The organism is Zavarzinia aquatilis (assembly GCF_003173035.1).
GTDB lineage: Bacteria > Pseudomonadota > Alphaproteobacteria > Zavarziniales > Zavarziniaceae > Zavarzinia > Zavarzinia aquatilis.
In genome coordinates this window covers 277,704-390,562 of the sequence record NZ_QGLE01000001.1, presented here as the reverse complement: position 1 = coordinate 390,562, position 112,859 = coordinate 277,704, and the positions used below count along the sequence as shown (strand labels likewise).

Genomic DNA, 112,859 nt, shown 5'->3' with positions numbered 1-112,859 from the left:
GCGCCCAATCCGATCATGATCCCGCTCAATTTCATCGAGAACATCACGCGGACCTTCTCCCTGCTGGTTCGCCTGTTCGGCAATGTAATGAGCGGCGTCTTCGTCATCGGCATCGTGCTGTCCCTCGCGGGGCTGCTGGTGCCCATCCCGCTCATGGCCCTCGACCTGCTCACCGGGGCGGTCCAGGCCTATATCTTCGCGGTTCTCGCCATGGTCTTCATCGCCGAGGCGGTGGGGGAAGCGGAACACCGCCCATCGCAGCAAAGGAAAGACCCATGAACTGGCTCGCCCTCGTCAGCATCATCTCCGCCGCCGTCGCGGTCTGCTTCGGCGCCATCGGGCCGGCGCTGGCCGAGGGCCGGGCGGTCGCCGCGGCGATGGATGCCATCGCCCGCCAGCCGGAAGCCGCCAACACGATCTCGCGCACGCTCTTCGTCGGTCTCGCCATGATCGAGACCATGGCGATCTACTGCCTCGTGATCGCCCTCCTGCTGCTCTTCGCCAATCCCCTGCTCGGCTGATCCATGACCGTCGACTGGTGGACCCTCGGCCTGCAGGCGGTCAATGTCACCGTCCTGATCTGGCTGCTGGCGCGCTTCTTCTGGCGTCCGCTCGCCGCCATCGTCGAGGAGCGGCGCAAGATCGTCGCCGCGACCCTGAGCGAGGCCGAGGCGAAGAAGGCGGAGGCCACGGCGGAAGCGGCGAAGATCGCCGAGACCCGCGCCGGCCTCGCCGCCGAGCGCGAGGCGATGCTCGCCGCCGCGCGCGAGGCGGCCGAGGCCGAGGGGCGGCGTTTGCGCGACGACGCGGCGCGGGACATCGCCGCCGCGCGCGAAGCCGCCCGGGACCAGATCGAAAAGGATGGCATCGCGGCGCGGGGCGTCTGGGCGGCGCAGGCCGGGCAGCTGGCCCTCGGCATCGCCGCGCGGCTGACCGGCCGCCTCGCGCCGGCGCCGCTGTTCCAGTCTTTCCTGACCGGCCTTGCCGAGGCGGCGCGCGCGCTGCCGCCCGAGCTGCGTGCCGGCGCCATCGCCGAAGAATCGGAAATCGCGATCGAGAGCGCGTCCCCTCTCGACGAGGCGGCGCAGGCGGCCTGCCGCGACGCGCTGTCCCTGGCCCTCGGCGGCACGCCCCGGCTCAGCTTCCGGGTGGAACCCGCGCTGATCGCCGGCCTCGAAGCGCATGGCCCGCATTTCGTCATCAGCAACAACTGGCGGGCCGACCTTGCCCGTATCGAAGCGGAACTGAACCATGACCGCGCCTCCTGATCCCGGGCCCGAGAACTGGCTGGCCACGGCGCGAAGCCGTATCGCCGGGGCCAGTCTCGGCCCGGCCGCCGAGGAAATCGGCCGGGTCGAGCATGTCGCCGACGGCATCGCCCTCGTCTCGGGCCTGCCTGGCGCCCGGCTTGACGAATTGCTGCGCTTCGAGAAGGGCCAGTTCGGCTATGCCCAGGTGCTGGACGAGGGACGCATCGGCTGCGTCCTTCTCGACGCGGTCGACACCGTCGTCGCGGGCGACCGGGTGCGCGGCACAGGCGATGTCGTCCGCGTGCCGGTCGGGCCCGCCCTGCTCGGCCGGGTGGTCGATCCGCTCGGCCGTCCGCTCGACGGTCTCGGCCCGGTCGAGGCAAACGAGACCCTGCCGGTCGAGCGCCCCGCCCCCTCGATCATCGAGCGCGATCTGGTGACCGAGCCGGTGCAGACCGGCACCCTCGTCATCGACACGCTGTTCGCCCTCGGCCGGGGCCAGCGCGAGCTGATCATCGGCGACCGCGCCACGGGCAAGACCACCATCGCCGTCGACACGATCATCAGCCAGCGGGACAGCGACATCATCTGCGTCTATGTCGCCATCGGCCAGAAGAGCACCAGCGTGCGCCGCGCCATCGACGCCATCCAGCAACACGGCGCCTTCGAGCGTTGCATCGTCGTCGTCGCCGAAGCGGCGAGTTCGCCCGGCCTGCAATGGATCGCGCCCTTCGCCGGCACCACCATGGCGGAATATTTCCGCGACCGGGGCCAGCACGCCCTGATCGTCTTCGACGACCTGAGCAAACACGCCGCCAGCCACCGCGAGATCGCCCTGCTCACCCGGCAATCGCCGGGGCGCGAGGCCTATCCGGGCGATGTCTTCTATGTCCATGCCCGCCTGCTGGAGCGGGCGTCCAAACTGTCGAAGGAAAAGGGCGGCGGCTCCCTCACCGCCCTGCCCATCGCCGAGACCGATGCCGGCAATCTGTCGGCCTATATCCCGACCAATCTCATCTCGATCACCGACGGGCAGATCGTGCTCGACGCCCGGCTGTTCCACGAGGGACAGAAGCCGGCGGTCGATGCCGGCACCTCGGTCTCCCGCGTCGGCGGCAAGACCCAGGCGCGGGCCCTGCGCGACGTGGCGGAAACCCTGCGCCTCGACTATGCGCAGTTTCTGGAACTCGAGATGTTCACCCGCTTCGGCGGGATGCCGGACCAGCGCGTGCGCGACCAGCTGACCCATGGCGCGCGCATCCGCGCCATCCTCGGCCAGGGCCAGCACGCGCCGTCCCGCCTCGTCGAGGAGGTCGCCCTCGTCCTCGCGCTGCAGGCCGGCCTGTTCGATACCCTGCCGGTCGAAGCGGTCGGCCAGTTCCGCCACGACCTCGGCCCCCTGCTCGACCGCGAGGCCCCCGACATCGTCCGCCATATCGAGGCCGGCGGGCGTTTCGATCCGGGCGAGCGCGAGCGCCTGACCGAGATCCTGACCCGGCACCTGAAGGCCGGCCCGCCATGACCGGGCGGCTGGCCGAGATCGAGGGACGGATCGCCGGCATCGGCCAGCTCGGCACCGTGGTCAACGCCATGCGTGGCATCGCCGCGGCGCGGGCCCAGCAGGCGCGCAATCAGGTCGCGGCCATCGACGCCCATGCCGGCATGATCGCCGGTGCCCTGGGACGCGCCCTGTCCCTGCTGACCGAGGTGCCTCGGGACAGCGGCGGCGGGCGGGGCCGGCGGGCGATGGTGCTGTTCGGCGCCGAACAGGGCTTCGCCGGGGCCTTCAACGAAAGAGTGCTGGACCGGGCGGCGGCGGAACTCGAAGAGACCGATCTGTTCCTGATCGGCACGCGCGGCATCATGCTGGCGCGGGAGCGCGGCCTTGCGCCCCGCTGGACCCTGGAAATGCCGGCCCATACCCCCGCGATCCCCACCCTGGCGGAGCGCATCGTCGAGACGCTGGAGGCCCCCATCGCGGCGGGGGAGATTACCCGGCTCGACGCCGTCTTTGCCCATTGGCGACCGGGCGGCGGTACCGAAATGACCCATCGTCCCCTGTTGCCCTTCGATTATGCCGCCTTTTCCCTGACCGCGACGCGGGAGCCACCGCTGGTTCACCTCGCGCCGACCGTGCTCTTGTCGGAACTGGTGGGGGATTATATCCATGCCCAGCTGTGCAACGCCGCGCTTCACGCCTTCGCCGCCGAGAACGAGGCGCGCATGGAAGCCATGGCCGGCGCCCACAGCCAGATCGAGCGACAGATGACCGAACTCGAAGCCCTGCGCCGCCGCATCCGCCAGGAAGAAATCACGGCGGAGATCATCGAACTCTCGTCCGGCGAGGCGGCGGCAAGGGACGCCGCCGGCTGAACTCTCGCCCCTGCCTCGTCATGCCGGCGAGGGCCGGCATCCTGCGACGATCAGGCGCGCTGCCGGCGCAAGGTCACGGCCTGCGCCGGGACGCCGAGTTTCGGGGGCGTGATGGCTATTCCACCGCGTCGAGGCGGACCGGGGTCTTGGCGGCGACGTCCCGGGTTACCCGGCGGCCGACGATCCGGTCGAGGAACTTGGGCGCGGCGCCGTAACCGGGGCGGACGCTGCGGACCGCATCCGGCGGGACGATCTCGCCCGCCTTCAGGTCCTTCACGAAATAGAGCGAGCGGCGGAACTGCATGTTGCCCGCCTCGCTCGACTTCCGGCCGTAGTCGATGCGGCCGAGGGCCTGCCAGCAGGTGCGGGCGGCGCCGCACAGGGCGGCAAGATCGGCGGGTTCGAGCGAGAAACTGTCGTCCGGGCCGCCGCCCGTGCGGTCGAGGGTGAAGTGCTTCTCGAGGATGGCGGCGCCCAGCGCAACGGCAGCGATGGCGGTCGTATTGTCGAGCGTATGATCCGACAGGCCGGTGACGCAGCCGAAGCGTCCGATCATGTCGGTCAGGGTGCGCAGGTTGTAATCGGACGCGGGCGCCGGATAGCCGCTGACGCAATGCAGGATCGCCAGCTCGCGGCAGCCGCCATCGCGGGCGGCGGCGATGGCTTCCGCGATCTCCTCGTCGTCGGCCATGCCGGTCGAGATGATCATGGGCTTGCGGGTCGCCGCGGCATAGCGGATCAACGGCAGGTCCACCGCCTCGAAGGACGCGATCTTGTAGGCGGGCGCGCCAAGGTCTTCGAGAAGGTCGATGGCCGTCGTATCGAAGGGCGAGGAAAAGATGGTAATGCCGCGTGCCCGCGCATGGTCGAACAGCGGCCGGTGCCAGTCCCACGGCGTGTGGGCCTCGGCGTAGAGGTCGTAGAGGGTGCGGCCGTCCCACAGACCGCCCCTTATGCGGAATTCCGGGGCATCGCTGTCGAGGGTGATCGTGTCCGGCCGATAGGTCTGCATCTTCACCGCGTCGGCCCCGGCCGCCTTGGCCGCGTCGATGATGGCGAAGGCGGTGTCGAGGCTGCCGTTGTGATTGGCCGACATTTCGGCGATGACATAGGGCGGCGCATCGCCGCCGATCACGCGGCCGTCGATGGTGATCGTTGGGGTTATAGCCGTCATGATGCCGCTCCCGTTCGCAGCTTCAGGGCGGCGAACATCAGCTCCGCCCGCTCCCAGTCTTCCGGCGTGTCGATGTCCTGCACCCGCCAGCGCGGCAGCAGCACCGCGCGCGAGCGGGGCGTGAAAAAGGGCCGGCCCTCCCGGAAGGCTTCCGGCCGGCCCCAGTAGAATTGTCCGGCATCGTGAAAGGCCGGCTCCAGATCCTGGCTGCGGGTCGCGAAATGCGCAGGCTGGAACATTTCCACCCCGCCATCGCCGCGCAGGCGCAGGGCGCGCTGAATGGGAAAGCCGTAACTTGTCGCCGAGAAGGCGTAGTCGGCGCCGCTGTCGATCAGCACCTCGAGACCGGCGCGGATATCGCCGGGGTCGAGGAAGGGCGCGGTCGCATAGGCACAGCAGACGACATCGGGCGCCCTGCCCGCCGCCGTCACCTCGTCGATGGCATGGGCGATCACCGGCGCGGTCGCGGTGTGGTCGTCGGCCAGATGCGCCGGGCGCAGGAAGGGCACTTCCGCCCCCTCTGCCCTTGCGACCTCGGCGATTTCCGCGTCATCGGTCGAGACCAGGATGCGGTCGAGGCAGCCACTGTGCCGCAAGGCGGCAATGGTCCAGGCGATCATCGGCCGACCGGCGAAAGCCCTGATGTTCTTGCGCGGGATGCGCTTGCTGCCGCCCCGGGCCGGAATGACGGCGATCCTCATGGCGCCACTGCCCGGCGCAGGGCGGCGATCACCTCGTCCTGCATCGCCTCGGTCAGGCCGGGATAGAGCGGCAGGCTGATCGCCTCGGCGTAGTAACGCTCCGCTTCCGGGAAATCGCCGGGGGCGAAGCCCTTCGCGGCGTAATAGGGCTGGGTGTGCACCGGTATGTAATGCAGGTTCACGCCGATGCCGGCGGCCCGCAACGCCTCGAACACCGCGCGGCGGTCGAGCGCGGGGTCGAGCCGGACGATATAGAGATGCCAGGCGGATTCGCCGTCGCCATGCTGAAACGGCACGCGCAGCGGCAGGCCCGCGAGCAGTCTATCGTAACGCCGCGCCAGCAAACGCCGCCGGGCGACGTAATCGCCGAGCCGGGTCATCTGCGACAGGCCGAGGGCGGCCTGAATGTCGGTCATGCGGTAGTTGTAACCGAGATCGACCTGCTGGTAGTACCACGGGCCGTCGGGCGCGTGGCTCATCAGGGCGGGATCGCGGGTGATGCCGTGACTGCGCAGGAGATCCATGCGCGCGGCGAGCGCGGGATCGCGGGTCAGGGCCATGCCCCCTTCCCCCGTGGTGATGATCTTCACCGGGTGAAAGCTGAAGACGGTGATGTCGCTGTAACGGCAATCGCCCACCGCTGCGCCGAGGTAGGTCGCGCCGATGGCGTGGGAGGCATCCTCGATCACGCGAAAACCGAAGCGCGTGGCGAGGTCGTGGATCGCGGCCATGTCCGGCGACTGGCCGGCGAGATGCACGGGCACCACCACCTTCGGCAACCTTCCCGCCACCTTCGCCTCGATCAGTTTCGCTTCGAGCGCCCGGGGGCAGAGGTTATAGGTCGCCGGGTCGATATCGACGAAATCGACCTCGGCCCCGCAATAGAGCGCGCAATTGGCCGAGGCGACAAAAGTAACCGGCGTGGTCCACAGGATATCGCCCGGCCCGAGGCCAAGGGCGAGGCAGGCGACATGCAGGGCAGAGGTCGCGCTGTTGACGGCAATCGCGTGGGGCGCGCCGCAGCGATCCGCCACCGCTGCCTCGAAGCGCGGCACCATCGGCCCCTGCGTCAGGAAATCGGAGCGCAGGACCGCGCCAACCGCGTCGATATCCGCCTGCGTGATGTCCTGCCGGCCATAGGGGATCATCAGATGTGTCCGATCTTCGCCTTGTTGTCCTCGATCCAGTGGCCGAGCTGTTCCGGCGACATCCACTCCTCGTTGTTGTCGCTGGCGTAGACGAAGCCTTCGGGCACCTTGCGGCCGCCGTTCACCCTCGCCATGCGCTGGGTCCAGGTGTGGATCGAGGGCAGGATCTTGTAATAGTCGTCATATTCATAGGTGTAGTAGCTGTCTTCGGCGCTGATCATCTGTTCGTGCAGTTTCTCGCCCGGACGCAGGCCGACGATATCCTGCCGCGCCTTGGGATCGACCGCCCTGGCGATGTCGGTCACCTTCATCGACGGGATCTTGCGGACGTAGATTTCGCCGCCCTCCATGTCGTTGAAAGCGTGCCAGACCAGTTCGACGCCCTGCTCCAGCGTGATCATGAAGCGGGTCATGCGGGAATCGGTCACCGGCAGCACGCCCTTGTCCTTGATCGACAGGAAGAAGGGAATGACCGAGCCGCGCGAGCCCATGACATTGCCATAGCGGACGACGGCGAAACGTGTATCCGCCGCGCCGGAATAGGAATTGCCGGCGACGAAGAGCTTGTCCGACACCAGCTTGGTCGCGCCGTAAAGATTGACCGGGCTGCTGGCCTTGTCGGTCGACAGGGCGACCACGCGCTTGACCTTCTTGTCGATGCAGGCATCGATCAGATTCATCGCGCCATGCACATTCGTCTTCACGCACTCGAAGGGGTTGTATTCCGCCGTCGGCACAATTTTGGTCGCGGCGGCATGAACGACATAGTCGACACCATCGAGCGCGCGATAAAGTCGCTCCCGATCCCGCACGTCACCGATGAAGAAACGCACACGGCTGTCGCCGGCATAAAGTTTCGCCATCTCCCACTGCTTCATCTCGTCGCGCGAATAGATGATGATCTTCTTCGGGTTGTAGCGATCGAGCGTCATGGGGACGAAAGTATTGCCGAACGAGCCTGTGCCGCCCGTCACCAGGATCGTGCTGTCAGGTTTCATTCCCGCGGTCTCCGGTTGCTGTCTGACCGGAACTTAAGGAGCAAACACCTTCCAGATGGTTACCGTCGTTGCGTTTTTTTAACCACGCGGAGCGCCCTCGTCAGGCGAAACTCTCCAGTGCCCGGATCGCGATTTCCTCGCCCCATTCCTGCACGAAGTGGCCCCCGCCCGCGATCTCCAGCGGCGCCGGACAATGCCGGATGAGGCCGCGCAGGAAGGTCATGGCCGGTGGCCCCAGCACGGGATCGGCCATGCCCACGGCCATGAAGCTCTGTCCCTGCCAGGTATTCGACCAGAATTCGCGTGCCCGCAGCCCTTCCGCCACGCCGTCCATTTCGGGCGAGACCGGCACGAGTTCGGGGAACCGGCGAACACCGCCCTTGTAGCGGGCATCGGGATAGGGCGCGTCATAGGCGGCGATTTCGGCCGGCGTCAGATGCGGCGTGCCGCGCCCGATCATGCGGCCGATGGCGAGGTCCGGCTGGCTGCGGTTGAAAGCCTTCCAGGCATCGAAGCCCGGCCCCGGGCTTTCACCCACCGGGATCGTCGTGTTCATGACGATCAGGCGGGAGAACCGCTCGGCCATGTCGGGGACGATGGTCAGGCCGTAGAGCCCGCCCCAGTCCTGACAGACCAGGGTCACGTTGCGCAGGTCCAGCCGCTCGATGAAGCGCATCAGGCTGTCGCGATGGAAATGATAGGTATAGGCGCCGTCGTCGGCCGGCTTGTCGGAGCGGCCGAAGCCGAACATGTCGGGCGCCACCACCCGCGCGCCGGCGGCGGCGAAGATCGGGATCATGCGCCGGTAGAGGTAACTCCAGGTCGGCTGGCCGTGCAGGCAGAGGAACGTCTCCGCCGCCCCCGCAGGCCCTTCGTCGAGATAATGCATCCGCAGACCCGCGAAGCCCGGCAGATCGTCGAGATAATGGGGGGCGAACTCGAAACCGGGCAGGCCGGCAAAACGCTCGTCGGGTGTACGCAGGATATCCACGGCCGCTCTCCTCGCCTCGATCGCCCCTCTGGCGGGGACGCTTCCCGCAGAGTGGCGCCGGGGCAGCCGGGCGGTCAACCCTGCCCCTCCCCCCTTTCCGAGGGGCAAGGGTTCGGCGATTTCACGGCGGGCCATCCTGCTCCTCGGCAGGGTGCTGGCCATCGAAGGCGGCATCGCGTGGGTCCTGCGAGATTTCCGCCCCTGTCATTCATCCCACTTCGGCTGGAATTTAGATGACGCCATCACCCGGTAGGGTGAAGAAAAACGGCGTGAGCGTGATAGAGATAAGTTGATCTTATTTCTCGCAGCGAAGGCACGGAGTTCTTCATCTTGGCGAACATCGACGGTACGGCGGGCAATGACCGCCTGGTGGGGACTTCCGGGGCCGATCTGATCGCCGGCTTCGAATTGGACGACAAGCTCTACGGCAAGGGCGGCGACGACACGCTGTCGGGCGGCGAAGGCAGCGACCGGCTGGACGGTGGCCTGGGCGCCGATGCCATGACGGGCGGGTCCGGCGATGACAGCTATGTGGTCGACGATGCCGGGGACACGGTAACGGAAGCGGTGGGTGAGGGCCGCGACACGGTGACCGCCTCTGTCGGCTTCGTGCTGGCGGCAGGGGTCGAAGTGGAACGACTGGTAGCGGCCGGCACCTCGGCGATCGACCTGACGGGCAATGGATTCGCCAATGCGATCTATGGCAATGACGCCGCCAACGTGCTGATCGGCGGCGGTGGCGGCGACAATCTCTATGGCCGGGGCGGCGACGACACATTGACCGGAAGCGCGCTGGGCGACCTGCTGGACGGCGGCACAGGCGCCGACATCATGACGGGCGGCGCGGGCGACGACAAGTATTCCGTCGACGATGCGGGCGACATGGTGACGGAACTGGCGGGCGAAGGCCGGGACCGCGTCGTGGCCAGCGTCAGCTACGCCCTGAGCGCCGGGGTGGAGGTCGAGGAACTCTATTCGCAGGGTACCGGCGCGATCGATCTGACGGGTAATGAATACGCCAATGCACTCGTCGCCAATGACGCGGTGAACCTCCTGTCGGGCGGCGACGGCGACGACCGCATCAATGCGCGCGGCGGTGCCGACACGCTGGACGGCGGCGCCGGCGATGACGTGCTGATCGGCGGCACCGGCGCGGACGCCATGGCGGGCGGCGCGGACGACGATACCTATTACGTCGACGATGCCGGCGACACGGTGACGGAACTCGTGGGCGAAGGCGCGGACCGCGTCCTGATCGAGACGACCTGGACCCTCGGCGCCGGCCAGCATGTCGAACAATTGGTGGTGCGGGGCAGCGCCAACATCGACGTGACGGGCAACGAGCTGGCGAACGAGATTTTCGGCAACGCGGGCGCCAATGTTCTGTCGGGCGGCGGCGGTGACGACACGATCCATGGCGCGACAGGCGACACGCTGGACGGCGGCTTCGGCGCGGACAGCTATATCGTGAGAGGCGGCGGCACGGGCACGATCCGGGTGATCGGCGAAGCGGCCGACAGTCTCTCGACCACGGACACGGGCTGGCTGGCGGCGGGCACGGCGCTGCTGGACGGCGTGCTGGTGAAGCGTTTCGTCAACGGCAATGTCACCATGACGGTGGACGCCGCCATCGACACGTCGGGCGTGCAGATCGTCCCGATCGGCGCCACGGTGACCACCGCCGGCTACGACCGCCAGGTGATCGACCTGACCAACCTTGCCGCGGCCCAGGGCTTCATCATCCAGGGCGATACGGCTTATGACCGGGCCGGCTGGAGCGTCTCGTCGGCGGGCGACGTAAATGGCGACGGGTTCGATGATCTCATCACCGGTGCGCCATTTGGTAGTGACGGTGGCCTGGCTGCCGGCGAGGCATATGTGGTGTTCGGCGGGGTGGGAGGCTTCGGTACCGCAGTGGGCAGCCGTGAAGTAGTTGACCTGACCAGTTTATCAGCTGAGCAGGGCTTCATCATTCAGGGGGACGCCGGTGATCATCGTAATGGTTTCCCACCCGGGGTTAGGTTGGGTGACGTAGCCGGCTTTAGCATTTCTTGCGCGGGCGACGTGAACGGCGATGGATTGGATGATCTTATAGTTGGCGCATATGGGGGCGCCGACGGCGGCAACGCAGCCGGCGAGGCCTATGTGGTCTTCGGCGGTGTCGACACCTTCGGCACCGACGTGGGCGGCCGCCAAGTGATCGACTTGACCATGCTGTCAGCGGCCCAGGGGTTTATCATCCAGGGCGACGCAGCCCAGGACAATGCTGGCAGGAGCGTTTCGTCTGCAGGTGACGTAAACGGGGACGGCTTCGACGACCTGATCGTCGGCGCGCCCTACGGCGACGACGGCGGCAACTCAGCCGGCGAGGCCTACGTGGTCTTCGGCGGCGCTGCCACTTTCGGCACCGATGTGGGCGGCAGACAAGTGATCGACCTGACCACGCTGTCGGCGGCCCAGGGCTTCATCATCCAGGGTGATGCCGTGGCGGACTATACCGGCCGGAGCGTCTCGTCTGCGGGTGACGTGAACGGCGACGGCTTCGACGATCTGATCGTCGGCGCCAATGGAGGCGACGACGGAGACGGTAGGGCTGGCGAGGCCTATGTGGTCTTCGGCAGTGCCGGCACCTTCGGCAACGAGCTAGACGGCCGCCAGGTGATTGACCTGACCACGCTGTCGGTGGCCCAGGGCTTCATCATCCAGGGCGACACGGGCGACGACCGTGCCGGCATTAGCGTTTCGTCGGCGGGTGACGTGAATGGCGACGGCTTCGACGACGTCATCGTCGGGGCTTACCAGGGCGACGACGGCGACATCAATGCGGGGGAGGCCTACGTGATCTTCGGCGGCCACACCTTCGGCACCGATGTCTCGGGCCGGCAGGTGATCGACCTGACGACGCTGTCGGTGGCCCAGGGCTTCATCATCCAGGGCGACACGGGCGACGACCGTGCCGGCGCCAGTGTCTCGTCGGCGGGTGACGTGAATGGCGACGGCTTCGACGACCTGATCGTTGGCGCTAGCTTCGGCGACGACGGCGGCGACCATGCCGGCGAGGCTTATGTGGTGTTTGGCTCCGGCAGCGGATTCGGCAACGATGTGGGCGGTCGCCAGGTGATCGACCTGACGACGCTGTCGGCGGTCCAGGGCTTCACCATCCAGGGCGACGCGGCGGGGGACGCTGCCGGCATCAGTGTCTCGTCTGCGGGTGACGTGAACAGCGACGGCTTCGCCGACCTGATCGTCGGCGCCAGTTTGGGTGACGACGGCGGCAACGCTGCCGGCGAGGCCTATGTCATCTTCGGCGGGCCGGCCGGTTTCGATCTGGCGCAGGTGGCGGGCAGCAGCGACGGCGACGACACGCTGACCGGCACCGCCGCCTCGGAACGCCTGATCGGCGGGCGTGGCAACGACACGCTGGTGGGCAATGGCGGCGCGGATGTCTTCGTCGGCGGCCAGGGTGACGATCTGATCGACATCGGCGCGGGCAGTTTCTTCCGCGTCGACGGCGGCACCGGCAGCGACACGCTGGCGACCACGGCCAGCCTCGACTTCACCGAGCTCGACGACGTCATGATCCAGGGGATCGAGATCATCGACATCACCGGCAACGGCGGCCAGACCCTGACCTTCGACGCGACCGACGTCCTCGCCTTCGGGGCCGTGAATACCGATGTGCTGGGGACCACGCATGACAATGTCCTGACGATCGCGGGCGACGCGGCGGATTCCGTCACCCTGTCCGGCCTCGCCACCGCCGGCTCCATATCCTTCGGCGGCAACGACTGGGACCTCTATGCCGTCGGCGGCACGGTAGTGCTGGCGATCGACAGCGACATCAATCTGGTCTGACCGGGGATCGCCCGGTCAGCGGGCGAAGGGCATCGCCGGAACACCGGGACCGTCACCCCTGCCCTTCGCTGTCGAGGGGCAGGAGTTCGGCGATCTCGCGGCGGAAGGGCACCGCCTCGTCGTCGCGCGGCGGAGTGTCCAGTTCTTCTGCATAGCGCCGGCCGGCATAGGTCGCGTGGGCGATGGTCGCCGGGGCCAGGGCATCGCCGATCACGCTCACGCTTTCGATGCCGGCATCGGCCCATTCCGCCTGCCGCGCCTTCAGCGAAAGCGCCAGCGCCTCCTCAGGCAGGCGCGCGGTCACCAGCACGACGGCATCGCAGGCGAGACGCTCCGCCCGGCCGGTGAAGGTGCAGGACAGGCCGACCTCGCCCCGGCCGATAGCATCGAGGGCGGTGAAGGGGCGGATCGTCACGCCCTTCTCGATCAGGCGCTTCTGGATGAAATGCTGTTCCATCGTTGCCCGGGTCCAGGTCGAAACCTCGGACGCGGGTGTGACGTAGGTCGTCTCGCAGCCGCGCGCGGCCAGTAGTTCGGCCATCACCCCGCCCATGTAATAGTGGTCGTCGTCGAAAACGACGACACGGCCGCCCGCCGGCAGGCGCCCGTCCATGATATCGCCGGGCGTGAACACAGCCGCGCCCGCGTCGATGGGGATCGGCTTCGTGTGCAGATGGCCGACGCCATCGGCCCGCCAGTGGGCGCCGGTCGCGATGGCGATGCGCGGAATGCCGAAACCGAGGACATCGTCAGCGGTCAGCCGGCTGTCGAAATAGATACCGACATTGGGCAGGCGGTCGAGCTGGCCCTTGCGGTAATCGACGACGCGCATCCAGGCGGCGAGGCCGGGCAGCCGCGCTTCCCGCCGCACCCGGCCGCCGAGCGCGGTGCCCGCCTCGGCCAGGGTGACGTCGTAACCCCGCTTGCCCAATACCTGCGCCGCCTCGAGGCCGGCGGGACCGGCGCCGACGATCAGAACGGGTTTTGTCGTCTGGCGCGGGCGGACCTTTTCCGGGTGCCAGCCCTTCCGCCATTCCTCGGCCATGGTCGGGTTCTGGGTGCAGCGGATGGGCGAAGAGGTGAAATCACCCGAGACGCAGATATTGCAGCCGATACACTCGCGGATCTCGTCGATCCGGCCTTCCTCGATCTTGCGGGGCAGGAAGGGGTCGGCGATGGACGGCCGCGCCGCGCCGATCATGTCGAGCACGCCCTTCCGCACCAGGCTGGCCATGCGATCGACCGAGGTGTAACGCCCGACACCGACCACAGGTTTGCTGGTCAGGCGGCGGATGCCGGAAATGAACGGCTCCTGCGCGCCTTCCTCGGCGAAGCGAGAGGTGCGGCTGTCATTCTCCCACCCGGCCAGGGTGACATCCCACAGGTCGGGCAATTCGGCCATCAGACCGATCATGTCCTCCACCTCCTCGCGGTGGAGACCGCCCTCACCCAGCAATTCGTCGACCGAGATGCGCAAGGGAACGGCACAGGTATCGCCCACCGCCGCCTTGGTGTCCTCGGTGATTTCACGAAGGAGACGGATGCGGTTCTCGATCGGGCCGCCATATTCGTCGATCCGGTCGTTGAAGCGGCGCGACAGGAAATGATGCAGGAAGCCGAGGGCATGGGCGGCATAGACATAGATAAGGTCGAAACCCGCGCGCTTCGCCCGCTTCGCCCCGGCGAGATGCCAGCGCCGCAGGTTGCGGATATCTTCCTTGTCCATGCGCCTCGCCTGCACGGGATCGTAGGTGAAGGTCGCGACCGGCAGATGGGCCGGGCCCATCGGCACCTCCCGGGAATAGAGATTGGGGCCGTTCATGCCATTATAGGCCAGCTCGATTCCGGCGAGGCTGCCGTGCTCGTGAATCTTCTCGACCGTCCGCGCCAGCGCGGGGATATCCCGGTCGTCCCACAACCGGGCCTCGATGAAAGGGGTGATTTCCGAGCTGTGGTGGAACTCGGCCTGTTCCGTGCAGACGACGGCCCAGCCGCCTTCGGCCTTCACGCCGCGCATATGGGCGAGCGCGGTCGGATCGCGATAACCCATGCCGTTGCAATGCGGGACCTGATAGAAGCGGTTCTTCGCCGTCACCGGGCCGATCTTCACCGGCTCGAACAGGATGTCGTAACGCCCCGGCCTTGCGTGGCCCTCAACTGCTTGCGTCATGTCTTCACCACCCGGTCAGGGCTTCAGACTAGCGCAGCCATCGGGAAGGCACAGACGATTCGATCCCGGCCGCGACACCGCATCCCCATTACCCATTTTGGGTATTGGTCCGTCGGTGTTAACGTAAATTAGTGTAAATCGCGTGCTTCGGGTGTCAGCGGAACCGCTTCCGGCCGGCGACCCGATTCTTTCCATGGAGTGCGGACTTCCGTGCAATCGCCGTTCATGGTCACCCGGTCGGAGGAGATGGACAATTCCCGTCTCTTCACCATCCATTTCCTGCGCTTCTTCCTGCGCGCCTCGCGCCAGATGACGGAGGCCTTCGACGGCGACATGGAAATGGCGATCATCGCCCAGGCGGTGGCGATTTCGACGGTGGAAGCCCTGCTGCGCGAAAACAATTTCAAGGAAGAGTTCCGCAGTCTCGACGCCATCGTCGGTACCGAGCGGCAGCGCGGCTGCAACGCCCTGTCGATATCGCAGGCGACCGGGCTGCCGCGCGAAACCGTCCGGCGCAAGATGCTGCGGCTGGTCGAGATGGATATCCTGATCCGGCGCGGCAAGGGTGATTTCATCATCCGGCCGGGTGTGGTGCAGGGCCCGATCTATCGCGCGCTCTATCAGGACATCGCGGTCATGGCGGCGCGCATGTTCGGCGACTGTCTCGACGACGGCATCTTCAACCTGGTGGGCAAGACCTCGACCTGACGTCTGGCGGCAGGTCTGAAAGACGCTGGACCTCACGCTATATGTCCATTATTCTCGACATATGGACATTGATGACGCACTTGCCGCCTTCGCCGCCCTCGCGCAAGCCACGAGGCTGGAAGTCCTGCGCCTTCTCGTCCGGCATGAGCCGGCGGGCATGGCCGCGGGCGACATCGCGCGGACCCTGAATACCCCGCACAACACGATGTCGAGCCATCTCGCCATCCTGGCCCGCGCCGGCCTCGTCACGGCCGAGCGGCAGAGCCGGTCCATCCTCTACCGTGCCCAGCTCGACCGGGTGCGGGGGCTGGCCGCCTATCTGCTCGAGGATTGCTGCGCCGGCCGGCCCGACCTCTGTTCCCCCCAACGACGGGAGGCCCCCATGCCCGACCGCATCTTCAACGTGCTTTTCCTGTGCACCGGCAATTCCGCCCGTTCGATCCTGGCCGAAAGCATCCTCGCCCATGACGGCGCCGGCCGCTTTCGCGCCTTTTCCGCCGGCAGCATGCCGAAGGGCGAGGTTCACCCGCTCGCGCTCAAGGTCCTTGCCGGTTACGACTGTCCGGTCGAGGGAATGCGCTCCAAGAGCTGGTCGGAATTCGCCGGACCGGAGGCGCCGGTGATGGATTTCGTCTTCACCGTCTGCGACAACGCGGCTGGCGAGGTCTGTCCGGTGTGGCCCGGCCAGCCGATGACCGCCCATTGGGGGATCGAGGACCCGGCGGCCGTGACGGGCAACGACCTGCAGCGCGAAGCCGCCTTCGTCGCCGCCTTCCGCTTCCTGCGCAACCGGATCGCAGCCTTCACCGCCCTGCCCCTCGCCAGTCTCGACCGCATGACGCTGGGCGCGCGCCTGCGCGAGATCGGTAAGGGCGAAGGCTCTACCCAGCCTCGCGCCGACATCGCCTGACCGGGACCCTCGTGACCATGGACGTCGTCATCTATCACAATCCGGCCTGCGGCACCTCGCGCAACACCCTCGCCCTGATCCGCCATTGCGGGGTGGAACCCCATGTCATCGAGTATCTGAAGACGCCGCCCAGCCAGGCGATGGTGCGCGACCTCGCCCGCCGCTGCGGCCTGCGCTTACGCGAGCTGTTGCGGCGCAAGGGCACGCCCTTCGACGAGCTCGGCCTCGGCGATCCCGCGCTTTCGGACGAGGCGCTGCTCGATGCCGTCGAGGCGCATCCGATCCTCCTGAACCGGCCCGTCGTGATCAGCCCGCTCGGCGTTCGGCTGTGCCGCCCCTCGGAAGCGGTGCTGGACCTCCTGCCCCCGCCGCCCGCAGCCGAATTCCGCAAGGAAGACGGCGAGCTGGTGCTCGATGGCACCGGTAACCGCGTATCCCAAGGCTGAAATCATGTCCCTGTTCGAGCGTTTCCTCACCCTCTGGGTCTTTCTGTGCATCGTCGCCGGCATCGCCCTCGGCCATCTGGTCCCCGGGGTGTTTCAGGCGATCGGCGCGGCCGAGGTCGCGAAGGTCAACCTGCCGGTCGCCGTGCTGATCTGGCTGATGATCGTGCCCATGCTGGTGAAGATCGACTTCGCCTCCCTCGGTCAGGTCGCGAAGCACTGGCGCGGCATTGGCGTGACCCTCTTCGTCAACTGGGCGGTGAAACCCTTTTCGATGGCGCTGCTCGGCTGGCTCTTCATCGGCCATCTGTTCCGGGACTGGCTGCCCGCCGAACAGATCGACAGTTACATCGCCGGCCTGATCATCCTCGCCGCCGCGCCCTGCACTGCCATGGTCTTCGTCTGGTCCAACCTGACGAAGGGGGAGCCCGTCTTCACCCTGTCGCAGGTGGCGCTGAACGATGCCATCATGATCGTCGCCTTCGCGCCCATCGTCGCCTTCCTGCTGGGCCTTTCCGCCATTTCTGTGCCGTGGGACACGCTCGCCCTCTCGGTCGGCCTCTATATCGTCGTGCCGGTGATCGTCGCGCAAGGATTGCGCCGCGCCTTGCTGGCGAGGGGCGGTCTGGAGCGTTTCCTCACCCGGGTTCAGCCGCTGTCCCTCCTTTCGTTGCTGGCGACCCTCGTCCTCCTCTTCGGCTTTCAGGGCGAACAGATCCTGGCCCAGCCGCTGGTGATCGGCTTGCTCGCCGTGCCCATCCTGATCCAGGTCTATTTCAACGCCGGCCTTGCCTATGCCCTCAACCGGCTGGCCGGGGAAGCCCATTGCGTCGCCGGGCCGTCGGCGCTGATCGGCGCCTCCAACTTCTTCGAGCTTGCGGTCGCGGCCGCCATCAGCCTGTTCGGTTTCCAGTCGGGCGCGGCGCTTGCCACCGTCGTCGGCGTGCTGATCGAAGTGCCGGTGATGCTGACCGTGGTCGCCCTGGTCAATCGCAGCAAGGGCTGGTACGAGGGCCGGCACGGCTGACCCCGCCCCCGTCCGCCAAAGGACCGCCGACGTGACCCCGCACCCCGCCCGACCGCCCCGCGCCCGCGGCTGGTTCATCACCGGCCTCGGCATCGGGCAGGTCTGTTCGTGGGGCACGCTCTATTACAGCTTCCCCCAGATCGCCGCCGCGATGGAGGCGGAGCTGGGCTGGTCGAAGACGGCGCTTTACGGCGCGGCGACCCTTGGCCTTCTGCTCGCCGGCCTTGCCGCCTGGCCGGTGGGCGCCGCCATCGACCGGGGCCATGGCCGGCAGGTCATGAGCCTTGCCTCCCTCGCCGCCGGGGCGCTGTTCTTCCTGTGGTCGCGGGTCGACAGTCTCGCGCTTTATTATCTTGCCGTGGCGGGCCTCGGGCTTTTGCAGGCGATGACGCTTTACGAGCCGGCCTTCGCCGTGGTCGCCCGCCGCACCGGGCCGCTGGAGGCACGGGGCGGCATCACCGCGCTGACCCTGTGGGGCGGTTTTGCCTCGACCGTCTTCATCCCGCTGGACCAACTCCTGCTCGACCGGATGGGCTGGCGCGACACGCTGCTGGTGCTCGGTCTCGTCAATATCGCGGTCTGCGCCGTGCTCTATGCCATCGTGATCGACCGGCGCCGCGATGCCCCGCGCGCGGTGCCCGAACCCCCACCCCCGGGCGACGCGCCGGCCAGGGGCGCCGCCGCGGAAGCCATGGCGAAACCAGCCTTCTGGGGCCTCGCCATCGCCTTCACCGCCTATGCCGCGACCTTTTCCGCCTTCACCTTCCACCTCTATCCGCTGCTCGCCGAACAGGGCTTCGACGCGGGCAGCGTGGTCGCCGCCATGGCGGTGATCGGGCCGGCGCAGGTCGCAGGAAGGATCGCCATCTGGGTACTGGCGCCCCGCGCCTCGGTACGGCGCATCGGCTCCGGCGTTGTCGTGGTCTTCCCCCTTGCCCTTGGCGCCCTCGCCCTGTTGCCGCCGGTCTTCGCCACGGCGGCGCTGGTCGCCGCGCTTTACGGCGCCGCCAACGGCATCATGACCATCGTGCGCGGCCTTGCCGTGCCGGAGATGATCACCAGGCGGTCTTACGGCGCCATCAATGGCTTGCTGGCCGCGCCCGCGCTGGTCAGCAAGGCGCTGGCCCCGGCGGCGGCGGCCCTGCTCTGGGCCGCGACCGGGTCCTATGGCGCGGTGCTTTGGGCGATGATCGTTGGCGCCTGCCTGCTTGCCCTCGCCTTCTGGCTTGCCGTCGCCCTCAGCCGGCGCGAGGAAGGCCCGGCAGCCTGAGCCGCCCTCCACCCGAAGGCGGATGGCGGGCCTCCGCCCCCGCCCCTAGGCTTCACGCCGGTTCTGGCGTGAGGGTTTGGAAATGCTGACACCATTGACCGGGCGGAGTGTGATCGTCACCGGGGCGAGCAAGGGCATCGGGCGGGGCATCGCCCTTCGCTTCGGCGAGGTCGGCGCGAAGGTCCTCGTGGTCTCGCGCAAGCTGGCCGAGGCCGAAGCGGTCGCGGCGGAAATCGTGGCGGCCGGCGGCAGCGCCAGCGGCTTCGCCGCCGATGTCGCCAAAGCGGCCGATACCAAGGCCATGGCGGCGAAGGCGGTCGAGCTGCATGGCGGCATCGACATTCTCTGCGCCAATGCCGGCATCTTCCCGACCGTGCCCCTGTCCGAAATGACCGAGGAGGATTACGCCGCGGTGATGGACACCAACCTGAAAGGCACCTTCCTGTCGGTCGCGGCCTGCCTGCCGGCGATGAAGCAGAAGCGCGGGGGTCGCATCATCCTCACCTCCTCGATCACCGGGCCGATCACCGGCGTTCCCTTCATGACCCATTACGCCGCATCGAAAGCCGGTCAGCTCGGTTTCATGCGGGCGGCGGCGCTCGAACTCGCGCCCTGGCGGATCACGGTCAACGCCGTGCTGCCCGGCAATATCGCGACCGAAGGCTTGCTCGGCCTCGGCGCCGAGCATGTCGCCAAGATGGAGGCTTCGGTGCCGCTGAAGCGCCTCGGCCATGTCTTCGACATCGCCAATGCCGCGATCTATTTCGCCTCCGACGAAGCGTCCTATGTCACCGCCCAGTCGATCGTGGTCGACGGCGGCCAGATCCTGCCCGAAGGCGGCCTCATGGCGCCGGAGCTGGAATAGTCCCGCGACTTCAACCGGCCGAAAGGTCGCGCCGCAAGCCTTCGAGGATGCGGCTGAAGACCTCCGGCCGGTCCAGCGCGCGGGACAGCACGATGGCGCCCTGAATGCCGCCCACCGCCGCTTCGGCGAGAGTGGCGGCATTCGCCCTGCCAAGACGGGTCAGGGCCGCCGCCAGCGCCTCGACCCAGGCGGCGAAATAATCGCGCAGCGCGGCGGCGAACAGGTCCCGCGTGTCGGCGAGGGCGAAGGCGCCGACGAGACAGACCCGGCGGCCCGTGCGGAAATAGCTCTCGCAGGCGGCGAACATATGGTCGATGGCCGGCCCCGCGTCGCCATCCCGCAAAGGGGCGTAGATTTCCCGCTCGAACCAGCCGCCGATCTCGTCCAGCACCGCCGCCGCCATCTCCGCCTTCCCGCCCGGGAAGAAGTGATAGAGGCTGCCCTTGCCAAGGCCGGTGGCGGCACCGATGCGGGCAAGGCTCGCCCCTTCATAGCCATGCTCGCGGAACACTTCCGCCAGCAGGGGCACGACATCGGCGCGCTCGTGAACCTGTCTTGCCATGATCCCTCTAAACCCCGTCCCCTCGTCATGCCGGCGCAGGCCGGCATCTCGATCAAGGAGGGGCGCCCTTCCGTCTCGAGGTCCCGGCCTTCGCCGGGACGACGATGGTCGTCCCCTACAGGCCGAGGTCGGAAAGACCGGGATGATCGTCCGGTCGGCGGCCCGAAGGCCAGTGGAATTTCCGCTCCGCCTCCTGGATCGGCAGGTCGTTGATGCTGGCGAAGCGACGCCGCATCAGGCCGTGGGTATCGAATTCCCAATTCTCGTTGCCATAGGAGCGGAACCAGTTGCCGGCATCGTCGCGCCATTCGTAGGCGAAGCGGACGGCGATCCGGTCGCCGGCATGGCACCAGACTTCCTTGATCAGGCGGTAATCCAGCTCCCGCGTCCATTTCCGTTGCAGGAATTCAACGATGGCGGGCCGACCGGTCACGAATTCCGCCCGGTTGCGCCAGACGCTATCCGGCGTATAGGCGAGGGAGACGCGCGCGGGATCGCGGCTGTTCCACGCATCTTCGGCCATGCGGGCTTTCAGGGCGGCGGTCTCGGCGGTGAAGGGCGGCAAGGGGGGACGGTCGGACATCTCGGGCACTCCAGTTTGTACTATTCAGTCCATATTGTACCTTTCGGTATATCGGTCAAGCGACACGCCGCCGCAGCCCCGCCCCTGGAATGTAACATTTTGTAAATGCTCTTGTTTCGGCGCCCGATCCGTTCCATCTGATGAAAGAATTTCTGGATCGCAAGCGGAGCCCGAGCCCATGACGAACAGCAGCAGCCTTGCCGCGGCCCCTGCCCGGCGTCGGCGCTGGCCCTGGATCGCCGGGGCGGCGGCGGTCCTCGTCATCGGCGCCTTCTTCCTGCTCAGGGGCTCCTCTGGCGTCGAATACAAGCTGCAGACCGTAACCCGCGGCACCCTGACCGTGACGGTGAGCGCGACAGGCAGCGTGAAGCCCGTCGATCAGGTCGACGTCGGCGCGGAGATCAGCGGCCTCGTGAATGAACTGCTGGTCGACTACAACGACCAGGTGAAGGCCGGGCAGGTTCTGGCCAGGCTCGACACTTCCCTGCTCGAAGCCAAGGTCCGCCAGTCGGAGGCCAATCTCCTGTCGGCGCAGGCCGGCGTCGCGGAGGCGCAGGCGGCGCTTCACCTCGCCGAAGTCACCGCCCGGCGCACCCAGGCCCTCGCCGACAACCGCTATGCCTCGGCCTCGGCACGGGACAAGGACATTGCCGAACTCGGCCGGGCGCAGGCGGCGCTGCAATCGGCGCAGGCGGGCGTGAAGGTCGCGGAGGCGATCCTGACCTCCGACCGCTCGAACCTCGACAAGGCGACCATCCGCTCCCCGGTCGACGGGGTGGTGATCTCGCGGAAAGTGGAAGTCGGCCAGACCATCGTCGCCAGCCTGCAGACGCCGGTCCTGTTCACCGTCGCCCGCGACCTGACCGACATGGAATTGAGCCTCGATGTCGACGAAGCCGATATCGGCCATGTCGCCGAGGGGCAGAAGGCGACCTTCACCGTCGACGCCTATCCGACCCGACTGTTCGATGCCGTCGTCACCTCGGTCCGCCTCGCGCCGAAGAGCGATCAGGGCGTGGTGACCTATGAGGTTCTGGCCCGGGTCGCCAACCCCGACCTCGCGCTTCGCCCGGGCATGACGGCGACCGCCGATGTCATCGGCGCCGTGCGCGAGAATGCGCTGCTGGTGCCGAACGGCGCCCTGCGCTTCACCCCGCCCAGCATCGCCTATGACACACTCGACAAACTGCCGCCGGACAAGGCGCGGGTCTGGCTGCCCGATGGCGATGCGCCAAAGGCGATGGTGGTCGGCCTTGGCCTGAGCGACGGGCGCCAGACCGAGGTGATCGCCCCCGACCTGTCGCCCGACACGCCGGTGATCACCGATATCGTCCGCGCGAAGACGAAGTGACGGGCAGGCCGTCATGCCCCTGATCGAACTTTCCGGCATCCGCAAGACCTATGGTCAGGGCGAGGCCGAGGTGGTGGCCCTCGCCGGGATCGACATGGTGATCGAGCGGGGCGATTTCGTCGCCGTCATGGGGCCCTCCGGCTCGGGCAAATCGACGACGATGAACATCATCGGCTGCCTCGACACGCCCACCGCTGGCACCTATCGCTTCAACGGCATCGACGTGACCAGCCTCGACCGCAACGGCCTCGCGCTGTTGCGCCGGAACCATCTCGGTTTCGTGTTCCAGGGCTTCAACCTGCTGAAGCGAACGTCGGCCATCGAGAATGTCGAGCTACCCCTCGTCTATCGCGGCATGGCCCGGGCGGAGCGGCGGGCGAAGGCGGCGGCGGCACTTGCCCAGGTCGGCCTCGCCGGGCGGGAGAAGCATACCCAGGCCGAGCTTTCGGGCGGGCAGCAGCAGCGCGTGGCCATCGCCCGCGCCATCGTGACCGAGCCCGAGCTGCTGCTGGCCGACGAGCCGACCGGCAATCTCGACAGCGAGCGCAGCCGCGAGATCATGGAACTTCTCGTCGACCTGAACCGCAACCACGGCATCACCGTGATGATGGTGACCCACGAGCCCGACATGGCGGAATTCGCGAAGCGGCAGATCCGCTTCAAGGACGGCCGCATCGTCTCGGACGAGGTGCGGCCATGATGAGCTTCGCCACCACCCTGCGCATGGCCTATCAGGAATTGCAGCGCAACCTGATGCGCTCCATCCTGACGACGCTCGGCATCGTCATCGGCATCGCCGCCGTGATCGCCCTCGTCACCCTCGGCCAGGGCGCGACCGCCAGCATCACCGACGAGATTTCCAGCCTCGGTCGCAATCTGCTGATCGTCGCGCCCGGCAATGCCGGCAAGGGCGGACCGCCGCAGGCCGCCGCGCCCTTCAAGCTCGCCGACGTGAAGTCGATCGAGCGGGACGTTTCGGGCATCGTCGCCATCGCCGCGGTCTCGACCCGGGCCGCGCCGGTTGTCCTCGGCAACAACAGCTGGTCGACGACGGCGATCGGCGCCGACGCCAATTACTTCGCCGTCCGGGAATGGCCCCTCGTCTCCGGCCGCGCCTTCGACGAGGGCGAAATCCGTTCCGGCAAGACGGTCTGCGTCATCGGCCAGCGTGTGGTGACCGAGATTTTCGGCGCGCAGGACCCGATCGGCGCGCCGCTTCGCGTCGGCGGTTTCCCCTGCACCGTGATCGGCACCCTGTCGGAAAAGGGCCGCTCGATCATTGGCACCGATCAGGACGATGTCGTGATCATGCCGCTGAAGACATTCCAGCGGCGAGTTTCCGGCAATCAGGATGTCTCGCTCATGCTGGTCTCGGCCGCGAGCGCCGAGGAGACGCTGAAGGTCAAGGACGACATCCTCGCCCTGATGCGCGAGCGGCGTCACATCACGGCGAACAAGACCGACGATTTCCAGGTCAACGACGTCTCTGAAATCGCCGCCATCGTCGGCGGCGTCACCGTGGTGCTGACCGCCTTCCTCGGCGCCATCGCGGCCATCTCGCTCATCGTCGGCGGCATCGGCATCATGAACATCATGCTGGTCGCGGTGACCGAGCGCACGCGCGAGATCGGCATCCGCCTCGCCATCGGCGCCCTCGAGCGCGAGGTGCTGGCCCAGTTCCTGACCGAGGCGGTGCTGCTTTCCCTCTTCGGCGGACTGATCGGCGTCGTGCTCGGCCTATCCCTGTCGGCGGCGGGCACCGCCATTCTCAACCTGCCTTTGCTGATCAGCCCCGGCGTGATCGTGCTTGCCACCCTGTTCTCAGGCCTCGTCGGCGTCGGCTTCGGCTATTTCCCGGCGCGGCGCGCGGCGCGAATGGACCCCATCGACGCGCTGCGGCACGAGTGATCCCCGTCCGGCGTGTGCTGCACGGCAACAACACATCCGGAAACATAAAAAAGTCCCCCGTCCGGGTGATGCGCGTATCCCGCTGCATTACGGACACTGTTACCCGAAACGAAAGCAACTGTTGGCCTATCGGGGAACCAACGGCTGACGGCCACCGCTTTCGGTTCGGGGTTAGGCAGTACAAGCAGGGGGCAAACTTGCGGATGAAATTCGTCGCCATCATCGCGATGGCCAGCAACGCCATGGTCGCGCCGGCCATGGCCAAAGATTTGTTCGATATCACCATCTCCACGGAAGGCGTAACCAGCGGCGAAACCTTTGCCTCCGCCGTCGATTTTTTCGACCGGCTCGAGAACAGCGTGTTTTCGTCCTTGAGCGGTGCTTACACGGAAACGTCCGTGGCGACGGCCCGGGCCAATTTCCGTGGATTGCCCTTCGTCATCGAATATCGAGACGATACGGCGGCCTTGCACTTCACCTCCTCCGTCATCGACATCGACGAAACATTCGTCGGCGCCGACCGCGACGAGAGCGAGAATCTCTTCATCGACTATCTGCAGTCGAACGACAGCAACATTACCCAGAAAATCACCGATTACACAGTGTCCCAGACAGCGACCGACCCGGTGGCCGGCAACCCCTCGTCGCTGGTCGACAGGACCGCGGCTGCCGATTTCTCGTCGAGCACATCGGTCGGCGGAACCTTGCCGGCGACGAGCAGCGTCAACTCCGCCGTCGCCTTCGGCGCCCGTCTCGGCCGCTTTACCGTGGGCGATCAGGAAACCAGCGTCTATGATCTGCCCATTCGCTACTTCGCCAGACTGACGGACGACGGCTATGGCATCGTGTTCGACGCGCCGATCACCATCGTCTCCGTCGAAGAAGCCTATTCCTACAGCGGCTCCATCGGTCTCGGCGTTCGCCTGCCGATCCTGCCTTATTGGACGCTGACCCCCGGCGCTCGTATCGGCGCTGTCGGCTCGGCCGATCTCGGCGCCCTCGCCTATGTCTATGACGGCAGCCTGACCAGTAACGTCACCTTCGCCATCGACGAGTTCCAGTTCAGCGTCGGCAACGCCGTCACCCTGTCGCAGACCGCATCGGTCACTGTCGATGACTATGAAATCGACTATGAGGTCGCCAACACGATATTCCGCAATGGCGTCGGCGTCGTCTATCCGACCGACATCACCATTTTCGACATGCCGACGACGGCCGATATCGCCATCGTCAATACGACGATCACCGGCGACGATGTCTATATCGACCAATATACCGACATAGCCCTGTCGATCGGCCTCGCTGACGACGACGAGAATTCGCTCTATAACCTCGCCCGTTTCGGCCTGACCTATTCGTTCGGTGCACACGACTACTCTGGACTGACGGTCAATTTCGGCTATCAGTTCTGATCCGACAGCAAAACGGGGGGCATCGCCCCCCGTTCAACCGACGAAAGCCGCCCGATGAAACCGGCTTTCCACGTCTGGCCGGCAGCCCTACATCTTGCCGCGCAGCATGTTGATGATGCCCGAGAAGTCGACCCCGCCCTTGCCGGCGGCGTCGAACAGGGCATAGAGGCTGGCCGCCTGATTGCCGAGGGGGATGGCCGCGCCGGCCTTGGAGGCCGCTTCCTGCGCCAGCTTCAGATCCTTCAGCATCATCGCCGTGGCGAAGCCGGGGGCGTAATCGCGGTTGGCCGGGCTGGTCGGCACCGGGCCGGGCACCGGGCAATAGGAGGTCAGCGACCAGCACTGACCCGAGGCGGTCGAGGAAATGTCGAACAGTTTCTGCGCGTCGAGGCCCAGCTTCTCGGCGAGGGCGAAAGCCTCGCAGGTGCCGATCATCGAAATGCCCAGCAGCATGTTGTTGCAGATCTTGGCCGCCTGGCCGTTGCCCGGGCCGCCGGCATGGACGATGGTCTTGCCCATGGCCTGGAGGAAGGGCTTCGCCCGCTCGAACGCCGTGTCGGAGCCGCCGACCATGAAGGTCAAGGTGCCCGCGGCCGCGCCGCCGACACCGCCCGAGACCGGGGCATCGACCATGTCGACGCCGGCCTTGTCGGCGACGGCGATCACCTCGCGCGCGGTCGCGACGTCGATGGTCGAGCAGTCGATCAGCAGGCCGCCCTTGGCGATGCTGTCGATCACACCGCCTTCGCTGGCATAGACCGATTTCACATGGGCGCCGGCCGGTAGCATGGAAACCACAACCTCGGCCGCCTTCGCGGCTTCCGCCGGGCTCGCGGCGGCGGTGGCGCCATCGGCCACCAGAGCCTCGACCGCGGCTTTGCTCAGATCGAAGACGGCGACGGCATGGCCGGCCTTGACCAGATTGCGGGCCATCGGGCCGCCCATGTTGCCGAGACCGATGAAGGCGATTTTTGCCATTGGGGCGTTTCCTCTAGATGAATTCTGCGCGAAGGGTCTGGTCAGGGCGTCCAGTCGCCGGTGGCGAGCGGGGCGAAGGCCTGTTCGATGGCGGCGTCCGAAACCTCGGCGAGGCTCGGCGGGTTCCATTTGGGCGACTGGTCCTTGTCGACGATGACCGCGCGGACGCCCTCGTAGAAATCCTTGCCGTTCAGCACGAACTGGCCGAGGCGGAATTCCATCTTCATGTTGTCCTCGAATTCGGCGGTCGCGCCGTGCTGCAGCTGGCGCAGGGTCAGCTTCAGGCTGGTCGGGGACTTGGTGCGGATGGTCGCTGCTTGCGCCTTGGCGAAATCGCCGCCGTCGGCGTCGAGCGCGGCCAGGATGCCCTCGACCGTGTCGCCGACGAACAGCCGGTCGATATCGGGAATATGGGCGTCGATCGGCGCCGGGCCGGGGTCATTGTGCACGCTCGCCAGCACGGCGGCGACATCCTCGCCCGCCGCCAGCCGCTCGATCACGCCGGGCAGGTTGGCCGAGGCGGTGTAATGGGTCGCGATACCGGCGTGGAACGTGTCCGCCGCCTTCAGCCGCGCGCCGGTCAGGCCGAGGAAGTAACCCATGCGGCCCTTGAGGCGCGGCAGGAAGTAACCGCCGCCGACATCGGGGAACAGGCCGATGCCGGTCTCGGGCATGGCGAACAGGGTCTTTTCGGTCGCGACGCGGTAAGGCGCATGGACCGAAATGCCGACGCCGCCGCCCATGGTGATGCCGTCGATCAGCGCGACATAGGGCTTGGGATAACGCTTGATCTCGGTGTTCAGGCGATATTCGTCGCCCCAGAAGCGGGCCGCGCCGCCGTCGCCGGCCTTGCCGCTCTCGGTCAGAAACCGGATATCGCCACCGGCGCAGAACGCCTTGTCGCCCGCCGCGGTGACGACGACCGCCTTCACCGCGTCGTTGGCCGCCCATTCCGCCAGCATCTCGCGCATGGCGTCGACCATGGGCACGGTCAGCGCGTTCAGCGCCTTCGGCCGGTTGAGGGTGATCAGGCCAATGGCGCCCCGGATTTCGAACAGAACTTCCGCGTCCATGGCTCAGCGCCCCTCGATCAGCTTGCGCGCGATGATGACGCGCATGATTTCATTGGTCCCTTCGAGGATCTGGTGGACGCGCAGGTCGCGCAGATAACGCTCGATCGGGAAGTCCTTCAGGTAGCCGTAACCGCCGTGGATTTGCAGCGCGTCGTTGACGATGTTGAAACAGGCGTCGGTGGCGAAGCGCTTGCCCATGGCGCAGGCGACGGTGGCGCCCGGGTCCTTCGCGTCGAGCAGGCAGGCGCCGCGATGGACCATCAGCCGGGCGGCATCGAGATCGGTCGCCATGTCGGCCAGCTTGAACTGGATCGCCTGGAGGGCGGCCAGCGGCTTGCCGAACTGCTGGCGGTCGCGGGCATAATCGGTCGCGAGTTCGAGCGAGCGGCGCGCGCCGCCGATCGAGCAGGCAGCGATGTTGAGGCGCCCGCCGTCAAGGCCCTTCATCGCGATCTTGAAGCCGTCGCCTTCCTTGCCGACGACATTGGTCACGGGCACGCGGCAATCCTCGAAGATCACCTGGGCGGTCGGCTGGGAGTTCCAGCCGAGCTTGCGCTCCTGCGCGCCGAAGGAGAGGCCCGGCGTGCCCTTGTCGACCACCATGCAGGTGATGCCGCCGGCACCATTGTCGCCCGTCCGCACCATGCAGACATAGACGTCCGAGACGCCGCCGCCCGAGATGAAGGCCTTGGCGCCGTTGAGGACATAGTGATCGCCGTCGCGCACCGCCCGCGTCTTCAGCGAGGCGGCATCCGATCCCGCCCCCGGCTCGGTCAGGCAGTAGGAGGCGAGCTTGTCCATGGTGGTCAGCGCCGGCAGATAGGTCTGCCGCAGCTCGTCCGCGCCATAGGTGTCGATCATCCACGACGCCATGTTGTGGATCGAAATGAAGGCCGCGGTCGAGGGGCAGGCCGCCGCCAGTTCCTCGAAAATGATCGCGGCGTCGATGCGCTGCAGGCCCGAGCCGCCGACATCGTCGCGGACATAGATGCCGCCAAAGCCGAGCGCCGCCGCCTCGCGCAGGACATCGACGGGAAGATGCTTCTTCTCGTCCCATTCCGCCGCATGGGGCATCATGCGGTCTTCGGCGAAGGCGCGGGCCGTGTCGCGGAATGCGCCCTGGTCTTCGGTCAGCTCGAAATTCATGCTTCCTCCCGGTTGGGCGTGACTTTATGGCCGGGCAGGATAGTGTCAATTCCACCCCCATGCAGAACCATTGTGCGGCGACGCCATGCTTGCACCCCGCCGCGCAAGGGATTACTGCACAAGGATCGGTCCCGAAGAGTTGAGCACCATGGCCCCCCTGCCCTCGCCCGTCCCCGGTTTCCCGACCACCCGTATGCGCCGCAACCGCGCCACCGACTGGTCGCGCCGGCTGGTGCGGGAAAACCAGCTGTCGGTCGACGATCTGATCTGGCCGATCTTCATCACCGACGGGGCGGATGCCGGCAAGGAAGTCGCCTCCATGCCCGGCGTGTTCCGGCGCGATGTCGCGGGCGCGGTCGAGGCGGCGGAGGAAGCGGCCGCCCTCGGCATTCCCGCCCTTGCCCTGTTTCCGCAGACCGATGTCGCGCTGAAAGACCCGACGGGAACCTATGCCCTCGACGAGAACAATCTGGTGTGCCGCGCGGTGCGGGCGATCAAGGCGGCCAAACTGCCGCTCGGCCTTGTCTGCGATGTCGCCCTCGATCCCTATACCAGCCACGGCCATGACGGCGTGCTGCGCGACGGGCGCATCGTGAACGACGAATCGGTCGCGCTTCTGGTGCAGCAGGCGCTGACCCTCGCCGCCGCCGGGGCCGATGTCGTCGCCCCGTCCGACATGATGGACGGGCGCATCGGCGCCATCCGCGCCGCCCTCGATGACGCGGGCCATACGGATGTGCAGATCTGCGCCTATGCCGCCAAATACGCCAGCGGCTTCTACGGCCCGTTCCGCGACGCGGTCGGCTCGGCCGCCAACCTCGGCCAGGGCGACAAGCGCACCTATCAGATGGACCCGGCCAATTCGGATGAAGCCCTGCGCGAGGTCGCTCTCGACCTCGCCGAAGGCGCGGACATGGTGATGGTGAAGCCGGGAATGCCCTATCTCGACATCATCCGCCGGGTGAAGGACACATTCGGCGCGCCGACCTTCGCCTATCAGGTCTCGGGCGAATACGCGATGCTGCAGGCCGCCGCCCGCAACGGCTGGCTGGACGGCACCAAGGTGATGATGGAGAGCCTGCTGTCGTTCAAGCGCGCCGGCGCCGACGCCATCCTGACCTATTTCGCGCCGGAAGCGGCGAAACTGCTGCGGTCGTGATCAGACCAGCCTGATCGGTCCCGGATAACGCGCGATCGCCGCGTCGGCGGTCAGCAGCAGCAGCTCTTCGACCTGCGCCTGCGCAACAAGGATGCGATCGAAGGGGTCCTTGTGCAGCGGCGGCAGTCCATCGACCGCCACGGCGTGTTCGCTCGTGATCGCCAGTTCGGCGTAGCCATTGTCGATCAGGCCACGCCGCAGCAGGCGCGGATCGACGGTGAAGTCGGCCCGCCCGAGGCCGCGCTTGATCGTCACTTCCCAGAGACTGGCCGCGCTGAAGACCGGACTGTTGTTGCCGTCCTCGAGGAGGTCGACCACGGCAGGGGCGAGGCGATCCGGTGCCGATGCCGCCCACAACAGCAGATGGGTATCGAGCAGCAGCCTCATTCGCCGTCGCCGAACATCATCGCGATGGCCTCTTCGCCCATGCGATCGAAATCGTCCGGGACCTCGAACTGACCGGCAAGGAAGCCGATACGGCGTGCCTTGCCGGCGACGGGCGCATCGAGGGGAACAACCCTGACCATAGGCCGGCCAGCCTTGGCGATGATGAAGGACTCGCCCCGCGCTGCCTGTTCGACGAGGCGGGAGAGCTGCGTCTTGGCATCATGAATATTGACCATGCGCATGGCCGACCCCGCCAAACGGACTAAGTTCACTTAGTTTGGTTCAACGCCCGGCAATTTCAAGCCTGTTCTGCGTCGCCCGCGGCAAGGCGCTCAGGCCGGGTCGTCGCCGATCTCCACCACCGTGTCGGTGTAGAAGCCGTTGAAGGGGCTGGCGAGGGCGTTGGAATAGGCGCCGACCTGACCGATCTCGATCCAGTCGCCGTCGGTCACGTCGTCGGGCAGGACGAAGGGCTCGGGCAGCACATCGAGGCTGTCGCAGGTCGGCCCGAAGATGCGGAAGGGCGCGAAGTCGCGCGAACTCGGCCGGTCGCCCCGGCGGATGAGGCGAACGGGCGGCGTCAGCTTGCCGATGTTGAGTTCCGACAGGTTGCCGTAAATGCCATCGTTGATATAGAGGCTGGCGCCCTTGCGCAGATGGACCTGCACCAGAAGGGTGCAACCCTCGACGACGAGGGCGCGGCCCGGCTCGCACATCAACTCGCAGCCCTCGGGCAGGTCGAGCTTGGCCACCGCTTGCTTGATCGCCGCGAAGAAGGCGTCGAGCGGCGGGATCTGCGTGCCCCGGTAATGCGCCGGAAAACCGCCGCCGACATTGAGGAAGCGGATCGGCACCCCGGCGCGCTGCATGACCTCGCGCGCGTCGTGGATTGCCCGCGACCAGGCTTCGGGCGTGCGGCACTGGCTGCCGACATGAAAGCTGATGGCCGGGACATATCCCCGGGCGGCGACATCCTGCAGCAGGGCGACCGCCTCGTCCCTGGTCGCGCCGAATTTCAGCGACAGGTCGAAGGCGGCATAGCCAGAGGCGGTCTGCAGGCGAACCTGGACCACGTCCGGGAATTTGCCGACCTCTTCCTCGATCTTGTCGAGTTCGTCGACGGTATCGACCACCCAGGCGCCCATCTCATAGATCCGGTCGGCCGCCTCGATCGCCGCCATGCCCTTGACCGGGTGGTTGAAATAACACTCCGCCTCGGGCAGCAACTCCTTCACGAGGGCGATCTCGTTCAATGATGCCGTGTCGAAATGCCGGATGCCGGCCCGCCACAGGGACTGGATCACCAGAGGGTGCGGATTGCATTTGACGGCATAGAGCACCCGGCCGGGAAAGCCCTTCAGGAAGACGTTGGCGCTGCGCGCCAGCCGGTCGGGATGAACGCAGAGGATCGGATAAGACGGGTGAAGCGTCTCGATCACCTGGTCGACACTGGTAAACCGCCTGTAGGCCATGCCTGCCCCCGAACGAAATGCGAGCGCCATTCTGGCCTCGCACCATGTCGGAAAAATGTCGCCTCCAAACGGACGATCCGCAACGGGCGCGGCTCGTCCAATCTGCCCCGAAAGGGAGGGCAGGATGACAGGCCAGAGTGAACTCGCGGGCAAGACCGCCCTCGTCACCGGCGCGAACCGGGGCATCGGCCTCGAGACCGCGCGCGGCCTCGCCGCCCGGGGCGCGGCGGTCGTCATCGCCTGCCGCGATGCGGCCCGCGCCAGCGAGACCGTCGCGACGCTGCGAGCCGAATGCCCGGACGCGGAGCACCGGGCCGTCCCCCTAGCGCTCGACGATCTCGCCAGTGTCGGGTCTTGCGTCGATGCGCTTTATGACAGCCTCGACGGGCTCGACATCCTCGTCTGCAACGCGGGTGTGTTCGGCATCGACCATGGCCATACGGCGCAGGGCTTCGAATGGCATTTCGGCGCCAATTGCCTTGGCCATTTCGCCCTCACCCTCGATCTGCTGCCGCTGCTCGCCCGTCGGCCGGGGGCGCGCGTGGTCACCGTGACCAGCGCCATGAACCGGCGCGGCAAGCTCGATTTCGACGATCTCGACTGGCGGCGCCGGCCCTATTCCAAGTGGCAAGCCTATGCCGATTCCAAGCTGGGCAATCTGTTGCTGGCGGAAGAATTGCAGCGCCGGCTGGATGGCGCTGGCATCCCCGTCCTCAGCCTGCTGTCGCACCCCGGCTATGCCGCGACCAACAGCGCCTGGGGCGGTCGCTCGATGAAGCCGACCTTCGCCGAGACGATCATGCTCGCCCTCGGCAATGCCCTGATGGCGCAAAGCCCGGCCATGGGTGCGGCCCCCAGCATTCTCGCCGCGACCGACCCGTCGGCCTCGGGCGGCGAGCTTTATGGCCCCAGCCGCCTCGGCGGGATGCGCGGCCCGCCAGCCCGGGCGGACAAGAAGCTGAAACCAGATCCGGCGACAGCCCTGCGCCTGTGGCAGACCGCCATGACGCTGACGGCGCGAAACGGGGACTTCCTCAAGCCGACCCCGATGTGATCAAGTCCGGGGGCCGACCGAGGATTCCCCCATGACCGCCATCGTAACCCTTGCCGACATCGAAGCCGCCGCCCGCGGTCTGGCCGGCCAGATCGTCGCGACCCCCTGTGCCGAGAGCCGCACCCTCGGCGCCATCGCGGGCGCCCGCCTGTTCCTCAAGTTCGAGAACCACCAGTTCACCGCCTCGTTCAAGGATCGCGGCGCCTGCCACAAGCTGCAAAGCCTGACCGAGGCCGAGCGGAAAGCCGGCGTCATCGCCATGTCGGCCGGCAATCATGCGCAGGGCGTCGCCTATCACGCCGCCCGCCTCGGCATTCCGGCGACCATCGTCATGCCGAAGCCGACGCCCTTCGTCAAAGTGCGCCAGACCCGGGACCATGGCGCCCGCGTCATCCTCGAAGGCGATCTGCTGGCTGATGCCTTTGCCGCGGCCCTGCGCGTCGCCGCCGAGGAAGGCCTGACCCTCGTTCATCCCTTCGACGATCCCCTGATCATCGCGGGGCAAGGCACGGCGGGGCTGGAGATGCTGGCGGCAGTGCCCGATCTCGACTGCATCGTCGTGCCCATCGGCGGTGGCGGGCTGATCGCCGGCATCGCCGTCGCCGCGAAGGCGATCAACCCGGCGGTCGAGGTGATCGGGGTCGAGGCCGCGCTCTACCCCTCCATGCACAACGCCCTCAAGGGCAAGGCCGAGGTCTGTGGCGGCATGACCATCGCCGAGGGTATCGCGGTCAAGGAAGCCGGGCGCCTGACCCGCGACATCTGCCGCGACCTCGTCACCGACGTGCTGCTGGTCACCGAATCCGAGCTGGAGCGGGCCATCGGCCTCCTCCTCGCCATCGAGAAGACGGTGGTCGAAGGCGCGGGCGCCGCCGGCCTCGCCGCCGTGCTCGCGAACCCCGCGCGATTCAAGGGCAAGAAGGTCGGCCTCGTCCTCTCGGGCGGCAATATCGACCCCCGGCTGCTGGGCGAGGTCATCCGCCGCAATCTGGTGCGCGAGGGGCGGATCGCCGGCCTCCGGGTGATGATTTCCGACAGCCCGGGCACCCTCGCCCGCATCGCCAGCCTGATCGGCGAAGGCGGCGGCAATATCCTCGAGGTCTCGCACCAGCGCCTGTTCCTCGACGTTCCGGTCAAGAACGCCGACCTCGATCTGGTGATCGAGACCCGCGACGCCGATCACCTCGCCGAAATCATCGCGCGCATCGAGGCCGCGGGCTTTCCCGTGCGCAAACTGGCGACGACGGCGGTCAGCCCCTGATCGCCAGTTGGCGAGAAAGTTCCTCTCTCGTCATGTTGTAATGCCGGCGATTCATGAAGCCGCATATTTTGAGCATGGGAAATTCGGCCAGAACAGCGATATCGCCATCGGTAATATTCGTGCTCTCCACGAAGTTCAACATCTCGACTTCAGGCAGCGCACGAAGCGGCTTGAGTGTGTCTATTGCACCCAGATTATTCAAATTGACCCTTTTCAATGCAGTGGAAAGCGCCAGTTCTTTCACCGATGAAATTCCCCTGACGGTATCCAGATTGATCGACTGTAACATCGCTAGGTACTGAACTCCGTCGAGCGAGGTCAAATGTCTGCAACCGGCCAAACGTAAGCTGCTCAAATTTTTCAAACCAGAAATGCCATTCAGATTTTCGAGTTTCGAATTTAATATGGCTATAGATTCAATCTGAGAAAGATCGGAAAAATACTCAAGGGATCGTCCATCATATCCATCAATGAAGAGTTCCACGATCTCGCGACAAACTGATAGCGATGTCATTTTTGAATGCCATTGCAGCGCACAATTTCTTAATTTTGGAAAATTCGAGAAATCGACCGGAGATTTTCCATAACTTATAATTTCCAGCTCTTCCAAATTGTGCAATTCATTGACAATCGAATAATCTTCAAGCCTCAATGCAATTATATTTAAAGAATAAATATCAAGAAATTCATTCAGGAACGAACAATCCGAACCGCGCCAACCTTTACCATCGTTGATTTCGATTTCAGAGACACCTTTTTTCTTCAAAATCGGCAGATATGATTCTCTCCATCGACCGGCAATTGAAACGGCACGGCCGAATTTTCCCTTCGAGAAAACGAGATCGCTTGACACGTTCACTCCCTTTTACCGCTCTCACCCGCCCTGGTTCTTCAGCACCACCAGCCAGTCCCGGCCCGTGCCGGGCAGGCCGGGCACCACACGGCCGGCGCTGTCGAGCGGGATGCGCGAGAGCGAGACCGCCTGCAGGACATTGCCGCCGATCGCCTCGATACAGCGGCCCGAGGGGCTGAAATTGCAGGCGGTGTAGCCGACGACGATGTCGCAATGCATCGGCCGCGTGCCTTGCAGGGCGAGGTCCTGCCAGGTGGCGGGGGGCGTGCCGCTCCGCGTCGCGCAGACGAGGTCGCCGGGCGCGGGCGGCGCCAGCGCGATGCCAAGGGCGCGGAAGGCGCGGGTGCCGGGCGCCGCCGTCATCGCATCGGAAACATAATCCCAATGGGTATCGCTGTAGCGGAAGCGGCTTTCCGGCAGGCCCGCCATATGGATCACCCAGGAGGTGAAGGCAGCCGACCACGGCTCGCCGAAGGGGCTGCCGCCGACCGACTGGCGCTTGAAGGCATCGTCGTCGATGCCGCCGTCGTCGGCGACGATGTCGGAGAAGCCGGCGCTTTTCGCCGCCTGCTCCCAGTAATTCCGGTAAGGCGGCACGGCGCACCAATATTCCGCCAGCATGGGGAAGCTTTCCCGCTCCTGTTCCCAGACCGCGGGGATGCGCCCGGGCAGGGTCAGGACGGTCGCGTCCGGCCTTATGTCGATGGTGCGGGCGCCCCATTTCTGCCATTCGCCCCGGGCGATACCGACCATGGCAGCGGCGAGGCCGCCGGGCGCGAGGGCGGGCTGGCGTCCGCTGCAGGCATAGGGCACCGGAATGCCACCGGCATCGACCGTCGCCGTCACGGTCCCCGGGCGCGCCGCCACCGGTGTCCGCCCCCTCGTCCTCGGCGCGCAGGCGCCGACGATCAACGCGGCGCACAGGATCGCGGCAATGGCGGCCATCGGTTTCATCTCATCCCCCCACCCGGAATGGCGGGAAGAATGCCCCGCTAAGAGGTTTGTTAACCACCATGGCCCAGAGTGCAACAACCACCTCGCTTCGCACAGGCCCGCCGCCCCATGCTGCTGATCATCGGATTCGTCGTCGTCCTCGTGTGCGTCATCGGCGGCTATGCCCTCGCCGGCGGTCACCTCGCGGTGCTGTGGCAGCCCTATGAATTCATGATCATCTTCGGCGCCGCCACCGGCGCCTATATCATCGGCAATCCCTCGACCGTCCTCAAGAAGACCGGCGGCGCCGTCGTCTCGGCGATCAAGGGGCCGCGCTACAACAAGGCCGCCTTCCTCGAGTTGCTGTCCCTGCTCTATTCTGTATTCAAACTGGCCAAGACCAAAGGGATGCTGGCCCTCGAACAGCATGTCGAGAATCCGCACGACAGCACCCTGTTCAACCAGTTCCCGATCTTCGCCAAGGATCACCACGCGGTGACCTTTCTGTGCGACTACCTGCGCCTGATGACCCTCGGCACCGAGAATTCCTACGAGATGGAGGCGTTGATCGACATCGAGCTGGAAACCCACGCGCAGGAAGAACACGAGGTTTCCCACGCCATCCAGAACATGGCCGACGGTATGCCCGCCCTCGGCATCGTCGCCGCCGTGCTGGGCGTCATCCATACCATGGGCGCCATTACCGAGCCGCCGGAAGTGCTCGGCCATCTGATCGGCGGCGCGCTGGTCGGCACCTTCGTCGGCGTCTGGACCTCCTACGGCTTCATCGCGCCGATCTCGAACGCGATCCGGTCCACGCATGATTCGGAGATGCGCTACCTCCATTGCATCAAGTCCGGGCTGCTTGCCCATCTTCAGGGCTATCCGCCGGCGGTCTCGGTCGAATTCGCCCGCAAGGCGCTGCAGACCCATTTCCGCCCGACCTTCTACGAGGTCGAGGAAGCGACCCAGAAACTTCAGCCGGTCTGATCCGCGATGGCCACCGACAACCAGCCGACGATCATCATCAAGCGCGTGAAGAAGGTCGCCGGGGGACACCACGGCGGCGCCTGGAAAGTCGCCTATGCCGACTTCGTGACGGCGATGATGGCGTTCTTCCTGCTGCTGTGGCTGCTGAACGCGACATCGGAAGCACAGAAGCAGGGTATCGCCGATTATTTCGACCCGGTCAGCGTTTCCGAGACCACGTCCGGCGCGGGCGGCGTCATGGGCGGCCAGACCATCGCGCAGGATGGCAACCGCAATTCGGGCGGCGTCACCGCCCTGATCACCCGGATCGAGCCGGACAGTCAGACCTCCGACCAGGAGGAAAACGACGACAGCCAGCCCGTGAGCGGCCTCGCCCAGCAGGACAATGCCGACCATAGCCACCAGCCCGCCGCCGGTGGTCCGGCCAGCTCGGCCATCGACGCGCCGGCCCCCGGCGATGCCAACGCAAGGACCGAGAACCCGCGCCCCGCAGACGCCCTTGGACAGCAGACGCCGCCGCCGGGCGTCACCGCCGCCGATGCCGACATGGCCGCCCGCAACGCCGCCCTCGCCCGGGCGGAGGCGCAGCGTTTCGCCGATACGGCGACCCAACTGCGCCAGGCCCTGCAGGAACAGCCGGAGTTGCAGGCCATCGCGTCGCAGGTCCTGCTTGAGGTCACGCGCGAAGGGCTGCGCATCCAGCTGGTCGATGGTCAGAGCAAGGCGATGTTCCAGTCCGGCTCGTCGCGCATGTCAGACGAGATGGTGATCCTGCTGCGCAAGATCGCCGGCATCATCGGCCGTCTGCCGAACCGCATCGCCATCGCCGGCCATACCGATTCCGCGCCCTATCGCAGCACCACGGGCTACACCAACTGGGAACTTTCGGCGGACCGCGCCAATTCCAGCCGCCGCGTGCTGACCGAGGCGGGCGTCGCGCCGTCGCGCATCTTCCAGGTCTCGGGCCGCGCGGCGTCGGAGCCCCTCAACCCCGACAATCCGCTCGACCCCGCCAACCGGCGCATCACCATCACCCTGCTGCGCGAAAGCCCGGTGCTGCCCCCGGGCATCGCCACCGTGCCGTCGGAGCCCTGATCAGGCCCCGGCGGCGGCTTTTTCCTCGTTCATCTGACGGCGGGCGGCGGCCGTGGCCTCGACCACGGTCCTGATCTCAGGGTGCTGGGCGATGAAACGGCGGAAGTCCCGCCGGTCCAAGGTGAAGAACTGGCAATAGTCGACCGCCGTCACATCGGCCGAGCGCGGCTCGCCCGACATCAGCGCCATCTCGCCGAAATGCTCGCCCGGGCCAAGGCGGATCTTGCGGCCCGCCACCGCGACTTCCACCTGACCGGCGGCGATGAAGAACACGGTATCCGCCCGATCGCCGCGCCGGATCAGCCGCGCCCCAGGATTGGCCGTGCGGTGACGGAAAGTATGCAGCAGATCCTGCATGCCCTGCGGGTCGAGACTGGCGAACATCGGGAAGCTCTCGGCCAACTCCCGCGCCTTCAGCACCCGTTCCGCATCGCGCGCCTCGGTCCGCAGATGGGCCTTCATCAACTCACGCTCGAGCGAGCGCAGGCGGGCGGCGCCCCGGACCTCCCCTTCCTCGGGCGCAAAGCGCCGGGTCAGCCAGTCCGAGCCCAGGAAGACGAGCGGATTGAGCGTGATCGAGAACAGCGCCCCCGCCAGGATCAGATCCCGCCCTTCCGGCGGCAACAGCCCCAGGGCGATGCCGAGCCCCGCGAGAATGAAAGAGAATTCGCCGATCTGCGCGAGGCTGGACGACACCGTCAGCGCCGTCCCCAGCGGATAGCCGAGCGCCAGCACCATGGCGGCGGCGATCAGCGACTTGCCCAGCATGATGATGGCGAGCACGACCAGCACCGACAGCGGATCGCGCAGCAGCACCATGGGATCGAACAACATGCCGACCGAGACGAAGAACAGGACGGAAAAGGCATCCTGCAGCGGCATGGATTCATGCGCCGCCTTCTGGCTGAAATCGGATTCGTTCAGCACGACACCGGCGAAAAAGGCGCCAAGCGCGAAGGAGACACCGAACAGCGCCGCCGAGCCGAAGGCGATGCCAAGGGCAATGGCCAGCACAGACAGGGTGAACAGCTCGCGCGAGCCGGTACGCGCGACCTGGGCCAGCAGCCAGGGCACCACGCGCGGGCCGAGCAGCAGCGCGATGGCGACAAAGGCCGCGACCTTGCCGAGGGTGAGACCGAGGTCGAGCCAGATCGACCCGGCCGCCGCCGCGCCATGCCCGGCATCGCCCCCCTGCCCGCCCAGCGCCTCGGCGAAGGCGGGCAGCAGCACGAGCGCGAGCACCATGGCGAGGTCCTCGACGATCAGCCAGCCGACGGCGATGCGCCCGTTCACGCCATTGACGGCGTTCCGCTCTTCCAACGCCTTCAAGAGGACGACGGTACTGGCGACCGACAGACAAAGACCGAAGACGATCCCGGCGCCGAGACTCCAGCCCCAGAGATAGGCGACGCCCACGCCCATCAGGGTGGCGACGCCGATCTGGCCGATGGCGCCCGGCAGGGCGATCCAGCGCACCGCCAGCAGGTCGGCGGCGGAGAAATGCAGGCCGACCCCGAACATCAGCAGGATGACGCCAATTTCCGCGAGCTGCGCCGCAAGACCCGCGTCGGCCACGAAACCGGGCGTGAAAGGCCCGACCGCGACCCCGGCGAGCAAATATCCGATCAGCGGCGGCATGCGCAGCCGGCTGGCGCAGAAACCGAAGATGAAAGCGATCACGAAACCGATGGCCACAGTTGCAATCAATGGTGTCTCATGTGGCATCGGTATCCTTTCCTGTCCTCGGCTCTCTTGCCCCGTTTTTCGGCGCACGCGATTGTTTCAATGATGACCGCTCGAATCAATGCTTGAAGGTGCCTCGGCATGACAATTGCAGTGCAGCAGGAGGATTTCGACGTCGGGGCGGCGCTCGACGCGCTCGGCGGGGCCGGAAAATCGGGCGCCATCGCCTCCTTCGTCGGTCTCGTCCGCGGCCAAGGCGACCGGCAGGATGTCGTCGCGCTCGAACTCGAACATTATCCGGGCATGACGGAACGCGCCCTCGCCGCCATCGAGGCGGAGGCGAGACGGCGCTTCGCCCTCGACGACTGCGTGATCATTCACCGGGTTGGCCGCCTGCCGCTGGGCGCGCGCATCGTTCTCGTCGCCACCGCCTCGCCGCACAGAGCCGACGCGCTCGACGCTTGCGCCTTCCTGATCGACTGGCTGAAGACCAGGGCGCCCTTCTGGAAACGCGAGATCACCGCTGACGGTGCCGGTGCCTGGGTCGAGGCCAAGGAAAGTGACGACAGGGCGACCGCGCGCTGGGGCGACGACAGGGGTTGACTTCCCTCGTTCGGAAAATCATTATTTTCCAAATCGGGAACCCGAGCTGTCCGGCGCTTGACTCGGCCGTCCGGCGGGCGTTCTCTCCCGCGCAACCGGCATTTGACCGTTTTTACGAATGCCGAGCGTCCAATATCTAATTTCCGGAAGCCCATCGTGTCCCAAGACACCCTGACCCACCTGCAGCGCCTAGAGGCCGAGAGCATCCACATCATGCGCGAGGTGGTGGCGGAGACCGAAAATCCGGTCATGCTCTATTCGATCGGCAAGGACAGCGCGGTAATGCTGCACCTGGCGCAGAAGGCCTTCTACCCGTCGAAGCCGCCCTTCCCGCTGCTCCATGTCGATACCACGTGGAAATTCCGGGAAATGATCGCTTTCCGCGACCAGATGGCGAAGACGCTGGGCATGGACCTCCTCGTCCATATCAACCAGGAAGGCGTCGACATGGGCATCAGCCCCTTCGTCCATGGCAGCGGCCTTCACACCGACATCATGAAGACCCAGGGGTTGAAGCAGGCGCTGGACAAATACGGCTTCGACGCGGCCTTCGGCGGCGCCCGGCGCGACGAGGAAAAGTCGCGCGCGAAGGAGAGGGTGTTCTCCTTCCGCTCGGCCCAGCATCGCTGGGACCCGAAGAACCAGCGGCCGGAACTCTGGCATCTCTACAACACGCGCAAGAACAAGGGCGAGTCGATCCGCGTCTTCCCGCTGTCGAACTGGACCGAGTTGGACATCTGGCAATATATCCACCTCGAGAAGATCCCCATCGTGCCGCTCTATTTCGCCGCCGAGCGGCCGGTCGTGGAGCGTGACGGCACGCTGATCATGGTCGACGACGAGCGGATGCCCCTCCACCCCGGCGAGACGCCGATGATGAAGAAGGTCCGCTTCCGCACCCTCGGCTGCTACCCGCTGACCGGCGCCATCGAGTCCGAGGCCGACACGCTGACCGACATCATTCAGGAAATGCTGCTGACGCGGACATCCGAGCGTCAGGGCCGCATGATCGACCACGACCAGTCCGCCTCGATGGAAAAGAAGAAGCAGGAAGGTTACTTCTGATGTCCCACATCTCCGACCTGATCGCGACCGACATCGACCAGTACCTGAAGGTCCACGAGAAGAAGTCGCTGCTGCGCTTCATCACCTGCGGCTCGGTCGACGACGGCAAGTCGACCCTGATCGGCCGCCTGCTCTATGACTCGAAGATGATCTTCGAGGACCAGATGACGGCCCTCGAAAGCGATTCCAAGAAAGTCGGCACGCAAGGCGGCGACATCGACTTCGCCCTTCTCGTCGACGGCCTCGCCGCCGAGCGGGAACAGGGCATCACCATCGACGTCGCCTACCGCTTCTTCTCGACCGAGAAGCGCAAGTTCATCGTCGCCGACACCCCGGGCCACGAACAGTATACCCGCAACATGATCACCGGCGCCTCGACCGCCGATGTCGCGGTGATCCTGATCGACGCCCGCAAGGGCGTGCTGACCCAGACCCGGCGCCATTCCTATCTCGTCTCGCTGATCGGCATCCGCAAGGTCGTGCTCGCCATCAACAAGATGGACCTCGTCGATTACGACAAGGCGGTGTTCGAGCGCATCCTCGAGGATTACAGGGCCTTCGCCGCCCGCATCGGCCTGACCGACATCACGGCCATTCCGCTGTCCGCGCTCAAGGGCGTGAACATGCTGGAAGAGGCGGCGGAAACGCCCTGGTATCACGGCCCCAGCCTGATGGGCTATCTCGAGACCGTCGACGTCGAGGACGCGGCGCGCCAGGCCCCCTTCCGCCTGCCCGTGCAATGGGTGAACCGGCCCAACCTCGATTTCCGGGGCTTCTCCGGCCAGATCGCCTCGGGCGAAATCCGTCCGGGCGATGCTATCCGCGTCCAGCCCTCGGGCAAGACCAGCACCGTCGCCCGCATCGTCACCCACGATGGCGACTTGCCCGTCGCCGTCGCCGGCCAGTCGGTCACCCTGACCCTCGCCGATGAAATCGACATCTCGCGCGGCGATGTCATCTCGCGCACCGACAGCCCGGCCCATGTCGCCGACCAGTTCGAGGCGACCCTCGTCTGGATGAGCGACGCGGCCATGCTGCCCGGCCGGCCCTATCTCCTCAAGATCGGCGCGACCACCGTTTCCGCCTCGGTGACCGAGCCGAAATACAAGGTGAACGTCAACACGCTGGAACATCTCGCGGCGAAGAAACTGGACCTGAACGAGATCGGCATCGTCAATGTCGCGACCGACCGGCCCATCGCCTTCGATCCCTACGCCGAGAACCACGATACCGGCGGTTTCGTCATGATCGACCGGATCAGCAATGCGACGGTTGGCGCCGGGATGCTGCATTTCGCCCTGCGCCGGTCCGAGAACGTGCATTGGCAGGCGGTCGACGTCGCCAAGGACCAGCGCGCCGAACTCAAGGGCCAGAAGCCGGCGATCCTGTGGTTCACCGGCCTTTCCGGCGCCGGCAAGTCCACGATCGCCAACATGGTCGAGAAGAAGCTCTATGCCCTCGGCCGGCATACCTATCTGCTCGACGGCGACAATGTCCGCCATGGCCTGAACAAGGACCTCGGCTTCACCGATGCCGACCGGGTGGAAAATATCCGCCGCGTCGCGGAAGTCTCGAAGCTGATGGTCGATGCCGGGCTGATCGTCATGGTCTCCTTCATCTCGCCCTTCCGGTCGGAGCGGCGCATGGCGCGGGAGCTGGTGAAGCAGGGCGAATTCTTCGAGGTCTTCGTCGACACGCCGCTGGCGGTCGCCGAGGAGCGCGACGTGAAGGGTCTCTACAAGAAGGCCCGGCGCGGCGAGATCAAGAATTTCACCGGCATCGACAGCCCCTACGAGGCGCCGGAACACGCCGAAATCCACCTCGCCGCGGCCGACCTCTCGGTCGAGGCGGCGGCGGACCAGATCATCGGGCGCCTGCGCGAAGCCGGCGTGATCTGACCCACACCCTCGTCACCCCGGCGAAAGCCGGGGTCTCCCTCCGGGGAAGCGCCTTTATTGGCCCAAGATGCCGGCCTTCGCCGGCATGACGACCAGGGGAAACGCCGCCTCAGTCAGGCCAATGCCGCCGCCATCCGTTCAAGGTAGGCGGCAAGCGGCGCGAGGCCGGCGGCGTGACGCTTCAGCGGATTGTCGATCGGCGGATCGAGAATGCTGGAGAGGAAGGCATAGAGCGTGGCATCGACCGCCGTCGGGCGCCCGGCGACGGCAAAACCGTCTGCCGTGATCGCGCCCGCGATGGCATCGAGATCGGCAATGCCGAGGGCATAGATGTCGGCCGGCGCGTGACGCCCGTAACCCTGCGCCTTTAGGGTCTTTCCGATGCCGCGCCGGATCAGGTGCGGCACGGTATGGCGGATGCCGGGCGGCATCGCGCCAAAGAAGGCGGGGCGCGCCGCCGACCAGCCCGCCTCGTCGATCCAGCGCGCGTACAGCAGCACGAAATAGAGGCTTTCCTCGATGGTCCGGCGCAGCAGATGCGCCCGGGCCCGCTGCGTCTCGTCCAGCCCGGCGTCGAGGTCGATGCCATGGACGGACTTCATGTGGGCGATGATCGTCGCGCTGTCGGCGATGCGCGTGCCCTGATCGGTGATGAAGGGGAGTTTGCCCTTGGGGGCGAGGAAGGGCAGCGTTTCCACCGCCCTGTAGTCCACCCTGGCGAGGCGGAAAAAGGTTTCGAGCTTCAGGCAGAACGGGCTGGGGTTGATGCCCCAGGCCGGCGGAAACTGATGCAGGTCGATCATGGCCCACCTCCCCTGTCGCCGGCATGGTGCCACGACAGGGGAGACGGTGTCATGACGTTGTCAGCCGCGCGCCCGCTGCGGCCGGCGCTCGCCCTGCGGGCGGCCGGCGCCCGGGCGGGCCTGCTTCTGGCCCTGAGGCTGGCCCTGGGGACGACCGCCGCCGGGACGCTGACCCCGGTTCTGCTGCGGACGGCGCTGCTGCTGGGCCGGCGCGGCCTCAGCCGGGGCATTCGGATTGGCCCGGCGGTCGATGACCGGCAGCTTCTGGCGCGTCACCTTCTCGATATCGCGAAGATAGGGAACTTCGTCCCGGTCGCAGAAGGAAATGGCGACACCTTCATTGCCGGCGCGCGCGGTGCGGCCGATGCGGTGGACATATTGCTCCGGCACATTCGGCAGCTCGAAATTGACGACATGGGAAATGCCGTCGATGTCGATGCCGCGCGCCGCGATGTCGGTCGCGACGAGGACGCGGACCTTGCCCGACTTGAAGCCGTCGAGGGCACGCTCGCGCTGGCCCTGGCTCTTGTTGCCATGGATCGCGGCGGCCGACATGCCGTAGGTTTCCAGATGTTCCGCCACCTTGTCCGCGCCGCGCTTGGTGCGGGTGAAGACGATGGGACGGGTGACGTCCTTGCCCGAGAGGACTTCGAGCAGAAGGCCGCGCTTGCCGCCGCCTTCGATCAGATAGACCTGCTGGGTCACGCGCTCGGCGGTGGTGGCGACCGGGGTCACCTCGACCTTCACCGGATCGCGCAGCATCTCGCCCGCGAGGGTAGCGATTTCCTTCGGCATGGTGGCCGAGAAGAACAGGCTCTGCCGGCGCATGGCGAGCTTGCTGATGATCTTGCGGATCGGCACGACGAAGCCGAGGTCGAGCATGTGATCGGCCTCGTCCAGCACCACGACCTCGGTATGGTCGAGGCGGCAGTGACCGCTCTCGACATGGTCGAGCAGACGGCCCGGGGTCGCGACCAGCACGTCCAGCCCGCGCGACAGGGCGCGGATCTGCCCGCCGTGCGGCACGCCGCCGACGACGACGGCGACGCTGATCTTGGCGAAGCGGCCATAGGCGCGGAAGCTGTCGGCGATCTGCGCCGCGAGTTCGCGCGTCGGCGCCATCACGAGAACGCGGGCGGTCTTCGGCTGCAGGCGCACCGGATTGGCCAGCAGGCGGTTCAGGATGGGCAGGGCGAAGGCCGCGGTCTTGCCGGTGCCGGTCTGGGCGATACCCAGGATATCCCGCCCTTCGAGCAGCGCAGGAATGGCGCGCGCCTGAATCGGGGTCGGGGTCTCGTAACCCTCTTCCTTGAGGGCGCGGAGGAGAGGCTCGGCCAGGCCGAGGTCCGTAAATTGAGTCACAGACACACTTTCATGTGAAGCCGGCCGCGCCCCGCGCCCCTGTGGCGCCGGACACGAATGTCGGCAGGTCCTGACAACGGCCCCGCGTGCCTGGGCCATCGACGTATGGGGGAAGATCGCTGCGCTCAACAGGATGGACCGAGGAGGTCCCTTACGCGGCTGGAGCGCCTGATGCCGGTTCATCCGACCAGGGATTTATCGCAGATGCGAAAGGTGAAGTCAAACGGCGCGAAGCCCGCGCTTGGAAGCCATGCGCGAATCGCCCAAAGTCGCGGCCCCGGCAACACGGATCGACACGATGGCCCGCCCGCGCATTTCCGTCTTCATCGCCACCAGCCTCGACGGTTTCATCGCGACCGAGGCGGGCGGTATCGAATGGCTGTCCACGGTCGAGGATGAACATGGCGAGGATTACGGCTATGGCGAATTCATCGCCGATGTCGATGCCCTCGTCATGGGGCGGAAGACCTATGACATGGTGGCGGGCTTCGATCCCTGGCCTTTCGAGGGCAAGCGCGTCGTCGTGCTGTCGCACCGCGATCTCGGCCCCGCGCCCGACGGGGTAGAGCGTTACGAGGGCCCCCTCGCCCTTCTCGTCGCGCGGCTCGGCGACGAGGGCACGCGTCGGATCTATCTCGACGGCGGCGAAGCGATCCGCCAGGGCCTCGCCGAGGACATGGTCGACGACATGACCCTGTCGCGCGTGCCGGTCATGCTGGGCAAGGGCAGGCCGCTGTTCGGCCCCGACGTGCCCTATGGTCGCTGGCAGCTGCTGGGCAGCCGGCATTACCCGACCGGCCTCGTCCAGGCGACCTATCGCCGGCTGGACTAGAGCATCGGCGGAATGAGCATCATTCCGCCGATGCTCCACCTTTTGATTTGACGCATCTTCGGACGGCGAACCGGATTCCACTTCGCCTGAAGATGCTACAAGCCGCCCGGCCGGTCAGTGGCTGTGCCCGCACAGGGAATGGTCCGACAGCACTTCGATCACCTTGCAGTCGGCGATGCGGCCGCCGTGGTCGCGGTGTTCGGCCAGCATCCGCTTCAATTCCTTTTCGAGGGCGCGCAGGCGCTTGATCCGGTCTTCCACCTCGTCGAGGTGGCGGCGGGCGATGCCGTCGGCGTCATCGCAGGGCAGATCCGGATGGTCGGACAGTTTCAGCAGCTCGCGGATGGCGTCGATGGAGAAGCCGAGATCGCGGGCATGGCGGATGAAGGCGAGGCGGCGCAGGCTGCTCTCGCCATAGACCCGCTGGTTGCCGAGGCTGCGGGTGGGCGCCGGCAAGAGACCGATCTCCTCGTAATAGCGGATGGTCTGCACCTTCGTGTCGGTCCGCTTTGCCAGATCGCCGATGGCGAGGTCCCGGATTTCCGCCATTTTCGTCATCGCGATTTTCCTCTTGTAGCTCTAGTGGCTTTAGGTTCCATGGTCATGTCCACTAGATGTGAAGGATTGACGTCATGGACAAGGGCCTCGCTCGACATCGTTTGAAAGTCGAGGGCATGGATTGCGCGAGCTGCGCGATCAAGATCGAAAACGCACTGAAGCGGCTGCCCGGTGTCGGCGAGGTGAATGTCAGCGTGACTGGCGGCACCGTGACCGTGACCGAGGATGGCGCGCCCCCCTCCCTGCCCGACATGCAGGCGGCGATTCGTCGTCTCGGCTTCCAGGTGATCGAGGGCGACGCCCACGACCATGGCAGCAGCGGCCACAAGCACGAGCAGCACGATGGCCACGATCATGACCATGACCACGACCACGACCACGATCATCACGACCATGACGATCCGGCCGATGCCGGCAAGCCCTGGTGGCGCACGGGCAAGGGCCGACTGGTCATCGGGGCCGGCGTCCTGCTGGCCGCGGCCATGCTGGTCGACCAGTTCGCCCCCGCTTTCGGTCGCTATGCCTTCGGTGCCGCGACGGTCCTCGCGCTGATTCCGGTGGCGCGGCGGGCCTTCGCGGCCGCGACCTCCGGCTCGATCTTCACCATCGAGATGCTGATGACCATCGCCGCCCTTGGCGCTCTCGCCATCGACGCGGGCGAGGAAGCGGCGGTCGTCGTCTTCCTCTTCGCCGTCGGCGAGGTGCTGGAAGGCTTTGCCGCCGCGAAGGCCCGGCAGTCGATTTCCGCGCTGGCCGAACTCTCGCCCAAGACCGCGCTCCGCATCGAAGGAGAGGCCACGCGCGAAGTGCCGGCCTCGGAGCTGCGCCCGGGCGACCTGGTCCTGGTCCGACCCGGCGACCGTATCCCGTCCGACGGCGCCGTGGTCGACGGCATGTCGGAGGTCGACGAATCGCCGGTGAATGGCGAATCCGTGCCCCGCGCCAAGGCGCCCGGCGATCCGGTTTTCGCCGGTTCGATCAACGGCGGTGCCGTGCTGCGGGTCCGCATCGAGCGGGACGCCAGCGACAATACGATCGCCCGCATCATCCGCCTGGTCGAGGAAGCGCAGGAAGCCCGCGCCCCGGTCGCCCGTTTCATCGACCGTTTCGCCCGCATCTACATGCCGGCCGTGGTCGGCATTGCCCTTCTCGTCGCCGTGGTGCCGCCGCTGGCGCTCGGGCAGGACTGGGGCACCTGGGTCTACCGCGCCCTTGCCCTGCTGCTGATCGCCTGCCCCTGCGCCCTCGTCATCTCGACCCCGGCCGCCATCGCCGCCGGCCTGTCGGCGGGCGCGCGGCGCGGCTTGCTGATCAAGGGCGGCGGCGTGCTTGAAGCCCTCGGCAAGCTGAAGACCATCGCCTTCGACAAGACCGGCACGCTGACCGCGGGCAAGCCCGTGGTCACCGACGTCGTCCCCCTCGCCGCCGGGAAGGAGGAAGTGCTAAGCCTCGCCGCCGCGCTGGAGGTCGGGTCGAGTCATCCCCTCGCCCTCGCCATCCTCGGCGCGGCGGGAACAGGCGCCCTGCCGCCCGCGAGCGATGTCGCGGCCCTGCCCGGCAAGGGCGTGACCGGCACGGTCGGCGGCCGCGCCCTCTTCCTCGGCCAGCCGCGCGCGGCGGCGGAACGGGCGCCCGCCCTCGACCCCGCCGTGACCGCGGCGCTGGAGGCCGAGGGCAAGACCGTGGCCGTTCTCGTCGAAGGGGGTGTCGCCCTCGGCCTGATCGCGCTCCGCGACGAAGCCCGCGCCGATGCCCGCGAAGGCCTCGCCCGGCTGAAGGCCATGGGCATTTCCGGCGTCATGCTGACCGGCGACAACCGGCGCACCGCCGACGCCATCGCCGGCGCGCTCGGCATCACGGCCCATGCCGAACTGATGCCCGAGGACAAGGCCCGCATCGTGCGCGAACTGGGCGCCAATGGCTCGGGCCCCGTCGGCAAGGTCGGCGACGGCATCAACGATGCCCCCGCCCTCGCCGCCGCCAGCGTCGGCATCGCCATGGGCGGGGGCACCGATGTCGCGCTCGAAGCCGCCGATGCCGCGCTGCTGCACAACCGGGTGGGCGGTGTCGCCGATCTGGTCGCCCTGTCGCGCGCGACCCTGCGCAATGTCCACGCCAATGTCGCCATCGCGCTGGGGGCGAAAGCGATCTTCCTGGTCACCACCGTCCTTGGCCTCACCGGCATGTGGATCGCGGTGATGGCGGATACCGGGGCGACGGTGGTCGTTACCCTGAACGCGCTACGCCTGCTGCGCTTCCGCTTCCCTCAGTCCTCGTAAAGCTCGAGGGGCAGATCGTCCGGGTCGGCGAAGAAGGTGAAACGCCTTCCCGTGTATTCGTCGACCCGGACCGGCTCGACCGCGATGCCGGCCGCGGTCAGCCGTTCGATCACCGGCTCGAGGCTCTCGACCGCGAAGGCGAGGTGGCGCAGGCCCTGCGCTTCCGGCCGGCTGGGCCGCGCGGGGGCGCCCGGGAAGGAGAACAGCTCGATCATGGCGTGACGGCCGACGGCGAGATCGCATTTCCACGAACGCCTCGCCTCGCGCCAGACCTCGCGGATCACCGGCAGGCCCAGCACCTCGGTATAGAAATGGCGGGAGCGGGCGTAATCGCCGCAGATGATCGCGACATGATGCAGCCGGTCGAGCATGAAGCCCCCTGTTGTTCACCGCCGCATGGTATAGGCTCGCCCCCCTGTTGCAATGGCGGGCGAGGCGTCATGTCCTTCGATCTTTCCGGCGGCATCGCCCTCGTCACCGGGGCGGGCCGCGGCCTCGGGCGGGAAATCGCCCTCGCCCTCGGCCGGGCCGGGGCCCTCGTCCTCGTGCACGGCCGCCGGATCGAGGCTTTGGCCGAAACCGTCGCCGCCATCGCGGCGGATGGTGGCAGGGCCGCCGCCCTCGCCTTCGATCTCGGCGACGAGGCTTCGGTCATGGCCGCCCTCGATGACGCCGCCCGCCGCTTCGGCCCCGTCACCATCCTCGTCAACAATGCGGGCGCGCGGGATCGTCGCCCCCTCGCCGAGCTGGACCGGGGCGCCGTGCGTGCCCTTCTCGAAATCGACCTGGTCGCGCCTTTCGACCTGTGCCGCCGCGTCGCCGCCGCCATGATGCCGGGCGGGCGCATCGTCAACGTGACCTCGATCGCGGGGCCGATCGCCCGGGGCGGCGACGCCGCCTATACCGCCGCCAAGGGCGGGCTCGACGCGCTGACCCGCGCCCTCGCCGCCGAACTCGGCCCGCGCGGCATCACGGTGAACGCCGTCGCGCCCGGCTATTTCGCCACCGAGGCCAACAAGGCCATGGTCGAGGACGCGGCGGTCGGCGACTGGCTGGCGCGGCGCACCTCGCTCGGCCGCTGGGGCCAGCCGGCGGAGGTCGCGGGGGCCGTGGTCTTCCTCGCCTCGCCCGCCGCCTCCTATATCACCGGGCAGACACTGGCGGTCGACGGCGGCTATCTGTCCCATTTCTGAGCGACACGCCCACTTCCGAACGACTCGAAAGTGCATGGCAGCCATGGCCGACGGGGGGCTTCGATAGCGCCGCGCGGCACGGCATAAGAATGGCTCGACCCGCAGCCGCCAGGGACATGATGCCAGCGCAGGAGCGTGACCCCGCCGGAAAGCCCGGCTTTCGCACCATCGCCCTGATCATCGCGACCGCGATGTTCATGGAGCAGTTGGACATCACCATCCTCGCCACCGCCTTGCCCGCCATGGCGCGGGATTTCGGCACTTCGGCGGCGAACCTCAGCCTCGCCATGACATCCTATCTGCTGTCGCTGGCGATCTTCATTCCCGCCTCGGGCCGCGTCGCCGACCGTTTCGGCGCGCTGACCGTGTTTCGCGCCGCCATCCTTGTCTTCATGGCCGGTTCGGCCCTCTGTTCCCTCGCCGGCAGCCTGTCGGAAATCGTCGCCGCCCGCCTGCTGCAGGGCCTGGGCGGGGCCATGATGATGCCCGTGGGCCGGTTGATCCTGCTGCGCGCCGTTGACAAGCAGCACATGGTCGCCGCCACCGCCTGGCTGCTGGTGCCGGCCCTGATCGGGCCGATCATCGGGCCGCCGCTGGGTGGCTTCATCGTCACCTGGGCGGACTGGCGCTGGATTTTCTACATCAACATTCCGATCGGCCTCGCCGGGCTCGTGCTGTCTTCGATCTATTTCGAGAACACAAGGGAGCCGGCACCCCCCGGCAGCCGCTTCGACGGTTTCGGCATGATCCTGTCCGGCCTTGCCCTCGGCAGTCTGTTCTTCGGCGCCGAACTCGCCAGCCGCGAGGGTGAGGGGCGGATCGCCATCGGCCTCGTCGCCGCCGGCCTTGTCTTCGGCGCGGCCTACCTGCGCCATGCCCGGCGCCACCCGTCGCCCATTCTCGACGTCTCGCTGATGCGCATCCCGACCTTTCGCCTGTCGATGATCGCCGGCTCGCTGACAAGGGTGACGCAGGGCGCCCATCCCTTCCTGCTGCCGCTGATGTTCCAGCTTTCCTTCGGGCTGAACCCGGCGCAATCCGGCTCGCTCGTGCTGGCGACGGCGGTCGGCGCCATGACCATGAAGGCTTTCGCGCCGCGCCTGTTGCGCGCCTTCGGCTTTCGCGCCTGCCTGATGGCGAACGGCGTGCTGTGCAGCCTGCTTTACGGCATCTGCGCCTTCTTCGACGCGACCTGGCCCCACGCAGCGATCTTCGCCGTGCTCGTGGCCAGCGGCTTTTCCATGTCGCTGCAGTTCACGGCGCTGAACACCGTCGCCTATGACGAGATCGCGCCGCCGCGCATGAGCGCGGCCACCGGCTTCTACACGACCTTCCAGCAATTGATGCTGTCCGCCGGCGTCTGCATCGCCGCCAGCGTGCTGCATGTCGGCATGGCGCTGGGTGGACGGGACACGCCGGTCCTCGGCGATTTCCGGGCCGCCTTCCTGGTGGTCACCGGCCTTTCCCTGCTGTCGATCCTGTGGAACGCCCGCCTCGCCCCCGACGCCGGCAACGAAATCAGCGGCCACCACCTGCGCGACCGCTGAAGACCAACGCCACCGGCGTCAGCTGGATACGGCCCCACTACGCCCGGCGCGCTACCGGTCCGTCTGCCCGCCCTGGAAATGAAATTCAGGCCACCCGTCGGCGTCACCTCGGCGGGCGATCGCAGCCGTCCAGAAAATCACGGGTAAAGGGGCTGAACGCGAACGCAAGAGCCCAAGGCCAGGTCACCACCATAAGGTTCAGCAGGATGACCGCGTTGTGGCCAAGAACACGGCGCTGACCGGCGATAATCGACGGCAGGAAGAAGCCGATGGCGATGAGAATGCCCAGGACGCTTTCCATGTCCCCTATTTCGTCAGGACTCGCCGGAATTGCAAGGGGGACACAGGGGTCACCCAAGCCGGCAGGTCATTGTCGACGTTGACACCGGTGGAGAACTTCCCCAGTTTGACGGCGGAGGCCGGCGCCGGGCCGGGATGTTCCACTGCGGCGACCATGGCGTCGGATGTCACCCCATTAGTGACGGCGCCGGCCTCTTCCACTTCCGTCAGCCGATGATTTTAGATGCGACACCCGGTCCGGGCGTCCTTGACCATGAGCTTGACGCGCAACAGCCGCATTCCGGGGCTGGCCGAACAACGCGCGCTCTTCGCGAAAGCGAGGAAGGCGTTGCCTGAAGATATCCGAAGGATCTACGAAGTCTTGGCGAGCGCCGATGGCCAGAGCGGCGCCTTGTCGGACGCGAGGAATTCCAGCGCCTCCGCATCCGACACTCTCCGCCCTTCAAAGGTCAGCGCGGCAGAAGATATCTCGGACCAGACGCGCCGGTCGTCGCTCCAGACGAACAGCCTGTCGTCGTCATCGAGCACGGCGACGCGGGTATCGAGCTCGAAAAACTTGGGCATTGGCACCACCTTTGATCCAGACCCAGACGCTTCGCCCCTCGATGGCAATCTGCGCCTGTCCGACCCTCGCGCCGCCGCCGGCCCCCCGGCTCCCCGCACGCGGGGATCGACCTCGATGTTGACACCGGCGAAGAGCTTCCCCAAAATGACGGTGGAGGCCGGCGACGGGCCGAGACGGGCCGCACCATCCGCGGTGGTTGCTCCCCCCTCATTAGTGACGGCGCCGGTCTCTTCCAACCCCATCAGACGACAATCCCAAAGCCGGCGCCCGGTCACGGTTCATCGGCTTTCAGCTTTTCGCGCCATGGCCGTGCCACGAATGCGAGGGGCGTGTAAGCGCGATGGATGCCATCGCGCAAGTCGGACCTTCTAGACGGCCAGGGGCTGTTGTCGGTGTGGTGGGCCCGGCAGGACTCGAACCTGCAACCAGACCGTTATGAGCGGCCGGCTCTAACCATTGAGCTACAGGCCCCACCGTCGCTTCCCGCGCGTTTCGCGGGAAGCGAGGTTTAGCAGGCTCGCGCGGTGCTGCCAACAGGCTGGCGGCGGGTCAGGCCACGCGGTTGAATTCGCCGGTCGCCTTGTCCAGCCATTCGAGGCGGCCATCGAAGACGCGGAAACGCGCGCCCTGCAGGCTCAAGCGGCCTTCGCCGACGGCGTTGGCGACGAAGGGGAAGGTCATCAGGCGGTCGAGCGACAGTTTGATCGCCTCACGCTCGAGCATGTCCTTCGATTCGGGGGCGAAACGGTCGATGTCGCCGAGCCGCTCCAGCGCGGGGGCGATCAGGCCGATCCAGTCGTCGAGATATTCGAAATCGTCGAGCGGCATGCCCTTGAGGGCAGCGCCGACGCCGCCGCAGTCGCCATGGCCAAGGACGAGGACCATGCCGACCTTCAGCACGCGGACGGCGAATTCGAGCGCGGCCGAGGTGCCGTGCAGGCCCTCGCCCTTCTCGGCCGGCGGCACCAGATTGGCGACGTTGCGCACGACGAACATCTCGCCCGGCTGGGCGTCGAAGATCACCGCGGGGTCGACCCGGCTGTCGGAACAGGCGATCACCAGCGTGGGCGGCTTCTGGCCCTTGGAGAGTTCCTTGTAGAGATCACGATACTCGGGCCAATGGCCGCCACGAAACCGACGATACCCCTCGATCAGCCGCTCCACCGCGTCCTCCTGAACCTGGTTCACAAACGGCGCGACCATGACGCGGTGCAGCAGGCCTGTCCACCCTCCAATGATCGAGCCTCGGGATTTCGGGCATGACAAACCCCCGGCAACGGCGCGCGGCCGTCACCGGGGGTTGTTCAGACGCGGCTCAATTGTCGAGGAAGCTGCGCAGCTTGCGGCTGCGGCTCGGGTGCTTGAGCTTGCGCAGGGCCTTGGCCTCGATCTGGCGGATACGCTCGCGCGTGACCGAGAACTGCTGGCCGACTTCCTCGAGGGTGTGGTCGGTGTTCATGCCGATGCCGAAACGCATCCGCAGCACGCGCTCCTCGCGGGGGGTCAGGCTGGCGAGAACCCGCGTGGTCGTCTCGCGCAGGTTCGACTGGATGGCGGCATCGAGCGGCAGGACGGCATTCTTGTCCTCGATGAAGTCGCCGAGGTGGCTGTCTTCCTCGTCGCCGATCGGGGTTTCGAGCGAAATCGGCTCCTTGGCGATCTTCAGGACCTTGCGCACCTTTTCCAGCGGCATCCCGAGCTTTTCCGCCAGTTCCTCCGGCGTCGGCTCGCGGCCGATCTCGTGCAGCATCTGGCGCGAGGTCCGCACCAGCTTGTTGATCGTCTCGATCATGTGCACCGGGATGCGGATCGTGCGGGCCTGGTCGGCGATCGACCGGGTGATCGCCTGACGAATCCACCAGGTGGCATAGGTCGAGAACTTGTAGCCACGGCGATACTCGAACTTGTCGACCGCCTTCATCAGGCCGATGTTGCCTTCCTGGATGAGGTCGAGGAACTGCAACCCGCGGTTGGTGTATTTCTTGGCGATGGAGATGACGAGACGCAGGTTCGCCTCGACCATTTCCTTCTTGGCCTGACGGGCCTCGCGCTCGCCCTTCTGCACCGTCGTCACGATGCGGCGGAACTCGGGGATGGTCAGGCCGGCCTCGGTCGCGACGCCGGCGATCGACCCGCGCAGCTTCTCGATCTCCTCGGCTTCCTGGCGCGCGAAATCCTTCCAGCCGCGGCCCGGCAGGTTGCCGACCTTGCCCAGCCAGTCGGGAATGATCTCGTGCGTGATGTAATGCTCGAGGAAGCTCTCGCGGCTGACCTTGTATTTCTCGGCGAGACGCAGCAGCCGGCCTTCGAGGCCGATCAGGCGGCGGTTCATGCCATAGAGCTGGTCGACCAGCGCCTCGATCCGGCCGTTGTTCAGGTGGATCGACTGCATCAGCTCGACGAGTTCGACCTTCAGCTTCTGGAAACGCTTCTCGGCATTGGCGGCCTGGCTGTCCTCGGGCGCGCCCATGGCGACGGCGAGGCGGCTCTCCTGCAGCTTGGCGTATTTCTTGTGGGCGACAGCGATCTTGTCGAAAATCTCGAGCACGACGGGCTGGAGCGCCTGCTCCATCGCGGCGAGCGAGATGCCGCCCTCCTCGTCCTCGTCGTCCTCGCCCGGCGGGGGAATGTCCTCGGCGCCCGCTTCGGCCTCGGCCTCGTCGCCGCCTTCCGCCGCTTCGGCCGCACCCGGCAGATCCTCGCCCTCGGCCCCGGGGCCGGCGCCATAGGTCGCGTCGAGGTCGATCACGTCACGCAGCAGAACCTTGCCGGCGAGCAATTCATCGCGCCAGCCGATCATGGCCTGGAAGGTCAGCGGGCTTTCGCACAGCCCGTCGATCATGGTCTCGCGGCCGGCCTCGATCCGCTTGGCGATGGCGATTTCGCCCTCGCGCGAGAGCAGCTCGACCGAGCCCATCTCGCGCAGATACATGCGCACCGGGTCGTCGGTGCGATCCAGTTCCTCGGCGCCGGAGGTCTGGAAGCCCTGGGCCTCGCCGTCCTCTTCCTCCTTGCCGGCGGCGCGTTCCGGGTCTTCCTGCTCTTCCCCGTCGACGACGTTCACGCCCATTTCCGACAGCATGGCCATGATGTCTTCGATCTGTTCCGAAGACACCTGTTCCTGCGGCAGGACGGCGTTGATCTCGTCATAGGTGACGTAGCCGCGCTCCTTGGCGCGGGCGATCATGCGCTTGACCGCCTGACCCGCGGTATCGAGCAGCGGGCCGTCCGCGCCTTCTTCGCGGGCTTCCTCGTTGCCGGTCGCTTCTGCGTTCTTGCTCGCCATGTAATCAGCCCCTTGGCCTTGCGCCCCGCCGCCAGCGGACGCCGCCGTCAACTCATGCCGAAAAGCCGCTATCGACCCCGGCCGCCTGGACCTGGGACTCGATGCGGTTCAGTTCTTCCTTGATCGCCTGGACCCGCCGGATGCCGGCATCGGTCGGCGAAGCCTCGTAACTCGCCTGCGCCTCGCTCAGCTCCGCCTTCAATCCCGTTTGTCTGCGGTGAAGCGCCAAGACATGCCGCCAGCCTTCCTCGACCAGATCAATGGTCATATCGCTTCGGGCAATGCCGTGCAGCCCGAGGAAACGATCGTCTTCGAGGTGGGCAAACGTCTCGGCCAATCCCACATCCGCTAAGTGGCCTTTGACCTTGTCGCTGTCAAGGCCGGGCACGTTAAAAGACATGCTTAAAAGGGCGGAACGCAGCCTGTCAAGAGGCGGCGAATCAATCTCGAGGCGAACCAGCTCGTCGTCGACCCGCGGCAACAGCCGGGGATGCCGGACGAGACAGAGGAGGAGCAGCCTGGTCGTGGCATCCGCACCGCTGTCCTGCCCCTGACCGAGGCGAGAGGCCCGCAAAAAGTTGCTCGCGCCGGGCGGAACCAGCGGGAAACGGCCCCCGGAGCCGCCGCGCCCGCCAAAGCCGCCGCGCGGATCCCGTTGCGGGGCTTGCCGGCGCGGGCGCAATTCGTCCATCAGGCCGCGCAGGCGGCCGCGCAATTCATCCTTGTAATAGGCCTGCACCCGGCCATCGCCGATCTCGCGCAGGACCTGACCGATTCGCGTCTCGAAGGCGGCGCGGCGCTCCGGTGTCGAGAAATCCGCCGCCGCCTTTTCCCGCTGCCACAGGTAATCGACGAGCGGCACCGCCCGGTCGAGGGCGGCGCGCATCGCCGGGGCGCCGTCGCGGCGGATCAGCTCGTCCGGGTCGAGGTTGTCGGGCAGGGTGAGGAAGCGCAGGGAATGCCCGGGCTTCAGCAGGGGCAAGGCACGGTCGAGGGCGCGGCTGGCCGCGCGCTGGCCGGCCTTGTCACCATCGAAACACAAGGTGGGTTCGGGCGCGAGGCGCCACAGGGCTTCGATCTGGCCTTCGGTCAGGGCCGTGCCAAGAGGGGCGACAGCTTCCGCGATGCCGGCCTGATCGAGGGCGATCACATCCATATAGCCTTCGCAGACGATGACGCGGCCGGCCTTCAGCGCGGCTTCCCGGGCGAGGTTCAGGTTGAACAGCGTGTCGCCCTTGTGAAACAGCGGCGTCTCGGGCGAGTTCAGATATTTCGGCTCGCCGTCGCCCATGGTGCGGGCGCCAAAGGCGATGACCCGTCCCCGCGCGTCGCGGATCGGGAAAGTCACCCGATCGCGGAAATAGTCGTAGGGGCTGCGACCGTCGTCGGGCTTCCGCACCAGCCCGGCCTCGACGAGGAGGGCTGGCGGAAAGCCGCGGGCGACCAGCGCGTCCATCAGGGCGGTATGCCCGCCCGGGGCATAGCCGAGGCGAAAGCGCGCGATGGTCTCGCGGGTCAGGCCCCGCCTTGCGAAATACTCCCGGGCGGCGCCCCCCGCCCCGGTCTGCAATTGCGCTTCGTACCAGGTGCAGGCGGCCTCCAGCGCGTCCTGCAGGGTCTGGCGCTTCTCGGCCTGCTGCTTCGCTTCGGGGTTGGGCGCCGGCAGGGCGACACCGGCTTCCGCCGCCAGCCGCTCCAGCGCCTCGCGGAAGCCGAGATTCTCGGTCTTCTGGACGAAGCTGAAGATGTCGCCCTTCTCGCCGCAGCCGAAACAGTAATAGGTGCCCTTGTCGTCCATCACATGGAACGACGGGGTCTTCTCGCCGTGGAACGGGCACAGGGCCATGAAATCGGCCCGGCCTTTGCGCGTGATCTTGGTGCGCCGGCCGACCACGGTCGACAGGAGAAGGCGCGACTTGATCTCGGCGGTGACGTCGTCAGCCATGTCCACTCCGGCCGGCGACGCGGCCCCGCAACAAAGCGGGGACTATGATACGTCAGGCCGGCGGGAACAACACTCAGGGCTTGAGGGAGAATCAGGGCTTCGGGGTCGCGACGACGTCGATGGTGACGGCGATATAGGGCCCGACCCAGCCGCCGGCCGGATCCGACTGCACGCCGATGCCATAGGCGACGCGGTTCAGGTTCAGGCTGGCCTTCGCTTCCGCCGGGCCATTCGCCGGCAGCGACAGGGTGAAGGGGAAACTGACCTCGTTGGTCACATTGCGGATCTGCAGTTTTCCGGTCGCGGTATAGCTGCCATCGGCATTGGCCGTGATCGCGGTCGAGGTAAAGCTGGCGGTCGGGTAATCCTTCACGGCGAACCAGTCGGCCTGGGGCAGCGTGCCGTCGTACATGGCATTGCCGGTCGTGGCGCTGGCGGTGTCGAACACGACCTTCAGGTGGCTTCCGGCGAGATCGGCGGGATCGAAGACGATATCGGCGGTCCAGCTCTTGAAGGTGCCGGTAAAGGCTTCGCCGCTGTTGGTGCCCGAGAAGCCGACGCTGCTGCGCGCGGGATCGACCACATAGGTCGCGGCGGCGGCCGGCAGGGCGGACAGAAGGGCGAGAGCGGCGGCAAGGGCGGCGATTTTCATGGCATGGTCCTTCCCCGGCCCCACCACATGCGGGCCAGGATGTTTTCCCGGTCGATCACGATATGCTTGATCACGGCGGCAATATGGCCGGCGATGGTGACGGCCATGAGGAGGGCCAGCCAGAAATGCGCCCCCTTGGCCGCGCCCTCGACCGCGGCATCCCCGGCGATGCCCGGAACATGGGGCCATTCGAACAGGCCGAAGACGATGGTCGGCAGGCCAAAGACACTGGCAGAAACCACGATCCAGCCGGTCACCGGCATCGCGACCATCAGAACATAGAGCGCGAGATGGCCGGCTTTGGCCGCCCTCGCCTCCCACGCCGGCATGAAACCGGGCAGAGCCGGCGCCTTCAGCACGAGGCGGAGCAGGATACGCAGGGCGGCGGCGACCAGCACCAGCACACCCAGCGATTTATGCCATTGATAAAGGCGGAATTTCAGCGACGGGCCGATGTCGCCGAAGGCCATGACGAAGCCGCTGGCGAGCATCAGCAGGATGGCCAGCGCCATCACCCAATGCAGGGCGACGGCGATGCCGGCATAGCGGTCAGCGGGCTTCGTCATGGTGGAATTACTCCGCCTTGGGGAATTCGGCTTCGATGATCACCGTCACCTCGTCGCCGATGGCGGGCACGAAGGTTGAAAGGCCGAAGTCGCTGCGCTTCAGGCTGCCGGTCGCGGAAAAGCCCATGATCGGCTTGCCCGACATCGGGTGCTTCGGATAGCCGCCGTTGAAGGTGACATCGAGCACGACGGGCTTGGTGACACCCAGCATCGTCAGATCGCCATGCATCTTGCCCGTGGTCTCACCCGTCTTCTCGAGCCTGGTCGAAGTGAAGGTGATGGTCGGGAACTTGTCGCCGTTCAGCCACTTCTCGCCGGCGCCGATCTCCTTGTTGAAATCGACCTTCTCGGGATAGGGGTAGTCGGTCTGGAGCGACAGCGTGTCGATGCTGGCGGTCACCTTGCTTTTGGTCACGTCGACGGGATCGAATTCGATCTTGGCGTCGAAATGGCGGAAGCGGGCGGTGTAATTCGACAGGCCGAAGTGGTTCACCTTGAAGGTCAGGCTGGCGTGGGTGGGATCGACCGTGTAGGTCCCCGCCGGCATGTCGGCGGGCGGCGAGACCTGCGCGAGGGCCGCCACCGGCGTCAGGAACAGCGCGGCGGCAAGGAGGGCGGCTTTCTTCATGGGGCAATCCTTCGGCGAACAGGAAACAGGGGACGGGACAGGGCACATCCGCGCCTGACGCCACCATGCCGGTCGGACGGCGCCGGAAAAACCGGACTGACGTTAAGGGATCGTTTCCGTTACGGAAACAATGGCCCGAACGATCAACCGATCCCATCGCCGCCTTCTGTAAATTATCGTGGATTTCCCGCTGGAAAGCGCGCGCCGCAGCACCGAAAATCACCGATGCGGATACATCGTCCCCCAGCCGGAGGCCCCTCGCCTTGAGCATCCCCTTTCGTGGCGCCCCCCTGCCCGCGCCAAGCCGGCGCGCCGCCCTGATCGGCCTGACGGCCATGCTCGGTGGCCTCGCGACGGGGCGCGGGGCCATGGCGGGCGATGTCGCGACTACGCCCCTGCCCCGCCTCGACACCGGCTGGTGGGCGGAGCGGCACCGCCAGAAGCTGGAAGAAATCCGCAAGGGCCGGGTCGACCTGATCTTCGTCGGCGATTCGATCACCCATGACTACGAATTGCCGAGCGAGGCGCCGCAGTATGATTTCCTTGGTCTGTGGCGGCGGATGTATGGCGGCCGCAACGCGGTCAACCTCGGCTTCAACGGCGATACCACGGCCAATGTGCTGTGGCGCCTGCAGAACGGCGAGATCGACGGGATCGCGCCGAAGGCGGCGGTCGTGCTGATCGGCACCAACAACACGATCCAGGGCCAGAGCGCGGAAGAGACAGAGGCCGGCATCGTCGCCGTCCTATCGCTGCTGGCGAAGAAACTGCCGAGGACGAAGATCCTGCTGCTGGGCATCCTGCCAAGCGACGTCAGCCCACTGAAGACCGCGCTCGACCAGACGGTGAACCTGCGCCTTGGCAATCGCTATGCGGGCAGCCGGACGGTCACCTTCATGGATGTCAGCTATCTGTTCCTGAAGGACGGCGTGACCGACACATCGCTGTTCATGGACCCGCGCAACACACCGCCCCTGCCCGCGCTGCATCCCGATGCCGCCGCGCAAGGCCGCATGGCCGAGGCGATAGAGCCGACGCTGGCCGCCCTGCTGGGCGAAAAGCCGAAACCCTGACGGGTTGAAGCCCTGACGGGTTACAGGGCGCCCCCGGCGAGGCGGGCCTCCCACGCCCTCTCCTGTTCGGTCAGCGGGGCGTCGAGGATGCGTTCGGGGATTTCCCACACCACCACCTGGGGCGGTGTCGCGGTGAAGGCGCCATCGGCGAAATAGGGCACGGCCGCCCCGGCGAAACCGGCACCGTCCCGCGCCATGTCGGCGACGGGCACGGCCAGCGCCGCGGCGAGGAAGCCAATGAAATTGGCCGTCCGCGCATAGGACGAACCGATCACCGCGACCGGCGGCCCCGCCATGTCGCCGAACAGATCGTCGGCGACGATGGCCGGCAGGGCGATCGTGCTCGTCGCCACCCTATCCCCCGCCGGCCGCAGCGGCAGTGGCGCGCCGTCGAGACCGGCGAGGCGGATGAGATCGCCCACCCGCTCCGCGACCTCGCCCACCGCGATGGGAACATCCGCGCCCCGCGCCGGGGCCTTGCCCTCGGCCCCCAGATGGCGGGCGATGGCATCGGCGGCGGCGCGGGCGCCCGCCTCGCTCCAATGGGTGTCGGTGCGGAAATAGCCGCCTTCGGCAGCGCCGGCGATCGCGGCGCGCAAGTCGACCGTGTCAATTCCCGACGCCGACAGGCCGGCGGCGAAGGCGTCGAAACGACCGGCAAGACTCTCGGGACGGACCACGCGGCACAGCGCATCCGCCTTGATCCGGCTCTTGTCCGGGGTGATCGCGACGACGAGATGGATGCCGCGCGCGGCCAGCAGGCGCTGGACTCCCGCCGCCATGGCGAGCCGCCGGGCCGACGCGGCAGCACCGTCCGGGTGGACGTCCAGTTCCTCGCGCAGGAACAGCCAGTTGGCGCAGCCCCGCCGGACCTGCGGCCCGAGATCGCCGAGCACCACCCAGTCGAGCGCCCGGGCCGCCGTGGCGAGTTCATGGCCGCCGACGAGGTCTTCATTCAGCAGCCGGGCGAGCTTGCCCGTGGCCTCGCCGTCCAGCAGGGAACTGACGCCGGTCTCCGCGATCAGTGCCTGTCCCTTGTCCGACAGAGACGCCGCAACCGACGACATCAGACCGACGAAGAGCACCAGCCCCATCACCAGAGCGGCCGGCCGGCCCAGGCGGGCGGCTTCGCGGTCCTCAGCGGTCTCCATCGCTGGCCCTCCCTAGAACTGGAAATAGAGGAAGGGCACGGTTTCCCGCCCTTCGAGCAAGGCCAGCGCATAGGCAAAGGCCAGCGCCGGCCACAGCGCCTGCCACCAGCGCGGCACCCGTGCCTTCCAGGTGTCGGAGGCCGCCGGCCACCACACCGCGGCAAGGCCGACCGCCATCCACAGCATCATCGACGGCCGCAGGGCAACCGCCATTGTGTCGCCGATGCCGAGGCCGTTGAAGCCGAACTGGCCGAGCAACATGGCCTCGGCCATGCCCCAACTGGTCGAGCGGAACACAATCCAGGCGGTGGTCACCACCAGCATGGTCAGCGGATAGGCGATGAACACCGGCAGGCGGATGCCGCGCATCCGGGCTGCCCGCTCCACCGCCAACGCGATGCCATGGATCAGCCCCCAGACAAGAAAGGTCCAGGCCGCGCCGTGCCACAGGCCCCCGATGGCCATGGTCAGGATCAGGTTGACGTAGGTCCGCGCCGCGCCCTGGCGATTGCCGCCGAGGGCGACATAGAGATAGTCGCGCAGCCAGCCCGACAGGCTGATGTGCCAGCGGCGCCAGAAATCCTGAATGCTGGTCGCGAGATAAGGATGGTTGAAATTCTCGGGGAAATGAAAGCCGAGCATGAGACCGAGGCCGATGGCCATGGCGCTATAGCCGGCGAAGTCGAAATAAAGCTGCAGCGAATAGGCCAGAAGCCCCAGCCAGGCATCGACGGCGGTCGGCTGCGGCAGGTTAAAGGCCAGCTCGACCAGCGGCGACAGGGAATCGGCGATGATCACCTTCATCGCGAAGCCGATTGAAAAGCGGCGCGCACCCGCCATGAAGCCGCCGAGCGCGAGCCGCCGCGACGCCAACTCGGCGTCGACCCAGCTGTAACGAATGACCGGACCCGCGATCAGCTGGGTGAACATGGCGATATAGACGGCGAAGGCGACGTAATGGGGCTCGGCCTTCACCACGCCGCGGCGGATGTCGTAGAGGTATGAAATCGACTGCAGGACATAGAACGACAGGCCGATGGGCAGGATCACCGGGTCCCAGGCGATGGCCCCGAGATCGAACAGCGACAGACCGCCATTCGCCGTGCCGACCAGCAGATTGGCGTATTTGAACCAGCCTAGGGTGAGCAGATTGACGACGGCGCCGAAAGCGAGCGCCCGCTGCTTTCCGTGATCGTCCGGCGCCCTTTCGATCGCCTGCCCACAATAGAAGCTGAAGGTCGTGACGAAGACGAGCAGCAGCAGGAAGATCGGCTTCCACCAGCCATAGAAAATCCAGCTGGCCGCCAGCAGGACATGATTCCGCCAGCCCCGCGGCACGGCGAGATAGGCAAGGAAGAACAGCGGCAGAAAGAGCGCCAGGAACTCGACGGAGGCGAAAACCATGGATGCGAATGTCCCGGGCGCTGGTCGCGGTCGTCAGTTGTAGTTGGCGCGTTCGTCGCGGCCGCCGATCAGGCGCCGGCCACCGGCCCCGTCGGGCACGATGACGATACTGTACCGCCCGGCCGGCTCCAGCGTGCCGAGGTCGAGCGGGCCGGCGATGTCCACATCACCGCAGGCCGCCTCGACCACGGCGGCGGCCGGGTTGACCAGTCGGCGGGCGATGCCGCCCGGCGCGATCTTGTCGAAGACCACGACCTTCTTCACACCCGCGCGCAGCTTCGCGTCCACGCAGGCCGGATCGGCGTTCAGAAAGGCGATGTCGGCCTTCAGGGCGTTGAAATCCTGCGGCTTGTCGCGGATCACCAGGCTCTTGCCGTCGGCGAGAATGGCGATGGTGACGAATTCGTCCGGCTCCACCGTCACTTCGACCACGCTGCTGCCGCCGGGCGCGGTCAGGGTTGCGCGCTGCGCCGCACGCGCCGGCACCGCCTGAAAACGCCCGATCAGATTGTCGCCGCCGTCCCCCAGCGACAGGCTGGCCGGCCCGGTCGAGACCGAGACCGGCGCCGCCGCCGCGTCGAGAAAGCGGACATAGCCCGAAATGACGCCCGGCCCCGTCGGGTAGAGGCGGATTTCCTCCGCCCGCGCGGCCAGCGGCGCGAGGATCATCGCGAGGAATAGGACAGCGGCGCGCCTTACCATGGCTCGTCGCTCCCCGCCGGCTTGGCCGGCGCGGCGGCGGCCGGGGCGGCGGCCTTCTGCTCGATCGCCGTGCGCAGGGCAGCAGCCCAGGCCTTGTAGCCGGCGGCATCGAGGTGCTGGCCGTCGATGCTCTTCCACGCGCCGGGCGCGGCGAAGGCGGTCGAATCGACATAGCGGCAGGGGCCGACGATCTGGGCGAGGTAACCGGAAAGCTCGGTCACGCGGCCTTCGGTCTTGCCGAAAGCCGGATTATTGGTGCCCCAGGGCGGGCCGATCCAGTCGCAGGACAGCGATGCGGATTTCAGCTCGCCGGTCAGCGAGGTCACCTGATCCCACACCCAGGCCTTCGGAAAGTCAGCCGACTTGTAGGCGCCGAGGGTATCGCCCATGACGACGATCACGAGGTTCGGCTTGGTCTTGGCGATGAGCTCCCGCGCATCCCATACCGGCTGTCCGGTGCCCTTGGCGCGCTGGACAGGACCTGTGCCGACACGGGAAGAGATGCCGCAATCGGTCGTCTTTGGCGTCAGATAATCGGTCGGTGTCGTGCCGCAGGCGCCGTAAGCATAGACCTTGGCGCCATCCGCCGTCAGCGCCGGGGGCAAAAGGTCGATCAGCCCACCTTCGTGCACCATGTGACTGTCGCCGATCAGCAGGATGACCATGCCGGCCAGAATTGCACTCATCTGTTCTGCTTCTCACCTGAGAGGGGGATAGGTGGCAGGGACGGGGGCGGTCCCCGGGCTGCCCGGCCGGATGGACATATCCGTCAGACTGACACCGAGTTCGCCAGCCCGCAGGGCCTGCGCCTTTTCGAGGGATCGGATCGCCTGCCCCGTGTCGCCCTCGGCCCGGGCGAGCAAGCCGTCGGCATAATAAAGCTGCGAACTCTGCCAGCCGCTGTCGAGCAGCGGGTCGATCAGGTCGCGCGCGCGGTCGTGATCGCCCTCGCCCATCGCGGCCCAGAACGCCTGCAGGGCGAGATCGCGGTCACCCGGTGCCCGCGTCAGCAGCCGGTCGTAGATCGCTGTCGCCTCGCCATACATGCCGGCGGAGGAATAGACCCGCGCCAGCGCCGCCTGAAGGCCTTCGTTGTTCGGATCGGCCTGCAACGCGGGGATGAGCAGATCATAGGCCTCCTGCGGGCGGCCGGCCTGACGCGCCCGGTCGGCCCGATCGGCGATGAGGCCGTTGCGCAGGGCAGAAAGCTGGCGCCGGTCGTCGTCATTGCGGGCGAGCGGCTGAAGACGGGCGACCAGCGGCTCGATCTCGGACTCGTTGCCTTCCCGGGCGACGACACCAAGCAGGGCGGCGTAGTCGCCGAATTTCGCACCTGCCGGCAGCGGCTTGGCCAATTCCCGGCGCGCCAGCGCGAGGGCGCCCGGCTTGTCGCCGAGTTCCGACAGGGCATTGGCGATCTCGCCCTGCATGGCGGGGGTCAGATCCTTGCGCTGGGCAAGGCTGCGGAAGGTCGCCTGCGCCTGATCGCGATTGCCGGAAGCAGCAGCGAGCTGCGCGGCCTTCAGTGTGTTCTTCAGCGCGATATCGTCGGCCAGCGCCTTGATGTCCCGGGTACGTTTCGGCCCCGGGATACGGTTCAGCAGGGCTGCCGCTTCCTGCGGCTTCCCGCGGTCGAGCGCGTAGAGCGCGGCGGCATGAAGGGCTTCGGCGCTGGGCGCGGGGCCTGTCGACGCCAGGGTCATCAACCCGTCCGCGCCCTGATAATCGCCCTGCCGCAGCAGGAAGCGGGCGTAGGACAGGCGCAGCCAGGGATCGCCCGGCAATTTCGACACTGCCTGATTATAGGCTTGCCGGGCACCGGCGGCATTGCCGGCCTGGGCCAGCGCCTCCGCTTCCTTGCGCAGCTTGTCAGCCTCGGCGGCGGCGAGACTGCCCTGCATCCGCTCCCGCAGGTCGGCGGGCACGCGCGCCTCCAGCGCCTTCGCCTCGGCCATGCGGTTCTGGGCGACGAGAACGCGATAGAGCCCGGCCGTGGCATCCTTGTCGCCGGGACGTGCCTTCAGGACCGAGCGATAGAGCTTTTCCGCCTCGGCGTATTTCCGCTGGCGCTCCTTCACGCTGGCCATGAGCGCGACTGCCAGCCTCTGTTCCTTGTAGCCGGCGCCGATCAGCGGCCGCAGCAGCCTTTCCGCCTCGTCGAGCCGGCCGGCCCGTGCGGCGGCCTGCGCGGCGCCATAACCGGACATGAAGGCCCCCGCCCGATAAAGGTCGGAATATTGCTCCTTCAGGCTGGGGTCGATCGCCACCGCCCGGTCCATGTAGTCCTGCGCCTCCTTCTGGCGGCCGGCGTTCATCTTCAGGCTGGCGAGGCCGGTCAGGGCCGATGTGTTGTTGGCATCGAAACCGAGCGCGATCAGGAACAGCTTCTCGGCTTCCGCATAACGTTTGTCGGCGACGGCGGTATAGGCCAGCGAAACCGCCCTGTCCGCCGTATCCGGCTTCATCGGCGCCGTCAGCACGGTCAGCCGGTCGGCCACGTCCTTGTCGTCGGCATGGGCGGCGAGATAGTCGCGGTACAGCACCTCGTCCGCCGGTGCGGCGTTCAGCCAGAGCAGCGCGTTGCGCCACGCCCTCACCGCCTCTTCCGATGTCGGTGCGAGGCGGGCGAGCATGGCGATCCCGTCACGCCGGGTGACTTCGCGATAGGTCAGGGCCTTGGCGTAATCGAGCTGCAGGCCCTTGTCGTCGGGACTGCGCCGCGCGAGCGCGCCCAACCGCTCCCGCGCTTCCGCCCACCCCTCCTCGGTCCCGGACAGGGCGTTGTAATATTCGACCGCGAATTCGAGGGGCGGCGGCAATCCGGCGAAGGCCTGCCGGTAGAAGGCAACCGCCCCGGCGGCATCGCCCGCCTTCGTCGCCGCGCGTGCCTGTTCGATCAGGGCCGGAGAAATCCGTCCCCGGGCGAGCGACTGCTTCAGGCGATCGACGCGCGTGTCCGAAGGCGCCAGGGCCGTCAGCCTTTCGAGAAAGCCGGCGGCCTTCTGCTCCTCCCCTGCCTCGATCGCGACGAGGCCGGATTGATAGATCCCTTCGACATTCGCCGGGTCGATGCTCAGAACCTGTTCGAGCAGTTGCTGCGCCAGATCGGGCCGACCATGCTGGCGCCAGAACGAAGCGCGGTCGAGCAGCGACTGCAGCGACTGCAGCGACGACGGCGACGTGGCTTCCGGGGCCGCCGCCGGGCCAGCCGGCGCGTTTTGCGCGACGGCGCCACCCAGCGGCACGCCAAGACCGAATGCGGCCAGGAGCAGCGACGCGAATAAACCGGCCCGGATGCCGGGTCTCCCGAGATCTGCGGATGTGGTCGACGTCATCGAGCGGGTCATTCCAAGGGCAAGAACCAACAGGCGCGAAGGTCCGCCGGGCCTGATCCATTTCGCACCGATTAGACTATATCCACCTCATTTTGGCGATATCTTTTGTGTTACCAGGCATTAACCCCTTGACTCAGCCCAGCGCCGCCTTGACCCAGGGGCTGGCCTTGCCGAAATCCATCACACCGCCGTGCCGTTCACGCAGCAGGGCCATGACCTTGCCCATGTCCTTCATCCCCGAAGCGCCCAGCTCCGCGATGGCGGCGGCGATTGCCGCCTTGGCGTCGGCCTCGTCCATCTGCCTGGGCATGAAGCCCTCGATGACGGCGATTTCCGCCTTTTCCTTGTCGGCAAGCTCGGGGCGGCCGCCCTTCTCATAGGCCTCGACCGAATCGCGGCGCTGCTTGATCAGCTTTTGCATCACGGTAACGAGCTCCGCCTCGCCGACGCCGCCATCGGGTCCATCGGTGCGGGCGGCGATGTCGCGGTCCTTGAAGGCGGCCAGAATCATGCGGATCGTCGTCACCCGCAGCATCTCCTTGGCGCGCATCGCCTCCTTCAGGGCGGCATTCAGTTCATCGCGCAGCATGGTTCCCATCCTCTTCTCTCAAGGGCCGGCACATTAGCGCACCTGTCATGCATAGACCATAAGCCGTTGACCAAAATGGCACTTTCTATCGTGACCGATCCCTTGACGCGGGCGCCACCCGCCTTTATGGTCCGCCCGATTTGACCGGCGGGTACCCCCCGCCGCGGAGTTCCCTGATGCCTACGACGCCAGACACCATGCCCCCGCTCCCCCCGCGGGGCAGCATTCCTGACGACGCGCGCCCAACCGCCGACCAGGCGGCGGGCGCCAAGCCGACCGGCGTTCTCGTTCTCGCCGACGGCACGACCCTCTGGGGCCGCGGCCTCGGCGCCACGGGCGACGCGGTCGGCGAAGTCTGTTTCAACACCTCGATGACCGGCTACCAGGAGATCCTGACGGATCCCTCCTATACCGACCAGATCATCACCTTCACCTTCCCGCATGTCGGCAATGTCGGCACGAATTTCGAGGATATCGAATCGGTCGGCCCCGCCGCCCGCGGCCTGATCCTGCGCGCCGACGTGACCGAGCCGAGTTCGTGGCGCGCGGCAAGCCATCTCGATGCCTGGGCGAAGCAGCGTGGTCTCGTCGGCCTCGCCGGGGTCGATACCCGCCGCCTGACCCGGCTGATCCGCGCTTCCGGCGCGCCCAACGGTGTCATCGCCCACAGCCCGACCGGCACCTTCGACCTCGACGCCCTGAAGGCCAAGGCCGCGGCCTTTCCCGGCCTCGAAGGCCTCGATGTCGCGAAGCAGGTGTTCTGTCGCCAGTCCTATACCTGGGACGAGACCCTGTGGTCCCTCGGCAAGGGTTACGGCCGGCAGGAGAATGCGCAGTTCCACATCGTCGCCATCGACTATGGCGTGAAGCGGAACATCCTGCGCTGCCTCGCCGCGACCGGCGCCAGGGTGACGGTCGTCCCGGGCGATACCTCGGCGGAGGCGATCCTCGCCCTTTCGCCCGACGGCATCTTCCTGTCCAACGGCCCGGGCGATCCGGCGGCGACCGGCGTCTATGCCGTGCCCGTCATCCGCAGCCTGATCGAGACCGGCAAGCCGGTGTTCGGCATCTGCCTCGGCCATCAGATGCTGGCCCTCGCCCTCGGCGCCAGGACCGCCAAGATGAAGCAGGGCCACCGCGGCGCCAATCATCCGGTCAAGGACAAGACCACCGGCCGGGTGGAAATCACCAGCCAGAACCATGGCTTCGTGGTCCTGCCCGAGACCCTGCCCGCCAATGCCGAGGAGACTCACGTCTCCCTCTTCGACGGCACCAACGAGGGGCTGCGGATGCTGGACAAGCCGGTGTTCTCGGTCCAGTACCACCCCGAGGCCTCGCCGGGCCCCGAGGACAGCCACTATCTCTTCGATCGGTTCATCGACCTGGTGAAGTCCCATGCCTAAGCGTACCGACCTTTCCTCGATCATGATCATCGGGGCGGGGCCGATCGTGATCGGCCAGGCCTGCGAGTTCGACTATTCCGGCACCCAGGCCTGCAAGGCGCTGAAGGACGAGGGTTACCGGGTCATCCTGGTCAACTCCAACCCGGCGACCATCATGACCGACCCGGGTCTCGCCGATGCGACCTATATCGAGCCGATCACGCCCGAGATTGTCGCCAAGATCATCGAAAAGGAGCGGCCCGACGCCCTTCTGCCGACGATGGGCGGCCAGACCGCGCTGAACACGGCGATGGCCCTCGCCGACGACGGCACCCTCGCGAAGTTCAATGTCGAGCTGATCGGCGCCAACCGCGAGGCGATCGAAAAGGCCGAGGACCGCCTGCGCTTCCGCGACGCGATGGACAAGCTGGGACTGGAAAGCCCGAAGTCCCGGGTCGCCCATTCGATGGCGGAAGCCATGGACGCCTTCGCCGACATCGGCCTGCCCGCGGTGATCCGCCCCAGCTTCACCCTGGGCGGCACCGGCGGCGGCATCGCCTACACGCGGGAAGAATTCGACCGCATCGTGACCTCGGGCCTCGACGCCTCGCCGACGACCGAAGTCCTGATCGAGGAGTCGGTCGCGGGCTGGAAGGAATACGAGATGGAGGTCGTCCGCGACAAGGCGGACAACTGCATCATCATTTGTTCCATCGAGAACGTCGATCCGATGGGCATCCACACCGGCGATTCGATCACCGTCGCGCCGGCGCTGACCCTGACCGACAAGGAATACCAGATCATGCGCAACGCCTCGATGGCGGTGCTGCGCGAGATCGGGGTCGAGACCGGCGGCTCCAACGTCCAGTTCGCGATCAATCCCGCGGACGGCCGCATGGTCGTGATCGAGATGAATCCGCGCGTCTCGCGCTCCTCCGCCCTGGCATCGAAGGCGACCGGTTTCCCCATCGCCAAGGTCGCCGCCAAGCTCGCCATCGGTTACACGCTGGACGAGCTGATGAACGATATCACCGGCGTTACCCCGGCGTCGTTCGAGCCGACCATCGACTATGTCGTCACCAAGATGCCGCGCTTCACCTTCGAGAAGTTCAAGGGCTCGGAAGCGTTGCTGACCACGGCGATGAAGTCGGTCGGCGAAGCCATGTCGATCGGCCGCACCTTCAAGGAATCGGTGCAGAAGGCCCTGCGCTCGATGGAAACCGGCCTCTCGGGCTTCGATCCCGTCGAGCGCCTGCACGGCGACCGCGACCTGATCGAGGTCGAGCTGGGCAAGCCCGTGCCCGACCGCCTCGTCGTCGTCGCTGACGGTTTCCGCGCCGGCCTCTCCATGGAGGAGATCGCCGAGATCACCAAGATGGACCCCTGGTTCCTGCGCGAGATCGAGGAGATCGTCGCCGAGGAAGCCCGGGTGATCGAGGGCGGCCTGCCCGAGACCACCGCCGGCTGGCGCCGCCTGAAGGCCATGGGCTTCTCGGACAAGCGCCTCGCCAAGCTCGGCAACACGACGGAGCAGAAGGTGCGCGCCGCGCGCCGCGCTGCCGGCGTCCGCCCGGTGTTCAAGCGCATCGACACCTGCGCCGCGGAATTCGACAGCCGCACGCCCTATATGTATTCGACCTATGAGTCGGCCGATTTCGGCGAGCCGGAATGCGAAGCCCAGCCGAGCGACGCGAAGAAGGTCGTCATCCTGGGCGGCGGGCCGAACCGCATCGGCCAGGGCATCGAGTTCGACTATTGCTGCGTCCATGCCTGCTACGCGCTGACCGAAGCGGGCTATGAGACCATCATGGTCAACTGCAACCCCGAGACGGTCTCGACCGACTACGACACCTCGGATCGGCTCTACTTCGAGCCGCTGACCGCGGAAGACGTGCTCGAGCTGATCGAGACCGAGAAGCAGAACGGCACGGTCCATGGCGTCATCGTCCAGTTCGGCGGCCAGACCCCGCTGAAACTGTCGAAGGCGCTGGAAAACGCCGGCATTCCCATCCTCGGCACCTCGCCCGACGCGATCGACGTCGCCGAGGACCGCGAGCGGTTCCAGGCCCTGCTGCAGAAGCTGGACCTGCGCCAGCCGAACAACGGCATCGCCACCTCCGCCGAGGAAGCGCGCGCCGTGGTCGAGCGGATCGGCTTCCCCGTCGTCATCCGGCCGTCCTACGTCCTCGGCGGCCGGGCGATGGAAATCGTGCGCGATATCCCCGGCCTCAACCGCTACATGACCGAAGCCGTGGTCGTCTCCGGCGACAATCCGGTGCTGATCGACGGCTACCTGAACCAGGCGACGGAAGTCGACGTCGACGCCCTCGCCGACGGCGAGACGGTCTATGTCGCCGGGATCATGGAGCATATCGAGGAAGCGGGCATCCATTCGGGCGACTCGGCCTGCTCGCTGCCGCCCTACACGCTCTCGAAAGAGGTCGTCGAGGAGTTGAAGCGTCAGACCGAGCAGATGGCCCGGGCGCTCGGCGTCGTCGGCCTGATGAACGTGCAGTTCGCGATCCAGGGCGACGATATCTTCGTGCTCGAGGTGAATCCCCGCGCCTCGCGCACCGTGCCCTTCGTCGCCAAGGCCATCGGCGAGCCGGTGGCCAAGATCGCCTCCCGCGTGATGGCCGGCGAGAAGCTGGCCAGCTTCGGCCTCGCCTGGAAGAAGCTCGACCATGTCGCGGTCAAGGAATCGGTCTTCCCCTTTGCCCGCTTCCCCGGCGTCGACATCCTGCTCGGCCCCGAGATGAAGTCGACGGGCGAGGTCATGGGCCTCGACAAGACCTTCGAGCTGGCCTTCGCCAAGTCGCAGCTCGCTTCGGGCACGCGCCTGCCGCAATCGGGCCAGGTCTTCATCTCGGTGCGCAAGGCCGACAAGGATCAGATCCTTGAGCCGGCGCGCCAGCTCGTCGCCATGGGCTTCGAGATCGTCGCGACCAAGGGCACCGCCGACTTCCTCGAAGAAAACGGCGTTCCCGCCAAGCGCGTGAACAAGGTGCTCGAGGGCCGGCCGCATATCGTCGACGCGATGAAGAACGGCGAGATCGCGCTGATGTTCAACACGACCGAAGGCTCGAAGTCGATCCACGACTCCTACGAGATCCGGCGCACCGCCCTTACCCTCAAGATCCCCTACTACACGACAACGGCGGGGGCAGAGGCGGCGGTTCTGGCCATTGCGGCGCTTCGCCTCGGGCGCCTTGAAGTTGCCCCGCTGCAATCCTACACTTGATCCCCGCGACCGCCCGGTCGGCCCTGTCAGGCTGGCCGGGCGGTCGCAACTCCGGTGGCCTACAGTTGGGGCGTGCCCATAATCAGGTAGAGGGGCGATGGAAAAAGTGCCCATGACGGCGGGGGGGTATGAAGCCCTCGAAGCCGAATTGAAGCGGTTGAAGACGGTGGACCGGCCCGCGGTGATCCAGGCCATTTCCGCTGCGCGTGAACACGGCGATCTGTCGGAAAACGCGGAGTATCACGCCGCCAAGGAAAAGCAGAGTTTCATCGAAACCCGCGTGATCGAGCTTGAAGACAAGATTTCCCGCGCCCAGGTGATCGACGTCTCGAAACTCTCGGGTCAGGTGATCAAGTTCGGCGCGACCATCACCCTGGTCGACATCGACACGGATGACGAGGTCGTCTACCAGATCGTCGGCGTCGACGAGGCGGACGTGAAGGCCGGGCGCCTGTCCGTGTCCTCGCCCGTCGCGCGCGCGCTGATCGGCAAGACCGTCGGTGACGAAATCGAAGTGACGACGCCCGGCGGTCACAAGTCCTACGAAATCCTCAAGGTCCAGTTCGGCTGAGACCGTAGCGGTCGCCCCGGCCCACGCCGGGGCGACCGCGCATGACGCCGGTCAGCCCCGGCCGGGCAGCAGCCCCTTGAATTTGGCGATGATGCCGATCATCACCTCGTCCGCGCCGCCGCCGATCGAGGTCAGGCGCCCGTCGCGATAGCGGCGCGAGACCATGGTCTCGGCCATATAGCCCATGCCACCCCAATATTGCAGGCAGCTGTCGTTCACCTCGCGCGTCAGGCGGGCCGCCTTCAGCTTGGCCATGGAGGCAAGGACGGTGCAGTCGCCGCCTTTGACATGGGTTTCCACCGCGCTCCAGGTCAGGGCGCGCAGCGCCTCGACCTCGGTCATCAGCTCGATCAGGCGGAAATGGACCACCTGATTGTCGAGGATCGACTTGCCGAAAGCCTTGCGGTTGCGGGTGTATTCGATCGTTTCCTCGATCGTGCAGTCGCAGCCGCCGATGGAGGACAGGGCGCCGTAGAGCCGCTCCTCCTGGAATTGCAGCATCTGGTAGACGAAGCCCATGCCCGGCTCGCCGATGATGTTGCGCTTCGGCACCCGCACCTCGTCGAAGAACAGCTCGGCCGTGTCGGACGAGTGCATCCCCATCTTCTTCAGCTTGCGGGCAACGGTGACGCCCCGGGCCCGGTTCCCCTTGTCGTCCTTCAGCGGCACCATGATCAGCGACTTGTTCTGGTGCTTTTGACCGTCGGACGTATTGGCCAACATGCACATCCAGTCGGCTTGCGTGCCATTGGTGATGAAGATCTTGGACCCGGTGATGACGAGGTCGTCGCCGTCCGGCACGGCCCTGGTGCGGATCGCCGCGACATCCGACCCCGCGTGGGCCTCGGTCACGCCGATGCAGGCGACGGCATCGCCCGAAATCGCCGGCACGAGGAAGTCGCGGCGCAGTTCGTCCGAGCCGAAGCGGGCGAGCGCGGGGGTCGCCATGTCGGTCTGCACGCCGATCGCCATGGAAACGCCGCCCGAGCGGATGCGGCTGAATTCCTCCGCCGCCACGGCGGCATAGGAATAGTCGAGACCAAGACCGCCGAAATCCTCCGGCTTGTTGATGCCGAGGAGGCCGAGGGCGCCCATCTTGCGGAACAGCGCCTTGGCCGGGAAGATTTCCGCCTCCTCCCAGGCATCGCACTGCGGATTGATCTCGTCCTCGACGAAGCGACGGATCGTGCGGCGCAGGTCTTCGTGCTGGCTGGTCAGCTCCATGGCTCTCTCCCGATTTTATAGTTCGTGGCACGAACTATTTGGCGGAAGCGCCGGTGAGTCAAGCGATGAGGTCGCCGACCTGTTCGAGGGAGGCGAGATCGCGTCGGGCGTCTATCAGATAGGCGAGTTCGGTCGCCGCGCCCAGGATGTCGTCGGCCTTCTCGCCCATCAGGTCTTCGAGCTTGCGGGCGAGCGCCGCCTCGAAGGCGCCGTGGCGGGCGAGGCCTTCCTCGGTCAGGCGAAGGCGGATGCTTCGGGCGTCCATGGGATCGGGCTCGCGGGTGATCAGGCCGCGTTTTTCCATCTCCGCGATCAGGGCCGAGGCGGTGGGCTTGCCGACCGCCGCCTGCAGGGCGAGGTCCCCTGCCCGCTTCGGCCCCCGCTTCAGGAACAGCAGGAAACGGTATTGCGGCACGGTAATGTCTGCTTCCCGGGCCACCAGCTCGAAATCCCGAAACAGGACGACGATCGCCCGCGCCAGCAGAATCGCACGCCTGTCCACCATGACTGCCTCCCTCAGAGCGGCGTGATACTAGCGACCGGGAAGCTCATGTGAAACCGGGGGATGGCGACGGACAGGACCGGTTTCAGGGCCGAGAGATCGGGCATGAATTCTCCGTCGGTGCGCCAATCGCGCAGGCGCGACAATCCCGCCCGGCCCCTGGCCCCGGGCGCGAGGGTGAAGAGATGATCGCCCATCACCTGGCCGAGACATCGGAAGGATCGTGGAATGATCGCCGTCGTCACCGGCAGCGTGAAACGTGCCCGGTCATAGTCGAAACCGGCGATTTCCCGGCCGTCCACGGTCACCGTGATCCGCTCGCCCCGCGCCGTCGGCGTGAAGTTGAAATCCGCCTTGTCCTTGGGAATGCCCCAGTTGCGGCGGCCGTTGACCACGCTGTCGAGGGTCGAGACGAAGATCCGGCTGATCGACCAGAAATGCTGGCCGTGAAAGTCATAGCTGCCGGGAATATAGAGCAGTTCGCGATAAGGGCCGGCGGGCGTGTCGGCGTAATCGACCAGCATCAGGATGGCCAGCCGCCCGGGGCGCCGCTTGCCACGCAAGGCCGGGGCGATGAAGGGATCGCCATCCAGCACCGCCGCGGGGCCCCGCATCAGCGAGACATAGCCCCGGCCCCGGATCGCCCAGGGCGCGGGGGCATCGACGACCGGCGCCGTCAGAATTTCCGGCTCCCGGCACACGGCAACAGCCGGCAGACGCGACAAGGCTGGCATGACTCTAACCCCCCCTCCAATTTCTGATAAATTGTCATTTTAAATGGAAAAAGAAAACCCTTCACCGAGGGGTCAGGCGAAGGGTTGGGTCATTGACCAGTAAAGAGAGGAAACGAAGAAGCCTGAGGGGATGTTTCAGGGCCTTCTGATGATGATCATGCGCGTAAAACGTGAATAAAAGGTAAGCGGTTTGCCTTGACCTTCACCTGGCCGGCTTGCAAACCTGCCTGCGGCGGCGCACCGACAAGAATGACAAAGCAGCGCCGCGGGGAGAGTGGCATGAGCAGCGTCCATCGTGCGGCCGGGGCCGCGTCCAGGCCCGTCGGCGTCGGCACGCTTTTCGCCTTCGCGGCGCCGGCCCTCGGCCTTTATGCCGTCGGGCTGCCCGTCGCGGTCTATCTGCCGCCCTTCTACGCCAATGATCTCGGCCTCGGCCTGACCGTGGTCGGGCAGATCTTCATGCTGTGCCGCCTGTTCGACCTCGCGGCCGATCTTGGCCTCGGCGCCGTCAGCGACCGGGTGCGCAGCCGCTTCGGCCGCCGCCGCTCGATGCTCGTGCTCGCGGTGCCGCTGATGGGTCTCGGTGCCTGGCAGATGTTCATGCCGCCCGCGGGCGCCGGACCGCTCTATGTCCTGTGCTGGCTCGTCGTGATGTATGCCGGCTATGCCCTCGGGGTCATCAGCCATATGTCGTGGGGCGCGGAACTCTCGCCCGATTATCACCAGCGCAGCCGGATCCAGGGCTGGCGGGAAATGGCCGGCATCATCGGCATCGTCGCCCTGCTCGCCCTGCCCGCGCTCATCGAGCAGATGCGCGGCGGCACCAAGGCGGAGCATATCGCCGCCATGGGCTGGTTCATCATCGCCATCTTCCCGCTGGGCGTGCTGTGGTGCGCGATCAAGGTGCCCGATCCGTCCACCGCCACGACAGGACCGTCCAGCCATCCCGGGCTGCGCGAAACCGTCCTGACCGTCGCCCGCAACAGGCTGGTCCGCCGGGTGCTGCTTGCCGATCTGCTGGCGGGCGTGCCGCCGGCGGTGACCGGCGCGCTCTTCATCTTCATGATCGAGGCCGTGGCGCGGACGCCCGGCATCACCTCGACCCTGCTGCTCGGCTATTTCGTTGCCGGCATCGTCGGCATTCCGGCCTGGATGGCGATATCGCAGCGGTTCGGCAAGCACCGCGCCTTTGCCCTGGGCGCCCTGTGGAACTGCGTCCTCGCCCTCTGTTTCCTGCTGATCGAGCCCGGGGATTCGACCACGCTGACCGTGATCACCCTGCTTTATGGCCTCGGCTATGCCTCCGGCACGTTCCTGCTGAAGGCGATCATGGCCGATGTCGCGGACGAGGACGAAATGCGCAGCGGTCACAATCGCACCGGCCTGTTCTTCGGCGTGCTGACCATGACCAACAAGGTCGGCTTCGCCCTTGCCGTCGGCGTGACCTATCCATTGCTCGCCCTGTTCGGCTTCTCGCCCGAGGCGGCGGCCAGCACCCCCGCCGGTCAGCCGATCGCGGGCACCGGGGCGCTGATGGCGGTCTTCGTGTTCCTGCCCTTCGCCATGAATCTCGCGGCAGCGGCGATCATGGCGCGCTTCCCGCTCGACGCGGCGCGGCTGGCCGAGGTGCACCGTGTGCTGTCCGCGCGGCGCGCCGGCGAATAAGCCCGGCGACCTCGACCGCGGCGGCGATCAGCCCGGCCCAGAGCGCCGGGCGCAGGCCGAATTCGACATCGAGATTGGCTGCCAGCACGCGCAAGGGGTCGATGCCGCGTAAGGCAAAGAAGAAAAGCGCCTCGGCCAAGGCCGCGCCGAGCCCGGAGACGGCGACCAGAGGCAGGATCGCGACGGGCGAAGACCAGCGCCGCCGCGCCAGCGCCCAGAGATAGAGCCCGGCGGCCACCGTCGCTTCCGCCGGATCGGCCTTCGACTGCATGAAGAAATGGACAAGGGCCAGCAGCCCGATGCCATAGGTCATCCGGTGCAGCCGCCGCCAGCGCACACCGCCAAGGCGCCGGACCATGCCATCGGTCGAGGTCGCGGCCAGCAGACAAAGACCGATCAGGGCGATGAAGCCGATGGTGAGATAAAAGCGCCCGACGATTTCCGCGACAATCGCGACCGGATCGAAGGCCTGATCGCCGACATAGAGCAGGAAATGCGCGGCGATATAGGCGAAGGCACCGAGCCCCAGCATCCGCCGCAGCAGGGCGAATTCCGGCACCGCAAGACCGGCGCGCAGCGGCGTCAGGCACAGCGACAACAACAGCAGGCGCATCCCCCACAGGCCGGTCAGATGGATGACGGCATTGAGAGGGCGCGGCATGAGGTCGCCGCCCGCCCATTGCCCGGCGATGAAGAGCGCCGGCACGAACAGCGCGGCGAAGACCGCGAGTTTCAGCCAGGACAGCCGGCCCCGCCGGTCTTGCCAGGGAAAGGCCGGGGATTTCACCGGAGAGGAAGCGGTCGTCGTCATGGCAGAACATTCGTATCGCGCTGCGGCGAAGTTACGGCGGGCCATTGCCTTTTGCCCGGGCAGGGTCTAATCGACGCGATCATGACCGCCACCGCCGCACCCCCCTCACCGCTTCGTGTCGCCGTCATCGGCTGCGGCATGATGGGCCGCAATCACCTTCGCTGCTACGCCCGTCTGCCGGGTGTCGAGATCGTCGGCGCCGTCGATCCGAGCGAAGCCAACCGGGCGGAGGCGACCAAGGCTTTCGGCGTCACCACCTTCGAGACGCTGGACCGCCTGCCCAAGGTCGACGCGGTCTCCATCGTCACGCCCTCGGTCACCCATGCCGACCTCGCGGATCATCTGATCCGCCGCGGCATCCACTGCATGATCGAAAAGCCCCTCGCCCTGTCGGCCGAGGAAGGCCGGCGCATCGCCGACCTCGGCAAGGCGGCGGGCGTCACCCTCGCCGTCGGCCATCTCGAGCGTTTCAATCCCGCCGTGGTCGCGCTGAAGGCGGCGCTGCCGCAGCTCGGCCCCCTTCACGCCGTCACCGCCCGGCGCCTGGCCAAGGCCGGCCGTATCGTCGATGTGGACGTGATCGACGACCTGATGGTGCATGACATCGACGTCGTGCTCGACCTCCTCGGCCGGCCCGAGGCGGTCAGGGCGCAGGTCGATGGCCTGCGCGGCGCCGATGTCCCCGGCTACGATTACGCGACCGCCCTCGTCGGCTTTCCGGGCGGCATTCTCGCCGCGATCAGCGCCAGCCGCATGACACCGATCCGCATCCGCACCCTCGAGGTGCTGGGCACCGAAGCCGGCGCCGTCGCCGATTATATCGCCCAGACCCTGGTGATCCGCCGCCCGGGCGAAGGCGGCAGCGTGGTCGAGACGCCGGTTCCGATCGAGCGGCGCGAGCCCCTGCTCGATGAACTCGCCGATTTCCTCGACGCGATCCGCAACAGGCGCCCGCCCCGGGTCACCCCCGATCAGGCGGTGCAGACCCTCGCCCTCGCCGAGCGGCTAAAGGCGGCGCGCGACCTGTGATCCGCCTCACCGCAGGGATGGCGGCGAGGCCATAGTCTCGGCGGCATGTCGATGCGATATGCCGCCCTTTCCCTTCTGATGCTGCTGACGGCGACGCCGGCCTGCGCCGATGTCGACCGTATCCTCGTGACCAAGGCGGAGCGGAAACTTCGCCTGTACGAAGGCGAGACCCTGGTCCGCGAATACGACATCCACCTCGGCTCCGCCCCCGAGGGCCGCAAGCAGGTGGAGGGCGACGGGCGGACGCCCGAAGGCCTCTACCGCATCGAGGGGCGCAATCCCGCCTCGGCATATACGCTCTCGCTGCGGATTTCCTATCCCGAGCCGTGGGATCTCGCCGCAGCTTCGAAGCGGGGCCTGTCCCCGGGCGGCGATATCATGATCCACGGTCAGCCCAACGCCCTGCCCGACGCCGTGACCTTGCCCTGGGACTGGACGGCCGGCTGCATCGCCGTCTCCAACGACGCCATCCGGGAAATCTGGTCGCTGGTGCCCGACGGCACCCCGATCGAGATCAGACCCTAGCCAAGCCACGCGCCGGCGGCTAATCCTTGCCGCCATGATGACCCGCCCCCTCGCCCGCCGCGCCTGACATGGTCGCCGTCCGCTTCGCCCCCAGCCCCACCGGCCGGCTTCACGTCGGCAACGCGCGCATCGCCCTCGTCAACTGGCTCTTCGCCCGGAAGCACGGCGGCAGCTTCCTGCTGCGCCTCGACGATACCGACCGGGAACGCTCTACCGCCGAATTCGCCGCCGCCATCGAGGAAGACCTGCGCTGGCTCGGCCTCGACTGGGACGCTTTCGCCCGCGAGTCCGACCGTTTTCCCCGCTATGACGAGGCCATTGCCGCCTTGAAGGCCAGCGGCCGGCTCTACCCCGCCTGGGAGACGGCGGAAGAGCTGGAACTCCGCCGCAAGCTGCAGATCGCGCAGCACCGTCCGCCGGTCTACGACCGCGCCGCCCTGAAGCTGGGCGAGGCCGACAAGGCGCGGCTGACGGCGGAACGCGGTGCCCCGCACTGGCGCTTCCGTCTCGACGGCCGGCGCCTGTCCTGGCCCGACCTCGTCAAGGGCGAGACGGTGGTCGATACCGCCTCCCTGTCCGATCCCGTGCTGATCCGCAGCGACGGCCAGCCGCTCTACACCCTGACCTCGGTCGTCGACGACATCGACTTCGCCATCAGCCATGTCATCCGCGGCGAAGACCATGTAACCAACACGGGCGTGCAGATCGAATTGTTCGAGGCACTGGGCGGCGCGGTGCCCGCCTTCGGCCATCTCTCGCTGCTGGTCGACGGCACGGGCGCCGGCCTGTCCAAGCGCCTTGGCTCGCTATCGCTCGCCTCGCTGCGGGCGGAGGGGATCGAGGCGCTGGCGGTCGATGCCCTGCTCGCCCGTCTCGGCACCGCCGATCCGGTGGAACCGGTCGCGGCGCGGGACGCCCTGATCGAGGGGTTCGACCTGTCCCGTTTCGGCAAGGCGCCCGCACGCTTCGATCCATCGGAACTCCGCACCCTGTCCGCCCATGTCCTGCAACATCTCGACTTCGAGACGGTGCGAGAGCGCCTGCCGGCGGGCGCGGATGCCGCGTTCTGGCAGGCGGTACGCGGCAATATCGCCGTCGTCGGCGATGCCGCCGACTGGTGGCAGGTGGTGACCGGCCCCGTCGAGCGCGTGGAGATCGAGGATGCCAGGGGCGTCCTCGCCGTGGCCGCCGACCTGTTGCCGGCCGAGCTCGATGGCGAGAGCTGGGGGCGCTGGACCTCGGCCATCGCCGCGGCGACCGGGGCCAAGGGCAAGGCGCTGTTCCTGCCGCTCCGCCTCGCGCTGACCGGCCGCGCCCATGGCCCCGAAATGAAGACAATTCTCCCTCTGATAAAAAGTCAGGAAATTAAGTCGCGTTTGGCGTGAATGAACCTTGTCCCCAGGGTTTTACTTGATCAGTATCAATGTTCATTGCCGTCTCGGGTGCAAAGAGATTGTGGCAGGGACGGGCGTTCATGCCCTCTTGATCGCTGACCCAGAGGGCCTGACTTTCCAACCATGCCTCGCTCGACGCCAGAACATCCCCTGCAGTCGGAACGCCGTCTCCAGCCGATTTTCGTTGCGCTGGCGTCGGGATTATTCGGGTTCGTCCTCGCCCTCGTAAGCTTGCAGATCATGCTCGAGATCCTGCACGCCCAGGTCGAATCCGATCTGCGCACCCTGGCCGAGACCATCCGCAATGCTCCCGACGGGTCGACATCGTCCGGAACATTGAGCCCGATGGTCAGCATCGCCAAATCGAGAACCGAAGTGCCGCGTTCGACCGCCGATATCTGCACGGAGCGGCTGGTTCAATGGCTGGACGGACAGGCGCAGGTCTCCCTGGCAGAGGCCCGGACCGCCCTCGCTGGCGGCGTCTGTCGTGGCGCGGCCGTCGTCGTGACGCCCGAGGGCGAAGGCGGCGCCTTCACGGTGTTAAGGGCCCTCGGCGGCGACGACCGTTCCGTCCGCGTCGAGGCGACCACGATCCGCCAGAGCGATATCACCGGCATCCGCTTTCTGTTGAGCAATCCAGCGATGATGGGACTGGCCATCTCGATCAGCCTGAGCGCCGGCCTCTTCGGCTATTTCCTGCGGCGCAGCCAGTATCGAGCCTATGTGAACATCCGGCAGCAGGCCTTCACCGACGAATTATCCGGCGCATTGCGACGCGAGCAGTTTCTTGCCAATGTCCGGCAGACGGTCGACCGTGTGCATGAAATGGGCGGCACGGTCAGCCTTCTCGCCATCGACCTCGACCACTTCAAGTCGATCAACGACAGCTTTGGCCACGGCGCCGGCGACGAAGTGATCCGCAGTTGCGGGCGTCTGCTGTCGGCGGCGGTGCGCGACGGCGATATCGTCGGCCGCGTCGGTGGCGAGGAGTTCGCCATCCTGCTGCCCAACCTGCCGAAATATATCGCCGCCGAAGTCGCCGACCGCCTGCGCAAGCAGATGGCGTCGCACGCCTTCTGCTTCGACGGCCGCGACCTCTTCGTCACCATGTCCACCGGGGTGGCGTCGCTCATGAGCACGGATTCGATCGAAGCCCTGATGGACCGCGCGGACCGCCGGCTCTATCTGGCCAAGGCCCATGGCCGCAACTGCGTCGTCTGGGAAGACGACGACAACCACGATTACTGAAACGCCCGGCCCCACTCAGTCCGGCAGGCGCCGGCCGTGCCACCGAACACGCCCAATGACGCTGAAGGAGGCTTCGCCATTGGCTATCGGCAGAGGTTCGGCCGGATAGCGGACGTCTTCCGTCACGAGCAGAAGCTGACCGGCGACAGTTCGGCCAATCCGCCGGATCAGCAAGATGTCAGACGAAAGGAAGGCATAGAGGCGTCCGTGGCGCAAATCGCAGTCGGAGTTGTCGATGAGCAGCAGATCGCCCACCGCGATGACCGGCGCCATGGCGTCATCGCCCGCGAAGGCATGGACCAGATCGGCTGGATTGCAGCCGGTGAGGCCGGCAGCCCAATCATGCGTCAGGCTCAGCGCCGCGTGGCTCGTCTCGCCATCAACGTCCTGTTCCCCCGGCAGACGCAATGTTTCGGCGAAATGAGGGATGGCGAGGAACATCGGCGAGCCCGTGGCCTCGGCACGATCCCGACCGACCGCGGGCGTGCGCCCGGTGACGAGCCAGGTCGGATCGCCGCCGACATCCGCGAGCGCCTTGAGGACGTGGCAACGGGGCTCGGTCTCATTGCGCTCGTAGGCCTGATAGGTGCGCTCGGCGACGCCGAGCTGAACCGCCAGTTCTTCCTGACTGAGTCCCAATTTCTGCCGGAAGCGAGACAGCCGCGCGCCGACACTGGTCATGACACACCGTTGTTCATCACCTGAGGACAAGACCGGCTGCGTTCGCAGCACTTGCCAGATGGCGCGATAAATCGCGTTTCTTTTCCCACCGGCTCGCACTTTCTCGCGTGCACTACAGGCAATCGACTTGAATCGAGGGATACGCCGTGGTTCATTTTCGCTACTTCTCTTCCTGCCGGGGGGCAAGCGGAAGCAGACGCCATCCCCTCTGAACGGTCAAGTCCATGACGCAGTCGGCGTTCGCGTTGTCTCTTTGGACAGGAGCGGCAGGTTTCCGGGAGGAAGACCGCGCGCCTGCGAAACACCATTACTCAGGGGTCTCGCGTTGGATCGGGTAAAGGCGCTCAAGCCCCTTCATGTGGCGATCCTCGCGGCGAGCTTCGGGGCCGTGCTTACAACCATCGGCACGGCGGTTTTCATCGCCGAATCCGGCCGCCGGATTGATGACGACCTCGCGCAGGCGGCGCAGCAGATCCGGCAGGCGATCGAAGGCGGCGACATGCCACCGCATTCCACCGGCAAGATGGTCGCGACCACGGTCGCGACCTTTCCTCTGGTGTCCGGGAGCGTCGACGCCTGCGTCGGGCAACTGCGTGATGCCTCACGACCCGTTGTTCCGCTGATGCCCGAAGGCGAGTTGCAGCGGATCGCCACTCAGTCCTGCGAAGGCCGTGAAATCGGCATTGCTGGCGATGGCAGTGCCCTGGAAGGTTTCGTCCTGATCTCCACCCGAAAGACCGACGAGGGCGGCCGGATGGCGACCCTGGTCGGCTTCCGGCCGGGAAGAGAAATCACCGCCGGCAGCCTGATCCACACCCCGCCGGTCATTGGCCTCGCGATTGCGATCATCCTGTCCAGCGGGTTGTTCGGCTATGCCCTTGGTCGCCGGGCCTATCGGAGTTTTCTGACCGCGAAGGCGCGGGCCGTCACCGACGGCCTGTCCGGCGTGCTCCGGCGCGAGCAATTTCTGACCAGCCTTGGCCAATTCGTCGCCGCGGGCGGTGTCCGGGGCGAGAGCGGCAGCGTGCTCGCCCTCGACCTCGATCACTTCAAGCGGGTCAACGACAGCTATGGTCATGCCGCGGGCGACGAAGTGATCCGCACCTGCGGCGAATTGATCAAGACGACGGTCAGGAGCGGCGATCTGGTCGGCCGCACGGGCGGCGAGGAATTCATGATCCTGTTGCCGGGAATGCCGAAATTCCGGGCGGCGGAGGTCGCCGACCGCCTGCGCAAGCGTCTGGCCGCCCATGCCTTCACCTTCGACGGACAAACCGTCTTCGTCACCATCAGCATCGGCGTCGCCTCATTCATGCCGGGCGATACGCTGTCGACCCTGGCCGCGCGGGCCGACCATCGTCTCTATGCCGCCAAGAACGCCGGCCGCAATGCCGTCGTCTGGGAAGACGACGACAATCACGACTATTGACGCCGCGCGCCCCACACACTGCGCACCATGTGAAAATCGAGCCGGATCATGGACCGGCCTGATCCGATCTGCTAAAGCCTGTCGCCTTGACGGGAGATCGGGTCGTGGTTCTGGTTCTGCACAATGGCGCGACGGGCAAGCGGGAGGAATTCGTCCCCCTGCACAAGGATTCCGTGGGCATGTATGTCTGCGGACCGACGGTCTATGACTTCGCCCATATCGGCAATGCCCGCCCGGTCATCGTCTTCGACGTGCTCTACCGCCTGCTGAAGCGCCGCTACGCAGAGGTTCGCTACGTCCGCAACATCACGGACATCGACGACAAGATCAACGCCCGCGCCGCCCAGTCGGGCGAGCCCATCGGCGTCATCACCTCGCGCACCGCCGCCGCCTTTCACGAGGACATGGCCGCCCTGGGCGCCCTGCCCCCGGATGTGGAGCCGCGCGCGACCCAGCATATCGGCAACATGATCGCCATGATCGGGCGCCTGGTGGAACGCGGCTTCGCCTATGTCGCCGAGGGCCATGTCCTGTTCAGCGTCGGCGCCAAGGCCGACTACGGCAAACTGTCGAACCGCAGCCGCGACGAGCTGATCGCCGGCGCCCGCGTCGATGTCGCCCCCTACAAGAAAGACCCGGCGGATTTCACCCTGTGGAAACCGTCGGCGCCCGACATCCCGGGCTGGGACAGCCCCTGGGGCCGGGGCCGGCCGGGCTGGCATATCGAATGCTCGGCCATGAGCCTTGCCGAACTCGGCAAGACCTTCGACATCCACGGCGGTGGCCGCGATCTCGTGTTTCCCCATCACGAGAACGAAGTGGCGCAATCCGAGGCGGCGAATGGCGCGCCCTTCGTCCGCTACTGGGTGCACAACGGTTTCCTGACCGTCAATGGCGAGAAAATGTCGAAGAGCCTCGGCAATTTCGTCGTCGTGCGCGATGCGCTGGCCAAGGCCCCGGGCGAGGCGCTGCGCCTCAACATGCTCTCGACCCATTACCGCGCGCCCATCGACTGGAACGACGAGGGTATCGTCCGCGCCCGTCAGGCGCTCGACCGCTGGTACGGCCTGATCGAGAAAGCCGAGGCGCATCTTGGCCGCGCCATCGCCCCCGCCGCCGTTCCGCAAGCGGTCGAGGCGGCGCTGGACGACGATCTGAACACGCCGCAGGCGATCGCCGAGCTGCACGCCATCGCCAATGAAGGCTACCAGTGCGGCACGGGCGATGCCCTGGTTGAGGCCGCCGCCCGCCTGAAGGCCGGGGGGCAAGCCCTCGGCATCCTGGCGCAGGAGCCGCATCAATGGTTCCGCTGGAAACCGGCGGGCAGCGAAGACGGCCCGACCGACGATGAAATCGAAGCCCTGATCGAGGCGCGCAAGGCCGCGCGCAAGGCGAAGAATTTCGCCGAAGCCGACCGTATCCGCGACGATCTCGCCGCAAAAGGCGTGATCCTCGAGGACGGGCCGACAGGGACCAAGTGGAAACGGGCATAGGGTCATGAGCAAGGAACGGCTGTATCTGTTCGACACGACGCTGCGGGACGGCGCCCAGACGCGGGGCGTCGACTTTTCGGTCGAGGACAAGCGGAACATCGCCCTCGCCCTCGACCGGCTCGGCGTCGATTATGTCGAGGGCGGCTGGCCGGGCGCCAATCCGACCGACAGCGCCTTTTTCGCCGCGCCGCCCGCCCTGTCCCGCGCCCGCGTCACCGCCTTCGGCATGACGCGGCGGCCGGGCCGCAGCGCCGACAACGACCCGGGCCTCGCCGGCCTCACCGGGACGACGGCGCCCGCGATCTGCATCGTCGGCAAGACCTGGGATTTCCAGGTCGATGTCGCGTTGGAAATTCCGCGCAGCGAGAATATCGACATCATCGGCGAGTCCATCGCCCATCTGCGCTCCAAAGGCCGCGAGGCGATGCTCGACGCCGAGCATTTCTTCGACGGTTACAAGGCCAATCCCGCCTATGCCCTCGACTGCCTGCGTGCCGCCCATGGTGCTGGCGCCGACTGGGTCGTGCTGTGCGACACCAATGGCGGCACCCTGCCCCATGAAGTCTCGCGCATCGTGTCGACCGTGGTGGACGCCATCCCGGGCATCCGCCTCGGCATCCATGCCCATAACGATACCGATAATGCGGTCGCCAATTCGCTGGCTGCCGTGCTGGCCGGCGCGCGTCAGGTCCAGGGCACGCTGAACGGCCTTGGCGAGCGTTGCGGCAATGCCAATCTGGTCAGCCTGATCGGCACCTTCTGCCTGAAGCCCGACTTCGCCGACCGGTTCGAGACCGGGATCAGCGAAAAGGCGCTGGCGCATCTGACGCCGACCTCGCGCCTGCTCGACGAGATTCTGAACCGCAGTCCGAACAAGCACGCGCCCTATGTCGGTCAGGCCGCCTTCGCCCACAAGGGCGGGCTACATGTCTCGGCCGTCCTCAAGAACCCGAAGACCTACGAGCATGTCCCGCCCGAGGCCGTCGGCAACGAGCGGCAGGTGCTGATTTCCGACCAGGCCGGCAAATCGAACATCCTTGCCCGCCTGCGCGACGTCGATATCGAGCTGGACCCCAAGGACAGCCGCATCGACCGCCTCCTCGAAGAGGTGAAGGAGCGCGAGTTCCAGGGCTACTCCTACGACGGCGCCGATGCCTCCTTCGAGCTGATGGCGCGCCGCGTGCTCGGTCAGGTGCCCGATTATTTCTTCGTCGACAGTTTCAAGGTGCTGGTCGAGCGGCGTTACAACGCCCGGCGCGAGCTGGTCACCGTCTCGGAAGCCATCGTCCGGGTGCAGGTCGACGGTCACAGGATGCTGTCGGTTGGCGAAGGCAACGGCCCGGTCAACGCCCTCGACGCCGCCCTGCGTCAGGACCTCGGCAAATATCAATCCTATATCGACGATCTCGAGCTGGTCGATTTCAAGGTGCGCATCCTGCAGCTCGGCAATGGCACCGCGCAGAGCGAGGCGCCGGTCAGCGTCGACCGCTGGCAGGCCGGCACCGGCGCGGTGACCCGCGTGCTGATCGAAAGCGCGGACAAGGCGGGCAACCGCTGGTCGACCGTCGGCGTCTCGGCCAATATCGTCGAAGCCTCGTTCCAGGCCCTCGCCGATGCCATCGTCTTCAAGCTCTATCGCGACGGCGCCCCGGCCGGCACGGGCCCCGCCGAATGAGCGACGAGGAAGACCGGCCGCTGCGCGCCGAAGGCGCCAATCCTTTCGGCGTCGGCATCGGCTCCCGCCCGAAGCCCAAGGGTGTCGGCGTCGGACCGAAGGAAGGCCCCGGCCCCATCGTCATCCTGGTCACGCCCCAGATGGGCGAGAATATCGGCACGACCGCCCGTGCCATGGCCAATTTCGGCCTGACCGAACTGCGCCTCGTCGCGCCGCGCGACGGCTGGCCGAACGAGCGTGCCTTTTCCGCCGCCTCCGGCGCCGACTGGATCCTGCAGGACGCCAAAGTCTATTCGACCACGGCCGAGGCGGTCGCCGACCTGACAAGGGTCTATGCGACGACGGCGCGCGACCGCGACATGGTGAAACCCGTGGTCACGCCGCGCCGCGCCGCCCTAGAATTCCGCGCCCTGATCGACGAGGGCCAGCGCGCCGGCATCCTGTTCGGACCGGAGCGCACCGGGCTCGAGAACGACGACATCGCCCTCGCCCACACGATCCTGTCGGTGCCGACCTCGCCCCGCTTCTGGTCGATGAACCTCGCTCAGGCGGTACTGCTCGTCGCCTATGAATGGCACATGCTCGAGGTCGAGGTGCCGGAGAAATTCCTGCGCATCGGCCAGACCGAACCCGCCACCCAGGCCGAGGTTCAGGGCCTTGTCGATCATCTGGTGACGGAACTCGATGACGCCGGTTTCCTGCGCCCGGTCGAGAAGAAACCTTCGATGGTGCGCAACATCGTCAGCTTCATCCAGCGGGCGGAGCCGACAGGACAGGACGTGCGGACTTTACGCGGTGTCGTCCGCGCCTTGACCCGGCGTTATCAGCGGGGCCAGCCCAATCCCCGCCCGCGCAAGCCTCAGGCCGGTTCGTAAATTACATAGAGTTTCTTCACCGGCTCGATGGTGGTCCAGGTGCCCTTGAAGCCGGCGGGGATGGCGAAACTGTCGCCCGGACCGAAGTCTTGCGCCGTGCCGTCCTCGGCCGTGAGGCGGACCCGGCCTTCGAGAATCACGCAGACCTCTTCTTCCGAATAATCGACGGCCCAGCTGCCTTCGGTCGACGACCAGACGCCGGAAAAGAAGCGCCCGCCGGCATCGGTATAGTCATTCCACAGTCTCGTCGTCGGCTGCCCCGACAGGATGCGGGACGGCGCGCCGGCCTCGCCCGCGCCTTGGCACAGGCCGATCTTCACGATTTTCGCACTCACGCTGGCGCCCCCGGCATGTCCTGTCACTGGCTGCCAGCCTAGCACGGATGGAACCAGTCGTTAACGATATGGGGCTAGGCTCTGGTCATGACGACGCGAGATCCAGACGACAAGAATTGGCCGGCCGACGACCCGATTTCCCGGGCAGCCGCCCTCGCCGCCTCGCTGCCCGCCGATCAGGCCGCCCGCCTGCTGGCCGATCTGTCCGCCGGCATGGCCGGCAAGGGCGAGCGCACCGCCCCCTTGCGTCAGGCGCTGATCGACCAGGCCAACCGGCAGCGGCCTCAGCGCGCCCGCCGGCTGTTCACCAGTCTCGTTCATCCCTTGCTGGTCGATGATCCCGAGGATGCCGATTCGCCCCTCGCCATGCCGCTGTGCTTCCGCCGGGCCGACATGGGCGGCATCTGGGGTGCCCTCGCCCGCGGCGCCTTCCCGGACAAGGCGGTCGAGGCCGCGAGTCTGATGGACGCGCTCTGCACCGAATGCCTGGTCGACGAGGCGATCGAGCGGCCCGAAGCCCAGGCCATGCGCGAGAAACTGCGCCTCGCGACCCTCGTCAAACTCAATCAGCTGGCGGCGGACCGCACCACCGTCGAGGCTTTCTGCACCCTCGCGAACATGATCCGCGAAAAGCAGCACGGTTTGCGCACCCGTCACATGACGCCGATCAGCCCCCAGCACCTGACCGATCTGGCCGAAGTGCTGGCGGCACAGCCGATATGGGCGCCGGCCGTCGCCGCTTTCCTTCGGGTGACGCCCCCTCATGCCGAGGCGATGGCGAGCGGTGAAGCCCTCGCCCGGGCCACGACTGAATTGTCGCAGGCCCTGCTGGCGGCCAATCTACCCTCGGCGACGGCGGATGTCCTGCCCGTCGCGCTCCTGAACCGCCGGGGCGCCTTCGGCTCCGTCGCCGTCATGCTGGCGCAGCGCGGCGCCGGCAAGGCCCTGCGGCTGGGCGAAGCCATGGTGGCCGCGCTGTCGGGCCAGTTCCAGTCCCACGTCGCGATGATGACGCAGGCCGCGACCAACACGCGGCATGAGGATTTTCCCATAACCCTTACCGACGAAATCAAGATTCGCCTCGGCAACAGCATGAACATGATCGACGAGATCGTGACCGCGGTGCGCGAGGCCGGACTTGCCGATGTCCCCCGCCTGTTCCCGATCCTGCGCGACGCGACCAATAATCTGATGGCTGAATTGGTGCGCAGCCCCCTGCAACGCACGTCGCTGCGCTATTCCGCCGCCCTGTTTCACCGCGCGCATGTCACCAGCGACACGACCGACGTCATGTTCCTGGTCGGTCAGCTCGTCCGGCTGCGGGCCCTGTTGCGGCCGACCGGCCTGCCCATCATCGCCCTCAACAAATGGCGCGACCAGCTGGTGGCCGATGTCGAATTCGCGGTGCAGAAGGCGACCCGGCTCGAGGATGGCGAAGACCCGCTGCTCGACCGCTTCCGCCACCTCGAGCGGATCGAGCGCCTGGCCGAGGTGATCGGCAGCACCATCGTGCCCATCCTGCAGCCGACCAGCCGCCACACCCAGCTCATCGTCGCCTCGCGGCTGGACGAACCCGGCCCGCTGGACGGCGTCGCGCTTCGACTCTGCACCGGCTACGTCAACACGGTCCGGGCGGAAATCGCCAAGGTGCGCTACTGGCGCAACCCCGACATGGTCGCCCTCGCCGAAAAGGCCACCGGCCGCGGCCTCTGACCGGCCGTGGGACTTACTCCGCGGCGCGAGGCAAGGAGGCCTCCAGTCGCACCTCGCGGTCGTGGAACGCCTTCAGGCTGGCACGGTGACCGATGGAGACCAGCGTCGTATCCGGCAGCCGCGCCTTGAGCATCCGGTAGAGCCGGCTTTCCATCTCCTCATCCATGGCCGAGGTCGCCTCGTCGAGGAACAGCCAGGCCGGCTTCTGCACCAGCGCCCGCGCGATGGCGAGACGCTGCAGCTCGCCGCCCGACAGGCGGTTCTGCCAGTGCCCCTCCTCGTCCAGCCGGTCGGCCAGGGCGGACAAATCGACATCGACCAGTGCCTGGCGCAATACGGCATCCGGCACGCTGGCCTCGGGCGCCGGATAGGCGACCGCCGCACGCAGGGTGCCAACCGGAACATAGGGTTTCTGCGGCAGGAACAGACGGCCCCGATCCTGCGCCGAGGCCGGAATGACGATCCTGCCGTCGGCAAAGGGCCAGACCCCCGCCAGCACCCGGAACAGGGTCGATTTGCCGGTACCCGAGGCGCCGACGATCAGCACGCTTTCGCCGGCCTTCAGGGTCAGGTCCATCGACAGCAGGGGCTTTTCATCGGGCAGACGGATGTCGATATCCACCGACCATTCGTCGCGCGGTCCCCGCTCCAGCTTGGCGGCACAGGCCTTCCGCTCCGCCACCTCGAGCGCCTCGATAAAGCCGGTCAGTCGCTGAACCGTCGCGACCCATTCGGCAAGGGTCGAATAGAGGCTGGCGAACCACGAAAAGGCATCCTGGACCCGGCCGAAGGCGCCCGCGGTCTGGGTCATGTGGCCGAAGGGAACATTGCCGACGAAATAGACCGGCCAGACGATCAGATAGGGCACGAGGACGACCGCCTGATCGAAGGCCGCCTGCAGACCCACCAGGAATTTCTGGCGGTTGACGATGGCCATGAAATTTTCGCGCACCCGCTCGAAGCGGCCCTTCAACCGGTCGCGCTCGACAAGGGCGCCGCCATAGAGCGCGATGGCCTCGGCATTCTCGCGCATACGGACGAGATCGAAGCGGAAATCCGCCTCCCGGCGCTCGCGGTTGAAGTTGAGGCCCACGAGCTTTCGCCCGACCAGATGGGAAATCCAGGTGATGAAGGCGGAATAGACCAGCGCGGCCCAGAACAGCAGGCCGGGAATCGTGATCTCGGTGCCCGCGACGGTGAAGGTCTCGATCGGCTCGGACAGGCCCCAGAGCACGACCGCGAAAGAGCCGAGGGTCGCCGCATTGGAGATGAAGCTGAGCGAGAGGCTGAGCGTGCGTTCGACGAAGAGGCGCAGGTCTTCCGCGATACGCTGGTCCGGGTTATCGGTCCGACCGTCGGCGAGCTGCAGCTTGTAATAGGATTCGGCGGTCGTCCAGCGCGCCACGAAATGATTGGTCAGCCAGGTCCGCCAGCGAATTTCAAACACCTGCTGAAGGATGTAGCGCAGCACGGCGATGGTGATGAAGACCGCCGCCAGCTGGGCGAATACGCCGACTTCGACCCAGAAGCCGTCCTGGTTCTTTTCCTGAAGCGCCGTGAAGAAGCGATTGTTCCAGTAGCTGAAACGGACGTTCAACTCGACGAGGACGAAGCTGAGACCGACGAGAAAGGCGAAGAAAGCCAGCGCCCAACGCCCGCCCGGCGACTTGAAATAGGGGACGGTCAAAGCCCACAACTGCTTCAGGAATGTCCAGGCCTTGCGCATCGGTCCCTCGATCAACTGCGGAATCGGCTCCGCAAACAGGCACGCACACCATGCCAGAATCCCGGCACAAATGCGGCGGAGATGGAACCATGCGAGACGGGAAGAAAGGTGTGAGCGAGATCACAGTAATGGGGCCGGGGGTAAAATCGCCCTGCCTCGAAAAGACCTTATTTCGGCCCGGAACCGGTACCAATTGCCGGACATTCTCTTCTCATGCCGCTGCTGACGAGGCGGCTTTCAGAAAAGGCCCCGCAAGGGGTACGACCTCCCCGGACCGGCCCTGCCCCTCGTCGGTCCACCCCAGCCCTGCACAGGGTCGTAAAGCCCGGCCATCCCCCTCTGGCCGGGCTTCCTTTTTATGCCCGTTTGGGTCAGGGCTTGCCGCCGGTGGCCGGCAGGCAATTCTCGATGATCTGGTAGCATTGCTCGAGCCGACGGGTCTGGCCGACATCCGAGCCGCCATAGACAACGCGGGCGACCGCCCCGTTTCGAATCGTGAAACTGGCCCGGCAGTTCTGGCTGTCGTCGACATAGGGCGCGCCGCCGACCGGCACGCCGAAGCCATAGCCGACATTGCCGGAGCCGCCGAAGACACCGATGCCGAAACTGGGCCCCGAGGGGTAACCGGTTATGTTGCGGCTTTCGTAAGTCAGAACCTCTTCGCCAGGCACCGTCTGCATGGCGGCGGTAGGCGCCCCGGCGCAGGACACGAGGTCGGCCTTGCGCATACCGATCAGGCTGTCCTGAGCCTGGAGCGCGGCGTCGGCGCGGGGACTGGCGCAGGCGCCGAGACCGGCGGCGGCGCCGGCCAGCAGAAACCAGACGAACTTGCGCGACATCTTCCTGTTCCTTCCCGTGGTGCCCGCTGCCGGGATCGAACCGGCACGGCAATGCCGAGCGATTTTAAGTCGCTTGCGTCTACCAATTCCGCCAAGCGGGCACGCAAGGAAGGCGGGAATCGGCCATCGCCGTCCCCACCCGGGTTGTAGCACGCAGGCCCGGCGCGTAAAGCTCGCTCAGTTGAGGACCGAGTAGCCCCGGTTACGCATACAATTGTCGATCACGCGGCGCTTTTCCTGTTCCGCATTCACCGTGCCGCGGGCGGCGCCGGTCGCCGCGCCGATACCGGCACCCGCGGCGAGGCCCTTGCCGAAATCGCCCGAGAACGAGCCGATGACGCCACCGGCGATGGCACCAAGCGCGGCCCCGCCAAGGGCGTTGGAGGCCGCCTCGTTACCGGTCGGCACCTGATCCGCGAGATTCTGGCAATAAGCGAGATCGTGCTCGTAATAGCCCGGAGGCGCCTTGGACATGGAAGGATCGACCACGGGACGATAGCCCGAGGCGCAGGCCGACAGGGCGAGCGCGGCGGCCAGCACGGCGACAGTCTTGTTCAACAGGGTTCTCCCCGATTCAGGATCGGTACTGCGCCGATTATAACGCCTGAAATGCGGCGGGGTTGCGTCCACCGTCACATTCCGGCCACTTCGCTGCCGTCAGTCGGGAATCTCGCCAGGATGCGGTTCGACCCCGGCCGCGACCAGGGCCGCCGTCAGCGCCGCCATGGCCGCCGACAAACGCGCCGGCTCGCGCCCGCGGAGGACAAGGGCCGTGCCGAAGCTGCCCTTTCGGAAGAAGGGGTAGCTGCCCATGTCGACGTCGGGATAGAGCTTCTGCACATCCTCGAGCAGGATCGCGATCCGGCTCTCGCCGACGAGGACGGAAACGGTTTCCGACTGCACCGTGCGGCCACCGGCGATATGGGGCCGCGTGCCTTCGAGCTGGGCCTTCATGATCGCGGGCACGCCGGCCAGCACGAAGACATTGCCGATCTTGAAGCCCGGCGCCTTCGATATCGGATTCTCGATCAGATCGGCGCCTTCCGGCACCCGCGCCATGCGGCGGCGCACCGGAGTCAATTCGCCCGGCGGATAATGCGTTTCGAGAAGAGCGATGGCCGCTGGATGTTCGATCAGCGCGAGGCCGAAAGCCCGGGCGATCGAATCGGCGGTGATGTCGTCGTGCGTGGGGCCGATGCCGCCCGTCGTGAAGACGTAATCGTAACGGGCCCGCAGCGCGTTGACGGCGGCGACGATCTCCGCCTCGACGTCCGGCACGACGCGGACTTCCCGCATCTCGACGCCCCAGCCGTTCAGGGTCTTGGCCAGATGCGCCAGATTGGCGTCCTGGGTCCGGCCCGACAGGATTTCATTGCCGATGATGGCAAGGGCAGCCGTGTAGATCCGCGGCGCAGTATCGTTGTTCGTCGTCGTCATGGTGGCGCACTATAGCGGATCAGCAGAAGATCGAAACCTCCATGCCGAAGTCCGCCAAGCGCATCACCCGTCCCGTCGCCGCCGACAGCACCAACGATCACGTCTTCGCCCAGCGGATCGACTGGAATCTGTTCAAGCTCTACGTCGAGATCATCCGCTCGGGCGGCATCGGCGCCGCCGCGCGCAAGCTGAACCGGCAGCAGCCCAGCATCAGCGCCGCGCTGAAACGGCTCGAGGACCAGATCGGCACCCGCCTGTGCACGCGAAGCGCGACCGGCATCGAGCCGACCGCCGCCGGCACCGCCCTCCTCAAGATCTGCGAGCAGATGGCCCTCGCCGCCCGCGACATCCCCCACGAAGTCGCCAAGGTCGCCGGCGTCGTCGAAGGCGCGATCCGCCTGCACATGATCTCCAATCTGGTCAGCCCGGCCTTCGAGCGCGCCCTCGTCGGCTTCAACGCCGCTTATCCGGGCATCGAGATCAAATTCGACATCGCCCCGCACAGCGCCGTCATTCGGGCCGTGTCCAAGGGCGAGGCGGAAATCGGCCTCGCCGGGGATACCGCCCCCGCGGCGGGCCTGACCTATCGGCCCCTGATGCGCGAGACCCAGCAGCTCTACTGCGGACCGCGCCATCCCCGCTTTGGCAGCGCCCCCGGCCATCCGGGCGATTTCATCGGCGACCGCTTCATCCTGACCGGCGAGGACGAAACCGAGCAATTACGCCAGTTCCGCCGCCGTTTCGGGCTGGGCCGCCGGGTCGGCGGCTATGCCGAGAACCTGCACGAGGTGCGCCGCCTGATCGAACTCGGCCTTGGCATCGGCTTTCTGCCCACGGTGGTCGCCGAGGCCGCGGGCAAGAGCCTGTGGCCGCTGCTGCCGCCTGAAATCCTGCCCAGTTACCATGTCTATGTCATCACGCGGGCGGAGTCTGACTGCAGCACCCCGACACTCCTGCTGGTCGAGGCGATCCAGGCCGAACTCGACAAGCTGGAGTCATAGATTTTATCTATGATCTGCATTGACATTTACCACCTACCGCACCGCACAATGGGCCGCCATGCTTTCGGGATCGCCCGTTCTTGGAGGCCGCCGTGGTGTCTGTCGCAACTCTCCGTGGACTTTGGCAGCGGTCGCTGATCGCCTGGCCCGACGGCCTGCGCGACACGACGACCAGCGTATACTGGCTGCAGGGCCCGAGTTTCTACGCCGATCTGCGCCAGCCGGCCGGCCGGCCCGACCTCTCCGGCATCCGCTGCCTCGACGATCTCGACCGCGAGGGCCTGATGTGGCTGGCCGGTCAGGAAGGTTTCGCGGGCGAGCTGACCTTCGACGGCACCTGTTTCGAATGGGCGCGCGCCCTCGATTTCCAGCCGAAGAGCCCCTATTCCGACTGCGGTTTCCTGCATTTCGAGGGTGATGTCCTGGTCGAGCGGGGCCGCGACGTCGCCTATGTCGAACATTGGCACCGTGGTCCCGAAGCGACCCTGCCGTCCTGCGCCGTGCGCCTGACCGAGGCCGGCGGGCGCCGTGCCGCCTTTCTGGTGCGGGCCGGCGACCAGTTCATGTTCGCCCGCGACCGCGCCACGCCCCTGCCGGAGGCGGACAGCCTCGCCGATATCGTGAAGGCGGCGCCCGACATGGCCCATGCCCGCGACCTTCTCGATTGCGAATTGTCTTTCGGTCATGTCGGCGATGACGGTTGGCTGATCACCCGGTCCAGCCTGCCCTACCGCGAAGGCATGGGCCTCGCCCCGGTGACCGGCCACGGCGGCGCCCTGCTGCTGACCGCGGATGTCGCCCGGGACGGCACGCCGATCAGCCGTGAATGGCAGATCGAGGCGCTTCAGGGCGTCCTGACCGATCTCGTCGATTTTTCCGCCCTGCGCCCGACGGCGCTCGCCCGCTGACCCTGTAACGAGGAGAGTATAGATGAAACGAATGGCCTGTCTCGCCGCCGCGCTTCTGAGCTGTCTCGCCCTGATCGTCAGCCCGGCTTCGGCCGAGAGCAAGACGAAGTTCCGGGTCGCGACCACGATCTATGCCGGCTTCATGCCCTGGTTCTATGCCCAGGAAGCCGGCATCATCAAGAAATGGGCCGACAAATACGGCATCGAGATCGACCTCGTGCAGGTGCCCGACTATATCGAGTCCGTGAACCAGTATACCGCCGGCCAGTTCGACGGCGTGCTGATCGCCAGCATGGACGCACTGACCATCCCGGCTGCCGGCGGTGTCGATTCCACCGTCCTCGTCATGGGCGACTATTCCAACGGCAACGACGGCATCGTGTTGAAGGGCAAGGGCAAGACCGTCGCCGATCTGAAGGGCGCGACCGTCCATCTGGTGCAGTTCTCGGTGTCGCACTACCTGCTGGCCCGCGCCCTCGAAAGTGTCGGGCTCAAGGAAGCCGATCTGAAGACCGTGAACGTCTCCGACGCCGATTTCGTCGCCGCCTTCTCGACCCCCGACGTGCAGGCGATCGTCGCCTGGAAGCCGGCCCTGTCGGATATCGAGGCCATGGCCGATGTCTCGCCCATCTTCGACAGCTCGAAGATCCCGGCGGAAATCCTCGACGTCGCCATCGTCCATACCGAGATGCTCAAGGATAACCCCGCCCTCGGCAAGGCCCTGGTCGGCGCCTGGTACGAAACCCTCGACCTGATCGGCAAGGGCGACGCCAAGAGCAAGGAGGCGATGGAGTTCATGGCCAAGGCCGCGGGCACCGATATCCCGGGCTTCGAGACCCAGCTCGCCACCACTCATCTGTTCAAGACCCCGGCCGAAGCCGTCGCCTTCTATCGCAGCAAGGAAATGGCCGACGCCCTCACCCTCGTCTCGAAGTTCAGCTTCGATCACGGCTTGCTCGGTGAAGGCGCCAAGAGCCCCGACGCCATCGGCCTCGGCCTGCCCGGCGGCAAGGTGCTGGGCGATCCGGCCAATGTGAAGCTGCGCTACGACGACACCTACACGGCGATGGCGGCCGAAGGAAAGCTGTAACCGCCGGCACCACACGAGGACCGACAGCCATGGCGACGCCCGGCGATTTCACCAGCCTTCCGGTGATCGACATCTCCCCCCTCTTCGGCGCCGACACGGCGGCGAAGCGGCGGGTGGTCGAGGCGCTGGGCGAGACCGCCCGCACCATCGGCTTCCTCTATGTCACCGGCCACGGCATGGCGCCAGGGCTGTTCGACGATCTGCTGGCCGCGGCGAAGGAATTCTTCGCCCGGCCGGTCGACGAGAAGATGCAGGTCTATATCGGCAAGTCCAGCAATCACCGGGGTTACGTTCCGGTGGGCGAGGAAGTGATCTACGGCGGCGTGCCCGACCAGAAGGAAGCCTTTGACCTGTCGCAGGACCTGCCGGCGGACGACGTGGATTACCTCGCCGGCAATCCCATGCTGGGCCCCAACCAGTGGCCCTCCCTGCCCGGCTTCAAAGAGAGAGTGGGCGCCTATTACGATGGCGTCATGCAGGTCGGCCGCACGCTGCTGCGTGCCTTCGCCGAGGCGCTGGGCCAGGACCAGTCGCTGTTCGACAGCTATGTGACCAAGCCGCCGAGCCAGCTTCGCCTCGTGCATTATCCCTTCAGTCCGAACGCGCCCGGCAATGCCTTCGGCATCAGCCCGCACACCGACATGGAATGTTTCACCCTGCTGCGGGTAACCGCCCCCGGGCTCGAGGTGATGAACGGCAAGGGCGACTGGATCGACGTGCCGCCCCTTGAGAATGCCTTCGTCGTCAATATCGGCGACATGCTGGAGGTCTGGACCAACGGCCAGTTCGTCGCCACCTCGCACCGGGTGCGCAAGGTGAAGGAGGAACGCTATTCGTTCCCCCTGTTCTTCAATGTCGATTACGACACCGTGGTCGCCCCCCTGCCCTGTTTCACCGGCGAAGAACCCTCGAAATACAGGCCGGTGAAGGCGGGCGAGCATCTCTTCGCCGTCACGGCGCAGGGTTTCGTCTATCTGCAGAAACGGGTCGCCGCGGGCGAGATCGCCCTGCCCGAGGGCGCCAGCGGCACCCATGAATTCGGCCAGCACGCCCGCCATGCTGATCAGGCGCGGGCCTGAGGTTACGATCATGTCCAAGACCAACGCTTTCACCAGCCTGCCCATCGTCGATATTTCCGCCCTGCGCGGCACCGACCCGGTCGCCCGGGCGCGGGTCGCCGCCGAACTCGGCGATGCCGCGCGGAACATCGGCTTTCTCTATGTCACCGGCCACGGCATGGCGCCGTCGCTGTTCGACGATCTCGTGGCGGCGGCGACGGAATTCTTCGCCCGCCCGGTCGACGAGAAGATGAAGGTCTATATCGGCCAGTCGACCAATCACCGCGGCTATGTCCCGGTGGGCGAGGAAGTCTTCTACGGTGCCTCCAAGGACCTGAAGGAAGCCTATGACCTCGCCGAGGATCTGCCAGCGGACGACGCGGATTATGTCGCCGGCAATCCGATGCTCGGGCCGAACCAGTGGCCCGAACTGCCGGGCTTCCGGACACGTGTCGGCGCCTATTACGATGCGGTGATGTCGGTCGGCCGCGACCTCCTCCACGGTTTCGCGGAGGCGCTGGGCCAGGCGCCCGACTTCTTCGATGAATTCGTCACCAAGCCGCCGAGCCAGCTCCGCCTCGTCCATTACCCGTTCAACCCGGAAGCGGTCGATGCCACCGGCATCGGCGCCCATACGGATTACGAGTGCTTCACCCTGCTGCATGTGACGGCACCGGGGCTCGAGGTCATGAACGGTGCCGGCGAATGGATCGACATTCCGCCCCTGCCCGGCGCCTTCGTCGTCAATATCGGCGACATGCTGGAAACCTGGACCAACGGCCTCTTCACCGCGACCAGCCACCGGGTGCGCAAGGTGCAGGAGGAGCGTTACTCCTTCCCGCTGTTCTTCAATGTCGACTACTACACCCGGGTCGCGCCCCTGCCCGCCTTCATCCGCGAGGGCGAACCGGTCCGGCCGGCCCTGGTTGCGGGTGAGCATCTGCACGCCCAGACGGCGCAGAGCTTCACTTACCTGCGCAAGCGGATCGAGGCCGGCACGTTGAAACTGCCGGAAAGCGCCCTCGGCCTGTCGTCCTTCGGTCAGGAAGCGCGCCAGAAGATCGCCCGCTGACGCCGCGCCTTCCCTCTTCGTGATCATCTGTCACGAAATCCGGGCCGCGTTTCGCTATCCTCCCCCTCGTCGTTCCGGCGAAGGCCGGAACCTTTCGGGGGATGGGCGCCCTTATCGGACGAAGACCCCGGCCTTCGCCGGGGGGACGAACGATGGAGAAGCGCCGCTCCCGTGCCGAACAGACCGGGGAGGGAATCGGCCATGCGTGTCCATCATCTGAATGCCGCCACCATGTGCCCGCGTGGCGCCGCTCTCATCACCGGCAAGGGCGGGCTGCTGGAACGGGCCACCATGGTCTGCCATGTCCTCGCCATCGAGACGGCGGAGGGCCTCGTCCTGGTCGATACCGGCCTCGGCACTGGGGATATCGCCCGGCCCTCGCGCCTTGGCCTCACCTTCACCGCCGTCCTCGCCCCCCGGCTCGATCCTGCCGAGACCGCGCTGGCGCAAGTAAAGGCCCTCGGCTTTGCCGCCGACGATGTGCGCCATATCGTGCTGACCCATCTCGATCTCGACCACGCGGGCGGCCTCGGCGATTTCCCCAAGGCCCGCGTCCATGTCCATGCCCGCGAGCACGAGGCGGCGATGGCGCGCAAGGACATGATGGCGAAATCCCGCTACATCCCCGGCCAATGGGCCCATGGCCCGTCCTGGCAGCTTTACGATGCGACGGGGGAGGACTGGTTCGGCTTCGCCGGGGTCCGCGCCCTCTTCGCCGACGAAGGCGATGTGCTGCTGATCCCGCTGCATGGCCACACGCGGGGCCATTGCGGCGTCGCGGTGCGCGACGGGGACGGCTGGATGCTGCACGCGGGTGACGCCTATTTCCACACCCATTCCCTCGACGCCGAGCCGACGGCCCCGCTCGGCATCCGGCTGTTCCAGCAATTGACCGACACGATCGGCGCCGAGCGCCGCCGCAATCAGGAAAGGCTGCGCCAGTTGCGCCAGTCGCGCGGGCGGGAGGTGCGGATTTTCTGCGCCCACGACCCGGATGAATTCGACGCCTGCTGCGCCGGGCGGCCCTTGTGAATTTCGCCACGCCCCTCGTCCCCGGACGGCTGGTCCGGCGCTACAAGCGTTTCCTCGCCGACGTGATCATCGACGGCGAGACGGAGCCGGTCACCGCCCATTGCGCCAATCCCGGCTCCATGCTCGGCCTCGCCACGCCGGGCGCCCGGGTCTTCGTCGAGCGGTCGGACGACCCCAAACGCAAGCTGCGCTGGTCGTGGCGCCTCGTCGAGGCGGCGGACACGCTGGTCGGCATCGACACCGGATATGCCAACGCCGTGGTCGCCGAGGCGCTGGCGGCGGGGCGGATTCCCGAACTCGCCGGTTTCACCTCCACCCGTGCCGAAGTCGCCTATGGCACCGGCAGCCGGGTCGACTTCCTGCTGGAGGGCCCGGGGCGCTGTTTCCTCGAAGTGAAGAGCGTGACCCTGTCGCGTCGCCCGGGCCTTGCCGAATTTCCCGACAGCGTGACCGCCCGGGGCACCAAACATCTGGGCGAACTCGTCGCCGAGATCGACAGGGGCCACCGCGCCGTCCTGCTCTATCTCGTGCAGCGGAACGACGCTGCCGCCTTCGCTCCCGCCGCCGATATCGACCCCGCCTATGTGGAAGCCTTCCAAAAAGCACGGGCGCGGGGCCTGCTGGCCCTGTGCCATGCTTGCACCGTCACACCGGCGGGCATTACCCTCGGCAGACCGGTTCCCATGGCGGATTGACAATGAACAGGACCACCGAGGCCAAGGCCCGCGACGAAGAAGAAGACGCCTACGCCCACCGGCGCACGGACAAGATCAAGATTCATGGCGCGGCGGATTTCGACGGGATGCGCGCGGCCGGCCGGCTGGGCGCCGCCTGCCTCGACATGCTGACGCCCGAGGTAAAGCCCGGCGTATCCACCCGAAGGCTCGACGACCTCGCCCGGGAATTCATCCTCGATCACGGCGCCTGGCCGGCGCCCTATAATTACCGGGGCTTTCCGGGTTCGATCTGCACCTCGCTCAATCATGTGATCTGCCACGGCATCCCGGGCGACAAGATCTGCAAGGATGGCGACATCCTGAACATCGACGTCACCGTCATCCTCGATGGCTGGCATGGCGACACCAACCGCACCTATCTGGTCGGCAATGTGCCGCTGAAGGCGCGCCGCCTGGTCGATGTCACCTATGAAGCCATGATGCGCGGGATCGAGGCGGTGAAGCCCGGCGCCACCTTCGGCGACATCGGCGCCGCCATCCAGACCTATGCCGAGGGTTTCGGTCTGTCGGTCGTGCGCGACTTTTGCGGCCATGGCCTGGGCCGGGTGTTCCACGACGCGCCCAACGTCCTGCACTACGGCAAGCCCGGCACCGGCCAGAAGATCGAGGCCGGCATGTTCTTCACCATCGAGCCGATGATCAACATCGGCAAGCCGGACGTCCGGATGCTGAGCGACGGCTGGACCGCGGTCACCCGCGACCGCTCGCTCTCCGCCCAGTTCGAGCACGCGGTGGGCGTGACCGAGACCGGGGTCGAGATTTTCACCCTCTCCCCCGCCGGTTACACCAAGCCGCCCTATGCCGTCTGAGTCCGACCGCCAGAAGGACCTGCTGCAAGAGGCGCCGGTGGCCGAGGCCGCGCCCCATTACCATGGCCATCGCGCCCGCCTGCGCGCCCGTTTCCGCGAGACGGGCGGGCAAGGAATGCCGGATTACGAAATCCTCGAACTCCTGCTGGCGCTCGCGATTCCCCGGCGCGACGTGAAGCCGCTGGCCAAGGATCTGCTGGCCCGCTTCGGCACTTTCGCCAATCTGATCTCCGCCCCCCTCGACCAGATCGAGGCGCAGGAGGGCCTGGGCGAGGTCGCGGCCATCGCCCTGAAGACCGTGCGCGAGGCGGCGCTGCGCCTGCTCGCCGCCGAGGTGATGCAGAGGCCCGTCATCTCGTCGTGGAACGCCCTGCTCGACTATTGCCGCGCCCGCCTCGCCCGCGAGAGCCGGGAGGAGACCCGCGTGCTCTTCCTCGACCGCAAGAATGTCCTGATCGCGGATGAAGGTCACGGCAAGGGCACGGTCGACCAGTCGCCGCTCTATATCCGCGAAGTGGTGAAACGCGCCCTCGACCATGCCGCCTCGGCGGTCATCCTCGTGCACAACCACCCGTCGGGCGACCCGGCGCCGAGCCGGGCCGACATCGACATGACCCGCGACCTCGCCACCGCATTGAAAGCCGTCGGCATCGGCCTGCACGACCATCTGGTCATCGGCCGTCAGGGCCACGCCAGCTTCAAGAGCCTCGGATTGCTGTGATCGCATCGGCACGCGCAACGATTCTCTAAGGTTGCAGAATCATAAAATACATCTTCTGATTATCTCCCGGGCGACACAACCGGGGGGATGGGCGTGGACGAACTGTCGAGCGATGCGGGGGCAGCCCGGATCGAAGCCTTCATCGCGGCCTGGGGCGACTCCGGCGGCGGCGAGCGCGCCAATTTCCAGAGTTTCGTGCGCGACCTCTGCGACCTGCTGGACCTGCCCCGGCCCCAGCCCTTTCGTGCCGACAACCGCCTGAACGACTATGTTTTCGAGCGCCCGGTGACCTTCCATCACCCGGATGGCAGCCACACGCCCGGTTTCATCGACCTCTACAAGCGCGGCTGTTTCGTGATCGAGGGCAAGCAGAGCGCGAAGCGGCAGGCCATGGCGGCCGACCCTGGCGCGACGGCGACCGCACGGCGCGGCACCGCCTGGCGCGGCACGCGGGGCTGGGACAGCGCCATGCTGAACGCCCGCCGGCAGGCCGAGGATTACGCCAAGGCCCTGCCCGGCGATCACGGCTGGCCGCCCATTCTCGCCGTCATCGACGTTGGCCATGTGATCGAGCTTTATGCCGACTTCTCGGGTCAAGGCAAGAATTACGCCCAGTTCCCCGACCGGCGCGAGTTCCGCATCGCCCTCGACGACCTGCGCCGGCCCGACATCCGCGCCCGCCTGCGCCTGATGTGGCGCGCGCCCGAGGAACTGGACCCCGCCCGCCACGCCGCCGAGGTAACGGCCGAGGTCGCGGCCCGGCTGGCCCGCGTCGCCCGCCGACTGGAGGCGCGCGGCCATGCCCCCGGCACGGTCGCCGAATTCCTGATGCGCTGCCTTATCACCATGTTCGCCGAGGACACGGGCCTGCTGCCCGACCGGGTTTTCGCCCGCCTGCTGGCCGAGACCGAGGCGACCCCGGCGAATTTCCGCCCGCTGGTCGAGGACCTGTGGCGGGCGATGGACCGGGGCGGTTTCGCCGCCTCGGTCCGCCTGCTGGTGAAACGCTTCAACGGCGGCCTGTTCCGCAACCCCGTGGGTCTCGATCTCGACGCCGGGGATATCCGCGAGTTGCGCGACGCCGCCGCGCGTGACTGGCGCGAGGTCGAGCCGGCGATCTTCGGCACCCTGCTCGAAAGCGCCCTAGACCCCGGCGACCGCCACCGGCTGGGCGCCCATTACACCCCCCGGCCCTATGTCGAGCGGCTGGTGATCCCGACCGTGCTGGAGCCGCTGAGGCGCGACTGGCAACAGGTCCAGACTCTGGCCGAGACCCTGGTCAGCGAAGGTAAGTCGGCGGAGGCGGTCGCGGCGGTGCGTGAATTCCACCGCGCGCTCTGCGCCGTCCGGGTGCTGGACCCCGCCTGCGGCACGGGCAATTTCCTCTATGTCGCGATGGAGTTGATGAAGCGCCTCGAAGGGGAAATTCTCGATTACCTGCTGCACCTCGGCGACACGCAGGAAATGCTCGACCTGTCGGACCGCATGGTCGATCCGCACCAGTTCCTCGGCCTCGACCTCAATCCAAGGGCGGTGCAGATCGCCGACCTCGTGCTCTGGATCGGTTACATCAAGTGGCAGATCAGGACCGGTGGCCGCAGCGACATCGAGGAGCCGATCCTGCGCGCCTTCGACAATATCCGCCATCAGGACGCCATCCTGCGTCACGACGGCAGGGTGCCGGTGCTGGACGGCGACGGCCGGCCGCGCAGCCGTTGGGACGGCCGCACGATGCGTGCCGATCCCCTGATCGGACAGGAGGTACCGGACGAAACCGCCCGCGTTCCCCTCGAACAATACCTGCGGCCGCGCCCGGCGATCTGGCCCGAGGCGGAATTCGTCATCGGCAATCCGCCCTTCATCGCCGGCAAGGACATGCGCGCCGAACTCGGCGACGGTTACGCCGAAGCCTGCTGGGCGGTACGGCCCCATGTCCCCGGCGGCGCCGATTTCGTCATGCAGTTCTGGGATCACGCGGCCGAATTGCTGCGCGCCGGGCGCATCCGCCGCTTCGGCTTCATCACCACCAATTCGATCACCCAGACCTTCTCGCGCCGGGTGATCGAGCATCACATGGCCGCCCGTCCGGCCCTTTCCCTGCTCTATGCCATCGCCGATCACCCGTGGCTGAAGAGCGCCGACAAGGCCGCCGTCCGCATCGCCATGACCGTCGCCGGCCCCGGCGCCGAGGCGGGACGGCTGATGACCGTGTCGGCGGAAAACGACCTCGCCACCGACAAGCCGCAGGTGAACTTGACCGAGCGGCGGGGCGCGATCAGGGCCAACCTCTCCATCGGCGCCGACCTGTCGAGGGCTCTGCCCCTGCGCGCCAGCCAGGGCCTGTGCAGCCCGGGTGTGAAACTCCATGGTGCCGGTTTCATCGTCACCCCAGACGAGGCCGCCGCGCGCCTCGGCCTCGGCACCGTGCCCGGGCTGGAGCACCACATCCGCCCCTATCGCAACGGCAGGGATCTCACCGCGACACCTCGGGGCGTTATGGTAATCGACCTGTTCGGCCTGACAGCCGATCAGGTCCGGACGAGATTCCCGGCCGTTTATCAAAGGCTGCTCGACCGCGTCCGCCCCGAAAGAGAAGCCAAGCGCGAAGCCTCCAAGGACAGTGCCGCCTACGCCGACAAATGGTGGTTGTTCGGCAAGCCGCGCGGCGATCTGCGCGAGGCCTTGGCCTCGCTTCCCCGCTACATCGCCACGGTGGAGACGGCGAAGCATCGGACCTTCGTTTTCCTGGACCACCAAATCCTGCCGGACAATATGGTGGTCGCCATCGCGCTCGCCGAAGGCGAGGTGTTGGCCATTCTGTCCTCCCGCATTCATGTCGTCTGGGCGCTTGCCGCGGGAGGACGTATGGGAGTCGGCAACGATCCCCGTTACAACAAGACCCGCTGCTTCGACCCCTTCCCCTTTCCCGTGTTGAGCGCCGCCGCGCGGACGCGCCTGCGCTCGCTCGGCGAGCGGCTGGATGCCTTCCGCAAGGAGCGTCTGGCGGCCCATCCCGGCCTGACCATGACCGGGCTTTACAATCAGCTGGATCGGCTGCGCGCCCTCGACGCCGATCCGGGGGCAGAGCCGCTGACGGCGCAGGAGCGGGCGGTGCACGAGGCCGGCCTCGTCTCCATCCTGCGACAGCTGCACGACGAGATCGACGGCGCGGTCGCCGAGGCCTATGGCTGGCCCGCCGCGCTGGACGAAGCCGACATCCTCGAGCGGCTCATCGCGCTGAACGGCGCGCGGCAGGTGGAAGAGCGGCGCGGCGAGGTGCGCTGGCTGCGGCCCGAATTCCAGCGTCCGCGTTTCGCCGAAGGCGGGGCGGCCGAACAGGTGGAAGCCGGCATCGAGGTTCCGCTGGCCGCCGCCCCCCTGCCCACCGGTCCCCTGCCCCCCTGGCCCGGGCGCCTGCCCGACCAGATCCGCCTGGTGCATGATGCCCTGCATCGCCACGGCGCGCCGGTTTCCGTCGACACATTGTCGGCGGGCTTCACCGGCGGCCGGGGCCGGCGCGCGCGGGTGGCGGAGTTGCTGGAGGTGATGACGATCCACGGCCAGCTGCGGGGCGACGGCGGGCGCTATTTCCTCGCGCGCTGAGAATGGCCGCCATGCGGTGGAAGCGGCGATCTTGAAGCCGCCCCTTCCGCCCCCGATGTGTGAGGAAGATCAATGCGCGGTTAAGCTTTTTGCCGTCCAATGGTTGTCACGAATGTATCGGAGCTACGCTGATGGACATGAACGCTCTGCCCACGGGCTGGTATGAAGGCACCCACTGGTGGGTCGGCATGGAACATGTCGCCGCCCTCGCCATCATGGTCGTGCTGTCGGTGATGGCGCTGCGCGCGCTCGACCGCAGTGGCGTCTTCGCCCACGCCCGGCACCGCCGCCATCATCGTCACTAAGGTCAGGGGCAAGTCCCGGGGGCGTCAGCCCCTGGGCCGCACCGTGATCATGGTGCCGAGAAAGACGGCATAGTCCGTCCATTGCCCGTCGTCCTGCAGGGCTTGTGCGCGCGCCTCGACCGTGGTCAGGGTGCGCCCCGCCTTCAGGACCCTTGCGTCGGCGCGAAAATGCCGGCCGCGCCCCGGCGCCATCAGATTGACCTTGAATTCGACCGAGACGAGATCGTCCCCCTCGTCCAGCAGGGTCATCGCGGCGAAACCCGCCGCCGTATCGGCCAGCGTCGTCGTCACCCCGGCATGAAGCGCGCCCAGTTGCTGCGTCAGCTGCGGCTGGGGCGCCATCTCCATCACCACATGGCCCGGCTCGACCAGGGTCAGGCGAATGCCCAGCAGGGCCACGAAGGGCTGGCGGGCGAAGGCGGCCTCGAGACGCGAGGCCAACGGGGGATCCGGCGGGGGATCGGCAAGCAGGGCAACCATGGCGCAAGTCTAGCAGCCGGTTTTACCGCACCGCAACATCGGACGGCGGAAAACGCGCTTGCCATGACCGGCGCCCGCTTCTATTGACGGGCCATCCAGCATCACCAGTCAGGCACGAGCACCATGATCCCCCGCTATACCCGCGCAAAGATGGCCGATCTCTGGACCCCGGAGGCGCGCTTCCGCATCTGGTTCGAGATCGAGGCCCATGCCGCCGATGCCATGGTCGGCCTCGGCATCGTGCCGGCCGACGCGGCCAAGGCGATCTGGGAGCGCGGCGCCTTCGACGTCGAGCGGATCGACGAGATCGAGCGCGAGGTGAAGCACGACGTCATCGCCTTCCTGACCTCGGTTTCCGAGCATGTCGGGCCGGAAGCCCGCTTCATGCATCAGGGCATGACCTCGTCGGACGTGCTCGATACCTGTCTCGCGGTGCAGCTCGCCCGCGCCGCCGATATCCTGATCGAGGATGTCGACGCCCTGCTGACGGTGATCAGGCGCCGCGCCTTCGAGCATAAATACACTGTCTGCATCGGCCGCAGCCACGGCATCCATGCCGAGCCGACCACCTTCGGCCTGAAGATGGCGCAGGCCTTCGCCGAATTCGCCCGCGGCCGCGAGCGCCTCGTCGCCGCCCGCAAGGAAATCGCCACCTGCGCCATTTCGGGCGCGGTCGGCACCTTCGCCAATGTCGATCCCAGCGTCGAGGAATATGTCGCCGCCAAGATGGGCCTCGAGATCGAGCCGGTCTCGACCCAGGTCATCCCGCGCGACCGCCACGCCGCCTTCTTCGCCGCCCTCGCCGTCGTCGCCTCGTCGATCGAGCGCCTCGCGACCGAAGTCCGCCACCTGCAGCGCACCGAGGTGCTGGAGGCCGAGGAAGCCTTCACCAAGGGCCAGAAGGGCTCGTCGGCCATGCCGCACAAGCGCAACCCGGTCCTGTCGGAAAACCTGACCGGCCTCGCCCGTCTCGTCCGCTCGGCCGCGACGCCGGCCTTCGAGAATGTCGCCCTGTGGCACGAGCGGGATATCTCGCACTCCTCGGTCGAGCGCGGCATCGGCCCGGACGCCACCGTGCATCTCGACTTCGCGCTGGCCCGCCTGACCTCGATGATGGACGGGCTGGTGATCTATCCCGAGAACATGCAGCGCAACCTCGACCGCCTCGGCGGCGTCGTCCATTCCCAGCGCGTGCTGCTGGCCCTCACGCAGAAGGGCGTCTCGCGCGAGGACAGCTATCGCATCGTGCAGGAAAACGCCATGCGGGTGTGGCGCGGCGAAGGCGCCTTCCTCGACTTCCTGAAGGCCGACCCCAAGGTGACCTCGGCCCTGTCGGACGCGGAGCTGGAGAGCCTGTTCAACCTCGACTATCACACCAAGCATGTCGACACGATCTTCCGCCGCGTCTTCGGCGCGGCGTAAGACCGTGACCGCGACGGGCGATCAGGTCGCGATCGCCCGTCCCGCCTCCCACGCTTCCGCCCGGGCGAAGGCCGGGCGGTCGGTGATGCGGGCGTAGTAAGCCCGGGCTTCCGGCGTCAGCGCCTGATCGAGGCCGATCAGGCCGGCGAGCTTGATGGCATAGCCGACGGCGATATCCGCCATGGTAAAGCGCCCGGCGCAGGCATAGTCCGGCCCCATCAGCTTCAGCGCGCCGCGCAGGCGCGAGGCGAACCACTGGGCGTAGTCCGCCGCCGCCTGCGGCAGACGCCGTTCCTCGGGCTCGAGCGCGGTGTAGCGCAGCACGATGGTCTGCGGGAAGGTCAGCGTCGCATCCGACATGAAGAGGAAATTCAGGTAACGGCCGTAATCCGGCTCGTCGACGCCGACGGTAAGGTCGGTCGGGCCGTATTTCGTGCCGAGATACTGGCAGATTGCGCTCGATTCCGTCATCAGCACGGGACCGTCGGTAAAGGCCGGCACCGTGCCCAGCGGATTGATGTCGAGATAGCCCGGGCGGGAAAAGCGCGGCGGGAAATCCATCAGCTCGAACTCGAAGTCGAGCCCCATTTCCTCGAGCGCCCACAGCGGCCGGAAGGAACGCGCCCCGGCACAATGATACAATTTCACGTCTCTCTCCCCTGATGGCCGGTTTCCGGCTCGATCGAGACGTTGTTGTAGCGCGTCGGCCCCGGCCGGCTCAACCACTCGTGCCGGGGGTGGCGGTTTTCAGCGCACGCCGTCGGCCGGCCGCCACAGAAGATGGATCGCGAGACCGAGGGCGGAAACCCCAAGACCGAACAGCGCCACCATGACCCAGCCGCCCGAGGCGAAGGCGGCGCTGGCCACCGTGGAGGAAATCGCGCCCGAGGTGAACAGGCTGGTCATGAACACCGTGTTGATCCGGCTGCGCGCCGCCGGCTCCAGCGCGAAGATGCGGGCCTGATGGGCGACCATCGACAGCTGCACGCCGAAATCGAACAGCACCACCCCGACCACCAGCACGGCAATTCCCGGCAACGCGGCGAAGCCAAGGAAACTGACCGCGACGCAGGCAAGGCCGACGGTGATGACGAGCGACGGCCCCCGCCGGTCCGACAGGCGCCCGGCCAGCGGCGCGGCCAGAACGCCGATCACGGCGAGCGCGCCGAACAGGCCGGCGACATCGGCGCCGAGATGGAATTCCGGCCCTTCGAGATAGAGCGCGAGGGTCGACCAGAAGGCGGAGAAACAGGCGAACTGGCAGGCCTGGACCAGCGATGATTTCACCAGCAGCGGGTGCCGCCGCGCGACATCGGCGACCGAGGCCATCAGCGCGCCATAGCCAAGACCGCGGCCCGCCGGAGCGAGGCCACGCGGCAACACCCGCGCCGACATCAGCCCCAGGCCGAGGGTCAGGGCGACTGCAGCGACGTAGGTCGCGCGCCAGCCGAAATATTCGCCGACGAAGCCGGAAAAGGTCCGGGCGAGCAGGATGCCGCCCAATAGACCCGCCATGACAAGGCCAAGCACCCGGCCCCGGCTGCTGTCGTCGGCGAGGGCGGCGGCGAAGGGGATGATCTGTTGCGCGATGGTCGCGGCGATGCCGATGACGACGGAGGCAGCGATGACAATGGCGAAGCCGGGCGCCACCGCCATCACGGCCAGCGCGAGACCGAGCACGACCGACTGCAGCAGGATCAGGCGCCGACGGTCGAACATGTCGCCCAGCGGCACCAGGAACAGCAGGCCGAGGGCATAGCCGATCTGGGTCGCGGTCGGCACCAGGCCGATGGAGGCCGGGGAGACCCCGAGATCGGCCGCCATCAGCGCCAGCAGCGGCTGATTGTAATAGAGATTGGCCACGGCGATGCCGCAGCCGATGGCCATTGCGAGGAACAGCCCCTGGCCCGCCCGGGGCCGCGCGATCGTCTGGTCGGTCATGCCGCCATGATAACCGACCGGAACAGTCGGAATAGCGGCCGCCACTGCACGGCCCCTTGCGGCCGACGCATGTCATTGTCACTTTTACGCAACAGTGACGAAGCTGTGACGACGGACACGGATCAAAACCCGGGGAAGCTGCATTATCTCCCGTGACGATAACGTCAGCCAACCATCGAGCCCGATCATGAGCCCCCTCGCCGCCACCGTCATCGCCACTGCCGCCCCGACCGCCGCCGCCCCGGCCGCGCAGGTCGTCGCGCCCCAGCCGCAGCAGAAGAAGCGCGAGCTTCGCCTGGTGCAGGCGGTCTATTCGGGCGGTGCCGGCGGCGCCACCGGCGTCGTGATCTTCGCGGACGAATCCGTCCGCTGAGTTGCCGTCGGCGGTCGTTCAGCCGCCGAAGACGACGCGGGACATGATCCGGCCGGGCATGAAGGCAAACAGCCCGGCCGCGACCAGCGCCGCGAAATAGAGCGTGTAGACCATGCGCCGGTGCCGGCGCAGGTCGTGGCGACGCGCGGCCAGGATCAGGACCGGCAGGCCGGCCAGGGTGGCGATCGACAGAAGATGGATGGGGCTGAAATCCCCGACGATCTTCAGTTCGTGAATCCAGAACGAGCCGACGGCGACCGCCACCATCAGCAACGCCCAGAGCCAGCCCATGGCCCGATGCGGCACCGTGCCCTTCGGCCCGAGCAGGATGCCGAGGCCGACGCCGAGCGCCAGCAGGGCGGCCACGACGTGAAACTGGATGGCCCCGGATGCGGTCAGCAACGGCTCTAGCGACATGATTCCCCCCATCCCGATCGGATGGGACGATCATGCCCCATGCGAAGCCCCGTCGCCCTCGTCCAATCCGCCGAAGCGGGCGGATCAGCGCAGGGGCACTTTCCGTTCCATGAACACGCTGTTGGGATCGACGCCATAAGCGCCGAAGGGTCCGCGCTCGATGAAGCCGAGCGAGCGGTAGAGACTGAGCGCCTCGGCATTGTGGATGCCGGTTTCGAGCCGTACCGGGGTCAGGCCCTCGTCGTCGGCGCAGCTCAGCAGGAATTGCAGCAGGTGCCGGCCGAGGCCACGGCCCCGCGCCGCCGGCGCCAGATACATGCGCTTGATTTCGGCGAATCCGGCAGGATCGCGCGCCAGCGCGCCGCAGCCGACCGCCATGCCTTCCAGCCGGACGACGACAAAGGTAACCCGTTCCGACTTCATCGCCTCGATGTCGAGGAAATGATTGCTCTCGGCCGGGTAAAGCTCGCTGTGAAAGGCGTCGAGCGCCCGAATCAGCGGGATCACATCCGGCTGATCGGGCGCCTCGACCGAGATCTTGGCGTGGCCGCCGGTCATTCGATCTCGGCCAGGACCTTGTTGTTGAGCGATTCGATTTCCATGCGGATATGGCGATCGGTCAGCACCACGCCCTTGGCGATGAAGTCGGACAGAACCTTGCGGATCACGTCCTCGTCCCCGGCCTCGACAAAATCGGCGACCACGACTTCCTTGGCATAGGCATCCGCCGCCTCGCCCGAAAGACCGAGCTTTTCCGCCGCCCACAGGCCGAGCAGCTTGTTCCGGCGCGCGACGGCGCGGAAGCGCTTGTCTTCGTCGTGGGCGAACTTGGCCTCGAAGCCCTTCTCGCGGTCATTGAAGCTGGCCATCGTCTGTTCCTCGGCAAAACTTGTCGGTGTGTCCGGTTATTGCGGATATAAGTCGATCACACCCTTGCTTGGCAAGGCCTGTCGGCCCTCCGAAATGAGGATGATCGCCGCATTGTTTATGGCGGCAACGTCCTGTATGGTCCCGCTTCGCGCGGAGCCCTAGGGGCTTGACCGCGCCGGCTTCGTTTTTCGACTGGCCCGAGGCCCCCGGCCCCGCCAGAGGACTATATCACTCATGAGCCGCCGCAAGCAGATCTACGAGGGCAAGGCCAAGATCCTTTACGAAGGGCCCGAGCCTGGCACCCTGGTGCAGTATTTCAAGGACGATGCAACCGCCTTCAACAATCAGAAGAAGGGCACGGTCACGGGCAAG

107 protein-coding genes and 2 tRNA genes (2 of these 109 cut by a window edge) are annotated in these 112,859 nt (G+C 66.8%); 56 read left to right on the top strand and 53 right to left on the bottom strand.

Going from position 1 to position 112,859, the window contains the following annotated elements:
• The 5 genes in view from DKG74_RS01910 to DKG74_RS01890 are tightly spaced (at most 3 nt apart) and all read left to right on the top strand, a layout consistent with a single transcriptional unit that may run on beyond the window.
• Positions 1–279, top strand: partial view of a F0F1 ATP synthase subunit A gene (locus DKG74_RS01910; protein WP_109902020.1) — the end only. Its footprint begins 414 nt before the window's first position; 279 of the gene's 693 nt are visible here — the last part of the coding sequence; its start codon lies off the left edge, out of view; its stop codon occupies positions 277–279.
• The gene (locus DKG74_RS01905; protein ID WP_109902018.1) at positions 276–521 is read left to right on the top strand and encodes a F0F1 ATP synthase subunit C; all 246 of its coding nucleotides are present in this window, start codon (positions 276–278) and stop codon (positions 519–521) included. Before DKG74_RS01910 ends, DKG74_RS01905 begins: the two co-directional genes overlap by 4 nt.
• A 3-nt stretch (positions 522–524) precedes the next feature.
• Positions 525–1,268 (top strand): F0F1 ATP synthase subunit B family protein, encoded by a 744-nt coding sequence (locus DKG74_RS01900; protein WP_109902016.1) that lies wholly within the window; start codon positions 525–527, stop codon positions 1,266–1,268.
• Positions 1,252–2,772 carry a F0F1 ATP synthase subunit alpha gene (locus tag DKG74_RS01895; protein ID WP_109902014.1) on the top strand — a complete coding sequence of 507 codons (1,521 nt, stop codon included), beginning with the start codon at positions 1,252–1,254 and terminating at the stop codon, positions 2,770–2,772. The genes DKG74_RS01900 and DKG74_RS01895 overlap by 17 nt, the downstream gene beginning before the upstream one ends.
• Entirely contained in the window at positions 2,769–3,623 is an 855-nt protein-coding gene (locus DKG74_RS01890) for a F0F1 ATP synthase subunit gamma (RefSeq protein WP_109902012.1), read from the top strand. The genes DKG74_RS01895 and DKG74_RS01890 overlap by 4 nt, the downstream gene beginning before the upstream one ends.
• A gap of 115 nt (positions 3,624–3,738) precedes the next feature.
• On the opposite strand, the gene pseI is transcribed toward DKG74_RS01890, so the two are convergent.
• From pseI to DKG74_RS01865, 5 genes are all read right to left on the bottom strand, one after another.
• Entirely contained in the window at positions 3,739–4,797 is a 1,059-nt protein-coding gene (gene pseI, locus DKG74_RS01885; protein ID WP_165837484.1) for a pseudaminic acid synthase, read from the bottom strand.
• Positions 4,794–5,498: a pseudaminic acid cytidylyltransferase gene (pseF, locus tag DKG74_RS01880; RefSeq protein ID WP_109902010.1), complete on the bottom strand. Its 705-nt coding sequence runs from the start codon at positions 5,496–5,498 to the stop codon at positions 4,794–4,796. Before pseF ends, pseI begins: the two co-directional genes overlap by 4 nt.
• A complete protein-coding gene (gene pseC, locus DKG74_RS01875) occupies positions 5,495–6,646 on the bottom strand; it encodes a UDP-4-amino-4,6-dideoxy-N-acetyl-beta-L-altrosamine transaminase (protein ID WP_109902008.1) in 1,152 nt (383 codons plus the stop codon). The genes pseF and pseC overlap by 4 nt, the downstream gene beginning before the upstream one ends.
• Positions 6,646–7,644, bottom strand: coding sequence for a UDP-N-acetylglucosamine 4,6-dehydratase (inverting) (pseB, locus tag DKG74_RS01870; RefSeq protein ID WP_109902006.1), 999 nt, complete (start codon positions 7,642–7,644; stop codon positions 6,646–6,648). The genes pseC and pseB overlap by 1 nt, the downstream gene beginning before the upstream one ends.
• A gap of 100 nt (positions 7,645–7,744) precedes the next feature.
• A complete protein-coding gene (locus tag DKG74_RS01865) occupies positions 7,745–8,635 on the bottom strand; it encodes a haloalkane dehalogenase (protein WP_243403990.1) in 891 nt (296 codons plus the stop codon).
• Positions 8,636–8,965: 330 nt separating this feature from the next.
• Here DKG74_RS01865 and DKG74_RS21610 point away from each other — a divergent pair, with 330 nt between their 5' ends.
• Positions 8,966–12,490 (top strand): beta strand repeat-containing protein, encoded by a 3,525-nt coding sequence (locus DKG74_RS21610; RefSeq protein ID WP_165837483.1) that lies wholly within the window; start codon positions 8,966–8,968, stop codon positions 12,488–12,490.
• 52 nt (positions 12,491–12,542) lie between these two features.
• Here DKG74_RS21610 and DKG74_RS01855 read toward each other — a convergent pair whose 3' ends face one another.
• Positions 12,543–14,660, bottom strand: coding sequence for an oxidoreductase (locus DKG74_RS01855; protein WP_109902002.1), 2,118 nt, complete (start codon positions 14,658–14,660; stop codon positions 12,543–12,545).
• Between the two features lie 210 nt (positions 14,661–14,870).
• Here DKG74_RS01855 and DKG74_RS01850 point away from each other — a divergent pair, with 210 nt between their 5' ends.
• The 6 genes from DKG74_RS01850 (at position 14,871) to fabG (ending at position 19,883) form a co-directional block, all read left to right on the top strand.
• A complete protein-coding gene (locus DKG74_RS01850; protein ID WP_207779197.1) occupies positions 14,871–15,368 on the top strand; it encodes a hypothetical protein in 498 nt (165 codons plus the stop codon).
• Positions 15,369–15,429: 61 nt separating this feature from the next.
• On the top strand, positions 15,430–16,278 hold the full coding sequence (locus tag DKG74_RS22535; RefSeq protein WP_109901998.1) for a metalloregulator ArsR/SmtB family transcription factor: 849 nt from the start codon (positions 15,430–15,432) through the stop codon (positions 16,276–16,278).
• Between the two features lie 17 nt (positions 16,279–16,295).
• A complete protein-coding gene (gene arsC / locus DKG74_RS01840; protein ID WP_109901996.1) occupies positions 16,296–16,724 on the top strand; it encodes an arsenate reductase (glutaredoxin) in 429 nt (142 codons plus the stop codon).
• A gap of 4 nt (positions 16,725–16,728) precedes the next feature.
• Positions 16,729–17,748, top strand: coding sequence for an ACR3 family arsenite efflux transporter (arsB, locus tag DKG74_RS01835; protein WP_109901994.1), 1,020 nt, complete (start codon positions 16,729–16,731; stop codon positions 17,746–17,748).
• A 31-nt stretch (positions 17,749–17,779) separates the two neighbouring features.
• Positions 17,780–19,018, top strand: a complete 1,239-nt coding sequence (locus tag DKG74_RS01830; RefSeq protein ID WP_109901992.1) for an MFS transporter — start codon at positions 17,780–17,782, stop codon at positions 19,016–19,018.
• 82 nt (positions 19,019–19,100) lie between these two features.
• Positions 19,101–19,883 carry a 3-oxoacyl-ACP reductase FabG gene (gene fabG, locus DKG74_RS01825; protein ID WP_109901990.1) on the top strand — a complete coding sequence of 261 codons (783 nt, stop codon included), beginning with the start codon at positions 19,101–19,103 and terminating at the stop codon, positions 19,881–19,883.
• A 10-nt stretch (positions 19,884–19,893) separates the two neighbouring features.
• On the opposite strand, the gene DKG74_RS01820 is transcribed toward fabG, so the two are convergent.
• Both DKG74_RS01820 and DKG74_RS01815 read right to left on the bottom strand, forming a co-directional pair.
• Entirely contained in the window at positions 19,894–20,445 is a 552-nt protein-coding gene (locus DKG74_RS01820) for a TetR/AcrR family transcriptional regulator (protein WP_109901988.1), read from the bottom strand.
• Positions 20,446–20,560: 115 nt separating this feature from the next.
• The gene (locus tag DKG74_RS01815) at positions 20,561–21,028 is read right to left on the bottom strand and encodes a nuclear transport factor 2 family protein (protein ID WP_109901986.1); all 468 of its coding nucleotides are present in this window, start codon (positions 21,026–21,028) and stop codon (positions 20,561–20,563) included.
• Positions 21,029–21,206: 178 nt separating this feature from the next.
• On the opposite strand from DKG74_RS01815, the gene DKG74_RS01810 reads away from it, so the two are divergent.
• The 4 genes from DKG74_RS01810 to DKG74_RS01795 all read left to right on the top strand — a co-directional run bounded on the left by DKG74_RS01810 (position 21,207) and on the right by DKG74_RS01795 (position 25,699).
• The gene (locus tag DKG74_RS01810) at positions 21,207–22,379 is read left to right on the top strand and encodes an efflux RND transporter periplasmic adaptor subunit (RefSeq protein ID WP_165837482.1); all 1,173 of its coding nucleotides are present in this window, start codon (positions 21,207–21,209) and stop codon (positions 22,377–22,379) included.
• A 13-nt stretch (positions 22,380–22,392) separates the two neighbouring features.
• Positions 22,393–23,079 carry an ABC transporter ATP-binding protein gene (locus DKG74_RS01805; RefSeq protein ID WP_109901982.1) on the top strand — a complete coding sequence of 229 codons (687 nt, stop codon included), beginning with the start codon at positions 22,393–22,395 and terminating at the stop codon, positions 23,077–23,079.
• The gene (locus DKG74_RS01800) at positions 23,076–24,287 is read left to right on the top strand and encodes an ABC transporter permease (protein ID WP_207779196.1); all 1,212 of its coding nucleotides are present in this window, start codon (positions 23,076–23,078) and stop codon (positions 24,285–24,287) included. Before DKG74_RS01805 ends, DKG74_RS01800 begins: the two co-directional genes overlap by 4 nt.
• Positions 24,288–24,490: 203 nt before the next feature.
• A complete protein-coding gene (locus DKG74_RS01795; RefSeq protein WP_109901978.1) occupies positions 24,491–25,699 on the top strand; it encodes a hypothetical protein in 1,209 nt (402 codons plus the stop codon).
• A gap of 87 nt (positions 25,700–25,786) precedes the next feature.
• On the opposite strand, the gene mmsB is transcribed toward DKG74_RS01795, so the two are convergent.
• From mmsB to DKG74_RS01780, 3 genes are read right to left on the bottom strand one after another with little or no spacing between them, the layout of a single operon-like run.
• Positions 25,787–26,677, bottom strand: a complete 891-nt coding sequence (gene mmsB / locus DKG74_RS01790) for a 3-hydroxyisobutyrate dehydrogenase (protein WP_109901976.1) — start codon at positions 26,675–26,677, stop codon at positions 25,787–25,789.
• Positions 26,678–26,718: 41 nt separating this feature from the next.
• On the bottom strand, positions 26,719–27,750 hold the full coding sequence (locus DKG74_RS01785; RefSeq protein ID WP_109901974.1) for an enoyl-CoA hydratase/isomerase family protein: 1,032 nt from the start codon (positions 27,748–27,750) through the stop codon (positions 26,719–26,721).
• 3 nt (positions 27,751–27,753) lie between these two features.
• Complete coding sequence (locus tag DKG74_RS01780) at positions 27,754–28,896, bottom strand: isobutyryl-CoA dehydrogenase (RefSeq protein WP_109901972.1); 1,143 nt, start codon at positions 28,894–28,896, stop codon at positions 27,754–27,756.
• A 148-nt stretch (positions 28,897–29,044) separates the two neighbouring features.
• On the opposite strand from DKG74_RS01780, the gene hemB reads away from it, so the two are divergent.
• Positions 29,045–30,055 (top strand): porphobilinogen synthase, encoded by a 1,011-nt coding sequence (hemB, locus tag DKG74_RS01775; protein WP_109901970.1) that lies wholly within the window; start codon positions 29,045–29,047, stop codon positions 30,053–30,055.
• On the opposite strand, the gene DKG74_RS01770 is transcribed toward hemB, so the two are convergent.
• The 3 genes from DKG74_RS01770 to DKG74_RS01760 form a co-directional block, all read right to left on the bottom strand.
• Positions 30,056–30,442, bottom strand: a complete 387-nt coding sequence (locus DKG74_RS01770; protein WP_109901968.1) for a type II toxin-antitoxin system VapC family toxin — start codon at positions 30,440–30,442, stop codon at positions 30,056–30,058. It lies immediately after the preceding gene.
• Positions 30,439–30,684, bottom strand: a complete 246-nt coding sequence (locus DKG74_RS01765; protein WP_109901966.1) for a type II toxin-antitoxin system Phd/YefM family antitoxin — start codon at positions 30,682–30,684, stop codon at positions 30,439–30,441. The genes DKG74_RS01770 and DKG74_RS01765 overlap by 4 nt, the downstream gene beginning before the upstream one ends.
• A gap of 90 nt (positions 30,685–30,774) precedes the next feature.
• A complete protein-coding gene (locus tag DKG74_RS01760) occupies positions 30,775–31,914 on the bottom strand; it encodes a type III PLP-dependent enzyme (protein WP_165837481.1) in 1,140 nt (379 codons plus the stop codon).
• Positions 31,915–32,038: 124 nt separating this feature from the next.
• On the opposite strand from DKG74_RS01760, the gene DKG74_RS01755 reads away from it, so the two are divergent.
• Together DKG74_RS01755 and DKG74_RS01750 are read left to right on the top strand one after the other, a co-directional pair.
• Complete coding sequence (locus DKG74_RS01755; protein ID WP_165837480.1) at positions 32,039–32,968, top strand: SDR family NAD(P)-dependent oxidoreductase; 930 nt, start codon at positions 32,039–32,041, stop codon at positions 32,966–32,968.
• Between the two features lie 31 nt (positions 32,969–32,999).
• Positions 33,000–34,229 (top strand): threonine ammonia-lyase, encoded by a 1,230-nt coding sequence (locus tag DKG74_RS01750; protein WP_109901962.1) that lies wholly within the window; start codon positions 33,000–33,002, stop codon positions 34,227–34,229.
• Here DKG74_RS01750 and DKG74_RS21405 read toward each other — a convergent pair.
• Positions 34,219–35,082, bottom strand: a complete 864-nt coding sequence (locus tag DKG74_RS21405; protein ID WP_133251467.1) for a leucine-rich repeat domain-containing protein — start codon at positions 35,080–35,082, stop codon at positions 34,219–34,221. The two genes, DKG74_RS01750 and DKG74_RS21405, sit on opposite strands and share 11 nt — an antisense overlap.
• Positions 35,083–35,103: 21 nt before the next feature.
• Complete coding sequence (locus tag DKG74_RS01740) at positions 35,104–36,036, bottom strand: DUF2272 domain-containing protein (protein ID WP_109901958.1); 933 nt, start codon at positions 36,034–36,036, stop codon at positions 35,104–35,106.
• 108 nt (positions 36,037–36,144) lie between these two features.
• Between DKG74_RS01740 and motA the strand changes: the two genes are divergently transcribed.
• Together motA and DKG74_RS01730 are read left to right on the top strand one after the other, a co-directional pair.
• Positions 36,145–37,005, top strand: coding sequence for a flagellar motor stator protein MotA (gene motA, locus DKG74_RS01735; RefSeq protein ID WP_109901956.1), 861 nt, complete (start codon positions 36,145–36,147; stop codon positions 37,003–37,005).
• A gap of 6 nt (positions 37,006–37,011) precedes the next feature.
• The gene (locus DKG74_RS01730) at positions 37,012–38,100 is read left to right on the top strand and encodes a flagellar motor protein MotB (RefSeq protein WP_109901954.1); all 1,089 of its coding nucleotides are present in this window, start codon (positions 37,012–37,014) and stop codon (positions 38,098–38,100) included.
• Here DKG74_RS01730 and DKG74_RS01725 read toward each other — a convergent pair whose 3' ends face one another.
• Positions 38,101–39,825, bottom strand: a complete 1,725-nt coding sequence (locus tag DKG74_RS01725; protein WP_109901952.1) for a cation:proton antiporter domain-containing protein — start codon at positions 39,823–39,825, stop codon at positions 38,101–38,103.
• Between the two features lie 99 nt (positions 39,826–39,924).
• On the opposite strand from DKG74_RS01725, the gene DKG74_RS01720 reads away from it, so the two are divergent.
• The 3 genes from DKG74_RS01720 to cysN all read left to right on the top strand — a co-directional run bounded on the left by DKG74_RS01720 (position 39,925) and on the right by cysN (position 43,349).
• Positions 39,925–40,386 carry a molybdenum cofactor biosynthesis protein MoaE gene (locus tag DKG74_RS01720; RefSeq protein WP_109901950.1) on the top strand — a complete coding sequence of 154 codons (462 nt, stop codon included), beginning with the start codon at positions 39,925–39,927 and terminating at the stop codon, positions 40,384–40,386.
• A 132-nt stretch (positions 40,387–40,518) separates the two neighbouring features.
• A complete protein-coding gene (gene cysD, locus DKG74_RS01715) occupies positions 40,519–41,451 on the top strand; it encodes a sulfate adenylyltransferase subunit CysD (protein ID WP_109902625.1) in 933 nt (310 codons plus the stop codon).
• Positions 41,451–43,349, top strand: a complete 1,899-nt coding sequence (gene cysN, locus DKG74_RS01710; RefSeq protein WP_109901948.1) for a sulfate adenylyltransferase subunit CysN — start codon at positions 41,451–41,453, stop codon at positions 43,347–43,349. The genes cysD and cysN overlap by 1 nt, the downstream gene beginning before the upstream one ends.
• A gap of 113 nt (positions 43,350–43,462) precedes the next feature.
• On the opposite strand, the gene DKG74_RS01705 is transcribed toward cysN, so the two are convergent.
• Entirely contained in the window at positions 43,463–44,152 is a 690-nt protein-coding gene (locus DKG74_RS01705; RefSeq protein WP_109901946.1) for a glutathione S-transferase family protein, read from the bottom strand.
• Between the two features lie 60 nt (positions 44,153–44,212).
• A complete protein-coding gene (locus DKG74_RS01700) occupies positions 44,213–45,514 on the bottom strand; it encodes a DEAD/DEAH box helicase (RefSeq protein ID WP_109901944.1) in 1,302 nt (433 codons plus the stop codon).
• A 250-nt stretch (positions 45,515–45,764) separates the two neighbouring features.
• On the opposite strand from DKG74_RS01700, the gene DKG74_RS01695 reads away from it, so the two are divergent.
• Positions 45,765–46,346, top strand: coding sequence for a dihydrofolate reductase family protein (locus DKG74_RS01695; protein WP_207779195.1), 582 nt, complete (start codon positions 45,765–45,767; stop codon positions 46,344–46,346).
• Positions 46,347–46,460: 114 nt separating this feature from the next.
• Here the strand turns inward: DKG74_RS01695 and DKG74_RS01690 are convergent, their stop codons facing one another.
• On the bottom strand, positions 46,461–46,904 hold the full coding sequence (locus DKG74_RS01690; RefSeq protein ID WP_243403989.1) for a MerR family transcriptional regulator: 444 nt from the start codon (positions 46,902–46,904) through the stop codon (positions 46,461–46,463).
• A 74-nt stretch (positions 46,905–46,978) separates the two neighbouring features.
• Between DKG74_RS01690 and DKG74_RS01685 the strand changes: the two genes are divergently transcribed.
• The gene (locus DKG74_RS01685; RefSeq protein WP_109901942.1) at positions 46,979–49,183 is read left to right on the top strand and encodes a heavy metal translocating P-type ATPase; all 2,205 of its coding nucleotides are present in this window, start codon (positions 46,979–46,981) and stop codon (positions 49,181–49,183) included.
• On the opposite strand, the gene gloA2 is transcribed toward DKG74_RS01685, so the two are convergent.
• Complete coding sequence (gene gloA2, locus DKG74_RS01680) at positions 49,171–49,554, bottom strand: SMU1112c/YaeR family gloxylase I-like metalloprotein (RefSeq protein WP_109901940.1); 384 nt, start codon at positions 49,552–49,554, stop codon at positions 49,171–49,173. The two genes, DKG74_RS01685 and gloA2, sit on opposite strands and share 13 nt — an antisense overlap.
• A 69-nt stretch (positions 49,555–49,623) precedes the next feature.
• Here gloA2 and DKG74_RS01675 point away from each other — a divergent pair, with 69 nt between their 5' ends.
• The gene (locus DKG74_RS01675) at positions 49,624–50,376 is read left to right on the top strand and encodes an SDR family oxidoreductase (protein WP_109901938.1); all 753 of its coding nucleotides are present in this window, start codon (positions 49,624–49,626) and stop codon (positions 50,374–50,376) included.
• An 89-nt stretch (positions 50,377–50,465) separates the two neighbouring features.
• Positions 50,466–51,923, top strand: a complete 1,458-nt coding sequence (locus DKG74_RS01670) for an MDR family MFS transporter (RefSeq protein ID WP_243403988.1) — start codon at positions 50,466–50,468, stop codon at positions 51,921–51,923.
• 103 nt (positions 51,924–52,026) lie between these two features.
• Here DKG74_RS01670 and DKG74_RS01665 read toward each other — a convergent pair whose 3' ends face one another.
• From DKG74_RS01665 to DKG74_RS01625, 9 genes are all read right to left on the bottom strand, one after another.
• Entirely contained in the window at positions 52,027–52,224 is a 198-nt protein-coding gene (locus DKG74_RS01665) for a hypothetical protein (RefSeq protein ID WP_109901934.1), read from the bottom strand.
• Positions 52,225–52,574: 350 nt separating this feature from the next.
• On the bottom strand, positions 52,575–52,787 hold the full coding sequence (locus tag DKG74_RS21400; protein ID WP_133251466.1) for a hypothetical protein: 213 nt from the start codon (positions 52,785–52,787) through the stop codon (positions 52,575–52,577).
• Between the two features lie 396 nt (positions 52,788–53,183).
• Positions 53,184–53,259, bottom strand: a tRNA-Ile gene (locus DKG74_RS01655).
• A 78-nt stretch (positions 53,260–53,337) separates the two neighbouring features.
• Positions 53,338–53,991, bottom strand: coding sequence for a carbonic anhydrase (locus DKG74_RS01650; protein ID WP_207779194.1), 654 nt, complete (start codon positions 53,989–53,991; stop codon positions 53,338–53,340).
• Positions 53,992–54,103: 112 nt separating this feature from the next.
• Positions 54,104–56,074, bottom strand: a complete 1,971-nt coding sequence (gene rpoD / locus DKG74_RS01645) for an RNA polymerase sigma factor RpoD (protein ID WP_109901930.1) — start codon at positions 56,072–56,074, stop codon at positions 54,104–54,106.
• 52 nt (positions 56,075–56,126) lie between these two features.
• On the bottom strand, positions 56,127–58,019 hold the full coding sequence (gene dnaG, locus DKG74_RS01640) for a DNA primase (RefSeq protein ID WP_109901928.1): 1,893 nt from the start codon (positions 58,017–58,019) through the stop codon (positions 56,127–56,129).
• A gap of 91 nt (positions 58,020–58,110) precedes the next feature.
• On the bottom strand, positions 58,111–58,671 hold the full coding sequence (locus tag DKG74_RS01635; protein WP_109901926.1) for a YceI family protein: 561 nt from the start codon (positions 58,669–58,671) through the stop codon (positions 58,111–58,113).
• The gene (locus DKG74_RS01630; protein ID WP_109901924.1) at positions 58,668–59,237 is read right to left on the bottom strand and encodes a cytochrome b; all 570 of its coding nucleotides are present in this window, start codon (positions 59,235–59,237) and stop codon (positions 58,668–58,670) included. The genes DKG74_RS01635 and DKG74_RS01630 overlap by 4 nt, the downstream gene beginning before the upstream one ends.
• A 7-nt stretch (positions 59,238–59,244) precedes the next feature.
• Positions 59,245–59,865 (bottom strand): YceI family protein, encoded by a 621-nt coding sequence (locus DKG74_RS01625; protein ID WP_165837479.1) that lies wholly within the window; start codon positions 59,863–59,865, stop codon positions 59,245–59,247.
• A gap of 263 nt (positions 59,866–60,128) precedes the next feature.
• On the opposite strand from DKG74_RS01625, the gene DKG74_RS01620 reads away from it, so the two are divergent.
• A complete protein-coding gene (locus DKG74_RS01620; RefSeq protein WP_165837478.1) occupies positions 60,129–60,938 on the top strand; it encodes a GDSL-type esterase/lipase family protein in 810 nt (269 codons plus the stop codon).
• 20 nt (positions 60,939–60,958) lie between these two features.
• Here DKG74_RS01620 and DKG74_RS01615 read toward each other — a convergent pair whose 3' ends face one another.
• The 6 genes from DKG74_RS01615 to DKG74_RS01590 form a co-directional block, all read right to left on the bottom strand.
• Positions 60,959–62,089: an alginate O-acetyltransferase AlgX-related protein gene (locus tag DKG74_RS01615; RefSeq protein ID WP_109901918.1), complete on the bottom strand. Its 1,131-nt coding sequence runs from the start codon at positions 62,087–62,089 to the stop codon at positions 60,959–60,961.
• Positions 62,090–62,101: 12 nt separating this feature from the next.
• Positions 62,102–63,493 (bottom strand): MBOAT family O-acyltransferase, encoded by a 1,392-nt coding sequence (locus tag DKG74_RS01610; protein ID WP_109901916.1) that lies wholly within the window; start codon positions 63,491–63,493, stop codon positions 62,102–62,104.
• Between the two features lie 33 nt (positions 63,494–63,526).
• Positions 63,527–64,195 carry a hypothetical protein gene (locus DKG74_RS01605; RefSeq protein WP_133251465.1) on the bottom strand — a complete coding sequence of 223 codons (669 nt, stop codon included), beginning with the start codon at positions 64,193–64,195 and terminating at the stop codon, positions 63,527–63,529.
• Complete coding sequence (locus DKG74_RS01600; RefSeq protein WP_133251464.1) at positions 64,189–64,881, bottom strand: SGNH/GDSL hydrolase family protein; 693 nt, start codon at positions 64,879–64,881, stop codon at positions 64,189–64,191. The genes DKG74_RS01605 and DKG74_RS01600 overlap by 7 nt, the downstream gene beginning before the upstream one ends.
• Before the next feature lie 12 nt (positions 64,882–64,893).
• Positions 64,894–67,440: a tetratricopeptide repeat protein gene (locus DKG74_RS01595; protein WP_165837477.1), complete on the bottom strand. Its 2,547-nt coding sequence runs from the start codon at positions 67,438–67,440 to the stop codon at positions 64,894–64,896.
• Positions 67,441–67,663: 223 nt separating this feature from the next.
• On the bottom strand, positions 67,664–68,119 hold the full coding sequence (locus tag DKG74_RS01590; RefSeq protein ID WP_109901908.1) for a GatB/YqeY domain-containing protein: 456 nt from the start codon (positions 68,117–68,119) through the stop codon (positions 67,664–67,666).
• 197 nt (positions 68,120–68,316) lie between these two features.
• On the opposite strand from DKG74_RS01590, the gene carA reads away from it, so the two are divergent.
• The 3 genes from carA (at position 68,317) to greA (ending at position 73,313) form a co-directional block, all read left to right on the top strand.
• The gene (gene carA / locus DKG74_RS01585; protein ID WP_109901906.1) at positions 68,317–69,522 is read left to right on the top strand and encodes a glutamine-hydrolyzing carbamoyl-phosphate synthase small subunit; all 1,206 of its coding nucleotides are present in this window, start codon (positions 68,317–68,319) and stop codon (positions 69,520–69,522) included.
• Positions 69,515–72,742, top strand: a complete 3,228-nt coding sequence (gene carB, locus DKG74_RS01580; RefSeq protein ID WP_109901904.1) for a carbamoyl-phosphate synthase large subunit — start codon at positions 69,515–69,517, stop codon at positions 72,740–72,742. Before carA ends, carB begins: the two co-directional genes overlap by 8 nt.
• A gap of 97 nt (positions 72,743–72,839) precedes the next feature.
• Complete coding sequence (gene greA, locus DKG74_RS01575; RefSeq protein ID WP_109901902.1) at positions 72,840–73,313, top strand: transcription elongation factor GreA; 474 nt, start codon at positions 72,840–72,842, stop codon at positions 73,311–73,313.
• Positions 73,314–73,364: 51 nt separating this feature from the next.
• On the opposite strand, the gene DKG74_RS01570 is transcribed toward greA, so the two are convergent.
• Genes DKG74_RS01570 through DKG74_RS01560 form a run of 3 tightly spaced genes read right to left on the bottom strand, consistent with a single transcriptional unit; the run spans position 73,365 to position 75,773 of the window.
• Positions 73,365–74,537, bottom strand: a complete 1,173-nt coding sequence (locus tag DKG74_RS01570) for an acyl-CoA dehydrogenase family protein (protein ID WP_109901900.1) — start codon at positions 74,535–74,537, stop codon at positions 73,365–73,367.
• Positions 74,538–74,595: 58 nt separating this feature from the next.
• Positions 74,596–75,042 (bottom strand): MarR family winged helix-turn-helix transcriptional regulator, encoded by a 447-nt coding sequence (locus tag DKG74_RS01565; protein WP_109901898.1) that lies wholly within the window; start codon positions 75,040–75,042, stop codon positions 74,596–74,598.
• 11 nt (positions 75,043–75,053) lie between these two features.
• The gene (locus DKG74_RS01560; RefSeq protein WP_133251463.1) at positions 75,054–75,773 is read right to left on the bottom strand and encodes a hypothetical protein; all 720 of its coding nucleotides are present in this window, start codon (positions 75,771–75,773) and stop codon (positions 75,054–75,056) included.
• A gap of 279 nt (positions 75,774–76,052) precedes the next feature.
• Here DKG74_RS01560 and DKG74_RS01555 point away from each other — a divergent pair, with 279 nt between their 5' ends.
• On the top strand, positions 76,053–77,438 hold the full coding sequence (locus tag DKG74_RS01555) for an MFS transporter (protein WP_165837476.1): 1,386 nt from the start codon (positions 76,053–76,055) through the stop codon (positions 77,436–77,438).
• On the opposite strand, the gene DKG74_RS01550 is transcribed toward DKG74_RS01555, so the two are convergent.
• The gene (locus DKG74_RS01550) at positions 77,359–78,249 is read right to left on the bottom strand and encodes a protein-methionine-sulfoxide reductase heme-binding subunit MsrQ (RefSeq protein WP_109901892.1); all 891 of its coding nucleotides are present in this window, start codon (positions 78,247–78,249) and stop codon (positions 77,359–77,361) included. The two genes, DKG74_RS01555 and DKG74_RS01550, sit on opposite strands and share 80 nt — an antisense overlap.
• Before the next feature lie 81 nt (positions 78,250–78,330).
• On the opposite strand from DKG74_RS01550, the gene DKG74_RS01545 reads away from it, so the two are divergent.
• From DKG74_RS01545 to DKG74_RS01530, 4 genes are all read left to right on the top strand, one after another.
• On the top strand, positions 78,331–79,278 hold the full coding sequence (locus DKG74_RS01545; RefSeq protein ID WP_109901890.1) for a Gfo/Idh/MocA family protein: 948 nt from the start codon (positions 78,331–78,333) through the stop codon (positions 79,276–79,278).
• A 45-nt stretch (positions 79,279–79,323) separates the two neighbouring features.
• Positions 79,324–79,803 (top strand): L,D-transpeptidase family protein, encoded by a 480-nt coding sequence (locus DKG74_RS01540; protein WP_109901888.1) that lies wholly within the window; start codon positions 79,324–79,326, stop codon positions 79,801–79,803.
• A gap of 68 nt (positions 79,804–79,871) precedes the next feature.
• A complete protein-coding gene (gene gltX, locus DKG74_RS01535) occupies positions 79,872–81,188 on the top strand; it encodes a glutamate--tRNA ligase (RefSeq protein ID WP_109901886.1) in 1,317 nt (438 codons plus the stop codon).
• A gap of 249 nt (positions 81,189–81,437) precedes the next feature.
• Positions 81,438–82,445 (top strand): GGDEF domain-containing protein, encoded by a 1,008-nt coding sequence (locus DKG74_RS01530; protein WP_165837475.1) that lies wholly within the window; start codon positions 81,438–81,440, stop codon positions 82,443–82,445.
• Positions 82,446–82,460: 15 nt separating this feature from the next.
• Here DKG74_RS01530 and DKG74_RS01525 read toward each other — a convergent pair whose 3' ends face one another.
• Positions 82,461–83,126 carry an XRE family transcriptional regulator gene (locus tag DKG74_RS01525; protein ID WP_109901882.1) on the bottom strand — a complete coding sequence of 222 codons (666 nt, stop codon included), beginning with the start codon at positions 83,124–83,126 and terminating at the stop codon, positions 82,461–82,463.
• A 325-nt stretch (positions 83,127–83,451) separates the two neighbouring features.
• Here DKG74_RS01525 and DKG74_RS01520 point away from each other — a divergent pair, with 325 nt between their 5' ends.
• From DKG74_RS01520 to DKG74_RS01505, 4 genes are all read left to right on the top strand, one after another.
• Positions 83,452–84,555, top strand: a complete 1,104-nt coding sequence (locus DKG74_RS01520; protein ID WP_109901880.1) for a GGDEF domain-containing protein — start codon at positions 83,452–83,454, stop codon at positions 84,553–84,555.
• A 104-nt stretch (positions 84,556–84,659) separates the two neighbouring features.
• Complete coding sequence (gene cysS / locus DKG74_RS01515) at positions 84,660–86,048, top strand: cysteine--tRNA ligase (RefSeq protein ID WP_109901878.1); 1,389 nt, start codon at positions 84,660–84,662, stop codon at positions 86,046–86,048.
• Positions 86,049–86,052: 4 nt separating this feature from the next.
• Positions 86,053–87,723, top strand: coding sequence for a citramalate synthase (gene cimA, locus DKG74_RS01510; protein WP_109901876.1), 1,671 nt, complete (start codon positions 86,053–86,055; stop codon positions 87,721–87,723).
• Positions 87,720–88,598: an RNA methyltransferase gene (locus tag DKG74_RS01505; RefSeq protein ID WP_109901874.1), complete on the top strand. Its 879-nt coding sequence runs from the start codon at positions 87,720–87,722 to the stop codon at positions 88,596–88,598. Before cimA ends, DKG74_RS01505 begins: the two co-directional genes overlap by 4 nt.
• Here DKG74_RS01505 and DKG74_RS01500 read toward each other — a convergent pair.
• Positions 88,583–88,933, bottom strand: a complete 351-nt coding sequence (locus DKG74_RS01500; RefSeq protein ID WP_109901872.1) for a cupin domain-containing protein — start codon at positions 88,931–88,933, stop codon at positions 88,583–88,585. The two genes, DKG74_RS01505 and DKG74_RS01500, sit on opposite strands and share 16 nt — an antisense overlap.
• Positions 88,934–89,020: 87 nt before the next feature.
• Here DKG74_RS01500 and DKG74_RS01495 point away from each other — a divergent pair, with 87 nt between their 5' ends.
• The gene (locus DKG74_RS01495) at positions 89,021–90,646 is read left to right on the top strand and encodes a hypothetical protein (protein ID WP_109901870.1); all 1,626 of its coding nucleotides are present in this window, start codon (positions 89,021–89,023) and stop codon (positions 90,644–90,646) included.
• Positions 90,647–90,659: 13 nt separating this feature from the next.
• Here the strand turns inward: DKG74_RS01495 and DKG74_RS01490 are convergent, their stop codons facing one another.
• The 5 genes from DKG74_RS01490 to DKG74_RS01470 all read right to left on the bottom strand — a co-directional run bounded on the left by DKG74_RS01490 (position 90,660) and on the right by DKG74_RS01470 (position 94,648).
• A complete protein-coding gene (locus tag DKG74_RS01490) occupies positions 90,660–92,372 on the bottom strand; it encodes an ABC transporter ATP-binding protein/permease (RefSeq protein ID WP_109901868.1) in 1,713 nt (570 codons plus the stop codon).
• A gap of 371 nt (positions 92,373–92,743) precedes the next feature.
• Entirely contained in the window at positions 92,744–93,211 is a 468-nt protein-coding gene (locus DKG74_RS01485) for a hypothetical protein (RefSeq protein WP_109901866.1), read from the bottom strand.
• A gap of 17 nt (positions 93,212–93,228) precedes the next feature.
• Positions 93,229–93,312 (bottom strand) — tRNA-Leu (locus DKG74_RS01480).
• Positions 93,313–93,388: 76 nt separating this feature from the next.
• Positions 93,389–93,769 (bottom strand): glycine zipper family protein, encoded by a 381-nt coding sequence (locus DKG74_RS01475; RefSeq protein WP_109901864.1) that lies wholly within the window; start codon positions 93,767–93,769, stop codon positions 93,389–93,391.
• 99 nt (positions 93,770–93,868) lie between these two features.
• A complete protein-coding gene (locus tag DKG74_RS01470) occupies positions 93,869–94,648 on the bottom strand; it encodes a competence/damage-inducible protein A (RefSeq protein ID WP_109901862.1) in 780 nt (259 codons plus the stop codon).
• A gap of 41 nt (positions 94,649–94,689) precedes the next feature.
• Between DKG74_RS01470 and DKG74_RS01465 the strand changes: the two genes are divergently transcribed.
• The 11 genes from DKG74_RS01465 (at position 94,690) to DKG74_RS21605 (ending at position 106,984) form a co-directional block, all read left to right on the top strand.
• Positions 94,690–95,649 carry a LysR family transcriptional regulator gene (locus DKG74_RS01465; protein ID WP_109901860.1) on the top strand — a complete coding sequence of 320 codons (960 nt, stop codon included), beginning with the start codon at positions 94,690–94,692 and terminating at the stop codon, positions 95,647–95,649.
• Positions 95,650–95,741: 92 nt separating this feature from the next.
• Positions 95,742–96,557, top strand: coding sequence for a hypothetical protein (locus tag DKG74_RS01460; protein WP_133251462.1), 816 nt, complete (start codon positions 95,742–95,744; stop codon positions 96,555–96,557).
• Positions 96,558–96,579: 22 nt separating this feature from the next.
• Positions 96,580–97,647: a putative urea ABC transporter substrate-binding protein gene (locus DKG74_RS01455; protein WP_109901856.1), complete on the top strand. Its 1,068-nt coding sequence runs from the start codon at positions 96,580–96,582 to the stop codon at positions 97,645–97,647.
• A 29-nt stretch (positions 97,648–97,676) separates the two neighbouring features.
• Positions 97,677–98,726, top strand: a complete 1,050-nt coding sequence (locus DKG74_RS01450) for an isopenicillin N synthase family dioxygenase (protein WP_109901854.1) — start codon at positions 97,677–97,679, stop codon at positions 98,724–98,726.
• Positions 98,727–98,736: 10 nt separating this feature from the next.
• Positions 98,737–99,777 carry an isopenicillin N synthase family dioxygenase gene (locus tag DKG74_RS01445; RefSeq protein WP_109902617.1) on the top strand — a complete coding sequence of 347 codons (1,041 nt, stop codon included), beginning with the start codon at positions 98,737–98,739 and terminating at the stop codon, positions 99,775–99,777.
• Positions 99,778–99,978: 201 nt separating this feature from the next.
• Complete coding sequence (locus DKG74_RS01440) at positions 99,979–100,809, top strand: MBL fold metallo-hydrolase (protein WP_109901852.1); 831 nt, start codon at positions 99,979–99,981, stop codon at positions 100,807–100,809.
• Positions 100,806–101,504, top strand: coding sequence for a DNA/RNA nuclease SfsA (sfsA, locus tag DKG74_RS01435; RefSeq protein ID WP_109901850.1), 699 nt, complete (start codon positions 100,806–100,808; stop codon positions 101,502–101,504). Before DKG74_RS01440 ends, sfsA begins: the two co-directional genes overlap by 4 nt.
• A 2-nt stretch (positions 101,505–101,506) precedes the next feature.
• On the top strand, positions 101,507–102,355 hold the full coding sequence (gene map / locus DKG74_RS01430; protein ID WP_109901848.1) for a type I methionyl aminopeptidase: 849 nt from the start codon (positions 101,507–101,509) through the stop codon (positions 102,353–102,355).
• Positions 102,345–103,076: a RadC family protein gene (gene radC, locus DKG74_RS01425; protein ID WP_109901846.1), complete on the top strand. Its 732-nt coding sequence runs from the start codon at positions 102,345–102,347 to the stop codon at positions 103,074–103,076. The genes map and radC overlap by 11 nt, the downstream gene beginning before the upstream one ends.
• Positions 103,077–103,169: 93 nt before the next feature.
• On the top strand, positions 103,170–106,679 hold the full coding sequence (locus DKG74_RS01420; protein WP_133251461.1) for a class I SAM-dependent DNA methyltransferase: 3,510 nt from the start codon (positions 103,170–103,172) through the stop codon (positions 106,677–106,679).
• A gap of 131 nt (positions 106,680–106,810) precedes the next feature.
• Positions 106,811–106,984, top strand: a complete 174-nt coding sequence (locus tag DKG74_RS21605; RefSeq protein WP_165837474.1) for a hypothetical protein — start codon at positions 106,811–106,813, stop codon at positions 106,982–106,984.
• Between the two features lie 24 nt (positions 106,985–107,008).
• On the opposite strand, the gene DKG74_RS01415 is transcribed toward DKG74_RS21605, so the two are convergent.
• Positions 107,009–107,425 carry a PaaI family thioesterase gene (locus DKG74_RS01415; RefSeq protein WP_165837473.1) on the bottom strand — a complete coding sequence of 139 codons (417 nt, stop codon included), beginning with the start codon at positions 107,423–107,425 and terminating at the stop codon, positions 107,009–107,011.
• A 162-nt stretch (positions 107,426–107,587) separates the two neighbouring features.
• Here DKG74_RS01415 and purB point away from each other — a divergent pair, with 162 nt between their 5' ends.
• Complete coding sequence (gene purB / locus DKG74_RS01410) at positions 107,588–108,886, top strand: adenylosuccinate lyase (protein ID WP_109901840.1); 1,299 nt, start codon at positions 107,588–107,590, stop codon at positions 108,884–108,886.
• 21 nt (positions 108,887–108,907) lie between these two features.
• Here the strand turns inward: purB and DKG74_RS01405 are convergent, their stop codons facing one another.
• Positions 108,908–109,534 (bottom strand): glutathione S-transferase family protein, encoded by a 627-nt coding sequence (locus tag DKG74_RS01405; RefSeq protein WP_109901838.1) that lies wholly within the window; start codon positions 109,532–109,534, stop codon positions 108,908–108,910.
• Between the two features lie 99 nt (positions 109,535–109,633).
• Complete coding sequence (locus tag DKG74_RS01400; protein ID WP_109901836.1) at positions 109,634–110,827, bottom strand: MFS transporter; 1,194 nt, start codon at positions 110,825–110,827, stop codon at positions 109,634–109,636.
• A gap of 187 nt (positions 110,828–111,014) precedes the next feature.
• Between DKG74_RS01400 and DKG74_RS01395 the strand changes: the two genes are divergently transcribed.
• Positions 111,015–111,200, top strand: a complete 186-nt coding sequence (locus DKG74_RS01395) for a hypothetical protein (protein ID WP_109901834.1) — start codon at positions 111,015–111,017, stop codon at positions 111,198–111,200.
• A gap of 18 nt (positions 111,201–111,218) precedes the next feature.
• Here the strand turns inward: DKG74_RS01395 and DKG74_RS01390 are convergent, their stop codons facing one another.
• From DKG74_RS01390 to DKG74_RS01380, 3 genes are all read right to left on the bottom strand, one after another.
• On the bottom strand, positions 111,219–111,617 hold the full coding sequence (locus DKG74_RS01390) for a DUF2306 domain-containing protein (protein WP_109901832.1): 399 nt from the start codon (positions 111,615–111,617) through the stop codon (positions 111,219–111,221).
• 84 nt (positions 111,618–111,701) lie between these two features.
• Entirely contained in the window at positions 111,702–112,175 is a 474-nt protein-coding gene (locus tag DKG74_RS01385) for a GNAT family N-acetyltransferase (RefSeq protein WP_109901830.1), read from the bottom strand.
• Positions 112,172–112,486, bottom strand: a complete 315-nt coding sequence (locus tag DKG74_RS01380; RefSeq protein ID WP_109901828.1) for a DUF1476 domain-containing protein — start codon at positions 112,484–112,486, stop codon at positions 112,172–112,174. Before DKG74_RS01380 ends, DKG74_RS01385 begins: the two co-directional genes overlap by 4 nt.
• A gap of 235 nt (positions 112,487–112,721) precedes the next feature.
• On the opposite strand from DKG74_RS01380, the gene purC reads away from it, so the two are divergent.
• Positions 112,722–112,859, top strand: the 5' end (the start) of a protein-coding gene (gene purC / locus DKG74_RS01375) for a phosphoribosylaminoimidazolesuccinocarboxamide synthase (RefSeq protein WP_109901826.1). Its footprint extends 627 nt past the window's final position; the window shows 138 of its 765 coding nt (coding positions 1–138); its start codon is at positions 112,722–112,724; the stop codon falls past the right edge of the window.

Bases quoted from the DNA above. Each gene is read 5' to 3' on its own strand.
- DKG74_RS01905 (WP_109902018.1), top strand. From the start codon at position 276: ATGAACTGGCTCGCCCTCGTCAGCATCATCTCCGCCGCCGTCGCGGTC.
- DKG74_RS01900 (WP_109902016.1), top strand. From the start codon at position 525: ATGACCGTCGACTGGTGGACCCTCGGCCTGCAGGCGGTCAATGTCACC.
- DKG74_RS01895 (WP_109902014.1), top strand. From the start codon at position 1,252: ATGACCGCGCCTCCTGATCCCGGGCCCGAGAACTGGCTGGCCACGGCG.
- DKG74_RS01890 (WP_109902012.1), top strand. From the start codon at position 2,769: ATGACCGGGCGGCTGGCCGAGATCGAGGGACGGATCGCCGGCATCGGC.
- pseI (WP_165837484.1), bottom strand. From the start codon at position 4,797: ATGACGGCTATAACCCCAACGATCACCATCGACGGCCGCGTGATCGGC.
- pseF (WP_109902010.1), bottom strand. From the start codon at position 5,498: ATGAGGATCGCCGTCATTCCGGCCCGGGGCGGCAGCAAGCGCATCCCG.
- pseC (WP_109902008.1), bottom strand. From the start codon at position 6,646: ATGATCCCCTATGGCCGGCAGGACATCACGCAGGCGGATATCGACGCG.
- pseB (WP_109902006.1), bottom strand. From the start codon at position 7,644: ATGAAACCTGACAGCACGATCCTGGTGACGGGCGGCACAGGCTCGTTC.
- DKG74_RS01855 (WP_109902002.1), bottom strand. From the start codon at position 14,660: ATGACGCAAGCAGTTGAGGGCCACGCAAGGCCGGGGCGTTACGACATC.
- DKG74_RS22535 (WP_109901998.1), top strand. From the start codon at position 15,430: ATGGACATTGATGACGCACTTGCCGCCTTCGCCGCCCTCGCGCAAGCC.
- arsC (WP_109901996.1), top strand. From the start codon at position 16,296: ATGGACGTCGTCATCTATCACAATCCGGCCTGCGGCACCTCGCGCAAC.
- arsB (WP_109901994.1), top strand. From the start codon at position 16,729: ATGTCCCTGTTCGAGCGTTTCCTCACCCTCTGGGTCTTTCTGTGCATC.
- fabG (WP_109901990.1), top strand. From the start codon at position 19,101: ATGCTGACACCATTGACCGGGCGGAGTGTGATCGTCACCGGGGCGAGC.
- DKG74_RS01820 (WP_109901988.1), bottom strand. From the start codon at position 20,445: ATGGCAAGACAGGTTCACGAGCGCGCCGATGTCGTGCCCCTGCTGGCG.
- DKG74_RS01815 (WP_109901986.1), bottom strand. From the start codon at position 21,028: ATGTCCGACCGTCCCCCCTTGCCGCCCTTCACCGCCGAGACCGCCGCC.
- DKG74_RS01810 (WP_165837482.1), top strand. From the start codon at position 21,207: ATGACGAACAGCAGCAGCCTTGCCGCGGCCCCTGCCCGGCGTCGGCGC.
- DKG74_RS01805 (WP_109901982.1), top strand. From the start codon at position 22,393: ATGCCCCTGATCGAACTTTCCGGCATCCGCAAGACCTATGGTCAGGGC.
- DKG74_RS01800 (WP_207779196.1), top strand. From the start codon at position 23,076: ATGATGAGCTTCGCCACCACCCTGCGCATGGCCTATCAGGAATTGCAG.
- DKG74_RS01795 (WP_109901978.1), top strand. From the start codon at position 24,491: ATGAAATTCGTCGCCATCATCGCGATGGCCAGCAACGCCATGGTCGCG.
- mmsB (WP_109901976.1), bottom strand. From the start codon at position 26,677: ATGGCAAAAATCGCCTTCATCGGTCTCGGCAACATGGGCGGCCCGATG.
- DKG74_RS01785 (WP_109901974.1), bottom strand. From the start codon at position 27,750: ATGGACGCGGAAGTTCTGTTCGAAATCCGGGGCGCCATTGGCCTGATC.
- DKG74_RS01780 (WP_109901972.1), bottom strand. From the start codon at position 28,896: ATGAATTTCGAGCTGACCGAAGACCAGGGCGCATTCCGCGACACGGCC.
- hemB (WP_109901970.1), top strand. From the start codon at position 29,045: ATGGCCCCCCTGCCCTCGCCCGTCCCCGGTTTCCCGACCACCCGTATG.
- DKG74_RS01770 (WP_109901968.1), bottom strand. From the start codon at position 30,442: ATGAGGCTGCTGCTCGATACCCATCTGCTGTTGTGGGCGGCATCGGCA.
- DKG74_RS01765 (WP_109901966.1), bottom strand. From the start codon at position 30,684: ATGCGCATGGTCAATATTCATGATGCCAAGACGCAGCTCTCCCGCCTC.
- DKG74_RS01760 (WP_165837481.1), bottom strand. From the start codon at position 31,914: ATGGCCTACAGGCGGTTTACCAGTGTCGACCAGGTGATCGAGACGCTT.
- DKG74_RS01755 (WP_165837480.1), top strand. From the start codon at position 32,039: ATGACAGGCCAGAGTGAACTCGCGGGCAAGACCGCCCTCGTCACCGGC.
- DKG74_RS01750 (WP_109901962.1), top strand. From the start codon at position 33,000: ATGACCGCCATCGTAACCCTTGCCGACATCGAAGCCGCCGCCCGCGGT.
- DKG74_RS01740 (WP_109901958.1), bottom strand. From the start codon at position 36,036: ATGAAACCGATGGCCGCCATTGCCGCGATCCTGTGCGCCGCGTTGATC.
- motA (WP_109901956.1), top strand. From the start codon at position 36,145: ATGCTGCTGATCATCGGATTCGTCGTCGTCCTCGTGTGCGTCATCGGC.
- DKG74_RS01730 (WP_109901954.1), top strand. From the start codon at position 37,012: ATGGCCACCGACAACCAGCCGACGATCATCATCAAGCGCGTGAAGAAG.
- DKG74_RS01725 (WP_109901952.1), bottom strand. From the start codon at position 39,825: ATGCCACATGAGACACCATTGATTGCAACTGTGGCCATCGGTTTCGTG.
- DKG74_RS01720 (WP_109901950.1), top strand. From the start codon at position 39,925: ATGACAATTGCAGTGCAGCAGGAGGATTTCGACGTCGGGGCGGCGCTC.
- cysN (WP_109901948.1), top strand. From the start codon at position 41,451: ATGTCCCACATCTCCGACCTGATCGCGACCGACATCGACCAGTACCTG.
- DKG74_RS01705 (WP_109901946.1), bottom strand. From the start codon at position 44,152: ATGATCGACCTGCATCAGTTTCCGCCGGCCTGGGGCATCAACCCCAGC.
- DKG74_RS01695 (WP_207779195.1), top strand. From the start codon at position 45,765: ATGCGCGAATCGCCCAAAGTCGCGGCCCCGGCAACACGGATCGACACG.
- DKG74_RS01690 (WP_243403989.1), bottom strand. From the start codon at position 46,904: ATGACGAAAATGGCGGAAATCCGGGACCTCGCCATCGGCGATCTGGCA.
- DKG74_RS01685 (WP_109901942.1), top strand. From the start codon at position 46,979: ATGGACAAGGGCCTCGCTCGACATCGTTTGAAAGTCGAGGGCATGGAT.
- gloA2 (WP_109901940.1), bottom strand. From the start codon at position 49,554: ATGCTCGACCGGCTGCATCATGTCGCGATCATCTGCGGCGATTACGCC.
- DKG74_RS01675 (WP_109901938.1), top strand. From the start codon at position 49,624: ATGTCCTTCGATCTTTCCGGCGGCATCGCCCTCGTCACCGGGGCGGGC.
- DKG74_RS01670 (WP_243403988.1), top strand. From the start codon at position 50,466: ATGGCTCGACCCGCAGCCGCCAGGGACATGATGCCAGCGCAGGAGCGT.
- DKG74_RS01665 (WP_109901934.1), bottom strand. From the start codon at position 52,224: ATGGAAAGCGTCCTGGGCATTCTCATCGCCATCGGCTTCTTCCTGCCG.
- DKG74_RS21400 (WP_133251466.1), bottom strand. From the start codon at position 52,787: ATGCCCAAGTTTTTCGAGCTCGATACCCGCGTCGCCGTGCTCGATGAC.
- DKG74_RS01650 (WP_207779194.1), bottom strand. From the start codon at position 53,991: ATGGTCGCGCCGTTTGTGAACCAGGTTCAGGAGGACGCGGTGGAGCGG.
- rpoD (WP_109901930.1), bottom strand. From the start codon at position 56,074: ATGGCGAGCAAGAACGCAGAAGCGACCGGCAACGAGGAAGCCCGCGAA.
- dnaG (WP_109901928.1), bottom strand. From the start codon at position 58,019: ATGGCTGACGACGTCACCGCCGAGATCAAGTCGCGCCTTCTCCTGTCG.
- DKG74_RS01635 (WP_109901926.1), bottom strand. From the start codon at position 58,671: ATGAAAATCGCCGCCCTTGCCGCCGCTCTCGCCCTTCTGTCCGCCCTG.
- DKG74_RS01630 (WP_109901924.1), bottom strand. From the start codon at position 59,237: ATGACGAAGCCCGCTGACCGCTATGCCGGCATCGCCGTCGCCCTGCAT.
- DKG74_RS01625 (WP_165837479.1), bottom strand. From the start codon at position 59,865: ATGAAGAAAGCCGCCCTCCTTGCCGCCGCGCTGTTCCTGACGCCGGTG.
- DKG74_RS01615 (WP_109901918.1), bottom strand. From the start codon at position 62,089: ATGGAGACCGCTGAGGACCGCGAAGCCGCCCGCCTGGGCCGGCCGGCC.
- DKG74_RS01610 (WP_109901916.1), bottom strand. From the start codon at position 63,493: ATGGTTTTCGCCTCCGTCGAGTTCCTGGCGCTCTTTCTGCCGCTGTTC.
- DKG74_RS01605 (WP_133251465.1), bottom strand. From the start codon at position 64,195: ATGGTAAGGCGCGCCGCTGTCCTATTCCTCGCGATGATCCTCGCGCCG.
- DKG74_RS01600 (WP_133251464.1), bottom strand. From the start codon at position 64,881: ATGAGTGCAATTCTGGCCGGCATGGTCATCCTGCTGATCGGCGACAGT.
- DKG74_RS01590 (WP_109901908.1), bottom strand. From the start codon at position 68,119: ATGCTGCGCGATGAACTGAATGCCGCCCTGAAGGAGGCGATGCGCGCC.
- carA (WP_109901906.1), top strand. From the start codon at position 68,317: ATGCCCCCGCTCCCCCCGCGGGGCAGCATTCCTGACGACGCGCGCCCA.
- carB (WP_109901904.1), top strand. From the start codon at position 69,515: ATGCCTAAGCGTACCGACCTTTCCTCGATCATGATCATCGGGGCGGGG.
- greA (WP_109901902.1), top strand. From the start codon at position 72,840: ATGGAAAAAGTGCCCATGACGGCGGGGGGGTATGAAGCCCTCGAAGCC.
- DKG74_RS01570 (WP_109901900.1), bottom strand. From the start codon at position 74,537: ATGGAGCTGACCAGCCAGCACGAAGACCTGCGCCGCACGATCCGTCGC.
- DKG74_RS01565 (WP_109901898.1), bottom strand. From the start codon at position 75,042: ATGGTGGACAGGCGTGCGATTCTGCTGGCGCGGGCGATCGTCGTCCTG.
- DKG74_RS01560 (WP_133251463.1), bottom strand. From the start codon at position 75,773: ATGCCAGCCTTGTCGCGTCTGCCGGCTGTTGCCGTGTGCCGGGAGCCG.
- DKG74_RS01555 (WP_165837476.1), top strand. From the start codon at position 76,053: ATGAGCAGCGTCCATCGTGCGGCCGGGGCCGCGTCCAGGCCCGTCGGC.
- DKG74_RS01550 (WP_109901892.1), bottom strand. From the start codon at position 78,249: ATGACGACGACCGCTTCCTCTCCGGTGAAATCCCCGGCCTTTCCCTGG.
- DKG74_RS01545 (WP_109901890.1), top strand. From the start codon at position 78,331: ATGACCGCCACCGCCGCACCCCCCTCACCGCTTCGTGTCGCCGTCATC.
- DKG74_RS01540 (WP_109901888.1), top strand. From the start codon at position 79,324: ATGTCGATGCGATATGCCGCCCTTTCCCTTCTGATGCTGCTGACGGCG.
- gltX (WP_109901886.1), top strand. From the start codon at position 79,872: ATGGTCGCCGTCCGCTTCGCCCCCAGCCCCACCGGCCGGCTTCACGTC.
- DKG74_RS01530 (WP_165837475.1), top strand. From the start codon at position 81,438: ATGCTCGAGATCCTGCACGCCCAGGTCGAATCCGATCTGCGCACCCTG.
- DKG74_RS01525 (WP_109901882.1), bottom strand. From the start codon at position 83,126: ATGACCAGTGTCGGCGCGCGGCTGTCTCGCTTCCGGCAGAAATTGGGA.
- cimA (WP_109901876.1), top strand. From the start codon at position 86,053: ATGAGCAAGGAACGGCTGTATCTGTTCGACACGACGCTGCGGGACGGC.
- DKG74_RS01505 (WP_109901874.1), top strand. From the start codon at position 87,720: ATGAGCGACGAGGAAGACCGGCCGCTGCGCGCCGAAGGCGCCAATCCT.
- DKG74_RS01495 (WP_109901870.1), top strand. From the start codon at position 89,021: ATGACGACGCGAGATCCAGACGACAAGAATTGGCCGGCCGACGACCCG.
- DKG74_RS01490 (WP_109901868.1), bottom strand. From the start codon at position 92,372: ATGCGCAAGGCCTGGACATTCCTGAAGCAGTTGTGGGCTTTGACCGTC.
- DKG74_RS01485 (WP_109901866.1), bottom strand. From the start codon at position 93,211: ATGTCGCGCAAGTTCGTCTGGTTTCTGCTGGCCGGCGCCGCCGCCGGT.
- DKG74_RS01470 (WP_109901862.1), bottom strand. From the start codon at position 94,648: ATGACGACGACGAACAACGATACTGCGCCGCGGATCTACACGGCTGCC.
- DKG74_RS01465 (WP_109901860.1), top strand. From the start codon at position 94,690: ATGCCGAAGTCCGCCAAGCGCATCACCCGTCCCGTCGCCGCCGACAGC.
- DKG74_RS01455 (WP_109901856.1), top strand. From the start codon at position 96,580: ATGAAACGAATGGCCTGTCTCGCCGCCGCGCTTCTGAGCTGTCTCGCC.
- DKG74_RS01450 (WP_109901854.1), top strand. From the start codon at position 97,677: ATGGCGACGCCCGGCGATTTCACCAGCCTTCCGGTGATCGACATCTCC.
- DKG74_RS01445 (WP_109902617.1), top strand. From the start codon at position 98,737: ATGTCCAAGACCAACGCTTTCACCAGCCTGCCCATCGTCGATATTTCC.
- DKG74_RS01440 (WP_109901852.1), top strand. From the start codon at position 99,979: ATGCGTGTCCATCATCTGAATGCCGCCACCATGTGCCCGCGTGGCGCC.
- map (WP_109901848.1), top strand. From the start codon at position 101,507: ATGAACAGGACCACCGAGGCCAAGGCCCGCGACGAAGAAGAAGACGCC.
- radC (WP_109901846.1), top strand. From the start codon at position 102,345: ATGCCGTCTGAGTCCGACCGCCAGAAGGACCTGCTGCAAGAGGCGCCG.
- DKG74_RS21605 (WP_165837474.1), top strand. From the start codon at position 106,811: ATGGACATGAACGCTCTGCCCACGGGCTGGTATGAAGGCACCCACTGG.
- purB (WP_109901840.1), top strand. From the start codon at position 107,588: ATGATCCCCCGCTATACCCGCGCAAAGATGGCCGATCTCTGGACCCCG.
- DKG74_RS01400 (WP_109901836.1), bottom strand. From the start codon at position 110,827: ATGACCGACCAGACGATCGCGCGGCCCCGGGCGGGCCAGGGGCTGTTC.
- DKG74_RS01395 (WP_109901834.1), top strand. From the start codon at position 111,015: ATGAGCCCCCTCGCCGCCACCGTCATCGCCACTGCCGCCCCGACCGCC.
- DKG74_RS01390 (WP_109901832.1), bottom strand. From the start codon at position 111,617: ATGTCGCTAGAGCCGTTGCTGACCGCATCCGGGGCCATCCAGTTTCAC.
- DKG74_RS01385 (WP_109901830.1), bottom strand. From the start codon at position 112,175: ATGACCGGCGGCCACGCCAAGATCTCGGTCGAGGCGCCCGATCAGCCG.
- DKG74_RS01380 (WP_109901828.1), bottom strand. From the start codon at position 112,486: ATGGCCAGCTTCAATGACCGCGAGAAGGGCTTCGAGGCCAAGTTCGCC.